This is a genomic window from Streptomyces typhae, from assembly GCF_009755605.1.
GTDB lineage: Bacteria > Actinomycetota > Actinomycetes > Streptomycetales > Streptomycetaceae > Streptomyces > Streptomyces typhae.
Genome location: NZ_WPNZ01000001.1, coordinates 230,687 through 346,029, shown reverse-complemented (window position 1 = coordinate 346,029; position 115,343 = coordinate 230,687). Strand labels below are relative to the sequence as shown.

The window sequence follows — 115,343 nt, the reverse complement described above, 5'->3', positions numbered from 1 at the left end:
CTGACCGGCGCCGTCGTCCCGCCCATCTACCAGGTGTCCACGTACAAGCAGGACGGAGTCGGCGGCCTGCGCGGCGGCTACGAGTACAGCCGCAGCGCCAACCCGACGCGCACCGCCCTGGAGGAGAACCTCGCGGCCCTCGAAGGCGGCCGCCGCGGTCTCGCCTTCGCCTCCGGGCTCGCCGCCGAGGACTGCCTGCTGCGTACGCTGCTCGGGCCCGGTGACCACGTGGTCATCCCCAACGACGCGTACGGCGGCACGTTCCGTCTGTTCGCCAAGGTCGTCTCGCGGTGGGGCGTGGAGTGGTCCGTCGCCGACACCTCCGACCCGGCCGCGGTGCGCGCCGCGATCACGCCGCGCACCAAGGCGGTGTGGGTGGAGACCCCCTCCAACCCGCTCCTCGGCATCACCGACATCGAGGCCACGGCCCAGATCGCCCGCGAGGCCGGGGCGAAGCTCGTCGTCGACAACACCTTCGCGAGCCCCTACCTCCAGCAGCCGCTCGCCCTCGGCGCCGACGTGGTCGTGCACTCCATGACGAAGTACATGGGCGGGCACTCCGACGTCGTCGGCGGCGCGCTCGTCGTCAACGACGACGCGCTCGGCGAGGAGCTGGCCTTCCACCAGAACGCGATGGGCGCCGTGGCGGGGCCCTTCGACTCCTGGCTGGTCCTGCGGGGCATCAAGACCCTCGCCGTGCGCATGGACCGGCACAGCGAGAACGCCGAGCGCGTCGTGGACGCGCTCACGCGGCACGCGCGCGTGACGAAGGTCCTCTACCCCGGGCTCGACTCGCACCCCGGCCACGAGATCGCGGCCAAGCAGATGAAGGCGTTCGGCGGCATGGTGTCCTTCCAGGTCGAGGGCGGCGAGGAAGCGGCCGTCGAGGTCTGCGACCGGGCCCGCCTGTTCACCCTCGGCGAGTCGCTCGGGGGCGTGGAGTCCCTCATCGAGCACCCGGGCCGGATGACGCACGCCTCCACCGCGGGCTCCGCCCTGGAGGTCCCCGCCGACCTGGTGCGCCTCTCCGTAGGCATCGAGAACGCCGACGACCTGCTCGCGGACCTGAAGCAGGCACTCGGCGAGTAACGCTGCGAGTACGCCCCGTTCTCGGCCGCTACCAGCGTGTGAGCGGTGGCGTGGTCCGGGACGGGGGCTCCGTCCACGGCTGGGCGTCCGCCGCCCAGACGGCGAAGGCGAGGACGGCGGCGAGCAGCAGCAGCCAGCCGAGGCGCCGCAGCACGGTGCGCCGCCGCAGCAGGACCGCGCCCCGGCGCACGGCGTCGGTGTGCAGGTCGTGCGGTACGGGCGCGGGCCCGCCGGCGTCGAGCAGCCGCCGCACGGCGGCCTCGCGGCGCTCCTGCTGGCTCATGACGGGGCCGCCTTCCCGAGCGCGGTGGGCGCCGCCGGGGGCTGCGCGGGGGAGGGTGCGGGCCCGCGCGGCGGACGCAGCACCGCGGCGACGGCCCGCGCGGAGAGCGCCCTGACCCGCTCGACGGGCAGCCCGAGCAGCGCCGCCGCCTGTTCCTCGGCCACGCCCTCGTACAGCCTGAGGACGAGTACGAGCCGCTCCTGCGGGGAGAGCCGGGCGAGCGGGCCCTCGTGCGCCCGGGGCCGCCGCCAGGCACTCCTGGCGAAACGGACGACCAGGGCGGTACGGGTACGGTCGTAGGGGTCCTCGCCGCGGAGCCGGTCCCAGGAGGCGTAGGTGGTGGCGAGCGCCCCGGTGAGCAGCGCCCGCGCGCGCGGGTCGGCACCGGGCCGCTCGCCGGTGAGCAGCGTGGCGGCATGCAGAAGACGGCCTGCCGCGCCCGCGACGAACGCTTCGAACTCCCGGGCACGGCGGGCCTGTTGGACGGCCTGCCGCTCTCGCACCGCGCCTCCCGCCGTGTTCGGATATCGGGGGGACCCGGTTTTATCTGAGGCCAGGCATGGCGCCCAGGTCAAGAGCCCTGCGCGAGCGGACTGGTCCGCTCGGGGCCCGGCCGCGGCAGTCGGCGAACCGCGGCCGGTGGCTCAGGAGTCGGCCGGAGCGACAGCGTCCGGTAGTGCCTGGGACGACTGCCGCGCCGAGAGCGCGGTGTTGAAACGGGTGAGCAGGGTCGTGAAGCTCTCCCGTTCCTCGGGAGCCCAGTCCTGCGTGAGCTCCGCCATCAGTTCACGCCGCGAGGAGCGGACCTCGTCCAGGCGGGCCTGCCCGCGCGGCGACAGCTGGAGGACGACCGCGCGGCCGTCCTCGGGGTGCGATGTGCGCTTGACCAGGCCGGTGTCGACCAGCGGAGCGACCTGGCGGGTCACCGTCGAGGAGTCGATGCCCATGCTGGCCGCTAGCGCCTTGACGCCCATGGGCCCTTCCTTGTCAAGGCGGTTGAGCAGCAGGTACGCGGCGCGATCCATGGAGTTGCGGACTTGTCCGACGCCGCCGAGACGGGTCTGCTCCGCGCGCCGCGCGAACACCGCAACCTGGTGCTGCAGCGTGTCGAGGAGGCCGGGATCGCTGGCGGTCGTCATGTCCGGAGTTGTGGGCATGGCCGGGGGCTCACTTCATGTGAAGAGTGGTGGATTGGGGGACAGAGTACGCGGCCCCGGCGCTACCCGTACCGGCGCTGCGCAAACCCGTCTCGCGGCTTGGTCACACGGAGAGGACCGTGGCGTGAACTGCGAGACTGCGGTCATGAGCTACCGCACCACTCGCTCCTTTCCGCCGGTGACGCTCGACGACGTGCGCGGCGCGCAGAAGATGCTCGTCGGCGTCTCCCGGGTCACCGCCATGGAAGGCAGCCGGCACCTGTCGCGGCTCGTCGGCGCCCCGGTGCACCTGAAGTGCGAGAACCTCCAGCGGACCGGCTCCTTCAAGCTGCGCGGCGCCTATGTGCGGATCGCCGGTCTGCTGCCAGAGGAGCGCGCCGCGGGCGTCGTCGCGGCCAGCGCGGGCAACCACGCGCAGGGCGTGGCCCTCGCCTCGTCGCTGCTCGGCGTGCGCTCGACGGTGTTCATGCCGGTCGGCGCCCCGCTGCCGAAGGTCGCGGCGACCCGGGACTACGGCGCGGAGGTCCGGCTGCGCGGGCAGGTCGTCGACGAGACGCTGGCCGCGGCGCAGGACCACGCCCGGGAGACCGGCGCCGTCTTCATCCACCCCTTCGACCACCCGGACGTCGTGGCCGGGCAGGGCACCGTGGGCCTGGAGATCCTGGAACAGTGCCCGGAGCTGCGCACCCTCGTCGTCGGCGTGGGCGGCGGCGGGCTCGCGGCGGGCATCGCCGTCGCCGTCAAGACGGTCCGTCCCGACGTGCGGCTCGTCGGCGTGCAGGCCGCGGGCTCCGCCGCGTACCCGCCCTCGCTGGCCGCGGGGCGGCCGGTGTCCGTCGACAACCCGGTGACGATGGCGGACGGGATCAAGGTGGGGCGCCCCGGGGACGTGCCGTTCCGCATCGTCGAGGAACTCGTGGACGAGATCGTCACGGTCTCCGAGGACGAGCTGTCCAGCGCCCTGCTGCTCTGCCTGGAGCGGGCGAAGCTCGTCGTCGAACCCGCGGGCGCGAGCCCGGTCGCCGCGCTCCTGAGCAACCCGGGTGCCTTCGCGGGCGGGCCCGTCGTCGCCCTGCTCTCCGGCGGCAACGTGGACCCGCTCCTGATGCAGCGCACCCTGCGCCACGGCATGGCGGCGGCGGGCCGCTACCTGTCGCTGCGGCTGCGCCTGACGGACCGGCCGGGCGCCCTCGCGACCCTGCTCGGCGTGTTGTCGGAGGTGGACGCCAACGTCCTCGACGTACGCCATGTACGCACCGACCCGCGGCTCGGCCTCACCGAGGCGGAGGTGGAGCTCCAGCTGGAGACGAAGGGACCGGAACACTGCGCCGAGGTGGGCGGGGCGTTGCGGGAGGCGGGGTATCTGGTCATCGGCTGAGGGGGCCTTCGCGGGCGGAGCGCCGGGGGCGGCGGGCTGGAGGTGATGTCCCGGGGGCGGCGTGCCGGAGGCGATGTCCCGGGGGCGTGCGGGGGTGACGCGCGCGCCGTGCGTGGATGCGTGTGCACCGAGGGGGTCCGCGGACTTCGCCGTTTCCGTTGAAGAGACGCGATGTATCGCGTTAGTGTCTTGGGTGTCGGGAAAATGGTTGGGCAGGCAGAACCCGACAAAACTAAACTTTTCGCTAGGTAGCCCCCGTACGGCCGGACAGCTGGGTACGGCCGTCGCCGGCTCGCAAGGTTCCACCCACACCATGGGAGACCCACATGCCAGGCGCCATCTATGCCGAAGGTCTGGTGAAGACCTTCGGTGACGTAAGGGCTCTGGACGGCGTCGATCTCGACGTCCCGGAAGGCACCGTCCTCGGCCTCCTCGGACCGAACGGCGCCGGAAAGACCACCGCGGTCCGCTGTCTGACGACACTCCTCACGCCCGACAGCGGCAAGGCGACCGTCGCCGGGATCGACGTCCTGAAACATCCGAACGAGGTCCGGCGCTCCATCGGCCTCTCCGGCCAGTTCGCCGCCGTGGACGAGTATCTGACCGGCCGTGAGAACCTCCAGATGGTCGGCCAGCTCTACCAGATGAAGGCCAAGGAGGCCAAGGAGCGGGCCGGTGAGCTGCTGGACCGGTTCAACCTCGCCGACGCCGCCGACCGCCCCTCCAAGACCTACTCCGGCGGTATGCGCCGCCGCCTCGACCTCGCCGCCGCCCTCGTCGTGTCGCCGCCCGTGATGTTCATGGACGAGCCGACCACCGGCCTCGACCCGCGCAACCGCCAGGGCCTGTGGGAGGTCATCCAGGAACTCGTCGCGGGCGGTACGACGCTGCTCCTGACCACGCAGTATCTGGAGGAGGCCGACCACCTGGCGCACGACATCTGCGTCGTCGACCACGGCCGCGTCATCGCCCGCGGCACCTCCGACCAGCTCAAGGCCCGGACCGGCGGCGAGCGCGTCGAGGTCGTGGTGCACGACCGCGGGCACATCGCCACCGCCTCCGAGGTCCTGCGCGGCTTCGGCAAGGGCGAGGTCGCCGTCGCCGAGCACACCCGCAAGATGACCGTCCCCGTCACCGGCGGCGCCAAGCTGCTCGCCGAGGTCATCCGCGAGCTGGACGCCCGCGGCATCGAGATCGACGACATCGGACTGCGCCGCCCCACCCTCGACGACGTCTTCATCTCCCTCACCGGGCACGCCGCCGAACTCCCGGACGCGGGCGCGGACGCCGAAGCCGAAGCCGGGGCCGATGCGGGTCCCCACGCCGACGCGGGTCCCCACGCCGGGCCGGGCTCCGGGGCCGACACCGGGTCGCAGCGCAAGAAGGAGGCCGACAAGTGAGCACGAGCACCGCCACCGACGCCGCCGTCAAGGCGGGGCCCAGGCCCGCCGGCGGCATCCGCCAGTCCGTGAGGGACTCCCTGGTCGTCGCCAAGCGGAACTTGATCCGCATGGTCCGGATTCCCGAAGTGGTCCTGTTCGGACTCATCCAGCCCGTGATGTTCGTGATCCTCTTCACGTACGTCTTCGGCGGGTCCATCCAGGTCGGCGGCTCGCTCTCGTCGCAGGACTACCGCAACTTCCTGATGGCGGGCATCTTCGCGCAGACCGTCACGTTCGCCACGGCGGGCGCGGGCGCGGGCATCGCCGACGACATGCACAAGGGCCTCATCGACCGGTTCCGTTCGCTGCCCATGGCGCGCGGCGCCGTCCTCACCGGCCGCACCATCGCCGACCTGGCGCAGACCGCGCTGACCCTGGTGGTGCTCGCGGGCGTCGCCCTGCTCCTCGGCTGGCGCACGCACGAGAACTTCGGCAAGATCCTCGCGGGCTTCGGCCTGCTGCTCCTGCTCGGGTACGCCTTCTCGTGGATCGGCGCCCTGATCGGCCTGTCGGTCCGCACACCGGAGGCCGCGACCTCCGGCGGACTGATCTGGCTGTTCCCCCTCACGTTCATCTCGAACGCCTTCGTGGACTCCAACAAACTGCCGACGTTCTTCCGGCACATCGCCGAGTGGAACCCGTTCAGCACCACGGTCCAGGCCTGCCGCGAGCTGTTCGGCAACCTCCCGCCCGGCTTCAAGACCCCGGACGCCTGGCCCATGCAGCATCCGGTGCTCGCCTCGGTGCTCTGGTCCGTGCTGATCCTGCTGGTCTTCCGGACCTTGGCGGTGCGCAAGTACCGCTCGGCCGCGGCCTGACCCGGGCGCGGGAAGTCACGGCCCGCTCCCGGCGCGGGGAGCCACCGGGCGCCTGGCGCTCACCGGTGTCCCACGCGTCACCGGCACCCGGCCACCGCGGCCGGACGGCCCCCGCCCGCCCGGGTTCCCCGCCGCCCGGTGAGCCCCGCCTGCCAGGCGACCCGTGCCGCCTGTAGCCGGCCCCGGATGCCGAGCTTGCCGCAGATGCTGCCCAGATGGTCCTTGGCGGTGTCGGAGCTGATGGTGAGGGCGGCGGCGATCTGCGGGTTGGAGAGGCCCTCGCCGACGAGTTCGAGGACCTCCAGTTCGCGGGTGGACAGGGTCGCGAGGAGGGTGCGCGCCTCGTCCCGCGCCGCCGGGGCACAGCCGGCGCACGGGCAGGCACCGGCGACCACGCCGACCAGTTCGGGGCCGAGCACGGGCCCGCCCGCGGCCGCCGCGCCGACCGCCCACGGCAGCTGCGCGGCGGCACTGGCCCGGTGCAGGACCCCCGCCGGGTGGCAGGCCAGGATGCGGCGCAGACCGCCGCAGGTGAACCGGTGGGCGAGCAGCACCACGGCCACCGGAGCGTCCGCGCCGGTGAGACGGTGCAGGGCGGTGAGCGCCGAGTCCTCGTCGTACTGGCCGACCACGAGCACACGCGGCCGGGCCCGGCGCACGAGCGCCAGCTCACCGCCCGGCTCGCCCTCACCGGCGACGAGATACCGCCCCTCCGCCTCAAGGGCGGCCCGCAGCTCCGCCCGTTCCGGTCCGCCCCGTGCGATGACACCGACCGATATCACAGCTGTCCCCCGTGTCTCGCTGCTTCCCCGTGGCCCTGCGGCGCGCAGGCGGTCGAGCACGGCGGTCACTCCGTGATCAAGCTGCGCACGCCCAAGATGGTGCGACGCGGGGGGTGAACCCCGGGCGGCATGAACATGAACAGTGCGGCGCGGATGGCGCGAAAGATCCCCTGGGCGGGGGGTACTCCCCGAGATGCGTGTGGCGGGAAGCTATTTGCGTCGGTAACGGCCGGGCGGCGCGCCGCGGCCGGGGCCGGCGGACCGAGTACAGCCGAACGAGGGGAAGACCATGTCCAAAGTGCGGATGGGTACGGCCGCTGCCGTGCTGGCGGCGGGGATGATCATGGGCGCGACGGTGCCGTCGGAGGCCGCGGCCCGGGAGCTGGGGGCCTACCAGCCCAAGGCGCAGAACGGAAAGGTCTGGGCCAGCGGGATCTACAAGGGCTACAAGAAGGTCTGCGTCCAGCTGCTGCAGGAGAGCTTCGGGACGCTCCCGCCGGTGGTGGCGGCGAGCAAGTGTCAGAACGTGGCCCCGAGCTCGATCGGCAGCACCAGCGTCGGCATCAAGTGCCCCCGCGAAGGCATCTTCCGCACCCTGATGTCGGGCACCAGGACCAACAACCGCAAGGACATCAAGGACTCGGCGCCGCGCTTCGTGAAGTGCCGCTGATCGTGAGGTGCCGCTGATCGTGAGGTGCCGCTGAGCACCGGATACGAGAAAGACCCCCGGCGCGGCGTGCGCCGGGGGTCTTCGCGTGGCCTGGGCGGGCTCAGCCCTGGTACGGCTTGGCCTCGAGGATCTTCACGGATGCGAGCTTGCCGTTCGGCAGTTCGTACTGCGCGTTCTCACCGATCTTCTTGCCGTTGACGCCCGTGCCGAGCGGCGACTGCGGCGAGTACGTCTCGATGTCGTCGCTGGCGTACTCCCGGGACGCGAGCAGGAAGCTCAGCGTGTCGTCCTCGTCGCCGTCGAAGGCGATGGTGACGACCATGCCGGGAGCGACCACGCCGTCCTGGGCGGGCGCCTCACCGACCTTGGCGTGCTCCAGGAGCTGGGTCAGCTGGCGGACGCGGAGCTCCTGCTTGCCCTGCTCCTCCTTCGCCGCGTGGTACCCGCCGTTCTCGCGCAGGTCGCCCTCCTCGCGCGCCGCCGCGATCTTGGCTGCGATCTCGGTGCGCGCAGGACCAGACAGGTACTCCAGCTCGGCCTTGAGCTGGTTGTACGCCTCCTGGGTCAGCCAGGTGACGTTGTCGCTGGTCTGGGTCACAGGTGCTCCTCGTAGGTACTGGGAATACAAAGCATCGCCCTACCCAGAAGGATGTTCCCTCACGGGTGGGCGAAACCACGAGCCTAACAATTCCGCTGCCGAAGGGGGAGGACATAAGCCATCTGTATTGCGTCACCGCAGGTGAAAGCAGGGGTGTCAGGGGTGACTGGGGCGTGTCGCGCGCCCTGTCCGGTCCCGGGGGCCCGGGGGCGCGCGCGTCCGGCGCGGGCGGCGGCCCGCGCTCAGTCCTTGTGGCAGCTCACCAGCTCGACGCTGGTGGCGCGCTCGGCCGTCCGCAGCGTGACGACCTTGTCGATGCGTCCCTTGTCCTGGTCGAAGCGGAAGTCCGCGCGGCCGACCTCGGAGCCGTCCTCGGCCTGGGAGCGGAGCGTGCAGTAGCCGTTCGCGTCCGCTTTCTTGTGCACCTCCAGATGCACTTCCACGGAGGTGTCCGAGACGATGTCGGACTTGATGATCTCGCCGCTGACCTTGGACCCGGCGATCGAGTCGTAGCCGAACCAGCCGAGCACACCGAGGGCGAGGACACCGAGGACGGCACCGACGACCTTGAGCTTGCGGTCGATGCGCTCGTCGGCCGTGCGACCGTAACGACCCTCGGGGACCGACGTGGCCGCACCGCCGCCGTCACCCGTGGCCGGACCGCCACCCGTGCCGCCGCTCACCGCGGTCATGATCGTCCTCCTGCCGGAATTTTCCGCCCCCCGGTTCCGTCACTATAGAAGCCCCGCACAACGCCGGACGACCGAGGGCGCCACAGCACACAGCGGCGCCGGACACCTGAGGATCGAGTCTTGACTGAGCAGCTTCGACTGATGGCCGTTCACGCCCACCCCGACGACGAGTCGAGCAAGGGCGCGGCCACGATGGCCAAGTACGTGTCCGAAGGGGTGGACGTACTCGTTGTGACCTGCACCGGCGGGGAGCGCGGCGACATCCTCAACCCCAAGCTCCAGGGTGACACCTACATCCAGGAGCACATCCACGAGGTCCGCAAGAAGGAGATGGACGAGGCGCGCGAGATCCTCGGCGTCAAGCAGGAGTGGCTCGGCTTCGTCGACTCGGGCCTGCCCGAGGGCGACCCGCTGCCCCCGCTGCCCGAGGGCTGCTTCGCCCTTGAGGACGTCGACAAGGCGTCCGGGGCCCTGGTGCGCCAGATCCGCGCGTTCCGCCCGCAGGTGATCACCACGTACGACGAGAACGGCGGTTACCCGCACCCCGACCACATCATGACCCACAAGATCTCGATGGTGGCCTTCGACGGCGCGGCGGACGCGGAGAAGTACCCGGAGAGCGAGTTCGGGCCGGTCTTCCAGCCGCAGAAGCTGTACTACAACCAGGGCTTCAACCGCCCCCGCACCGAGGCGCTGCACCAGGCGATGCTGGACCGCGGCCTGGAGTCGCCCTACGGCGAGTGGCTGAAGCGCTGGGACGAGTTCGAGCGGGTCGAGCGCACGCTGACCACGCACGTCCCGTGCGCCGACTTCTATGAGATCCGCGACAAGGCCCTGATCGCCCACGCCACCCAGATCGACCCCGACGGCGGCTGGTTCCGGGTTCCGATGGAGCTCCAGAAGGAGGTCTGGCCCACCGAGGAGTACGAGCTGGCGAAGTCTCTCGTCGATACCTCCCTCCCCGAGGACGACCTCTTCGCGGGCATCCGCGACAATGCCTGACATGAGCGGAAGCGCAAGCCTTGCAGTGACGCACCTCGTCCCCCTGGCCAAGGAGGTCGACGAGAACAAGGTGACCCCCGGGGTTCTGGGGTTCATCGTGTTCGCGGTGATGGCGCTCGCGGTGTGGCGACTGATGAAGTCCATGAAACGGCACATGGGGAAGGTCGACTTCAAGGAGTCGCCGGACTCCTCGGATGCGACGGGCTCCGCCGGTGCCGGTGCGGGGGCCGGTGCCGCGGGCGGCAAGGGTTCCAAGGGGGCCTGAGGGCTCTGCGCGCTCTGGTGGGGTGTGTCGGGCGGGTAGGTCCGGCGCACCGCACTCGGGGGCTTCGCCCCCGGACCCCCTGATCGGCCTGAACGGCCTCGTCCTCAAACGCCGGACGGGCTGGGGGACATCACCCGGACGCGCCGTGGCGGTCACCGCGAGTGGTCGGCCAGTGACAGCAGCAAGTGTGCCGTCTCCGGGCGCAGGTGGTCGGAGTGGGCGCCCGCCGGGCCCCGGCCGCGTACGAAGACGCCGCCCGCGTCGACGCTGACGAAGCGGTGGTCCAGGGCGTCGTGCGGATACGCCTCGCCGGTGCCCCGCATCCGGATGCCCGACACGGGCGCGGGCGCCGTGCCGATCCCGGCGTACCCGATGCCCGCCCGCCGCTCCGCCCGCAGATGCCAGAAGCCGTTGGCCCGGTCGTGCTGGGAGTACGTCGCCACGACCGGGCCGCGCAGCGGCGCCCCGGCGAGCGCGGTGAAGGTGGCGGCGAAGGCGTCCCTGGGCGCCGCCATCTGGAGCAGCAGCATCGAGTCGACGGTGAACGGCCGCCCCGGCGGCACCGGCGTGCTCCACCCCAGCGTCCCGCCCGGACTCCCGCCCGGCGGCGCCGCCGCCCACTGCACCGCCTCGCACAGGAACCGGCAGCCGAACGAGTGCCCGACGAGGTGCAGATACTGGCCGCGGCGGTTGGCGAGGACCGGCGCCGCGTGCGGGTCGCCGCGCTGCTCGTCGAGGTAGCCGAGCAACTGCCCGATGACGCGGGCGGCGTGATCGTCGGTGCCCATGGCGTGCGCACGGTCACGGATGCGGCGGTATCCGCCGAGGGAGGGCAGGGAGCGGGAGGGCCAGCGGACGAGGACGGGCCAGGGCGCGAAGCCCGGTCCGCCGCCCGCCGCGGACGCGTCCCGCACGCCTCCGTCCCGCACGCCCCTGCCCCGCATCCCGGTGCCCGGCACGCCCGCGCCGGGAGCCGGGCGGGCCGTGAGCCGTGGGTACAGCTCCGGCCGCTCGGAGCGGCGGCGCTCCACGAGGGCGAGGAGTGTGCGCAGCGCGCCGAGCGCCGATGTCTGTGAGGTCTGCCAGCCGTGGACGTACACGACGATGTCCGTCGCCCACGGCGGTGGCGTGAGCCGCTCCGCGAGGTGGGCGGCGAGGCCGGGGGCGGGGACGGGGCGCGGTCCCTCGCGGGAGGGCCGCAGCGGCCAGCCGCTCTCGTCGAGGTCGACGACGGCGGCGATGCCGCCGGAGGCGGGGTCCTCGCTGACGGCACCCGCGGTGTCGGCGCTCACGCGGTGCGCTCCAATCGGCTGTCCATGCCGCTGTGCAGGGCGTACGCGAAGCCCAGCGGGTTGCGGCAGGTGTCCGCGAAGTGGCGGGCCAGGTCGTGGGCGATGCCCCCTGCGGTCTCGCGCCCCGCCAGATAGCGGGTGACGAAGGCGAGCGCGTACTCGGCGGCGAACCGCTGCGGCATCTCGATCTGCGGCCCCAGGATCCCGCAGGCCCCCGCGTCGAACAGGGCCCGCCCCAGATACGCCAGGTCGGCGTTGCCGGGCAGCCCCGCGAAACATGCGTTGAGCAGCACGAAGGGCCGGAAGGGCACGCAGGCGTCCAGGGGCGGGCGGTGGGCGCGCAGGGTGTAGGCGTCGATGGCCCGCTGGTCGGAGAGTCTCAGTACGAGGTACGGGGGTTCGTCGCCGGACGCGGTGAAGTGGCCGTGGCACCAGAAGTACATGAGCTGCTCGTCCAGGAGGCTGTCGCGCAGGGCGCGCTCCAGTTCGGCGCGGGTGGTGCGCTCCACGAAGTCGTTGCCGTCGGCGAGAGCGGCGGCGACCTCGGCGGCCAGGGTCAGGCCCTGGGCGTCCACGCCGGTGTCGTGGTTGAGGCTGACCGCGGGGGCCCTGCGGGGCGGCGGGTCGCGGTCGTCGGCGACGCGGGCGTAGGCGTTGCCGCCGGTGTGCTCCAGTTGGTGCCGGTAGCCGAGGAAGCGCGGGAACACCCGCTCCGGGGCCGGTCCCTCGCCGTCGTCGTCGCCATCGTTGCCGTCGTCGTCGGCGGCGGCCGGGAGACACAGCATCGGCCAGGGCAGGAACAGATCGGAGTGGAAGCGGATGCGCAGGGCCCGGTCGCTGCTCAGGGCGTCCGTCAGGAAGCCGCGGAAGAGTTTGAGCTCCTCGTCCTCGCCGCCGAGGAGCACGTCGTACAGGAGCTGCGTCCCGTAGAGGGCGAGCCGGGCGAGGGCGGCGCGGAGTTCGGCCTCCGGTTCGGCGGTGAGGTCGACCAGGGAGGCGTACGGGAGCGGGGTGCGGCCCGGGGCGGGGCGGCCCGTCGGGTCCAGGGGTGTCAGGGCCACGAACTCGTCCCGCCACATCTGCCGCAGCCGCGCGGCCACCGAACGGACCTCGCGGGGCCGCACCCTGAGCGTGACGGTGTGCTCGGAGCCGCTGAGCGAGGGGACGGCGGGCCCGTACATCCGGGCCCGTACGTTCTCGTCGTCGCGCCGGGCGTCGAGGCCGACGACCAGGTCGGGGTGGCGGATCACACGCCGCGGCAGCCGGGTGAAGCCGAGGCTCGGGTCGTGCGTGATGCGGGTGGGCAGCTCGTGGGCCATCTCTGTCTAGGCCCTCCGCAGCGCTTCTGGCGACCCGGCGGCGTCCGGGGTCCCGGCCTCGCCGTCGGTGACGTCGATGTACGTCTCGACCTGCTGAAGGACGGTGGCCGTGGCCGAGTCCTCGACGGTGAACAGCAGCCGGTGCCGCCCCGCCCGGCGCGGCGTGAACAGGAACTCGGCGCCGTCCGGGTCGCGGGGCGACGGTTTGAGGGTGACGGCGTGGGCGGGTTCGACGTCGGCGGCGGTGAGGGGGGTGGCACGGGCGGTGAGCCAGGGGTGGTCGGCGGTGGGGGTGGACCAGGGGTGGTCGGGGCCGGGGTCGATGTGGAGGGCGATGCGGGATGCCGTACCGGCGGTGGAGCGCTCGTCGTGGAGGGTGAGACGGACGAGGGAGTGGGCCGCCGGGATGAGGACGCCCCAGTCGAAGGCGGCGCCCGGTTCGGGGACGACGAGGCGGGCGAGGAGGGGAGGGCGCTCCGGGAAGCGGGCCGTCGCCGAGGTGATCAAGGGCAGCGGACGGGTCCACCGCCGGGTGGACTCGTCCCCGATCGCTGCGAACAGGCGGCGTGCCTGTGCGTAGGTGACAGTCCCGCCACCGAGCCCCGTCTCCTTGCGGCGCAGCTCCGCCAGCTCCAGCAGGCTCCAGGCCTCGCCGTGCCGGCACCCGGCCTGGCGGAAGCCCGCGCGGGCGGAGCGCAGATGGCTCTCGGCTTTGTCCGCGGTACCGGGGACGCCCGACAGCAGGATTGCGTGGAAGTGCCGCGCCCAGGCCACCCCCAGCAGGTCGGGAATGCGGTGGAAGTTCCGTGCCGCGTCCCGGACCAACGGTGTGGCCTGCGCCGGTGCGTCGGACTCGGCGTGTGCCAGGGCCAGATACAGATACGTCCAGTACTTGCCCCGCAGATCCTGGTTGGACAAATGCAGGCCGAGCCCCTTGCTCAGGGTGTGGACGGCCTCCCCGTACGCGCCGTGCAGCAGCTGCGCCCGCCCCAGCTCCGTCGTGGACCAGGCCCGCCCCTGCTGGTCACCCAGTCCGACGAACATGTGCCGCGCGGTCTCCAGGTGCTTCCGTGCCTCCTCCAGGGCACCGCGGATCAGTCGCTGACGGCCGTAGTGGTGGATGGCCCAGGCCTCTCCGCGTACGTCACCGCGTACCTGGTGCGCTTCGACGGCGCTGCGCAACAGCCGCTCGGCGCCCGCCGGTTCGCCCTTGTCGCAGAGCACGGCTGCACGGGTGTGCAGGGCCCAGCCGTCCGGTGGTGTGGAGTCGGGGATGGTGTCGAGGGTTGCCATCGCCTCGCCCAAGGCGCCCGCGTGGCGTCGGGCGACCGCTGTCTCGCGGGCCGCGCGGGCGGTGGCGAGCGGAGCCAGCACGTCCACGGCCGGCAGGGGGCGACCCGTCTCCCGTACCGCCGCGGCGATCACGGTCCGCAGGGGTTCCCAGTTGCCCGTACGGCCCAGGAGAGCATGTTTCAGCCGCAGCAGCCGGAACAGGCCCTGTCGTCCCACCAGATGGGGTTCGAGCAGGTCGAGGAGCGCCGCGCTGTCGGGGTCGCCTTGGCACAGGAGCCGGACGGCCAGGTCGGCGCAGGCGTCCGCCTCTTCTGTGAGGTTCAGCGAGCCGCTCAGGGCGGCAGCCAGCAGGAGCCGGTCCAAGGGCGCCTCATCGGCTCGGCCGGACCTCGCCTCGCCGCTGTCCGCCCCCGCGGGGACCTCGTACCCCACCGCTCCCGTGGTGGCCGCCCGGCGCCGGGCCTTGGACATCAGCAGCACCCGGCACCGCGTGCCCTCGGTCAGCCGGGCGGCGGTCCCCGCCAGTCCGGTGTCGGCCCACCCGTCCACGACCACCAGACAGGGCAGGTCCAGCAGGGCCTTTCGGCACTCCCGTACCAGAACGTCGGTGAAATAGTCGGGATCGGCCGACAGCAGCTCGTACAGAACGGGCGGAGGACGGCCGTGCAGCAGGCGTTCGGCCAGCCCCAGCAGGAACAGGTCCGGCGCCGCCGTGCCCGCCGTGCCGACCGTCACCCAGCAGGGCCGGAACCGCTGCCCCGACTCCGGCTGCCGGGCCAGTCTCGCGAGGCGGATTGCCAGCCTGAACACCGCGACGTCCGAGCGCCCGTACAGCTCCAGAACCGCCGGACTCTCGTCGCCGGGCCGGAGGAACGACGCGAGCGGCGGAGGCAGATCCGTCAGCCGGCGCGGGCCCTTGGAGGGCGCCGGATCTTCCGGCAGCCGGTCACGCATGGCGCCCCACCCCCGTCCGCGTCGTCAACACCCCACTATGTACCGCCTATTGGGCACCGGCCACCGGAACGCCCATGATCTCCCTGGCATGCCGACTAGGCGTCATCCCCAGCCGCCACCCCTGCCACCCCGCATCCAGCTCCGCCCCCCGCTCCAGCAACAGCAGATACGCCTCCACGTACTCGTCGAGCTTCCCGTCCCGCAGGGGATGGGCGGTGCGGGAGAGCTGGGCGAGTTCCTCCTGGGCGACCGCGGTGCCGATCTCCCAGCCGCCGGGGGAGGCGTAGGGCAGGAGGGTGGCGCGCAGGAAGTGGGCCCAGTCCTCGCCGCGCCGGTCGCCGTAGGAGGCGAACAGGGCGACGGCCTCGTCGCAGAGGGAGAGGGCCGCCTGGGTGCGGGCGTTGCCCGCGTCGACGACCGCCAGCTCCAGGCAGGTCCACGCCTCGCCGTGCGCGACCCCGATGCGCTGGAAGTCGGCGCGCGCGTCCATCAGGAGCTGCCGGGCGAAGCCGGAGTTGCGCAGGGAGCCGGTCTGCGCGGCGCGCTGGTCGCGGGTGACGCGGGCCGAGTGGTGGCGGGCGCAGGCCAGGCCGTACACGTCGCGCATGCGCGAGAACATCGTGCGGGCCCGCTCCAGGTCGCGGACGGCCTGCGCGAGATCGCCCGCCTCCTCCAGGGCCTGGCCCAGGTAGTACAGGGACCAGGCCTCCCCGCGGGCGTCCTCGTTGTCGCGATGCCGGGAGACGGCCTCGCGCAGGCCGTCCACGGCGGGCGCCGGATCGCCCGCGACCAGGCGGGCGCGGGCGAGCTGGGTGAGGGCCCAGGCCTCGCCGCGGGCGTCGCGGGTGGTGGCGTACAGATCGAGGGCCCGCCGCAGCTCCTCCTCGGCGCGCTCCACCTCGCCCATCCGCAGACACACCTGGCCGAGCTGGAAGTGCGCCCAGGCCTCGCCGTGCACGGACTCGCTGTCGCGGTGCAGGGCCAGGGCAGTGTTCAGCATCTCCAGGGCGTCGCCGAGCCGGGAGCGGTCGCGTTCGACGGCGGCGAGTGCGTGCAGGGTCCAGGCGCGGTCGCCCGCGAGGTCCGCGGAGACCTGGAGGTCGAGCGCCTCGCGCAGGCGCGCCGCGGCCTCGGACAGATTGCCCTGGTGGTGCAGGGTGATGCCGAGGGAGCCGAGGGCACGGGCCGCGCCCGCGTCCTGGTGGGCCTCGAAGTACAGGTCGACGACGGAGGAGAGCGTGGAGCGGGCCTGGTCGAGGTCGCCGATCTGGCGGGCCGCGATACCGGTGCGCCACTGCACGCTGCGCTCCATGCGCTTCTGCCCGGCCGTGCCGGGGGCGCCCGCGCCCGCCTTCTCCAGGGACTGCGCGAACTCGCTGATATCGCCGAGGCGGTAGAGGTCGCCGCGCAGCAGGCAGTAGTCGCACAGGGCACCGAGCAGGTTGAGGACCGCCTGCGGGTCCACGCCCTCGGCGTGCCTGAGCGCCGCCGTGATGAAGGTCGACTCGTCGTCGAGCCAGCGCAGCGCGGAGTCCAGGGACGTGAAGCCGTGCTGCCCGAAGTGGTCGGCGCGCGTGGACGTCTTGCCGTCGACGAGGCGGATCACGGAGTCGGCGAGCTCGCCGTAGCCGGCGATGAGCCGCTCCTGCGCGGCCGTGCGCTCCGCGGGCTCCTCCTCGTCGGCGAGCCGGGCCTGCGCGAAGGCGCGGACGAGGTCGTGCAGGCGGTACCGGTCGCCCCGTACGTGGTCGATGAGCCCGGCCCGCGCGAGGGCGGCGAGCTGGCGCCCCGCCTCCGCCTCGGAGGTGGCGAGCAGCGCCGCCGCGGCCGCAGCGCCGAGCGAGGCCCGCCCGGCGAGCGCGAGCCGCCGCAGCAGGCGCCGCGCCGTCTCCGACTGGTCGGTGTAGCGCAGCAGCAGCGCGCGCTCGACGGGGGGTACGGCGTCCAGGGGCCCGTACGCGGACAGGTCGGCGACCAGTTGCAGCGGGGTGCGCGGGCCGAGGGACGAACCGGCGGCGCGCAGCGCGAGCGGAAGGCCGCCGCACAGGTCCCGCACGGTGTCGAGGGACGCCGCGTCGTAGGGCCCCGCGAGGTCCTGCGCCGACTCGCGGAGCAGTTGCTCCGCGCCCGCCGTGTCCAGGGCCTGGACCGGGAGCCGGTGCACCGACGCGGGCAGGTCCTCCGGCAGGTCGAGGGGTTCGCGGGCGGTGACGAGGACGAGGCTGTCGGAGCGCTCGGGGACGAGGACGCGGACCTGCTCGGGGTCGGCGGCGTCGTCGAGCACGATGACGACCTCCACGCCCGTCAGGTGCTTGTGGTAGAGCTCGCTGAGCCGTTTGACCTGCTGCTCCTGCGTGGAGCGCTCCCGGAAGAGCAGTTGTTCGCGCGGAGCGCCGAGGCGGTTCAGGAGGTGCAGCAGGGCGTCGCGCGTGGACAGCGGCGGGGCGCCGGGCGTGTCACCGCGCAGATCCACCAGGCAGGCGCCGCGGAACTGGTCCTTCAGGTCGTGCGCCGCCTGCACCGCGAGCGAGGACCGCCCGGCGCCCTGCGGGCCGTGCAGCACGACGACCGTCGGCCGGGTCCGGGTGCTCGCGCGGCCCGCGTGTACCCACTGCGCGATGCGCCCGAGCTCGGCGCGCCGCCCCGCGAACGGCCCCTGCGACTGCGGGAGCTGATGGTAGGACTGTTCGAGTACGGTGCGCCGCCGTGCCGCCGCGCTCTTGTCGGTGCGCCGCAGCTGCGGCGCCGCCTTCTTCTGCGCGCCGCCCGCCACGCCGCCGCCCGACGCGGCCGTCAGGACGCGCTGCTGGTCGAGGAACGGCCGGATGCCCCGCACCTCCAGAGCCGTCAGCCACTGCAACCGCAACTGCTCGGGCCCGCCCGGCTGGCTCACCGCGCCCGCGTGCCGCTGCGCGGCCGGGACGTGTGACGCCGTCACCTTCACCACCGTCGCCGCGGCCCCCGCCACCGCGACGGCGGCACCCGCGCCGAGCGCCGTGGAGCCGCCCGTGCCGAGCGCGAGGTCGGCCACCGTGGCGGCGACGGCGGCGACGGCCGCGACGAGGAGCGGCGTGCCCGCGCCCTCCTTCGCGTACCGCTGGCCGAACGTCAGCTGCCCGGCCGCCGCCTCGTCGAGGGCTCGTGTGTACGCCTCGTACTCCTCGGCCGCCGTCTGCGCCATGGCGTCGAGGGCGCCGCGCGCCCGGGACAGGAGCACACCGCCGTCGGAGCGCCCGCCGGTCCGCCGGACCTCCTCCTCGACCGCCCGTGCCAACAGCCCCTCGGCCTCGGCCCGATGGCTGTCCCGCATGTGGTCCCCCTCCGAGAGCGGCACGTGCCTGTGTCCCGTACCTGATCCAGGTACGTCTGCCCCATACCCGAACCGAATACGTCTGCGCCGTACCTCTACATGTACGTGTCAGTGTCCTGCGTACGAGGCGTCGGCGCGAGCGACTCCGCGGATCGGGGCCGCGGTGCGCGAGGATGGGGGCCATGCCGAACCGACTGGCCCATGAGACGTCCCCCTACCTGCTCCAGCACGCCGACAACCCGGTCGACTGGTGGCCGTGGTCGGCCGAGGCGTTCGCCGCGGCCCGCGAGCGCGGTGTGCCGGTGCTGCTCTCCGTCGGCTATTCGAGCTGCCACTGGTGTCACGTCATGGCGCACGAATCCTTCGAGGACGACACCACGGCCGCGCTCATGAACGAGCACTTCGTGAACATCAAGGTCGACCGCGAGGAGCGGCCCGACGTCGACGCCGTCTACATGGAGGCCGTCCAGGCGGCGACCGGCCAGGGCGGGTGGCCGATGACGGTGTTCCTGACCGCCGACGCCGAACCCTTCTACTTCGGCACCTACTTCCCGCCCGAGCCGCGCCACGGCATGCCGTCCTTCGCGCAGGTGCTCGACGGGGTGCGGCGGGCCTGGGCGGACCGCCGGGACGAGGTCGGCGAGGTCGCGGGGAAGATCGTCAAGGATCTGTCGGAGCGGCAGCTCTCCTTCGGGGACGGGCAGCTGCCCGGTGAGGACGACCTCGCCCGCGCGCTGCTCGGGCTGACCAGGGACTACGACGCGACCCACGGCGGTTTCGGCGGCGCCCCGAAGTTCCCGCCGTCCATGGTCGTGGAGTTCCTGCTCCGCCACCACGCGCGCACCGGCGCCGAGGGCGCCCTTCAGATGGTCGCCGACACCTGCGAGCGGATGGCGCGCGGCGGGATCTACGACCAGCTCGGCGGCGGCTTCGCCCGCTACTCCGTCGACCGGGAGTGGGTCGTACCGCACTTCGAGAAGATGCTGTACGACAACGCGCTGCTGTGCCGCGCCTACGCCCACCTGTGGCGCGCCACGGGATCCGACCTGGCCCGCCGCGTCGCACTGGAGACCGCCGACTTCCTGGTCCGCGAACTGCGCACCAACGAGGGCGGTTTCGCCTCCGCGCTCGACGCCGACAGCACCGACCCGGTGACCGGCGGGCCCGTCGAGGGCGCCTACTACGTCTGGACACCCGCGCAGCTGCGCGAGGTCCTCGGCGAGGCGGACGGCGACCTCGCCGCCGCGTACTTCGGCGTGACCGAGGAGGGCACCTTCGAGGAGGGCGCGTCCGTCCTCCAGCTTCGCCAGGGCGAGGAGGGCGCCGTCGCCGACCCCGAGCGGATCGCCGGCATCCGCGAGCGGCTGCTCGCCGCCCGCGCGGAGCGGCCCGCGCCCGGCCGCGACGACAAGGTCGTCGCCGCCTGGAACGGCCTCGCGGTCGCCGCGCTCGCCGAGACGGGCGCGCTGTTCGACCGGCCCGACCTGGTCGCGGCGGCCGTCGGGGCCGCCGATCTCCTCGTACGCCTCCACATGGACGACCGGGCCCGGCTCACCCGCACCTCCAAGGACGGGCAGGCGGGCGCCAACGCCGGGGTCCTGGAGGACTACGCCGACGTGGCCGAGGGGTTCCTGACCCTCGCCTCCGTGACCGGAGAGGGCGTGTGGCTCGACTTCGCCGGGTTCCTCCTCGACCACGTCCTCGCCCAGTTCGTGGACGCGGAGACCGGCGCCCTGTACGACACGGCGGCGGACGGGGAGCGGCTCATCCGGCGCCCGCAGGACCCGACGGACAACGCGGCGCCCTCCGGGTGGACGGCGGCGGCGGGCGCGCTGCTTGCGTACGCCGCGCACACCGGCGCGCGCCCGCACCGGGACGCGGCGGAGCGCGCCCTCGGCGTCGTCAAGGCACTCGGGCCGCGGGTGCCGCGGTTCATCGGGCACGGGCTCGCGGTGGCCGAGGCCGCGCTCGACGGGCCCCGGGAGGTCGCCGTCGTCGGCGCGGTGGGCGGTGCGATGCACCGCGTGGCCCTGCTCGGTACGGCTCCCGGCGCCGTCGTCGCCGCGGGGCCCGCCGGGGGCGAGCTTCCCCTCCTCGCGGACCGGCCCGCGCTCGACGACCGCGAAACGGCCTACGTCTGCCGCAACTTCGTCTGCGACCGCCCGACCACGGACCCCACCGAACTGGCCACCACCCTCGGCACCCTGTCCTGACCGGCCCTGCCCTGACCGGCCGTTCGTCTGGAGCCCGTCCGGCGATTGAGGACGAGGCCGGAGGCCGATGAGCGTTCAGGCGAGGGGCGTGCAGGGTGTTCAGCCGATGGTGCTCGACGGGGTGCGGGGGGCGGGCGGTGCCGGTGTGGCGGGCGGGAACTCGGTGAGGGCGGCGCGCACGATCTGCTCGAGCCGATCGTGGTGGGCGCCCCGCCAGTACACCCGGTGACAGACCCCGCACTCCGCGAACACGTCGTAGGACCCCCGGGTCCCCCCGTGCAGCCGCTCCGCGACATCCTCCTTGCGGGCGGCCCGCAGCGCGCCGTTGCACGCGGTGCAGCGCGTCCACGGCGACAGGGCGGGCGCGAACCGCCCGAGCACGTCGCGGAGCTGGTCGTCGGGCCGGTCGCTGTACACGTACGCGCCCGCCCACAGCTCGCGCCGCCGCAGCAGCCCCCGGTCCCGGCTGAGGAGCACGCGCCGCTCACCGGCGGAGAGCGCGGCGAGCGCGGGATCGCCGATGTCCGTGCTCTCGTACGCGGCGTCCACGCCGAGCAGCCGCAACCGTCGCGCGAGCGTGCCCAGATGGACGTCGAGGAGGAAGCGCAGCGGCGCGTCCGGCGCCTCCCCGGGCCGCACCCGCTGCGGCCTGGGCACGGCCCGCACCTCGACCCGCTGCCCGGCGGCGGGCACATGCGCGGCCGCCACCTCCGCCCCGTCCACGACGAGCGCCCCCACCTCGGTCAGGGGCACACCGAGGGACTCCACGACGTGCCCGAGCGTGGACGCGCCGTCGGTGACCGCCGTGGTGGGCCCGTCGCGCCGCTCGTGCGAGACGAACAGCGCGAGGCCGGGATCGAAGTCGACAAGGATTTCCGGACCGTTCATCCGGTCAGGATGGCATGCGCCTGCCGCTTCTGACCGGCGCTTCGCCCTGCCGGGTGGCCGACTTGTGGCCGGGCCGTGGCTGGTTCGCGATCGGTTCATGGCCTGTTCGCGGTCGGTTCAGTTCCGGAAACCGGCCGTCAGCGTGTCCAGGGCGCGGTCCACGAGCTCGCCGAGGTCGTCCTCGTGGCCGCGCTCGGCCCAGTACGCCGCCGTCTCCGTGAGCGCCCCGATCAGCGCCGCCGAGAAGACCCTGACCTCCAGCGCACCGGCGTCGCGGCCGGTGCGCTCGGCGAGCACACGGCACAGCGCGCGCCCGGTGGCGGACAGGCTCTCGAACATCCGCGAGCGCACCGCGGGCACCTCGACCACGAGGGCCGTGCGCAGCCGGAAGGCCTCGGCGTCCGCGGCGGACCCGCGGCGGGCGGCCCCGCGCAGCACATGCCGCAGGGACTCCACGACCGGCTCGTCCGCGGGCCGCGCGCGCAGCTCCCGCTCCAGGGTCACGCGGCACTCGTCGGCCTCGCCGGCGAGGACGATGTCCTCCTTGGTCGGGAAGTACCGGAACACCGTGGACGGCGAGACGTCCGCGGCGGCCGCGATCTGCTCGACGGTCGTCGCCTCGTACCCCTGTTCGCGGATGAGTCCGTACGTGGCGTCCCTGATGGCGATCCGCGTACGGAGCTTCTTGCGCTCCCGCAGTCCGAGGGGCTCGGGGGGCGGCTCGGGGGCGGGAGTGCGCGCGGCCGTCATGGAGGCGTCAGGCGTGCTGGTAGGCGACCAGCGAGATGCCCACGTAGTGCACCGCGAACGCGGCGAGGGTGAAGGAGTGGAAGACCTCGTGGAAGCCGAACCAGCGGGGGGAGGGGTTCGGGCGCTTGAAGCCGTAGACCACGCCGCCGACGCTGTACAGCAGGCCGCCCACGATGACCAGGACGAGGACCGCGATGCCGCCCGTGCGCAGGAAGTCGGGCAGGAAGAAGACGGCCGCCCAGCCCATCGCCAGATAGCAGGGGGTGTAGAGCCAGCGCGGGGCGCCCACCCAGAAGACGCGGAAGACGATGCCCGCGAGGGCCGCCGCCCAGATGCCCCACATCAGCCACTGGCCCTTGGCGTCGGGCAGGAGCAGCAGCGTCAGCGGGGTGTACGTCCCGGCGATGATCAGGAAGATGTTGGCGTGGTCGAGTCTGCGCAGGACGCCGTCCGCGCGCGGGCTCCAGTTACCGCGGTGGTAGAGCGCGCTGACGCCGAACAGCAGGCAGGCCGTGAGGACGTAGATCCCGCAGGCGACGCGGCCGCGGCTGGAGTCGGCGAGGGCCGTCAGGAACAGTCCCGAGATCAGCACCGCGGGGAACATGCCGGCGTGCAGCCAGCCGCGCAGCTTGGGCTTCACGGGCAGCACGGGCGCGGGCAGGGCGGCCGCCGCGGCCGTGCTCGGGCCGCCTGCGGAGGAGTGCGCGATCGCGTCGGGGACGGGTGCGGTCATGGGGCGAATCGTACCTACGGAACCGTAAGTTAGGTATCAAGCCTGACCAGGCGAAAGCTTACAAGTGGCGAGCGTCACGGTCACGGGTGAGGGTGTGCCAGACGGGCGGCGCAGGGAGTGGCGATGCTCACGCCGCTCAGGTGTGAGGCACTCTGGACAGATGCGCATACGCGTCGGATGATCAAATGAGTGCGGTCGGCACCGGATGAGCGCCCATGAGTTCGAAAGCAGTGAAGCGTCCGGGTCGCAGCCCCCACGGGGCCCCAACCACAAAATCCCTCGTACTAGGAGCAATCGTGGCGCGCGATATCGCGGCTCCCTCTTCAGCGGACATCCCGGACTCCCTGGGCGCCGCTCCCACCGACCACCAGGAGCTGCTCTCCTGGGTGAACGAGATCGCCGAACTGACGCAGCCGGACCGGGTGGTCTGGTGCGACGGCTCCGAGGCCGAGTACGAGCGCCTGTGCGAGGAGCTCGTCGTCAGGGGCACCTTCAAGAAGCTGGACCCGATCAAGCGGCCCAACTCCTACTACGCGGCCTCCGACCCGACCGATGTCGCCCGGGTGGAGGACCGCACCTTCATCTGTTCGGAGAAGGAGGCGGACGCCGGGCCCACCAACCACTGGAAGGCGCCCGCGGAGATGCGGGAGATCTTCACCGGCGAGAGCGGCGAGAGCGGCGAGAGCGGCGAGAGCGGCGAGAGCGGTGAAGGCGGCGAGGGCGGGATCTTCCGGGGCTCCATGCGCGGCCGGACCATGTACGTCGTGCCGTTCTGCATGGGCCCGCTCGGCTCCCCGCTGTCCGCGATCGGCGTGGAGATCACCGACTCCGCGTACGTCGCCGTGTCCATGCGCACCATGACCCGCATGGGACAGCCGGTCCTGGACGAGCTCGGCTCCGACGGCTTCTTCGTGAAGGCCGTGCACACCCTGGGCGCCCCGCTGGAGCCCGGCCAGGCGGACGTCCCCTGGCCGTGCAACTCCACGAAGTACATCTCGCACTTCCCCGAGACCCGCGAGATCTGGTCGTACGGATCCGGCTACGGCGGCAACGCCCTGCTCGGCAAGAAGTGCTACGCCCTGCGCATCGCGTCCGTGATGGCCCGCGACGAGGGCTGGCTCGCCGAGCACATGCTCATCCTCAAGCTCACGCCGCCCACCGGTGAGTCCAAGTACGTCGCCGCCGCGTTCCCGTCCGCCTGCGGCAAGACGAACCTCGCCATGCTGGAGCCCACGATCTCCGGCTGGACCGTGGAGACCATCGGCGACGACATCGCCTGGATGCGGTTCGGCGAGGACGGCCGTCTGTACGCGATCAACCCGGAGGCCGGTTTCTTCGGCGTGGCCCCCGGCACCGGCGAGCACACCAACGCCAACGCGATGAAGACCCTGTGGGGCAACGCGGTCTTCACCAACGTCGCCCTCACCGACGACCACGACATCTGGTGGGAGGGGATGACGGAGGAGGAGCCCAAGCACCTCACGGACTGGAAGGGCAACGACTGGTCCCCGGACGCCGGCACCCCCGCCGCGCACCCGAACGCGCGCTTCACCGTGCCCGCCTCGCAGTGCCCGATCATCGCGCCCGAGTGGGAGGACCCCAAGGGCGTGCCGATCTCCGCGATCCTCTTCGGCGGTCGCCGCGCCTCCGCGGTGCCGCTGGTCACCGAGTCCTTCGACTGGAACCACGGCGTCTTCCTCGGCGCGAACGTCGCCTCCGAGAAGACCGCCGCCGCCGAGGGCAAGGTCGGTGAGCTGCGCCGCGACCCGTTCGCCATGCTGCCGTTCTGCGGCTACAACATGGGTGACTACATGGCCCACTGGGTCGATGTCGCCAAGGGCAAGGACCAGGCGAAGCTGCCCAAGATCTACTACGTGAACTGGTTCCGCAAGGACGCGGACGGGAAGTTCGTGTGGCCCGGCTTCGGTGAGAACAGCCGGGTCCTGAAGTGGATCGTGGACCGGCTCGACGGGCGCGCGGAGGGTGTGGAGACGCCCATCGGTGTCCTGCCGACGCCCGCGTCGATCGACACCGACGGGCTCGATCTTCCCGCCGCCGACCTCGACTTCCTGCTCACGGTCGACAAGGAGGTCTGGCGGGAGGAGGCCGCGCTCGTGCCCGAGCACCTCAATACCTTCGGGGAGCACACCCCGAAGGAGCTGTGGGACGAATACCGCGCCCTGGTCGCCCGCCTGGGCTGACCCTTTTCCCCCGCCCGCCCGCCCCCTCATCGCGCTTGCGCGCTCGTCCTCAAGCGCCGGACGGGCTGAGAACTTCGCCGGTGCGGCAGCGTTTCAGCCCGTCCGGCGAGGCATTTCAGCCCGTCCGGCGTTTGAGGACGAGGCCCGGAGGGCCGATTGGCGGGGGAACGGGGGCGCAGCCCCCATAGTGCGGCGGGGGGGCAGGGAACTACGCGGCGGCGGCTGCCAAGGGTGTGGACGCCGCCGCGTGGGCGTCCATGCGGCGGGCGGCCAGGATGGCCACCTCCGTGTCGGCCCGCGACGCCGCAACGACGAGCGCCCGCCCGGCCAGGGCATGAGCCCGCTGATGCAGCGCGGACAGATGCGGCTCGTGAATGGCGGTGACGACAGCGGCCCGCACCGGCGCGGGACCTCCGCGCAACCGCGCCACCTGCGCCGAAAGCTGCTCGGCGGCGACGTCCAGACCGCCGTCGGGACTCAGGCCCCGCAACTCGTCGGTCACGGCGAGCAGCGCGGCGAGATGACCGGCGAGCTGGATGTCCAGCTCCTCCTCGCGGGAACGGTGCGGAAAGTCGCCCGGGTCGGCCATGGCATGGACCGACTTGGTGCGGATCGGCTCGTACACGGGATGGCCTCCAAGCTCAAGCAAGCAAGTTCAACGCAAGTCAGTTGCTTGAAAGCCATCCTACATTAGATTCTGTCTAAAGTTGAGTCAGGGCTGGCTGTACCCGTCGAGGAACGTGCCGATCCGCGTGACGGCGTCCGTCAGGTCCTGCGCCGTGGGCAGCGTCACGATCCGGAAGTGGTCGGGCTCCGGCCAGTTGAACCCGGTGCCGTGCACCACCATGATCTTCTCGGCGCGCAGCAGGTCGAGCACCAGCCGGCGGTCGTCCTTGACCTTGAAGACCTTCGGGTCCAGACGCGGGAAGAGGTACAGCGACCCCTTGGGCTTCACGCAGGTCACGCCGGGAATCTGCGTCAGCAGGTCGTACGCCGCGTCGCGCTGCGCGAGCAGCCGCCCGCCGGGCAGCACCAGGTCGTTGATGGTCTGCCGCCCGCTGAGCGCGGCCACGACACCGTGCTGGCCGGGCATGTTCGCGCACAGCCGCATGTTCGCGAGGATCGTCAGACCCTCGATGTACGAGGCCGCGTGGGCCTTCGGCCCGGAGACGGACATCCAGCCGACGCGGTACCCCGCCACGCGGTATGCCTTCGACATGCCGTTGAAGGTGAGCGTCAGGAGGTCGGGGGCGACCGCGGCGGTCGGCGTGTGCGTGGCGCCGTCGTACAGGATCTTGTCGTAGATCTCGTCCGAGCAGACCAGCAGGTTGTGGCGGCGGGCGATGTCGGTCAGGCCCCGGATCATCGCCTCGTCGTACACCGCGCCCGTGGGGTTGTTCGGGTTGATGATCACGATCGCCTTGGTGCGGTCGGTGACCTTGCGCTCGATGTCGGCGAGGTCGGGCATCCAGTCCGCCTGCTCGTCGCAGCGGTAGTGCACGGCGGTGCCGCCGGAGAGGGAGACGGCCGCGGTCCACAGCGGGTAGTCCGGCGCCGGGACCAGGACCTCGTCGCCGTCGTCGAGCAGGCCCTGCATGGCCATCACGATCAGCTCGGAGACGCCGTTGCCGATGAAGACGTGCTCGACGTCGGTCTCGATGCCGAGCGTCTGGTTGTGCATCACGACCGCGCGGCGCGCCGCGAGCAGGCCCTTCGCGTCGCCGTACCCATGGGCGTCGCCGACGTTGCGGAGGATGTCCTCCAGGATCTCCGGCGGGCACTCGAAGCCGAAGGCCGCGGGGTTGCCCGTGTTGAGCTTGAGGATGCGGTGACCCGCTGCTTCCAGCCGCATCGCCTCCTCGAGCACCGGGCCCCGGATCTCGTAACAGACGTTGGCGAGCTTGGTCGACTGGATCACCTGCATGTCACCGAGCGTATCTGGCGGGGGCGCCTTTGGTGGGGAGAGCTGGGTCACGCCGCCCCCGGCCTGGGGGGAGGTGTGCCCCGTCCGGGGCGCGGGGAACTGCGCGCTCAGCGCGCGAGAAGCGGCAGACGCGTCTGCCGAGCAAGTGCGCAGACGCGACTGCGGCTCTGTCGTGGTTGCGCGCGCAGTTCCCCGCGCCCCTGACGGGGCTCCGGTGCACGCGGTCTTGTCGTGGCGGCCCAGTGGCCGAACAATGCGCATGACAAATCCACCATCGGAGGGGACCCCCACATGAACAAGCCTCTCGTCGGTGCCGCGTTCGGCGTGCTGCTTCTCGGCGCGACCGTGGCACCCGCCGCCGCCGTCGGCGACGACGCGCCCGCGGCGGTGAAGGCCCCGGCCGCCAAGGCCGTGAGCTACGCCGGGACCGTGGCGCTCAGCAACTGTTCCGGCTCCGTCGTCCGCGTACCGTCGTCGAAGCCCACCGACCCCGCGCTCGTGATGTCCAACGGCCACTGTCTGGAGACCGGATTCCCGGCGCCCGGACAGGTCCTCGTGGACCGCCCGTCCACCCGCAGCTTCACGCTCCTGAACGCGAGCGGCGGCAACGCGGGCACCGTGCGCGCCAGCAAGATCGCGTACGGCACGATGACCGACAACGACGTCTCGCTCTACCAGCTCACCAGCACGTACAAGGACATAGAGAGCCGGTACGGCATCAAGGCGCTCGAACTGGACTCCGCACGTCCGACGCAGGGCAAGGCCATCACGGTCGTGTCCGGCTACTGGAAGCGGATGTACAAGTGCAACGTCGACGGCTTCGCGTACCGCCTGAAGGAGGGGAAGTGGACCTGGAAGGACTCGGTCCGCTACACCTCCGCCTGCCAGACGATCGGCGGCACATCGGGATCGCCGGTGGTCGACGACGCGACCGGCAAGGTCGTCGCCCTCAACAACACCGGCAACGAGAGCGGCGAGCGCTGCACCGACAACAACCCGTGCGAGGTCGACGAGAACGGCAAGGTGACGGTCCGCCAGGGCATCAACTACGGCCAGCAGACCTACACCATCGTCCCCTGCATCGGCGCGGGCAACAAGGTCGACCTGAACCGTCCCGGCTGCACGCTGCCGAAGCCCTGACCGGCCCGGCCGAAGCCCTGACCGACCCCGCCGCCCTGCCGGTGGCCTAAGCGGTCCGGCGCACGGAACGTCCCGCGAGGACGTCCGTGCGCCGGCCGTCCTCGATCACCGGGCGGCCGTCGATGAAGACGTGCGGGATGCCCACGGGCAGCGTGCGCGGCGCGTCGAAGGTCGAGCCGGCCGCGACCGTGTCCGGGTCGAAGAGGACCAGGTCTGCGCGGTAGCCCTCGCGGACGAGGCCCCGGTCGGGCAGGCGCAGGCGGGCCGCGGGACGCGAGGTGAGGTGCGCGACGCACTCCTCCAGGGACAGCACCCCGAGCTCCCGTACGTACTTGCCGAGGTACTGCGGGAACGTGCCGTACGCCCGCGGGTGCGGCTTGAAGCCCTGGAGGATGCCGTCGCTGCCGCCGGTGTGCACGCGGTGGCGCATGATCGCCCGTACGTTCTCCTCGTGCCCGACGTGCTGGAGGATCGTCGAGCCGAGCTTGTCGGCGATGAGCAGCCGCCGGGCCGTCACCCAGGGCTCCTCGCCGCGCATGTCCGCCGACTGCTGGATCGTCTTGCCCACGCAGGAGGCGAGGCCCGGGTCGGAGACGCCGGAGATCTCGATGGTGTCCCACTCGATCGGGACGCCGTGGCAGCCGTCCGCCCCCACGACCTCCATGTGGTGCCGGATCTTCGCCGCCGTCCCGTCGTCCTGGAGCCGGGCGAGGATCGCGTCCGGACCGCCCTCGCTCGCCCAGCTCGGCAGCATCGCCACGAGCGTCGTGCAGCCGGGCGTGTACGGGTAGGTGTCGAGGGTGATGTCGGCACCGGCCGCCAGCGCGTCGTCCAGGAGCGCGAGGAGGCCCGGCGCCTTGCCCTTGTTCACACCGAAGTTCATGGTGGCGTGGGCCAGGTGCAGCGGGCAGTCCGCGGAGCGCGTCAGCTCCACCATCTCCTCGTACGCCTCCAGGGCGCCCGCCCCGTAACTGCGGTGGTGCGGGCAGTAGTAGCCGCCGTGCTCCGCCACCACGCGGCACAGCTCGGTCAGCTCGGCGTCCTTCGCGTACATGCCCGGCGTGTACGTCAGGCCCGACGACATGCCGACGGCGCCCTCCCGCATGCCCTGCGCGACCAGCTCCTTCATCCGCTCCAGCTCGGCCGCGGTGGCCTCGCGGTCCTCCCAGCCCATCGCGTACATCCGGACCGTGCCCTGCGGGATCAGGTACGCCGCGTTCACCGCGATGCCCCGGCCGCCGTGCGCCCGGTCCAGGCGGTCCAGGTACTCGCCGACCGTGCGCCAGTCGAAGTCGATGTCGCTTCCGTCGCCGTTCCAGCCCGTGATGGCCTGGCGGACCTGGGCGAGGGTGGCGTCGTCCACCGGCGCGTACGACAGGCCGTCCTGGCCGACGACCTCCAGGGTGACGCCCTGGGCCGCCTTCGCGCTGTGGTCCGGGTCGCGGAGCAGGGCCAGGTCGCTGTGGGCGTGCATGTCGATGAAGCCCGGGGCCAGGGCGAGGCCGTCCGCCTCGACCGTGCGGGTGCCCGTGGGGCGGGGGCCCTCGCCCTCCCGGCGGATCTCGCCCACTCGGCCGTCCGTCACCGAGACGTCGGCTCTGTACGAGGGGGCGCCGGTGCCGTCGATGACGCGGGCGCCGCGGATGACCATGTCCATGGGGTGCCTCTCTGGGGGTGAGGTGGGGCGGGGTGCGGGTGGGTGCTCTCGCGGGGCGCCCCAGTCCCGCCCCTTCCCGAAACTGGGGGTCCCCCCCAGACCCCGTATCGGCCTGCGGCCTCGTCCTCGATCGCCGGACGGGCTATTCATAGCCCGTCCGGCGATCGAGGACCGGGGGTCCAGGGGGCGGAGCCCCATGGTTTCGGGAAGGGGCGGGGTGGGGGAGTGAGCCCCGCGCAGCGGTCAGAAGTACGTGCGGACGTAGTCCGTGACCGTTCCGTCCGCCCCGACGAGGGGGATCAGCTGCCACTTGTCGAAGGACGTGCAGGGGTGCGAGAGCCCGAGCCCCACCCAGTCCCCGACCCGGAGGTCGACCCCGGGGTCGGTCCGCAGCCACCCGTGCTGGTCGGAGAGCGCGTGCAGCGTGACCCCGGCGCCGGAGAGCTCCGTCCCGTCGGCCCGCCGGACCACCTGCACCTCGGGCAGATCGAGGTCGTACGCGGCGTCCCGCTTGCCCGCGTTGATGAAGGCCTGCTCGGCCGAGGGCCGGGACACGACCTGGGCCCACAGTCGGAAGGCGGGCTGAAGGGCGCCCTCGTCGGGGACGCGGTTGAAGGGCGTGAGGTGACGGTAGTGGCCGTCGTCGTGGGAGACGTACGCGCCGGAGCGCAGGAGCTTCAGGACCGGCAGGGACAGCTCGGGGACCTCGGCGAAGACGTCGGCGACGGCGTCGAACCAGGCGGAGCCGCCCGCGCTGATCACGATGTCGGCGAGCGGGGCACCGGCGTCCGCCGCGAAGCGGCCCGCGGCGTCGAAGTCCGCGGTCAGCGCGACGAGCCGCCGCAGCCAGGCGCGCACCCGCTCGGGGGAGGGGTCCGGCACCTCGCCCTCGTACCCGGCGACGCCCACGAGCCGCAGCGTGCCCGTCGCGGCGACCGCGTCGGCGACGGCGGCGCAGTCGGCCTCGGTGCGGGCGCCGGTGCGCGCGCCCTCGCCCGCGGCCAGTTCCACGACGACGTCCACGCGGCGGCGCGCGCCCGCGGCGCGCAGGGCGGCGTCCATCAGCTGCACGCCCCGTACGGAGTCGACGTAGCACAGGAAGCGGAAGCCGGCGTCCGCGTCGAGCTCGGCGGCGAGCCAGCGCAGGGCCGCCGCGTCGACCAGCTCGTTGGCGAGGAAGATCCGCGAGACGCCGAACGCGCGGGCCACCCGCACCTGGTGGGGGACCGCGAGGGTGACGCCCCAGGCGCCGTGCTCGATCTGACGCCAGAACAGCTGCGGTGCCATGGAGGTCTTGCCGTGCGGCGCGAAGGCGAGGGAGTGCCGGGTCGCGTACTGCTCCATGAGCGCGAGGTTGTGCTCAAGGCGCTCGGCCGAGAGGGCGAGGACGGGGGTGGTGAAGCCGCCGGTGAAGAGGTTGCGGCGCTGGGCGGCCAGCGCGCCGACCGTCATGCCGTCGGTGTCCGGCGGCAGTGCCTTGAAGTGGGGGCCGACGCGCTCGTCGGCGAGGCGCGCGACGGCTTCCGGCGCGCCGGGCCGGGCGGGCTTCCCGGCCTCCTGCGCGGCCTCCTGCCCGGTCTCCTGCGCGGCCTCCTGCGCGGTCGACGGTCGGCCGCCCACCTGCGCGGTCGGCTGCCCGGCCGGCTGCTCGACGGTCTGCTCGGGGGACTTTTCGGCGGCCATGGACGTCTCCTCGTGCCTCTTCAACGCATGCGTTGCAAGATATGCAACGTTCATTGCGTATGTCGCTTACTGCTGTCTAACATCCGAGCCAACGCCGGGTCAACGGATCCGGGAAGCGAGTGAGGGGCTGACACCGACGTGACCGGAGCAGGCGGCGGAGACACGAACTCCCTGGACACCGACGTGGTGGCCCTGGGCGAGTCGATGGTGACCTTCCTGCCGTCGCGACCGGGCCGGATCGCCGACGTGCCGTCCTTCGGGCGCGGCATCGGCGGGGCCGAGTCCAACGTCGTGTGCGCCCTCGCCGCGGCGGGCCACCGGGCCCGCTGGGTCAGCCGGGTCGGCGCCGACGGCTTCGGCGACCACCTGGTGGAGACGATCGGCGGCTACGGCGTGGACACCTCCGCCGTCGGCCGCGACCCGCACCGCCCCACCGGCATCTACTTCCGCACCGCCGACGACCGCGGCACCGACGCCCACGAGGTCGTCTACTACCGCGCGGGCTCCGCCGCCTCCGCGATGTCCCCGGACACCGTGGACCCCGAAGCCCTGTGGTCCGGACGAGTGCTCCATCTCTCCGGCATCACGCCCGCGCTCTCCGCCGATTGCCTCGCCCTCGTGCGCGTTCTGTGCGCCCGGCGGGACGGACGCCGCTCCCTCGTCTCCTTCGACGTCAACCACCGGCCCGGCCTGTGGCGGGAGCCGGGCGGCGCCGACGTGCTGCTCGACCTCGCCCGGGGCGCCGACATCGTGTTCGTCGGCGAGGACGAGGCCGCGGCCGCCTGGGACGTCACCGGCGGGCCCGCCGCGATCCGCGAGGCGCTGCCAGGACCCGCCGTGCTCGTCGTCAAGCAGGGCGCGCACGGCGCCACGGCCCTCGCCACCGACCCCGCCACCGGCCAGGACACCGTCACCTTCGTCCCGGCCCTGCACGTAGACGTCGTCGCACCCGTCGGAGCCGGTGACGCCTTCGCCGCCGGGTTCCTCTCCGCGACCCTGCGCGGCCTGTCCGCCGAACACCGCCTGCGGCACGGCCATCTGATGGCCGCCGCCGCCCTCACGGTGCCCGGCGACGTCGCCACGCCCGCGTCCCGCGGCCACGCCGACGCGCTCGCCGCCCTGGACCCCGCCGCCTGGGAGACTCTGCGTCTCGGGCCCGGCTGGACGGCAGCGGATCCCACCCGGGCCACCACCACAGTGGCCGACGAGGAGGTAAGAACGTCATGAGCCAGACCGTCGACCGTGCCCTGTCGATCCTGCCCCTGCTCGCCGAGGGCCCCGCCGACCTCGGCCAGGTCGCCGAGCGTCTCGGCGTGCACAAGTCCACCGCCCTGCGCCTCCTTCGCACCCTGCACGAACACGGCCTGGTCTTCCGCCAGTCCGACCAGCGCTACCGCCTGGGCGCCCGCCTCTTCGCGCTCGCCCAGGAGGCCGTGGAGAACCTCGACGTGCGCGAGATCGCGCACCCGCACCTGCTCGCCCTCAACGAGAAGTGCGGACACACGGTCCACCTCGCCGTGTACGAGGAGCAGGAGGTGCTCTACATCGACAAGGTGGAGAGCCGCTACCCGGTCCGCATGTACTCGCGCATCGGCAAGCCGGTCGCCATCACCGTCGCCGCCGTCGCCAAGCTGCTGCTCTCCGACTTCCCCGAAGCCGAGCGCCGCGCCTTCGCGGAGAAGCTCGACTATCCCGCGTACACGTCCCGTTCGACGCCCAACGCCGCCGCGTTCCTCAGGGAACTGGCGCAGGTGCGCGAGCAGGGCTGGGCCACCGATCTCGGTGGCCACGAGGAGTCCATCAACTGCGTCGGCGCCCCCATCCGCGGCGCGGACGGCCGGGTCGTCGCCGCCATGTCGATGTCGGCGCCGAACGTCGTCGTCACGGCCGAGGAACTCCTCAAGCTCCTTCCGCTGGTGCGGCGTACGGCGGAGGCCATCAGCAGGGAGTACTCCGGCGCCGTACCGGACGCCAGGAACGCCCTGTGAACACCCCCGCGCATCCCCACGAAGAAGTCCCTACGAAGAAGGCAAGATCATGAGCGAGAAGACCGCGATCACCCCGGCCACCCACACCGCCCCGCCCGCCAAGTTCTCCCACGGCGTCAGGAAGGGCAACATCCTCCAGGTCGCGGGCCAGGTCGGCTTCCTGCCCGCCGAGGAGGGCAAGGCCCCCACCCCCGCCGGTCCCACCCTGCGCGAGCAGACCCTCCAGACGTTCGCCAACGTCAAGGCGATCCTCGAAGAGGGCGGCGCCTCCTGGGACGACGTGATGATGATGCGCGTCTACCTCACGGACGTGGACCACTTCGCGGAGATGAACGAGATCTACAACCAGTACTTCGAGGAGCAGGGCCTCGAGGCCCCCGCGTCCGCCCGCACCACGGTGTACGTCGGCCTGCCCAAGGGCCTGCTCATCGAGATCGACGCGCTGGCCGTACTCGGCTGACCGCCGCGGCCCGGCCGCGTGACCGCGGCGGTCGCGCACGGGGAGGCCGCCATCCGGCCTCCCCGCCCCGCCCGCCGCCGCACCACTCACCCCCACCCTCCCCACCTCCCCCCGCACACACCCCACGCAAGCCGTACGTCATCACGGTGCGCCGCCCCGACACCCCCAGGGACGCCGTGCCGCGATCCCCCCTGCCCCAGAAAGCTCCATGCACTTACGAGGTCAACGATGTCCCCGTCCACCCACTCCGCGACGCTCGCGGCCACCGCCCCAGCAGAAGCACCACCGCACACCGGTGGCCTGATGGCCCTCATCGACGGCACGGCAGGTCTGCTGACCGTCGCCGCCCTCGGCATCCTGCTGCTGCTCTTCCTGATCATCAAAGTGCGGCTGCAGCCGTTCGTCGCGCTCCTCGCGGTCTCCATAGCCGTCGGCCTCGCCGCCGGGCTCTCGGTCACCGAACTCTTCGGCACCGTCCAGAAGTCGGACGCCGTCTCGCTCATCGAATCCGGCATGGGCGGCATCCTCGGCCATGTCGCGATCATCATCGGCCTCGGCACCATGCTCGGCGCGATCCTGGAGGTCTCCGGCGGCGCCGAGGTCCTCGCCTCCCGGCTCCTCGGCCTCTTCGGCGAGAAGCGCGCCCCGCTGGCCATGGGCCTGACCGGCCTGATCTTCGGTATCCCGGTCTTCTTCGACGTGGGCATCTTCGTCCTCGCGCCCATCGTGTACGCCGCCGCCAAGCGCAGCGGCAAGTCGATCCTGCTCTACTGCCTGCCGCTGCTCGCCGGCCTGTCGATGACCCACGCGTTCCTGCCCCCGCACCCCGGCCCGGTGGCCGCGGCGGGCCTGCTGAAGGTCGACCTCGGCTGGGTCATCCTCATGGGCGTCGTCTGCGGCATCCCCGCCGTCCTCGCGGCCTGGGTGTTCTCCGCCTGGATCGGCAAGCGCATCTTCGTCCCCGTACCGCAGGACATGCTGGAGGCCTCGGAGGAGGCCAGGGCGGCGGTCGTCGCCGAACAGCGGGCCGCGGGCCGCGAGCCGCAGGAGAAGCCGGTCGCGCTCGCCACCGTCTTCCTGATCATCGGCACCCCGCTGGTCCTCATCCTGCTTGCGACGTTCTCCTCCATCGCCTTCGACCCCTCCACGGGCCGCAGCGTCATCGAGTTCTTCGGCAACCCCTTCGTCGCCCTGACGATCGCCCTGCTGATGGCGTACTACCTGCTCGGCATCCGCCGCGGCTGGTCCCGCAAGTCCCTGGAGACGGTGTCGACCGCGTCCCTGAAGCCGGTCGGCAACATCCTCCTGGTGGTCGGCGCGGGCGGCATCTTCGGCGCCGTCCTCAAGGGCAGCGGTGTCGCCCAGGCCCTCTCCGACACCTTCCACGACGTCGGCCTGCCCGTGATCGTCCTGGCCTATCTGATCTCCGTGGTCCTGCGCGTGGCCCAGGGCTCGGCGACGGTCGCCATCGTCACGACGGCGGGCATCGTGGCCCCCCTCCTCGCCGAGGGCGACTACTCCAACGCCTTCACGGCCCTGGTCATCATGGCCATCTCCGCGGGCTCCATCTTCGCCTCGCACGTCAACGACGGCGGCTTCTGGATGGTCGCCAAGTACTTCGGCATCTCCGAGCGCGACACCCTCAAGACCTGGACGGTCCTGGAGACGGTGCTCTCGGTGGCCGGGTTCGCGGTGGCGGCGGTGGTGAGCCTGTTCGTGTAGCGGTCCCGTACGGCGAGGGGCACCCGGCGACCAGCCGGGTGCCCCTCGCCGTACTTGGCGTGATCATGTGGCCACCAGCTGTCACGCGCGTGGCTATAGTGGCCCGGCAGGCGTGCCGTCCAGGGGAGCGCTCAAAGGGACTCGCTCCAGGGGGAGTTGGCGATGTCGTGGGACGAGTGGGAGCGGTTGAAGGCGGACGCCGCGCGACGGCGCTCCGACCCCGCCCGGCCGGGCGGCGGAGCGGGTGCCGGGCCCGTGGCCGCGGCGGACCTCGTGGTCCACGACGACGAACTCGGCAGGCTCGGCTCCCTCGCCCACCGGCTCCGTGACCGGCTGCGTGTGGACTCCGACCGCGCGCGGGAGCAGACGTTCGGCGCCGCCGTGGAGCTGACCGGCGGCGGCCTCGACACGGGCGCCGCCCTGACCGAGCTGCACGACGCCTGGAACACCAAGTCCCGGACGCTGGTGGACGCGTGCGGCCATATCTCGAACCACCTCGACTTCACCCGCGCGCAGCACAAGAAGGACGACGAGAAGGTCGCCACGGACGTGTCCGTGTCCGTCATCGAGAAGTACATGAAGTGAGACGCACGGGGTGAGACACATGGGGGCGGGGACATGCTGACCGTCGAGGACGTCCTCGGCCTGCGGCTCGGCAAGCTGGCGTCGGCGGTGGACGACTGGGAGGTCACCGCGCGGCGCCTGCACGAACTGGCCGGCGGCAGAGGGGGCGCGGAGAGCGCGGCCCTGCTCAGGAGCAAGGCGGAGCAGGCGGACTGGAAAGGCGTCAACGCCACGGTCGGCAAGGCCTTCGTGGTGCGCACGGCAGCGGAGTTCGACGACGCCGCCACCTCGGCGCGGAGCGTCCTCGCGGTGCTGAGCGACGCGCTCCGGGCCTTCACCCGGCACCGCGACGACATGACGCACGTGGTGGACGACGCCGCCGGGCGCGGCATCCGCGTCACCGCGCGGGGCGCCGCGGAACCCAGGGCGGCGCAGGGCGACTCGGTGCCCGGCCCCGCCAAGGCCGAAGGGCCCACCGACGAGGAGATCGCGGCGGTGGAGCGGAACGCGAAGCACGTCCTCGAAGAGGCCGAGGACACCGACCGGATCACCGCGCGCGCCCTGCGCGCACTGGCACGCGGCAAGCACGACTTCTCCGGTACCGAGGTCAAGGGCCTCGACCACGCCGACAACCTCCAGGGCAGGCAGGACGCGGACCGCTGGGCCGAGGAGATCGCCAAGGGCGACGTCGCGAACTGGAGCGACGAGAAACTCCGCCGCTTCAACGAGACCCTCGCCGCCCAGAAGGACAACCCCGCCTTCGCGGAGCGCTTCGCCACCGCCCTCGGCGCCGACGGCACCCTCCGCTTCTGGCGCGACCTCGCCAACCAGCCGGACACCTGGGGCCTGGTGGACGACGACGCGCGCGGCAAGCTCCTCGGCCGCACCCAGGACGACCTGAGCACGGCCCTCGCCACGGCCACGTGGGGCGACGGCCCCGGGATGGAGGCGTGGAAGAAGGACATGATCGCGGCGGGCGGCAGAGAGGTCCCCGCCTCCGTCCCCGGCGGCGCCACGCCCTATGGCTTCGCCGTGATGTCGAGCCTGATGCGCAAGGGCACGTACGACACCGCGTTCCTCCAGGAGTACGGCGACGGCCTCCTGAAGTTCGAACGCGAAGCCCCTCCCTTCGACAGCGTGAACCCCATGGGCCGACTCGTCCATCCACCCGGCGACGATCCCGCCGACCCCGTCGCCTGGTTCATGGAGTCCCTCGGCCACAACCCGGACGCGTCACTGGAGTTCCTGCACAGCGGCCCCCGCGCCAAGGACCACTTCGACTACCTGGTCGGACACGGGGACGGCTCCCGCACCGCGGGCCTCGACACCATGGCATCCCTCACCGGAGGCGGCGGAGCCGCCCGCGACTTCTACGAGACCAGCCTCGGGCACGCCCTGGAATCCGCGGCCACCGGCAACCCCTACGACTCCGGCGCCCCGTCGAAGCCCCACTCCGCCGCGAGCGCGGACTTCGTCCACCGCCTCGTCGACCACTACGGCAGCCACCCCGAGCACCTCGACGACTCGAAACTGCGGGGCAGCCTCGGCAACATCACCGCCGACTACATGCGCGACTTCCAGGACGGCATGAACGGCCCCCGCGGCCTGACCACCCACGGCACCAACGCGGACCTCGGCTCCCTGCACGGCTCCACCCTCAAGAACTTCCTGGGCGCGGTGGGCAAGGACCCCGACGCGTACGGCGCCATCCTGCACGCCCAGCAGTCCATCACCACCGAACTCGTCGACGAGACCCTCCGCAATCCGCACTCCCTCCCCAGGGCCGCCGTCAACGCCGACGTCAACAACATGGTCGCCCCCGGCGCCGAGATCGCCGGAATCATGGCGGAATCCCGCACCCAAGCGATCTACGACGACCGCATCGCGTCCGACGAGGAGTTCAACAAGGGCATCACCACGACGGACAAGTGGGCGGGCCGCGTCATCGACCTCGGGGCGAATCATGTTCCTGTGGTCGGGGATGTGGTGAGTTGGATTGCTGAGGATGCGCGGGGGGCTGTTGTGGAGCACTACACGAGGGACTCCAGCACGGTGGCTCAGCAGAGCAGAGGGAATTTCTTGGAGGATCAGCTCGAGCAGTCTGCGCACTCCGCGTACACCGCCGCCTACGCAGCCGCACGGCAGCAGGGATACAGCCACCAGGAGGCTGTGCTGGTAGCCGACGCCGCACAGAGCAATACTCGCCTTCACTATGGGATCGCGCGCGTGCGCGGAGGTGAAACAGATTGACGACGCAGAGCGTGAGGTCAGAACGTAAGGCTCGGCGCTGGGCGGCCGTCGGCCTGGTCTTGGCGGCATCGGCTGGTACAGCCGTCTGGCAATTCTGGCCTTCTGCCGAACCCGCCGTCGGCGTACCCGGGCGTGTATGCGGGAAAGCGTTGCCAGGCGGACAGGCTGCTGATCTTCTGCCCGACAGGGGCACTGAATACCAGGAGTACGTCACCGGCAATGCAGAGTTCGGTGTACCGCACGATGGCCCAGCCCCCATCTGCAATATCGTCGCGGGCGACCGGCGAGTAAGGGTGGAGTACAGCCAACACCTGAACTCCACCACCATCAAGAACGCCGACAAGGCGAAGGACCAAGTAGCCCGCGAAGCCGCGGAGCCGGGAAGCATCCCCCTACGCCTCGGAAACGCACACGGCTACGCATGGAAGCACGCGGCGGTGCTGCTCCTCGACTGCCCGAAGGGCAAGTACCCGGGGATCGTCGAGGTGAGCGTCGACGACCGGCGGGACGTGGAGGCGGGAAGCGCGGACGCCGAAGCGTTCGCCGCGCTCGCGGCGGACACCCTCCGCCTCGCAGGCCAGAAGGTCTACCACTGCGAGGGAAGCGCGGCCCTCCCGCCCGGAGCCCCGCGGCTGGGCAAGCCGCGGGGCGAGTAGCACGGAGGCAGCCGTCAGCTGCCGGAGCAGTACTGCTGCTCCTTCCCGATCGACCGGTACATGCAGTCGGAGTTCTCCAGAAGCTGGAGCACGGCGTCCCGGTTCCGGGACGTCTCACGCTCGATGACCTCGTCGGGCGGGTAGAACCCGCCGCCACCGGAGCGCGGATACATCTCGAAGGTGTAGCCGAAGATCTTCTGGTTGCCCCAGAGCCAGTCGTCGATGGTGCCGTCCGTGATGTAGAGGTCACTGGACTGCTCGGGCGTGTACCCGTTGCTCGCGGCCATCTTGCGCCCCACGGTGGCGAAGGCGTTGTGGTCGTCCTGGGTGAGGCCGGGTGCCGTGTCGTTGTACGTGTAACCGTACGGCCACAGGATCAGCTCGCTGTACGTGTGGAAGTCGATGCCGGTCTTGATCTGCTGCTTGCCGCCGACGACCCGGCTGCGTACGAAGTCGGCGACGACCTTGACCTCGGGGCCCGACTCGGGGGCGCGGCCGCGGTAGGTCTCGGAGCCCGGGGTGCCCGAGGAGCCGTTGCAGCAGCCCCACTTGAAGTTCCAGTTGCGGTTGAGATCGGTGCCGGTGGCGCCGCCCGAGTTGGGCTGCCGGTTCAGGCGCCAGCTGCGGTAGGAGCCGGTCGCGATGTCGTACTCGCCGCCGTCGGGGTTGATGTCGGGCACGATCCAGATCTCGCGCTCGTTGAGCATCTTGGTGACGCGCGCGTCGCTGCCGTAGCCGGCGCCGAACTCCCGCAGGAGGTACAGCGCCATCTCCACGGTCAGGTGCTCACGGGCGTGCTGATGGTGGGTGAAGAGGACCTCGGGCTCGTTCTCGTCCGTGCCCACGTTGTCGCTGATCTTGATGGCGACGATGTCCCGGCCCTGGTAGGACTTGCCGATCACGCGCTTGCTCATGATGTTCGGGTACTGCTGGAGCCGCTGGTCGATCTCCGCGTTCATCTCCGCGTAGTTGTGGTAGCGGGAGTCGGCGGGCGGGAAGTCCCGCACCTGGACGCGCTTGCCGTCGGTCCTCGCGGGCGGCGCGGGCAGGACCTTGAGCCGGTAGCCGAGCGCGCGCAGCTTCTTGGCCTGGGCGGCGTCCGCCGTGACGACGACCCCGTGGTCCTGGGCCTCGTCGATGGACACGCCGGTGGCGGCGACCGCCGTGCGCGCGGCGGGGGTCGAGGGGCCCGGTATGGAGTACTGACGGACGTGTTCGTCCGCCGCCGTGGCCGCCGCGGCTTTCTTGGCGGAGGGCGAGGACGAGTCGGAGGCGTTGGCGCTCAGGGGCGCCGCCACCGCGAGGGCGAGCACGGCGGCGATGGCCGCTGATCTCTTTCCGCGGATGCGAAGTCGCATGAATGCTCCTGTGAGGGTGGGGGGTGGTTCAGTGCGACGCGTACGAGGTGCGGGGCGTGCGGCGTGCGGGCCGCCGCCGGTCGGGCGGGGCCGTGCTGGCCCATGGTTGCGGCATGGCATGCTCCGGTCAATGGTTCTATTGAGCCGTCTGAGCCTCCCCGGCGGACCACTTCTCGTACGGCGGCAAGCCGCTCCACGGACGGCGGCGGACCACTTCTCGTACGGCGGCGGGCCGCTCCGCTCACGGTGGCGGGCCGCTCCGCTCACGGCGGCGGACAGCTCCGCGGACGGCGGCAGGACCTCTTGTGCACCAGGAGTCTTTGCGCTTTCTTGATCGCATGGCCGAAACCAAGGGTGGACCCACCGCATCCGGGGACGTCACGTCCGCTCCCCGCAAGTCCAGTTGGAAGTACATCGGTCCCGGCATCGTCGTCGCCGCGACCGGCGTCGGCGCGGGCGACCTCGTCGCCACACTGATCGCAGGGAGCAACTTCGGCTACACCCTGCTGTGGGCCGCCGTGATCGGCTGCGTCGTGAAGATCTCCCTCGCGGAGGCCGCAGGACGCTGGCACCTGTCCACGGGGCGCACCCTCTTCGACGGCTGGGCGAGCCTCGGCCGCTGGACGACGTGGTTCTTCGTCGTGTACGTCGTGGTGTGGGGCTTCGTGTACGGCGCCGCCGCGATGTCGTCATCGGGGCTCCCGCTCCAGGCCCTGTTCCCCGACGTCATGGACCTCAAGTGGTGGGCCATCCTCACGGGTGTGGTCGGCCTCGTCTTCGTCTGGTTCAACAAGTACGACGTGTTCGAGAAGGTCATGACGGTGCTCGTCGGCGTCATGTTCGTGGTGACGGTCTACCTGGCGATCCGCGTGACCCCGAACCTCGGCGACGCCTTCGCGGGCCTGCTCCCCGTGGTCCCGGACGAGAAGGACTCGATCCTCAACACCCTCGGCCTGATCGGCGGCGTCGGCGGCACCATCACGCTGGCGGCGTACGGCTACTGGGTCAATGCCAAGGGCTGGACGAACACCGGCTGGATGAAGGTGATGCGGCTCGACAACCGCGTCGCCTACATCACCACCGGTGTCTTCGTCATCGCGATGCTCTTCGTCGGCGCCGAGATGCTGCACTCCACGAACGTGGCGATCGCGAGCGGTGACAAGGGCCTGGTCCAGCTCTCCGACATCCTGGAGAAGGAGTACGGGAACGCCACCGCCAAGCTGTTCCTGGTCGGCTTCTTCGCCACCTCCTTCACGTCGCTGATCGGCGTGTGGCACGGCGTGAGCCTGATGTTCGCGGACTTCGTCGAGCGCTACCGCAAGACGCGGGCGGGCGCCGACAGCAAGGCGCTGACCGGCGAGGAGGTGGCGTCCGGAGCCCGCGAGAAGTCGGTCCCGTTCCGCGCGTACCTGCTGTGGCTCACGTTCCCCCCGATGATCCTGCTGTTCGAGGGCCAGCCGTTCCGCCTGATCATCATCTACGGGGTCCTGGGCGCGGCCTTCATGCCGTTCCTCGCGCTGACCCTGATCTGGCTGCTCAACTCCGCGCGTACGCCTTCCGAGTGGCGCAACGGCTGGCTCAGCAACGGCATGCTGGCGGTCGCCGGCCTGCTCTTCCTGATCCTGACCGTGAAGCAGATCACGGACCAGGACTGGGGGAGCTTCTTCTAGGCGGGGCGCATGCACCCGGCGGTCGGCCGGGGCATACGGCAGCGCCGCCGGGGGAGCGGCGGCGCTGCGGTGCGGGGCGCTTGCGTGCAGCGCGGGGAGGAGGTCCGCGCGGGGCGGACCTGTGTACGGGCTACGGGAGGCCGTGGACGTGCGGCCCGACGGCGTTGGACCAGGCGTTGCCGTTGGCGGCGTCCCAGTTGGTGGACCAGGTCATGGCGCCGCGGATGCCCGGGTAGGTCTTCGAGGGCTTGAAGGAACCGCAGTTGGTGCCCTTGGCGAGGCAGTTCAGGGCGTTGTTGACGACGGTGGGGGAGACGTAGCCGGAGCCTGCGCCGCGGGTGGAGGCGGGTGTCCCGATCCCGACCTGGGAGGGCGCGAGCCCGCCTTCGAGCTGGATGCAGGCGAGGGCGGTCAGGAAGTCCACGGACCCCTGGGAGTAGACCTTGCCGTCGCAGCCGAGCATCGAACCGCTGTTGTAATACTGCATGTTGACGACCGTGAGGATGTCCTTCACGTTCAGCGCCGTCTTGAAGTACTCGTTCCTGGTGGACTGCATGTCGATGGTCTGCGGCGCCATGGTCAGCACGAAGCCGGGCCCGGCCTTCTGCCCGAGTGACTTCAGGGCCTGCGTCATATAGGTGGAGTTGAGCCCGTTCTCCAGGTCGATGTCGACGCCGTCGAAGCCGTACTCCTGCATGAGCTTGTACACGGAGTTGGCGAAGTTCGTGGCGGCGGCCGAACTGTTCACGGCCACGGCGCCGCGCTCACCGCCCACCGAGATGATCACAGACTTGCCGGCGGCCTTCTTGGCCTTGATGTCGGCCTTGAACTGGTCGACGGTGTACCCGCCGAGCCCGGCCGAGTCCAGCTTGAAGGTCACCTGCCCCGGCGTACCGGTGGCGTCGGCGAAGGCCACGGCGATGATGTCGTACTGGTTCTGCACCTGGCTGAGCTTCTGCACGGTGGCGCCGTTGTTGAAGTTCTGCCAGTAGCCGGTGACGGCGTGCTTGGGGACGGCGCGGGCCCCGGCGGCCCCGGCCGATGAGCCCACGGCCTCGGCACCAGCGGCCTTGGCCCCCGTGGCGTCGGCCGCGTCCGCGGTACCGGTACCCCCGGTCACGAGCCCGGCGAACGCGAGCCCGAGCGCGGCGAGCCCACCGACGAGTGCACTTCTCTTCCTGCGTGTCCCGCGAGCCCTGCGTGCGAGGTCCATCTTCTGCCTCCGTGTGGGGGGAGTGGGGGGGGTGGGGGAGGAGTGTGTCGAAAACGGTGGCCACCGCTGGTCGTACAAGCTGGTCCAGACCATTGGGGTTGTCAAGGGTTCGTGCGTCGGGAGGGGCGGGATGGGGGTGTCGGTGGATCGCGCAGAGTGAGGGCGCGCCGATCTCTGCTGGCTGGTTCCCTGACGCCCGCCGCGCCACTCCGTGCGGCTGATGAGTCGCGCCAGCAAAGCACGTGTGTATTAAACACAGCTCCACCGAGAGATCGAGAATGGCGCGTTCAGGCCCGCGTCGGCCCACCTGCTTACGTTGAGTTACGAATGACGCTTCGATCGCGGGAGTATTGGAGCACCAAGTTCCGTCCTCTGTGGCCTTATTGGGCCCTTGAGAGCGGCTAAAAACGTGCCGTGGACCACCTTGACGTGAGGAACTCGCTCCGCGTTTACTCGCTCAGCCTGTAAATGTGAAGCATTGGTGACTCTGCGACGCCGGCGGCGAACTCCTCATTCGCCGGGCCAAAGGTGACGGCGACACGGTCCTCTACCTCGGGCCCACGAAGTCCGCCTGACGACCAAGGGCACGAAGAAGACCCTCACCGGTACCCGTTACTACACCGCCAACGGCCAGACCATCGCGGTCCGCACCGGCACGAGCGGCGCGACGGACACAGAGCTCAGCTTCCTGGCGGCCGACCACCACGGCACGTCGAGTGTCGCCCTGGACGCGACGACGTACGCGGTGACGAAGCGTTACACGACGCCCTTCGGGTCGCCGCGCGGGGAGAAGACCCCCGTCTTGCCCGACGACAAGGGCTTCCTGGGCAAGCCGGTGGACAAGGGGACCGGCCTCACGCATGTGAGCGCCCGCGAGTACGACCCGTCCGTCGCCCAGTTCATCAGCATCGACCCGATTCTGAGCCTCGACCAGCACCAGTCCCTCAACGGGTACGCCTACGCCAACAACAGTCCGGTCACATACAGCGACCCCACGGGCTTGGAGTTCTGCGCTGACGACTACTGCAAGGCCCCGAAGGGTGAGCAACGTCGTCATGGGGCTCGTTGCCAATGCTCCATATCTGGCCGAGTACGTCGGCTGGCTGTTCGACGGCGACTGCCTGAACGGGGGCCCGGGGTCCGAAGGCTGTGACTACGGGGAGAAATTTGACAAGTGGGCCGCGGAAAATGGATATGAGGTTTCCGGGGACGCCTATCAGGTGCCGAGCCTGCTTGCCGCCGTCTTCGCCCACCGCCCCGGAGGTAAGGTTCCCACCAGGAAGCCGGCAGGTGTAGGTGCTGGGGTCAGTGGCAACTACCGGGGAACCTTTTTCAAGGCGCATCCTCACCTCAAGGGGAAGGTCTGGGTTCATCATGCTGTGGAGCAGCAGGTCTTGACGAAGTATCCAGGGCTCTTCAGTAAGAGTGAGATCAATTCGATTGAAAATCTTCGCGGAATACCGAAGTCGACGAATGCCGACCTGCACCTGGGGCGGATTCGGGTGCTCTGGAACGGATTCTATAGAACTCACTCCAGCCCGACTCGCCAGCAAGTCCTGGACTACGCCACCTTCATTGATGACTTCGTAGGTAACGAATTCACTCCGCGAATTCGGTGAAGAGTCGTTCCTGGATGATGCTGTGGACTGGTTGTTCCGGCCGCTGCGAGGGTACTGCGCATGTGTGGGTAGCCTGCGGTAAGGTCTCGTAGGCTACCCGCGCGGCGCCCTGCTCCCACTACTGCTCGAGCTGGCCCGGTCGTGGCACCATTTCGATTGGAGAGTCTCATGTGGATAGATCTGATCTCCGCTTCCTCCGGCCAGGTGGAGTTTAACCCTCCAGCCTCCGTTGAAGCGATTAGTGCTGCGGAAAGGGCGCTCGGGGGCACCCTTCCGGAGGAGCTGAGGTCGCTTCTACTTGAAGCTAATGGTGTCTCCGATGAATATGGGTGTGAATTCATTTGGGCGGCCGAAGAGATCGTGAAGCGGAATCGGGAAATGCGGGAGAATCTCGATTTTCGAAACCTGTACATGCCGTTCGATCCACTGCTCTTTATCGGGGACAGTGGAGGTGGTGATCTCTTTGCATTCGTGGCCGTGCCCAAGCGCCCAGACGTGTTCGTTTGGCAACATGAGAGCGATAGTCGGCGTTGGATCGCCAATGACTTGCGTGACTACATCGCCCGTTACCTGGCCGCAGGTGGGGAGGACTGGTACGCATCATGATTCAGACGGTCGGCCTCACCGGACACCGGAAGGCCAGTCTGTGCCCGTGAGGCCCAGGGCTGGGCCGATCACGCCGATGTGCGGCTCTTGAGCGGAGCTCTGTGGCTGAGGAGCCGGGTCAAGGGGCCACTCAGGAACGGCCTGGCAGCCCCTCGTGCACCCTCCGGAGTAGGGGCCCGCGTCGACAACCCGTAGGTGAACAGTGGGAAGTTGGGTGTTAGCCGGGGCCCTGCGTGGATATGGTGCACAGGCAGAGACGCACGTGAGCCTGAGCGTGCGGACAGGGTGCATGTGACCGCCGTCGGCGTGGGGGCGGGAGCGTGCGGACCGGGACCGGGGGTGTGCGGATGCCGACCGCGATAGCCGTCACCAGCCCCGATCTCGTGCTGCCCTCGCCCGACCGCCACACCCCCACCGCCGCCGTGCTCCAGGGCGCCACGGGCCCCGGTGGCGGCCCGGGGGCCAAGGGGACGAAGGGGCTCAAGGGGGCCACCGGCGCGGCGGGTGCCATGGGTGGCGTGGGTGCCGGAGGTGGCGTGGGTTCCCCGGGCGCCAGGGGAGTCTTGGGCGCAGCGGGAGGCAAGGGCGGTGCCAGGGGGTTCTCCCTGGAGCAGGCCCTCACCGAGGCGCACACCCTCATCGAGAACCACGGATACGTGATCGTGCTGTGCCCCGCCTCCACCCCGCCCACCGTCCTGCACCGCCTCCACACCATCCGCTCGGTCCTGGAGAGCGACCGCATCGCCATCGTGCGTAGCGAACTGCCGCCGCTCGGGCTCTCCGTCCTCGCCCTCCAGCTGCGGCAGTTGTCGATCTGCGACTTCAGCCCGGGTGTCCTCGCGTGCGCCGCGCGGCTGCTCAGCCACTACATCTACGCGGGCGCCCTCCTCGGCTCCGTCGCCCGGCTCGACCGCGTGCCCGTCACCCTCCAGTCGCACGCCAAGTCCTGGATGCCGGGCAGCCAGTTCGCCGTCCTCGCCACGCCACGCCCCGAGCTGGTCAAGGCGGGCGGCAAGACGGGCGGCAAGGCAGGCGGCGACGACGCGCTGCTCGCCGGGCCCGGGTTCAGCACCAAGATGCTGTACGCGACCGGGCAGCTCGCCTCCGACTGGGTCGTCGACACGCTCGCGCCCGCGTGGAACGTGCAGGGCTGCGCCGACGTGCCGCTGCCCGCCGAGTCCGCCCGCTGGTGGGCCACCGGCAAGCTCGTCGAGTTCGCCGCCGCCATCCCGGACATCTCCGTGCTCTACCAACTGGTGTCGTCCGTGCGGAGGGAGGACTGCCGCTGGTGCGGTCTCGAACTCATCGGCGATCGCTGCGCCTTCTGCGCCGCGCCGCTCCTCCCGCCGCCCGAACGGGCCCCGGCCGGGCGCGCGCCCGCCGCGGATCCCGGCGGCGGGGCGGCGGCCACCGGAGTACGCGCCCTGCCCAGAGGCGCCACCTAGGGCCGCCGGGGCCACCGGCCCGGCCCGGCCGCGCCGTCACCGCCGTCGCCACCGCGGCCGGCAAGGCCCACAACCTGCGAGCCCACAACCTGCGAACCGCCGATCCGCGCACCACACCACTCACTGTCCGTAGCCACATGCACTCGCTGCACGAACGAGGTAGGTAGTCCGGCCCATGAACGCACGCCAGCGCCGCGGAGTCATCCTCCTTGTCCTGTCGGTCCTGTGCGCGCTCGGCGCCTTCGCCGGGGTCCTCTCGGTGATCCGCGACGTGAACTCCAAGGTCGGTCCCGAGGTCGAGGCGTACGAGCTGAGCACGGACATCGCGCCCTACAAGGAACTGGAGCCCGGACAGTTCAAGAAGGTCGAGATGCCCGAGCGCTGGCTGTCCGACAACGCCGTGACCGACCTGCGGGAGATCCGCGGGAAGATCGCCGTCACCCAGTTGCGGAAGGGCTCGCTGCTCCAGACCGACATGATCGTGAAACGGCCCCAGCTGGCGCCGGGGCAGCAGGAGATCGCGATCATGATCGACGCGGCGACCGGTGTCGCCGGAAAGATCACGCCGGGATCGACGGTCAACATCTACGCCACCTTCAAGGCCGAGGACGAGAAGGGCTCCGACCAGTCGAAGGTCATCGTCGAGGGCGCGAAGGTCATCGACGTGGGCAGGCTGACGGCGCTCGACGCCGACTCCGACGACCGGTCGCGGCGCCGCAACGCCGAGGCGGTGCCGATCACCTTCGCGCTCGGCACCAAGGACGCCCAACGCGTCGCGTACGCCGAGTCGTTCGCCTCGCACGTACGGCTCGCCCTGGTCGGGCAGGGAGGTGACGCGGATGTGCCGCGCGGGGACCGCACGTACACCCTGGACGAGGACAAGTAAGAGGACAAGCAAGAGGACAAGTAAGGGGAGCCGCCCTATGAGCCGCCGTATGCACGGCCCCAGCCTCACGCACGTCTCCATGTACGGCCGCATGGATGGTCCTCCCCTGTACGCGTCCACGTACGGCTCCGTGGATGTCTGCGCGTGCTGCTCCGTGGATGTCCGCGCGTACGGCTCCACGGACATCTGCACGTATGTGACCGCGCACCGCACCCGGCCGGTCCGGGCCCGGGGAGGCCGGACGTGATCACCCGCATCCTGCCCGCCGTCGGCGACCCGGACGCGGCCCGCGCCCTGACCGGGCTCGCCGCGCAGCTCCCGGACGCCGAACCCGCCGCGCCCGTCCCGGACTCCACGGCCCTCCTGGACACCCTGGCCCGGCTCGCAGCGGAGTCCCTCGACGAACTGCCCGAGGTCGTCCTCGTGCACGAACGCATCGCGCCCGTGCCCGCGCTCGACCTGATCCGCGACCTGGTCCTGCGGTTCCCCGCGGTCGGCGTCGTCCTCGTCACCGCCGACACCAGCCCGGCGCTCCTCACCGCGGCCATGGACAGCGGCGCCCGCGGCATCGTCACCTTCCCGCTCGGCTACGACGCCCTCGCCGAGCGGGTGCAGGCGGCCTCCGCGTGGTCGGCGGGAATGCGGCGCCATCTGGGCTCCACCGCCGTCGAGCTGTACGGGGGCGGGCCCGGCGGCGCGGCCGGTGGCTCCGGGCAGGTCGTCGCCGTCACCGGCGCGAAGGGCGGCGTGGGCACCACGCTGGCCGCCGTCCAGCTCGCCCTGGCCGCACAGGCCTCCGGCCGCAGCACCGTCCTGCTCGACCTCGACCTCCAGTCCGGCGACGTCGCCTCGTACCTGGACGTGCAGTTCCGCCGCTCCGTCGCCGACCTCGCCGCCATCAGCGACATCTCGCCGCGCGTCGTACAGGACGCCGTGTACGCCCACGAGTCCGGCGTCGGCCTGCTGCTCGCGCCCGCCGACGGCGAACGCGGCGAGGAGATCACCGACCGGGTCGCCCGGCAGACCGTGAACGCGCTGCGCGGACGGTACGACGTCGTGGTCGTCGACTGCGGTACGTACGTCACGTCCGCCACCGCCACCGCCATCGAGATGGCCGACCAGGCCGTGCTCCTGCTCACCCCCGACGTCGTCGCCGTACGCGCCGCCAAACGCATGGTGCGGCTCTGGGACCGGCTGCAGATCCGCAAGGCCGAGGAGACGGTGACGGTCCTCAACCGGGGGGCGCGGGGATCGGAGATCCAGCCCTCCCTGGTCGCCCGCATCACCGGCACCCGGGCCGCCCGCACCTCGGTCCCCGACGTCCCCAAGGAGCTCCAGGCCGTCGTCGACGCGGGACGCCTCCAGGACCTCGACAGCAAGTCCGTCGTCAAGCAGGCGCTGTGGGGGCTCGCCGGGGAGATCGGCCTCGTGGAGGCCCCGTCCGTGCCCGGAGGCGGGGCCACCGGGCACGGACGGAAGGGCGGACGCGGCACGCGGCGCCTCGGCAAGTCCGACCGGGGCGCGGTCACCCTGGAGTTCGCCGGGATGTTCCCGCTGGTGCTGACCGTCATCGGGCTGCTCTGGCAGTGCGCGTTGTACGGGTACACGTACTCGTTGGCGGGGAACGCGGCGGACGAGGCGGCGCGGGCCGCGACGGCCGCGGCGGCGGTCCAGGGGGACGACGCGGGTGCCTGCGCCGCCGCGGGCAAGGAACATCTGCCGGGGGCCTGGCAGGGGGCCGCGATCTCCTGTGTCACGGAGGGCGATGTCATGAAAGCCACGGTCAAGGTGGACGTGCCGCTGTTCTTCCCCGGGATCGAGACGGGCTGGTCCGTGCGGGCCGAGGCCGGTGCGGCGGACGAGACGCAGGACTCGCCGTGAGGCGCGGCCGGAGCCGTGTCGCTCCTGCTGCGGGCCGGCGTGCCACAGGGCGGCACGGGTGGGCACAGCGCACGGTGCCGGATGCGGCGGGCCCGGAACGGGCAGCCCTCCGCGTCCGCGGGAGAACCCACCGGGGCCGGCGAACTCCAGCATGGAGACGCCGCTACGACGACACCGGCGTCTCCATGCTGGAGTTCGCCGGCTACCTCCCCATCCTCCTCCTCATCGGCCTCGCCGCCATCCAGCTGGGCCTCGTCGGCTACGCCGCGAACCAGGCCGGGTCCGGCGCCCGCGCGGCGGCCCGCGTCGGCTCGCAGGGAGAGGGCGGCGGAGCGGCCGCCGGGGAGGCCGCCGGGCACGCCGCCATGGACTCCGGGCTCGAAGCGGACGTGGACGTCGGCGGCGGCGGCGAGACGACGACCGCGACCGTCACCGTCCAGGTCCCCACCCTGCTCCCCTTCGTCGACACCAAGTGGACCGTGGAGAAGTCCGCGACGATGCCGAACGACGACGCCGGTTCGCCCGGTGCCCCCGGAACAGGTTCCGGCCCCGGATCAGATCCCGGCCCCGGATCAGATCCCGGCCCCGGAACAGGCCCCGGCCCCGGAACAGGAGGCTGACCCATGAGTCTGCGAGCCCGCATCGCGTCCCCCGCCGACGCCGCCACCCCCAACCGCGACGACAGCCTCGTGGCCACGTACCGTGCGAAGCTGCTCGAAGAGATCGACCTCGCCGAGATGTCCTCGCTCGCGGCACCCGACCGCCGTCTGCGCCTGGAGCGCGTGCTCAACCACATCATCAGCCGCGAGGGCCCGGTCCTCTCCTCCGCCGAGCGCGCCCACCTGGTCCGCCGGGTCGTCGACGAGGCCCTCGGACTCGGCGTGCTCGAACCGCTGCTCGCGGACGCCTCCATCACCGAGATCATGGTCAACGGACCGGACTCGATCTTCGTGGAGCGGGCCGGGCGGGTGGAACAGCTCCCCCTCCGCTTCGCCTCCGAGGACCAGCTGATGCAGACGATCGAACGCATCGTCTCCACCGTGAACCGCCGCGTCGACGAGTCCAACCCCATGGTCGACGCCCGCCTGCCCACCGGCGAACGCGTCAACGTCATCATCCCGCCGCTCGCCCTCACCGGCGCGACCCTCACCATCCGCCGCTTCCCGCGCGCGTACACGCTCCCCGAACTCATCGGCCTCGGCTCGCTCGACGAGCACATGCTGATGCTGCTCGCCGCCTTCGTACGGGCCCGCTTCAACATCATCGTCAGCGGAGGCACCGGCTCCGGGAAGACGACCCTCCTGAACGCCCTCTCAGGCCTCCTCCCCGCCCACGAACGCATCATCACCATCGAGGACTCGGCGGAACTCCAGCTCCAGCAGGACCACGTGATCCGCCTTGAGTCCCGCCCCCCGAACGTCGAGGGCAAGGGCCAGATAACGATCCGCGACCTGGTACGCAACTCGCTGCGCATGCGCCCCGACCGCATCATCGTCGGCGAGGTCCGCGGCGGTGAGACCCTCGACATGCTCCAGGCCATGTCCACGGGCCACGACGGCTCCCTCGCGACCGTCCACGCGAACACGGCCGAGGACGCCCTCACCCGCCTCCAGACCCTCGGCTCCATGTCCGAGGTCCAGGTCCCCTTCGAGGCCCTGCGCGACCAGATCAACTCGGCGGTCGACGTGGTCGTCCAACTGGCCCGGCACGCCGACGGTTCCCGCAAGGTCGCCGAGATCGTCCTCCTGGTCAGCCACGGCCGCCAGCAGTTCCGCATCGCACCCGTCACCCGTTTCGTACCGCGCCCTGCGGGCCCGGACCGCGTCGTGCACGGCTACTTCGAGCACCTGCCGCTGCCACGGCCCGTCGCCGAGCGGCTGTATGTGGCGGGGGAGCCGGTGCCGCCTGCGTACGGGGTGGCGGAGGCGATCGACGTACTGAACACCAGGGAAGCGATCGGCTGATGGCCACGAGCGCGAGGAAGCCGACGGCCACGAATACGAGGAAGCCGACGGCCACGAACACGAGGAAAGCGACCGGCTGATGAACAACCCCACGCTGCTTGCCCTCGGCGCCACGCTCCTCACCGGCACGCTGGCCGTCGCCGGACTCCAGACGTACGCGTCCGGGCGCGCGCAACGCCAGGCCCTGGAGGACCGGCTCGCGGCCGAGGGCGGTGCCCGCCCCGTACTGGAGGGCGGCCGGACGCGCCGCTTCACGGCGGTGGACCGGCGTCTGCGCCGCACCCGCCTGGGCCGCGAACTCCAACTGCGCCTCTCGGCGACGGGTCTCGACCTCACCCCCGGCGAGTTCTTCACGTACGTCATGGCGGTCGTCGCGGCGCTCTGGCTGATAGCGGCGGCCTCCCTGGCCCCCTTCTTCGGCCCCATCGCCGGAATCGTGGCCGTCTGGAGCGCGGTCATCTTCCTCAACTGGCAACGCCAGAAGCGCATCGAGGCGTTCATCAACCAGCTGCCCGACGTGGCCCGCATCCTCGCCAACGCGACGGCGGCGGGCCTGGCGCTGCGCACGTCCCTGGCGATGGCGGCGGAGGAGCTGGAGGCCCCCGCGGGCGAGGAACTCTCGCACGTGGCGCACCAGCTGACCCTCGGCCGCTCCATCGACGACACCCTCGAAGAACTGGCCCAACGCCTCCCGTCCCGCGAACTGATAGTCCTTGTGACCACCCTGGTCCTGTCCAACAAGGCAGGCGGATCCGTCGTCAACTCCCTCCGCAACCTCACCCAGACCCTGGAGGACCGCAAGGAAACGCGGCGCGAGGTCCGCACGATGCTCTCGGAGGTCCACGCGACGGCCTTCACCGTCCCGCTCCTGGGCCTCGGCTCCCTCCTCCTGATCAACTCCTCGAACGAGGGCGCCCTGGAACGCGTGACGGGCTCCCCCCTCGGCCAGACCCTGATCCTGATCTCGCTCGGCCTCTACGCCGTGGGTTTCTTCGTGATCAGGCGCCTCGGGAAGATCGAGGTGTGAGCGCACCATGACCGCACTCCTGCTCGCCGCCCTGATGGGCATCGCCGTGGCCGGCGCGGCCCAGGGCATCCGCATGTACCGCGCCGAGGCGAAACTCCCTGCCGACCTCGCGGTGGCCCTGGAGGTCGGCGCGTCCCGGGTCTCGGTGGCGGGTGGTGCCGTGGACCGGCTGGGCATGCGTTTCGCGCCACTCGTGCTGCGCCTGATGGGGCCCAAACGGGTCACGGCCAAGCGCCGCCGCATCGACATGGCGGGCAACCCCGGCGGCCTCACGATAGACCGCTACGCGGCCCGCAGAGCGGTGTACGGGGCCTTCGGCCTCCTCCTCGGCCTGATCTTCCTCACCAACGGCCAACCGCTGTTCGCGGCCATGACCTTCGTCTTCGGGGCGGTGGCGGCGGATGCCCTGATCTGGCAGGCGATCCGCGAACGCCGCGAGGTCATCGACCGCACGCTCCCCGACTTCCTCGACGTCCTGGCCGTCGTCGTCTCCGCGGGCCTCGGCTTCCGCCAGGCCCTCGACCGCGTCGCGGAGAAGTACGAGGGGCCCTGGGCGGATGAACTCCGCATCACGCTCCGCCAGATGGACATGGGCGTGAGCCGCCGCCAGGCCTTCGACGAACTGCGCAAACGCAACTCCTCGGAACAGGTCGCCCAATTCGTCTCCGCCCTCCAACAGGGCGAGGAACTCGGCTCCCCGATCGCCGAGACCCTGATCCAACTCGCGACCGACATGCGCCGTACGGACGCCCAGAATTCCCGGCGCCGCGCCGCGAAGACGATCCCCAAAGCGACGATGGTGACACTTGTCTTCATGCTCCCGGCCACAATGATCCTCATCGCGGCGGGCATGTTCCTCGGGTCCGGTTCCGACTTCGGTTCGATTCTGGGGCGGTGACGATCACGATATGTCTTCGCTGAAGCAACCCCCGCAGAGGCCTTTACGCCTCCTGCCACGACGGCGCACCGCACGGTGCCCATCACGCCAACCCGCCCCCGGCCCCACAAGCTGGTTGTGGGAAAGCCCTCTTGGGGCAGTTGTTGTGACGTACGGTGCGCGCGTGCGCGTGCTCGGTGAGGTCGCCGAGGTCGGCCGGGCCGGTGAGGTCGACCGGCCCGGCGAGGTCGGCGCAAGCGGTCAAGTTGTCGGTTCCGGTTCCGGTTCCGGGTGGGAGAGAAAGGTCGTCCGTCATGCTGAAGGATCGCGTGCTGGGAGCGTGGGTGAAGTGCACGGTGGGGCTGCAAGCCCGGATCCGGGGCATGGAGAAGGATCGCGGTGCGGGGTTCGTCGAGTATGCGGGTTTGATGATCCTTATTGCCGGGATCTACACGTTGATCGACGGGCTGGCTCTGGACAACAAGATCTCCAAGGCCATCGGCGACGCGGTGGGCAACGTCATCGGGACCTGACCCGTACTCCACGAGGGGACATCGGATCGACGTTGCCCCTCTACATCTGGCTCACAGCCATTCTGCTCTTCGTGGCGCTTGCGTTCTTCGCCTTCGCGCAAGCGGCTTCGGCTCGCAACGGCGCACAGTCGGCTGCGGACGCGGCCGCGCTGGCCGCGGCGATGGAAGCCAGGGACGAGCTTGTCGAAGGGCTCGGCGGCGCTATTGAGGCAGGCGAGGGAGACGAATGGCTGGACTGGCTTACGGGCGAGATGCCGTCCGGCGAGGGCGGTGGAGCTACGGATGCGCTGGCGGCCGAGAACGACTCGCACGTGACCGGTTCCCAGCAGACAGAGGTCGGGGGGTATCCGGGCTTCTGGGTGGAAGTGACCACCAATTACACGGTAGGTGACTCGATCATCCCGGGAACGGAAAGTCAGCACGCGAGGGCCGAAGCGACAGCCGTCATCAAGCCGCGTTGCGACGTGGCCGAGTCTGCAGATCCCGAAAAGGCGGTGGAGTTCGTCTGTGGCAGCGATGATGAGCCCATCGAAATCGACCCGGACGAGTTCGGCCTGGAGGACCTTCCAGACGCGTCGACACTCTTCTCCGTGCACCTGGCCGACTGACGAGCGAGCAGAGAGATAAGGAAGCCGTAGCGATGACACTTCGGCGCACCATGAGGATCCGCCGGGCAACGACCGCGGTGGCGATCACGACTGGCCTGGTTCTCGCGGTGGCCGGCTGCGGTGGTGGCGACAGCGACGACGGGAAGTCGGACGAGAGCAGGTCCTCGGCGCCGCCCTCCGACGGCGGCGGGGACGAACGGAAGGACAACGGGCCGGAGCAGCCTGCTGAGGAGCAAGCCCTCGCCGAGGCCAAGGGCGACGGTGTCACCTTGGTCATCAGCTCCGCGAAGCGGGATGAAGGGGGCTTCGTCACCGTCTCAGGTCAGGTGACCAACTCCGGCGGAGGTCTGTGGACGGGCGGCGAGTGGCGCGGCGACGAACGAGAGTTGCAGAAGAACGGCGGGTCCATCGCAGGCGCGAGCCTTGTCGACAGCAAGGGCAGGAAGAAGTATCTCGTCCTGCGGGACACCAGTGGCCGCTGCTTGTGCACCAAGTTCGAAGGCGGTGTTGAATCCGGCCAGACAGTCGACTGGTTCGCTCAGTTTCCCGCGCCACCGGAGGAGACGAAAGAGGTCTCCTTCCAGGTGGGCGCCATGCCACCCACCAGCATCGAGATTTCCGAGGGCGAGTGACCATGAACCGCTCCCGCTCGCTGAGGACCGCGACCGTCACAGCCACCACCCTCACCGCCCTCCTCCTCCTGACCCCCACCACCCACGCCTGGGCCGACGACGAAGACCCCAGCGCGCCCCCCGGCAGCACCACCACGTCCCCGCCCCCCGAGGTCGACTCCAACAGCCCCGGTCTCAAGCTGGCCGACGGTGCCACCCTCGCGCCCGCCAAGGTGCTCGACATCAAGTCCGTCGTGGAGGACATGGGCGGCGCGGAACGCCGCGAGGACACCAACACGGACGTGAAGTTCGCCCTGCAGGCGGAGGTCCTCTTCCCCAAGGACAGCCCCAAGCTGAACCCGGAGGCGGCAGCCCGCATCAAGGCGATCGCCGAGGAGGCGAAGGCCCAGAGGGCGACCGACGTCCGCGTCTTCGGCTTCACGGACAACCTGGGCTCGTACGCCCACGGCAAGAAGCTGTCCAAGGACCGCGCAGAGGCTGTCCACGACGAACTGGCCTCACACCTGGGCCCGGAGGTCACGTACGCCGTACGCGGCTACAGCGAGGACTATCCGATCGCGGACAACGGGTCGGAGGAGGGTCGCAAGAAGAACCGGCGGGTGGAGGTGTCGTTCCCGCGGGGTGGGGGGCCGGCTGTGGGAGTGGGGGACGGGGGAGGGGGAGTAGAGGAGTCGTCGCCCTGAGACGGCTTCCGGCCGACGCGCGTGCCGTCGCGGCTCTTCAGGCCTGGGCGGACGGCACCGACACTCACCTGGACGCCGTCGGCCTGGACCTGTCCCTGGCGGATCTCTCCGGCGCGTACTTCGGCATGGGTCTCCTGTGCCAGACCGACCTGCGACGGACGAAGCTCGCCGGCGCGGACCTGTACCGGGCCCACCTGGAGGGCGGGCGCACTCCTGGACGCGGCGGACCTCACGCGCGCGTGCCTGGTCAGGACGGAACTGAACGAGGCGTCGATGCAGGGCACTCTGTTGCGAGGATCGAATCTCGACAGCGCGAGCCTGTGCGGAGTGGACGCACGCGGCGCCGACCTCGGCGGAGCCTGCCTCGACGGGGCCGCCCTTGTAGGCATACGTCTGCAGGGCGCCGACCTGACCGACGCGTCCGTGCGGGAGATATCCTTCGAGGGGCTCTTGTTCGCGTACTCGGTACGGCGGTACGGGAGCTGCGGAGAGGGAGGCCGCTGCCGGGTGAACTTCCGCGAGCCCCGGTTCCGATCGCACAGTTCTGGCCAATGAGGGGTTCCGCTTCGGACGCGGTGTGCAGGGAATGGGCACGGGGACCGTGCGGCTGTTTCATCAGCGCGTTGTTGCCTGGTTCCAGCGGTGTCTGTTGTCAACCATGGCGAATGCTCGCAGCCGGGACAACGTCATGGCCAGGCGCGCGTACCTCACCTTTCCCGTCACACAGTTGGCGAGATCAGGCGAGCCTGCGACTACTGCGTTGCGCCTGCAACGCGCTGTGAGAGAGTATGTTCGAAGCGCTACGTGGGGTGTGACCGAGCGGGGGTGGCCAGTGAAGTTCGACATGGGTGAGACCACACTTGCCGTGCTGGGGAAAGACACGGCGGGGTCCAGTGATGACTTGGGAACGCTGATTCATCAGCTGGTGCAGGCGGCGGAGCCGTTGGAGGGCAAGTTCAACGGCGCGGGCAAATCAACCTTTGACTCGTTCAAGCTGCGGGCCGACGAGATCACGGCAGCGCTGAACGGTGCGTTGACCTCGATACTGGGTGGCCAGGCCGGCATGGACGAGGCATTCGCGAGCGGCACGCAGGAGCAGTCGGACAACGCACACCGGAACATGGGCGCCGCCAACTTCCAGGCCGCGCGCTTCTCCGGCTGACGGACGGAGCCGGCGGCCTCGCGGTCACCGGCGGACACGGGCCGCTGGGCGGGCCCGGCGCCGCAGCCTTCCTTCACTCAGACACGTGAATGACAGCACGGGGGTTTGGTATGGCTGGCAATCAGGACCGGCGTTCGTACGACACCGGTGCGTCCGGTGACGTACAGGGCAATCTGCACATCATCGTCGGGCATCTGGAACGAGTGCTCGGAGACCGCGACCGCGCGGTGAAGGCGGCGATGGCCGACTATCAGGCCGACGGCGTCTCGGACGAGTACCACGGCAAGGAAGTGCGCTGGAACAAGGCGGCGAACGAGGTGCGGGAGATCATCCGCCTTGTGCGTTCGACGCTGGAGGAGAACGACGGCACGGCGCAGACGACCCTGTCGCGGGCCCGTGCCGCGGTGAACAACATCGGCTGAGCGCCGGGCGGCGAGGTAGGGCCGCTCTGCGTCGTCATGGGCGGCAGCAGAGGCAACGCCGACAGTAGAGGCAAGCAGTAGAGACAGGCAGTAGAGACAAGCAGTCAGCGAAGCGGGACAACGGGGATCGGCAGGGGGGCTCGGCATGCCCGCATGGGACATCTCGCCGTCCGGGGTGGAGTCGGTGACGTCGCTGGTGGGGCTGGCGATGGATGACATGGCGAAGGACATCAAGGCGTACGGGACCGATGTGGAGAGCGCCGCGACCTCGGCCGGGACGATCAGCGGGGGCGACTGCGGGAAGGTGCCGACAGGGCCGGTCGGCATCGCGCTGGCTCTCTTCGTGGACCGGACCATGGGAGACGTGCTCTCGCTCGGGGCCCGGGCCGGCAAGTCGGTCAACGGCGCGATCGAGGCGACCAACCACTACCTCCGGGGCGACCAGGAGAAGGCCGCGATCGCCCAGCGGAACGCCGCGAAGGCCGTCGACGTCGAGGCCCTGTTGGAAGCCGCCCGTAAGAAGGGCGGCAAGGGATGAACATGATCGCGCCCGGTGGCATACCGCGGTTCACCGGCGAACTCGAGCAGTTGGACAAGGACATCTCGGCGCTGCGCGGAGATGCCATCGGCATCCGTGACGGCGGGGCGGACGTCCACTCCCGCTTCCAGATGCTGGGTGCCTACTACAAGGCACCCGAGGCGCACGACCTGTTCGCCAGTACCGAACCGGTGCTGCACAAGTCCGACGACTTCGCGGCCGATCTCGAGACCGTCGCCGACGCGCTGGAGACGTACGCCGTGGAGGTCCGGCCGCTCGCCAAGCGCCTCGAAACCCTGAGGGCGGAGGCCATCACCTTCGTCGACAGTGTCGAGGGCGACGACGACTGGACGTACGACGGCGACAAGGTCGACCGCAACAACGAACTCCGCGACAGCGTGTCCGAGACGGTGAGTGCCTTCAAAGCGGCCGAGCGCCGGGCCGCCACCAAGATCTCCGCCATCGTGCACGGCCCGAAGTTCGTCGTGGACGACGGCAGTGGCCGCAAGCCGACCAAGGACATCATCCCGTACGGCTACGACTCCGACCTCCTCAAAGAGGCCAAGGACCTGCCCTGGGGCAGCGCGGTCAGCGAGTCCATCCACGTATACGAGGTCCACCGGCACTTCAAGCACTACGTCTGGGACGGATTCGTCGTCGACGGAGCAGGCGGGGCGCTCAAGGGTCTGGGCCATCTGGTAGGCATCGGGGGATCTGCCAAGGACGCCTGGAGCAAACTGGGCACGGCCCTCGGTGGCCTCGGGCAGTACGCGGCGAAGCCGTTCGACCTGCTCTGGGATCAGACGCTGATGCGGGATGTCGACAGCGAGGGCGTCAAGCGCCAGAAGAGTGCCGCGCGGGACTTCGCCAAGGGCGTGGTCGCCTGGGACCAGTGGAAGGACAACCCGGTCCGGGCTGCGGGCACGGCCACGTTCAACGTCCTGACCCTGGGAGCCGGCCCGATGGGGGTCGTCGCCAAGGGGGGAAGCGCCGCGGCCAAGGCGGCGGGTGTCGGCGCGAAGGCCGGTACGTACGCCGATCCTCTGTCGGCTGCCATCGCGGTCGGAGGCAAGGGGATCAGCAAGATGCCTGACATACCGAAGCTGGCGTCTCTGCCCAAGGTTTCCGACCTCACCTCCCGTATCCGCGGAGGGTCCGACGTCGGCGTGAACATCGACGCGCCGCCGGTGTACAGCGTCATGGAACTCGACGACGGTTCCAAAGTGGTGGTCAAAGACGGAGAGTTCACGGTCAGCGAGAAGGGCGTGGACAAGACCGGCACCGTTCCGCACGAGCCGTCCGCGGCTGCTCGTGCGGCTGCTCCGGAGCCGGTACGGCGGCACGAGCTGGTCGGCGCGGAGGCAAGGGCGCAGGACGGTCCGGCTCCACACGCGAGCGCGCATCACGACGCGTCGATCGGACACGGGGAAGCCGGTTCTGCGAGGAGTCAGCGGCACGATCAAAGTGGCGGCGACGTAGGGGCGCGGAATCCAGGAGCCGCCGGCGCGGCAGACAGCGGTGCCAGTACGGCAGACAGTGGTTCCGGGCATGGTCCGGGTCCACGTGGCGGCAGCGGGTCCGGTACGGGAGACCTTCCGGGACGCGGTCCCGGCGGGCCGCACCCGGCGGGTGCGGGTTGGTACGACGACCTCAGTCCCCAACAGATCAAAGATGTACAGGTCTACCGGGCCAATCACGAGCCCGGCTACTTCGAAAAGTACTACCAAATCCACGGGAGAAGGAACCGTCTCCATATAACAGATGAAAGTGGATTCACTCCGCCTCATCTGAAGAAGGATCCGAACAATCCGCACTCGTGGATCGCGGCGAGTGATAAACCTTCACCCTTCCCGGAAAAATACCTACCTGGATCGCGGGTCGATCGTGGAACGGGGACGGTTCGCACCGAAGAAGATCTCACGAAGATCCAGGATTCAGCTCGGCAGAGGTATGCGTCGGTGCAGGCCGACAATGCATGGCATGACCCTGTGCGTGAAGCCAAGGAGGCGTACGAAGCCAAGCGGACGGACGCCAATCTTCGTGCGCATGAGGATATCAAGGCTCGGCATGCACCGTTCCATGAAAGAATGAGCAAAGACAGCGAGGCCTTCGGCGAGGCCGTGTCCCGCTACCATGTGATACCCGAGCATTATCAGGGATACCAATGGGAGGAGCTGTCGGGCCCGAAGAATGGAAATGATCAGTTCGATCAGCTTTGGAGCCATACGGACGGCAACGGGACGCGGAAATTTGTCGTCATCGAGTCCAAGGGTAGCCACAAGCTGGGCCTCGGAAAGCGAGAGCTTCCCAACGGTTTCGATGCCAGGCAAGGCTCGAAGGAATACTTCGTCGATATTCTGAGAAAAATGCGCGAGCGCGGTCTGGACGGGGACGCGAGGGAGTTGAGCCTTTATCGTGAACTCAAGAAGGCCCTTAGGCACGGAAACGTGGACTACGTCCTTGTCAAGGCCAAGTCGACTGCCGCGGGCGAGTACGCTGGCTACTCGAAGTGGACGTTCGACATCAGATGACGGGAGCGTCAAGTGACGGCGCGAGTAGTGCGGCACGTCCGGCCGGGGACGCTGGACGCGGCTGCCCTTCGGGAGCTGACCGAGGAGTTGGAAGAAGGCGTCGACAGTCTCGGCGAGTCCGCCACGGCCTTCGGTCTTGCTTTGGACGAGGCGCTGACCTTGGTCCAGGGCCGGGCCCTGCTCGACTCCGATGCCTCCGAGTTGGAGACGTGGGAAGCCACGGTTGCCGCTATGCAGGTATGGACGGCTGCTTTTGCCGCGGCGCGGGCAACTGAGGGTGTCGTCGAGTGCCGGATCATGGATGAGCCTCGCACTGTTCTGGCGACGGGTCCGCAGTTCTATGCGAACGCCGGTAACTGGCTGACTGCGCTCTGGCTCGTGATCATCTGCCGGGAGCAGGGACGCATGGATGCCCTGTGCCAGATCCCCGTCGACTTGCTGCGGGAGTCCGGCGCACACGGTGACCAGTACGTGTACCACTGGGTAGAGGCGCTGCAGATGTACTGGACCGAACGCCCCGGCCTGTTCGAGGAGTTGCAGGCCGCGATCGAGGCCTCTTACCCCGAAGTGGCCACGATCGCGCCGCGAGATCTTCTGCAGAACGTCCTGTACCAGCCCATCCACCTGTTCGCTCAGTTCCTGCGCAAGGACCATGCGGCGTTCAATGCCGCGCTCGCCGAATCTCTGGAGTTGCACAAGGCGTACTGGACGGCGAATGCCGAGCGCAGCAACGACCTCCAGGGCGCAATAGCTCTGGGGCCCCTGGCCATCGCCTGCCTTGCTTACGATGCCGGATTCCCGATCGATGTGGAGTCGGAGTACATTCCGAAAGCACTGCTGGAGCGCTCTTGGACAGGGGAGTTCGAAACCTGATGGTGGGTTCGACCGTCTGCTCGCCAACGACGTCCTCCATGGCAGCGGGGTCGCTGTGACCAGGGACGTCATAGCCCTCACGCCCACCATGCCCGACCCCAAGACGGTGCTGGCCGGGCTGTTCGCGGGTGGTCCCGACCTGGAGGTCCGTACGGTGGCCGACGGTGCGGTCGTGCAGTTGTGCACGCCCGACGGGAGAACGCTGGTCTCCGTCGAGGCGCCGTTCCTCGTGCACACCCTCGGAGAGGCCCAACGGTTGCTCGGCCGCGAAGTGCGGCTCCCTGACGTCCCGTTCTGGTGGACCGAGGCCCGCGCCTCCACCGCGTACGAAGAAGCCGAACGGCTCGCGGGATCCTTTGCCGGACGCGTCGCCACCGTCCTCGGCGGCACCGTCTGGCCTCCGGAGGCGGCACACACCGATGTCGTCTCCGTGGCTACGGACGAATCCGGCGAGGCCCAGGCCGCCACGCCCCCAGCCGTCGACGCCCTCACCGACGACACTGCCGTCGTCATCCAGGACCGCGCTGTCGTCGCCATGACCAGCTGGCTCTCCGACGCCCTGCGCCGCGCCACCGCCGACGGCCGCGCCCTGACGATCGTCACCCCGCCTCACACCACCCTCACCCTGCCCACCCGCATCGCTCTGCAAGGACACCCCAACCGTTGGGTTGTCCAGGGACCGGGCGCCGGCTACTACGACGGCCTGTCCGGCGCCGAACTCCACTGGCAGGGGACTGCCTTCGCACCCGTCCTCGACGCGGACGGCGGCACCCGAGTCGCCGACTCCTTCAAGCCCGTCCCCAACACGGGCGAACGCCAGCTGATCATCTACCTCCGCACCCGGCACGACGCCGACGAAGGCCTCGTTCTCGGCGGTGCCCTGGAGGCCGCGTTCCGTCGTCTCACCGGCGCACCCCCGGCCGGATGGGGCACGGCGGAGCCCATCAGCCTGCCCTGGTCGACGCGCCAGTTGACCGGCCTCGCCCGCAGTCGCGCGCCACGGCCGACCTGGCTGCTGACCGTGGGTGGCACCGAGTGCCCGGCCCTGGCGACGACCGGAGTCACCCGCACCACGGCCGGCGTCGAGGAAGAGATCACTCTCACCCTCGGCTACGGCGCCGACGAACCCGTTCCGCTGGATGCCGTCCAGCCCCTCGCCGAGACTCTGGCAGTCGGGCACGGACTGATGTCCATGCTGACGTCACTGCGTGCCGCCCGACGCGATCTGACCGTCCCCCCGCGTTTCGAGCCTCCGCCCGTACCGGCGGCTTTCACCCTCGGCCCCGACGCGGTACGGGACATCGGCCTTGCTCACGCGGGCCGCCCGCCCATGAACATCAGCCCGGTGTCCCTCGGACCCGCTGCCGCGCCCGCTCTGCACTATCCGCTCGGCGACGGCAGTGATTACTCAGGCTGGGAGCACCTGGAGAAACTGATGAGCCATCTCGAGGCCGGGAAGTGAATAGCCATGGCGGCCCAGGACTACGACAGTCAGCTTCTGGAATCCGTCGCCGTCCGGCGGCGGCGGCTTCGTGATGCGCTGCTCTTCGGTGGACAGCGGCAGCGGCGGGGATGGGACGAGCGGCTGGGGAAGATGATCGGTGGGATTGTGATCGCCGCCGTGCTGTGTGCCGGTTGTGTGGGGTGGTCGTTCATTTCGCATCGGGTGATGAAGGACAAGCCCGGGGGAGGTTCCTCCGTTCCCGGTTCTTCAGTTCCTGGCTCTCCTGTTCCGGACTCCTCCGTTTCCTCTTCGGGGAAGGTCTCCGGATCAGCCGAAACGCCCTCCGTGTCCGCTTCTTCTCGGTGATAGGTTCGAACTTGTGATATCCGCGGGGGCAATGCGCCGAAGTCAGGGCCATGGCCGTGGCCAGGGGCGTGTGGCGTTGAGCCGGGTGACTCTGGTGGGGGAGCGGCGGCGGGTCGATCTCGTGCTGCCTTCCCGGGAGCCCGTCGGGCTGTTGCTGCCCGAGGTGATGCGGCTGCTCGACGACCGCGTGGGCGCCCGGCCCGAGTTGCGGTATCTCGTGGCGGCCGACGGCTCCGCCCTCGCGCAGGACAGCAGCCTGGAGTCGGCCGGTGTCGCCGACGGAGCCGTGCTGCGGCTCGTGCGTGCCGAGGACGCCCCCTCGGCACCCGTCGTCCACGACGTCACCGACGAAGCCGCCGGCGATCTCGACGTACGGGCCTGGCGGTGGAGCGAGGGGTCCCAGCGGGCGGTGTGCGGGGCTGCTGCCGTGGGGTGGGCCCTGGCCGCCGCCGCACTCGCCCGCGGTGAGTTCGACGACTCCCGCGCGGGAGCGGCGCTCCTCCTCGTCGCCGCCGTGGCCGCGCTCGGCGGCGCGCTGCTCGGGCGGGCCGGGCGGCGCGGCCTCGCCACCACCCTCGTCTCCGTCGCCGGCGCGCTCGGCGTCTTCGGCGTCTGGACCGCCGGGCACGCCCATGGCTGGTCCGGGCCCGCGCAACTGGCGGGAGTGGGGGGCGTGCTGGTCGTCGCTCTCCTGCTCCTTGGATGGTTCACCCCCCTCGGGCGCGGTGGAATCGTCGGGGGCTGCGCCCTCGCCGCCTGCGGCATCGCGTGGGAAGCCGTCCTCGGCCTCCAGGACGGCGGGCAGCTCCTCGACCGCGTCGGCGCCGTGCTCGCTGTCGTGTCCGTCGTCGTACTCGGCGTGCTGCCCCGCCTCGCCCTCATGGCCTCCGGACTCTCCGGCCTCGACGACCGGCGGTCGGGCGGCGCCTCCGTCAGCCGGTACGAGGTCGGCAGCGCCCTCGCCGCCACCCACCGCGGGCTCGCCCTCGCCACCGTCGCGCTCGCCGTCTCGGCCGGTGCCGCCGGCGTGCTCGCCCTGCGCGAGGTGACGGTGTGGTCGGTGCTGCTCGCCGCGGACGCCGCCCTGGTCCTCGCGCTGCGCGCGCGAGCCTTCCCCCTCGTCGCCGAGGTGGTCGTGCTCCTCGCCGCCGCCGCTTCCGTGACGGCCCGCCTCGCGTGGGTGTGGCTCGGGCAGGGCGACGCGACGACGGGGCCGTTGGCGCTCCTCGTCGTGCTCGCCCTCGCTCCTCTCCTCGTCCTCGCGGTCCGGCCCGCCGAACACGTACGGGTGCGGCTGCGCAGGATCGGCGACGGCCTCGAGTCGCTGGGCGTCATCGCCCTGGTGCCGCTGGCGCTCGGCGTGTTCGGTGTGTACGGGCGGCTGCTCGAGACCTTCGCGTGAGGACGCCGGACATGACTGAGGCACGGGAGGACTGGCAGCGGGACTTGCTGCGGGAGTTGGGGGGCAGTTCTGGTGTTGCCAGTGGCAGCACCGATGTCCCTGCCGGTGCCAGTGCCAGCACCGAAGTTTCTACTGGTACCAGCGCCGGTGCCGACACTGGTACCAGCGCCGGTATCGAAGTTTCTACTGGTACCAGCGCCGGTACCGACGGCGATTCGATCCCGCCGACAGCACCCGCCCCCATGGACCGAGGTCCCGCCCCCGCCTCCCGAACCGGAACCCCCACCCCCGAATCCACCCCCACAGTCGACCCCCGCCTCGCCATCGCCCTCGGCCGCCCCCTGCACGGCGACTCCGCACCCCGCCGCACCGGACGCGCCCTGCGCAGGCTCACCTCCTCGGCGGCCCGTGAGGTCGCCGAGGAGTCGCGGATCGCGCGGGAGGTACAGCAGCCCGTCACCACCGGCCGGGTCATCGCGGTGACGTCGATCCGGGGCGGCGTCGGCAAGACCACCGTCTCCGCGCTGCTGAGCCGGACGTTCCACCACTACCGGCACGACCCGGTGCTCGCCCTGGAGGCGGACGCCGCGCTCGGCACTCTGCCCGTGCGGCTCGGAGCCGAGTCGGTCCGCTGGTCCTGCGCGGACCTCGCGCGCATCCTCACGCCTGCCATGCAGCTGACCGACGTCACGGGCTACCTGGTGCCCGTGCCGGACGGTGGCTGGCTCCTGCCGGCGAGCCAGGGCCGGGTCGGCGCACCGCTGGACGTACCGACGTACCGGACCGTGACGCTCGCCCTGCGCCGCTACTTCGCGGTGACCGTGGCCGACTGCGAGACGCTGCCCGGCGAGGTGGCCCGTACCGCGATGGACACCGCCCACGCCCGGGTCGTCGTCGCCCCCATGACCGTGGAGGGCGTGAACGGCACCCGTCTCGTCCTGGACTGGCTGTCCCGGCTGCCGCACTCCGCGCTGGCCACCACCGTCGTCGCCCTGACCGCCAACTCGCCGGACATGACCCTCGACTTGAAGACCGCCGCGGCGCACCTGCGCGAGACCGGCGTGGCCGTGGTGCCCGTCGCGTACGACCGCCACCTCGCCCAGGGCGGACCCATCCGTGGCACCCACCTCGGCAAGGCCGCCCGTGACGCCGCCGTCCGCCTCGCCGCCGAGGCGATGCACCGCGCGGTACAGGTGCGGTGAGCCAGAGATGGGACGCACGGGCCGACTGAAGCAGGGGCGCCAGGCGAGGGACAGGAACCAGGCGAAGCACAGCAGCCAGGCGAGCCAGAGAAGCCAGGCGCAGGACAGAAGCCAGGCGAGGCACAGAAGTGAAACGCGGCACGTAAGCCAGGCGAAGCACAGCAACCAGCCGAGGCACAAAGGTCACCCGAGGCACAGCAGCCAGGCGAGGCACCGCAACCAGCCGACACACGGAAGCCGGCCGAGCCAAAGCAATCAGCCGACGCACAGACCCCAGCCGAGGCAAAGGAGCCCCCACCCCCGATGACCTCCCGCCTCGTCCACCGCCCCGCCCGCTCCACCCGCCCCCCGGCGGACACCACCCCCCGCCGCACCATCGAACCTCCGCCCAACCTCCCCGAGGGCAAGATGGGCAACGCCGCCACGGCGCTTCTGCCGATGGCCGGTGTCATGGGATCGGTCGTGATGATGACCGTCGTCCGCAACAGCCAGTTCGCCGCTCTCGGCGCGATCGTGCTGGTCTTCGCTCTCCTCGGCGGGGTCGCGCTGTTCTGGTCCCAGCGGGGCAAGGCGCAGCGCACCCGGCGTACGCAGCGGGAGCGGTACCTGGAGTACGTCGAGGAGCAGCGCGACGCGCTCGGGGCGGCGGAGAGGGAGCTGCGGGCACGGGCCCGGTTGCTGAATCCGCCGCCGCGGGCGCTGTACGACCTCGTACGGGACCCGGCCAGGCTGTGGGAGCGGCGCCGCGCCGACGTGGACTTCCTCGACGTACGGCTGGGCTGCGGCGACGTCCCCGTACAAGAGGTGGTGATCGGGCAGCACGGCGGGAGCGGGGTGCTCACGCCGCCGGACCCGTTCATGCTGAACGAAGCGCGCGCCCTACAGGCGCGGTTCGCCGTGGCGCCCGACTTCCCGCTCACCGTGCCGCTCGACCGGGCGGGCAACGTCAGCGTCGTCGGTGACCGTGCGGGCGTGCTGAGGGTGGCGTACGCCCTGCTGGTGCAGACCGCCGTGGCGCACGCCCCGGACGACCTCGGCATCGCGCTCGGCGTGCCGGGCGAACGGCTGGCGGAGTGGGAGTGGGCGAAGTGGCTGCCGCACGTCCAGGACCCGACGGCCGACCCGGAGGCGTACGACGGCCCTGTCGCCGCCCGGCGCATCGCACCGGACGTGACGCAGCTCGCCCGGCTGTGCGGCGCCGACCTGCGGCGCCGCTCCGCATACGCGGCCGAGGTACGGCGCGGCCTGTCCGGCAGGGACGCGCTGACGCTCACCGACCGGCTGCTCGTGGTCAGCGACACCCATGGCGACACGGCCGGGGAACTGCCTCGGCCGGACACCGCGATCGGCCTCGGTGCCATGGGCGTGACGGTGCTGCACCTCCTGGAGCGGCAGATCCATGAGCCGGACGAGGTGAGCGTGCGGATCACCGTCGACGGTGACCACGTCGTCGTCGAGGACCTGCGCACTCCGTCGGCGGGCACGGAGCGCTTCACGGCGCAGGACCCCGTCCCGCGCCCGCCCCGCGCGCACGGGCTCGCGGACGAGGTGGGGGTCGCGGGCGCCGAGGGTCTCGCCCGGATGATGGCGCCGCTGCGGCTCTCGGCGGAGTCCACCGCGGAGGGCACCCCGGTGTCGGGGCCCGTCGACTTTCCCGCGCTGCTCGGCATCGACGACCCCGCCCTGCTCGACCTGAAGACGCTGTGGGCGCCGCGCGCCGAACGGGACTTCCTGCGCGTGCCGATCGGCCTCGACGACCGGCACGATCCGGTACTGCTCGACCTGAAGGAGTCGGCCGAGCTGGGCATGGGCCCGCACGGCCTGTGCGTCGGCGCCACCGGCTCCGGCAAGAGCGAACTGCTGCGCACGCTCGTGCTCGCCCTGACGGCCACGCACTCTCCCGAGGACCTCGCGCTCGTCCTGGTCGACTACAAGGGCGGCGCGACGTTCGCCCCCTTCACCGGACTTCCGCACGTCGCGGGCGTCATCACGAACCTGGAGAACCAGGCCGACCTCGTCGAACGCGTCCACACCAGCCTCGCCGGCGAGATCACCCGCCGCCAGCAGGTCCTGAAGGACGCGGGGAACGTCGCCGACGTCGGGCACTACGCCGCCCTGCGCGAGCGGCGGCCCGCGCTCGGCCTTGAGCCGTTGCCGCACCTGTTCGTCGTCATCGACGAGTTCGGCGAACTCATCACCGCCAAGCCCGACTTCATCGACCTGTTCCTGTCCATCGGACGGATCGGCCGGTCCATCGGCGTGCACCTGCTGCTCTCCAGCCAGCGCATCGAGGCCGGGAAGCTGAAGGGCCTGGAGACCTATCTGTCCTACCGGCTCGGCCTGCGCACGTTCTCCGCCGACGAGTCACGGACCGTCCTGGACACGGCCGACGCCTTCCAGCTGCCACCGCTGCCCGGCTTCGGCTATCTGAAGGTGGACACGTCCACGTACACGCGTTTCAAGGCGGGGTACGTGTCCGGGGCTCACCGGGGGCCGGTCCTGCGCGCCGACGGCAGCGACACCGCCGGTGCCGCCGGCGCCGGGCCGCTCGCCTGGACGTACCCCGCGTTCAACGCCCTGCCCGCCGACTCCGGCGCGGCCGCGGAGGAGCGGGCGCCGCGCGAGCGCGAGACCGGGCCGACCGTCCTTTCGACGGTGGTCGACCGGCTCGCCGCCGCGGCCCCGCCGGTGCGCCGCATCTGGCTGCCGCCGCTGCCGGATGCCGTCGCGCTCGACACCGCGGCGGGGCCGCTGCGCGTATCCGCTCGCGGACTGCGTCTGGACCGTGCCGAGGGACACCTGCGGGTGCCGCTCGGTGTTCTGGACGACCCCGCCAAGCAGTGGCAGGGCCTGTGGACACTCGACCTCGGTGTCGCGGGCGGCCACGTGGCCGTCATCGGCGGCCCGCAGTCCGGCAAGACCACGCTGCTCCGCACCCTGGCCCTGTCCCTGGCGCTCACGCACACCCCCGACGAGGTGGCGGTGTACGGCCTCGACCTGGTCGGCGGCGGACTGTCCGCGCTGGCCGGGCTCCCACACGTCGGCGGCACGGCCTCGCGCGCCGACCGCGAGCGCCTCGCCCGCACCGTGGCCGAGATGACGGCCCAGCTCGCCGTGCGCGAGGAACTCTTCCGCCGGCACGGCATTGACTCCCTCGACCGGCTCCGCACGCTGCGGTCGGCCGGGCAGCTGCCCGAACTGGGCTCCACCGACCTGGTCCTGCTCGTCGACGGCTTCGGCGCGCTGCGCGAGGAGTTCGCCGACCTCGACGACGACATCGCGGAGCTCCTCAAGCGCGGCGGGGGGTACGGGATCCACGTCGTCGCGGGCATGCTGCGCTGGAACGACGTGCGGATCGCTACCCAGTCCCTGTTCGGCACCCGCGTCGAGCTGCGCCTGAACGACCCGTCCGACTCCACTGTCGATCGCAAGCTCTCCGAGACGCTCGCCCCCGGCACCCCCGGGCGGGTCCTGACCGACGGCAAGCTCTTCGCGCACACCGCGCTGCCCCGCACCGACGGCCTGCCGGACACCGCGGACCTGGGCGCGGCCCTGGAGGCGGCGGCCCGCACCGTCGACGCCACCTGGCACGGCGAACCCGCCGCTCCAGTCCGGGTTTTGCCGACCAGACTCCCGGCCGCCCGTCTCCCGTCCCCGCACGCCGCGTCGAAGGCCGTCCCGATCGGCGTCGACCAGGACACCCTCAGCCCCGTCCTCCTCGACCTCTTCGAGCGCGACCAGCACCTGCTGGTCCTCGGCGACAACGAGTGCGGCCGTACGAACCTGCTCCGGCTCGTCGCCGACCAGCTCATCGCCCGGCACGGCCCCGACGAGATCGTCTTCGCCCTCTTCGACCCGCGCCGCGGTCTGCGCGGCGCCGTCCCCGAGCCGTACCGCGGCGGGTACGCCCACAACGCCAAGCTGGCCGCGGCCCTCGCCACCGGCATCGCGGGCGAACTCGACAAGCGCCTGCCCGAAGCCGCGGACCCCGACGCCCCCGAGACGGCCGAACCCGCCTTCACCGGCCCGCGCATCGTCATCCTCGTCGACGACTACGACATCCTCACCACCGCGGGCCAGCAGCCCCTGGCCGCCTTCCTGCCCTATGTCTCCTCTGCCCAGGACATCGGCCTGCACTTCGTCGTCGCCCGCCGCACGGCAGGCGCCTCCCGCGCCCTGTACGAGCCCTTCCTCACCACCCTGCGCGAGACCGGCACCACCACTCTCCTGATGAGCGGCGACCGCAGCGAGGGCCAACTCCTCCCCGGCCTGTACGCCTCCCCCCAGCCCCCCGGCCGCGGCACCCTCGCCCGCCGGGGGCACCGCCACCAACTGATTCAGACGGCTCTCGCCCACGACCCGGAATCCGCGGAAGAGCCGAAAGCGAAGAAGCACCTGTGACCAAGGACGTCATCGCCCTGACCACCGCGATGCCGGACACCATGGCTCTGGTGGCCGGCCTGCACGCCGGGGGGCGGACCTGCGCGTCCACGCCTTGGACGACGGGGCCGTCATCCAATTGCGCACGCCGCAGGGCCGGCCCCTGCTCTCCGTGGAGGCACCCGTCCTCATCCAGACACCCGACGAAGCCGAACGCCTCCTGGGCTCCCAAGCACCCCTGCCCGACGTCCCGTTCGGGTGGACCGAGGCGCGTTCCGCCACCGCTGTCGCCGAGGCATCCGACCTCGCCGGGTCGTTCTGCGGCAGGCTCACGCTGCTGCTCGGTGGCACCACGTGGCCGCCGGTGGCCGTCTCTCTGCGGGTCGTCCCGACTGCCGGCGACTCGTTCGGCGAGGAGACCGTCGAACGTGCTGTCGCCGATGAGGCCCTGCCTGCCGTCGACATCCTCACCGAGTCCACCGCGGTCCTCCTCGCCGACCGGCCCGTCCTCCCCTTGACGGCCTGGCTGTCCGACGCCATCCGCGCCACCGCTGACTCGGGCAGAGCGCTGCACATCGTCACGCCGCCCGAGACACGGTTGAGCCTGCCCCTGCGCGACGCGCTGACCGGCCCGCCGAACCGCTGGGTGGTACAGCATCCGCAGAAGGGCGGCTCTCGATGCCCGGGGCGAAGCCACGGTCGCGCAGACATTCATTCCGCCTGAGCCCCCCGCGGAGCAGCAGCTGACCGTTTTGCTGCACACGCAACACGCCCCCACAGCCGAACTTCTCCTGGGGCGTTCGCTGTCGGCTACGACGCCGACGAAACGCCACCCGTCGGCGCCCTCGGAACATTGGCGGACGCTCTCGTGGGCGAGCACGATCTGAGCGCCATGCTCGCCACCGTGCGGCGGGCCCGTCGGGATCTCAGCGTGCCCTGCTCCATTGAGGGGCCGCCCGTCCCTGTGTCGTTCACCTTGGGCGCCCCGGACGACGAGGCCGTCGGGCTCGCTCGAGCCTCTCGCCCACCCCTGGCACTGCGCCCCACACGTCTCGGGCCGACAGGCTCCCCGGCCTTGCATTACACCTTCAGCGACGGCACGGATCCCGACGCGTGGAACCACCTCCACACACTAAAGGGCAACTCAGGAGCACATAAGCGGGGGCGGCAAACGCCCCGGCTTCGTACGATCGCCCCATGAGTACCGCCGACCACCCCGCCCGCTCCCGGCCCCCCGCCCAGTCCCGTGACGACTCCCGGGACGCCGCCGACTTCGACACTCTCGTAGCCGAAGCCGAAGCCGCCCCCACCGAAGGCTGGGACTTCTCGTGGTTCGAGGGGCGGGCCACCGAGGCGCGGCCCTCGTGGGGGTATGCGCGGGCCATGGGGGAGCGGCTCGGGCGGGCCGGGGCCTCGCTCGACATCCAGACCGGGGGCGGGGAAGTGCTCGGCTCCGCGCCCGTGCTGCCGCCCCTCGCCGCCGCGACCGAGGGCTGGCCCCCGAACGTCGCCAAGGCCACCGCCCTGCTGCGGCCCCGCGGCGTGGTCGTCGTGGCCTCCGCCGAGGACGCGCCGCTGCCCTTCGCCGACGGCGCCTTCGACCTCGTCACGAGCCGGCATCCGGTCACTCCGCACTTCGAGGAGATCGCCCGCGTCCTGCGGCCCGGGGGTACGTACTTCGCCCAGCACGTCGGGCCCGCCAGCGTCTTCGAGCTCGTCGAGTTCTTCCTCGGCGAGCAGCCCGCCCACATCAGGGGCGCGCGGGACCCCGAGGGGGAGCGCGCGGCCGCCGAAGCCGCCGGGCTCGACGTCGTCGACCTGCGTGCCGAGCGGCTCCGCATCGAGTTCCTCGACATCGGCGCCGTCGTCCACTTCCTCCGCAAGGTCGTGTGGATGGTGCCCGGCTTCACCGTCGACGCCTACCGGCCCCGGCTGCGCGAGCTGCACCGGAGGATCCTGGACGAGGGAGCGTTCGTCGCCCACAGCACCCGGCATCTCTTCGATGCCCGCAGGTCCTAGGAATTCCCCGGCGGTCCCGGCCGTTGGTCGGTTCGGACGACATTCCTGCAAGGGCGGCACGCGGACGAGGAGTTGCACATGGCCAAGGGCAAGGGACCGTACGTCTGTGGTCTGGACGCCGCCGTCGACGTCGTCGGCGGGAAGTGGAAGCCCTTGATCCTGTGGGCGCTCTACGCGGGCCGGACCCTCCGCTTCGGCGAGCTGCGCCGCCACGTGCCCGGCGTCAGCGAGAAGATGCTGATCCAGCAGCTGCGCGAAATGGAAGCGGACGGGATCGTCCACCGTGAGGTGTACCCGGAGGTGCCGCCCCGCGTCGAGTACTCCCTCACGGAACTCGGCAGCACCCTGAACGAGGCCCTGGGGCCCCTCGGACTCTGGGGCGACAAGAACATGGAGCGGCTCGTCGCCCGGCAGGCCGAGCGGGCGGCTGCCGAGCGGGCCGCCAAGGCGGAGAAGGCTGAGAAAGCGGAGAAGGCCGAGAAGGCGGAGCAGGCGGAGCAGGAGCGGGCCAGGAAAGCGGCCGCCCAAAGGCAGGCGCGGGGCCAGGCGCAGGGGCAGCTCCGGGGGCAGAGCGGGGCCGCAGCCGCGGAACCCGCGCGTGGGGGCGGGGCCTCGCGGCGCGTCGTCGGCGCCTCGCGGGTCGTGCCGCGTCCCCCGACTGCCCGCGGCGACCGCGACGACAGCGGCGTGGCCGCGATCAGCAGCACGCAGGCTCCCTGAGGGCAACCCTCGGCCCATGGCGCCAGAGGGCAAGAAGGAAACGTACGGCGGGAGGCGGGAGGCGGGAGGCGGGAGGCGGGAGGCGAGCGCCGGACAGCGGGCGGCGGGCAGCGGGCGCTGGGCTGCGAGCGCCGGGCGGCGGGCAGCCAGCGGCGAGAAGCGCGCAGCAAGCAGCAAGCAGCAGGCATCGCGCGGCAGGCGGCAGGCACCCGGCACCCGGCACCCGGCACCCGGCACCCGGCACCCGGAAGCCGGCGTCAGGGCTCCGGCACCCGGCACCCGGCACCCGGAAGCCGGCGTCAGGGCTCCGGCACCCGGCACCCGGCACCCGGCCCCCACCCCCCAGCAACAGATAGCGAGATCGTTACCCCCCGTGGCTAGATTCCCCCACCACTCTCCCGTAAGTTCAGACCAACGCTAATTCGCGCCAGCAAAGCTGCGCGGGCGGTGCCGCGCAGTGGAGGGGGCTGCGCGGCCCTGCGTACCCCCTGGCGCCGGGGCGGCGGCCCCGCCGGAGAGGCGGAGGCGTCAAGTCCGAGCCCCGTGCGCCTGTCACTCATCAGGAGTATCGGCCGCCCCGGCCGGATCCCGCCGAGAGGGCCGAAATCCGGTGGGAGAACAGGGTCGGTCAGTCGCCGCGCGATTTCGGAGCGTAGTTGTGGCACGCCGATGCACCCCGAACCACTTACGAAGGGTTATGGTGGAAACCCCCCCTCGGGCCGGTCCGTCTCCCCCCCCACGGACCGGCCCGTTTTTTTGCGCCCGTTCCCCGTGCCCCGCAAGGGGCGCTACCCCGTGCCCCGCAAGGGGCGCGGGGAACGGCGCGCTCAGCCACAACAGAGCCGCGGACGCCGAGCGCACAGTGACCGGGCAGACGCGTCCGCGGCAGGCATCCCGCACGCCGAGCGCGCAGCTCCCCGCGCCCCCGGCGAGAACCCTCAGGCCCGACCGGCCCAGATGTTCGTCCCCGGCGTCGACACCGCGAACGTGTCGATCTCCGCGAGCTCCGCGTCCGTGAGCTTCGGGCCCGCCAGAGCCGCCACGTTCTCCTCCAGCTGCTGCACGCTGGACGCGCCGATGAGCGCCGACGTCATGCGCTCGTCCCGGAGGACCCAGTTCAGCGCCAGTTGCGCCAGCGACTGACCCCGTCGGGCGGCGATGTCGTTCAGGCCATTGAGGCGGCGGACGACCTCGTCGCTCAGCAGCTCCGGGTTCAGGGACTTGCCCTGCGTCGCGCGCGAACCCTCGGGGATGCCCTTCAGGTACTTGTTCGTCAGCAGGCCCTGCGCGAGCGGCACGAAGGAGATGCAGCCCATCCCGGCCGCCTCCAGCGTGTCGAGCAGACCGTCGTCCTCGGTCCAGCGGTTGATCATCGAGTACGAGGGCTGATGGATGAGCGGGCGCACACCCATCTCGCGCAGCAGGCGTGCCGCCTCCGCGGTCTGCTCGCTGGTGTACGAGGAGACGCCGACGTACAGCGCCTTGCCCTGCTGGACCGCGGACGCGAGCGCGCCCATGGTCTCCTCCAGCGGGGTGTCGGGGTCGAAGCGGTGCGAGTAGAAGATGTCGACGTAGTCCAGGCCCATGCGCTCCAGGGAGGCGTCGAGGGAGGACAGCAGGTACTTGCGGGAGCCCCACTCGCCGTACGGGCCGGGGTGCATGAGGTAGCCGGCCTTGGTGGAGACGACCAGTTCGTCGCGGTAGGGCGCGAAGTCCTGGGCGAAGAGCTTGCCGAAGTTCAGCTCCGCGCTGCCGGCCGGGGGACCGTAGTTGTTCGCCAGGTCGAAGTGCGTGACGCCCAGGTCGAAGGCGCGGCGCAGGATGGCGCGCTGGGAGTCGAGGGTGCGGTCGTCGCCGAAGTTGTGCCACAGGCCGAGGGAGACGGCGGGGAGCTGAAGCCCGCTGTGGCCACTGCGCCGGTACTCCATGGAGTCGTAACGATCCGTTGCTGCGCGGTACGCGGAGGTGTCGTTCATGAGGACGAAGCTACTTCAGCGGAACCGCGAAACGGCTCCCGGGCGTCTCCGCGTACGGCGGTCGAGCGCGGCACCCGCGCACGCCGGTCGCGTGCACCGGTCGCACGCGCCGGTCGCGCACGGCAGCCGCACGCGGCTGTCGCCCTTGCCCGCCCGGCACATGGGGAACGCGCCCCCTCCGGCAGCGGTACGCTTTCGCCTTCGGGGCCTGCCGTCCGTGTGACGGGGGCCGACACCTGTGGTGTGTCTCCCCATGTCCCGGTGTCCCGTGTGTCCCCGGAGGCAGGTCCACACGCTCCGGGCCCCCGGCCGGTCGGCACCCGAGGCAGCGGTCAACTTTCGTGAGAGGTGGAATTCCGTGAGCTTGCGCGACCTGGTGTACGGACTTTACGCACGCCGGGTGGAAGGCCGCCTCGACCACGACCAGGTGCCCAAGCACATCGGCGTCATCCTCGACGGCAACCGCCGCTGGGCCAAGGCCTCGGGCGGCACCACGGCCCAGGGCCACCAGGCGGGCGCGTACAAGATCGAGGAGTTCCTCGGCTGGTGCGCCGAGACCGATGTCGAGGTCGTCACGCTGTGGATGCTGTCCACGGACAACTTCGACCGCCCCGAGGAGGAGCTGGTCCCGCTCCTCGGCATCATCGAGGACACCGTACGCAGCCTCGTCGACGACGGCCGCTGGCGCGTCCACCACGTCGGCGCGCTCGACCTGCTGCCCTCCCGCACCCAGGCCGTCCTCAAGGAGGCCGAGCAGGCCACGCACACCCGCACCGGAATACTGGTCAACGTCGCCGTGGGCTACGGCGGCCGCCAGGAGATCGCCGACGCCGTCCGCTCCCTGCTCCTCGACCACGCCGAGCGCGGCACCTCCATCGAGGACATCGCCGAGAGCGTCGACGTCGAGCAGATCTCGAAACACCTCTATACGAGTGGCCAGCCCGACCCCGATCTGGTCATCCGTACGAGTGGAGAACAACGGCTTTCCGGCTTCATGCTCTGGCAGTCCGCCCACTCCGAGTACTACTTCTGCGAAGTCTTCTGGCCGGCCTTCCGAAAGGTCGACTTCCTGCGTGCCCTGCGTGATTACGCGGCGCGCCACCGCCGTTACGGCGGATGACCCCACGGTGCTGACGAGGTCGCGGTAACCAGGAGTTAACCAACGCGCCGTCATATGCCATGGCATGGCTGCGCTTGTTCGAGGGAATACCCCATGCAGGTCGGCGCCCGATTCACGGACGCCGTATCTCAGCGGACGGCACGGGGCCGTCCGCCCGGGAGGCCCTTTGCGCCAGGACGACCGCGCGCCGAGCGCGGACGACAGGGAGGGCCGGTGCACGGCCCGCGCAGGGTGGCCAGGCACCGGCCCAGTTCCCTCCGTCGCTCCCCGACCTCATCCGAGGGGGTACGTCCTTCCGTGGTGACCAGCACAAAGCGCCAGCAAGGCCGGCGCACCTATGTTCTCGACACCAGCGTTCTGCTCGCCGACCCGAACGCCCTGTCCCGCTTCGACGAGCACGAAGTCGTGCTGCCGATCGTCGTGGTGACGGAGCTTGAGGCCAAGCGGCACCACCCCGAGCTCGGCTACTTCGCCCGGCAGGCACTGCGCCTGCTCGACGACTGCCGGATCCGCTTCGGGCGCCTGGACGCGCCGATTCCGACCGGCGACCTGGGCGGCACGCTGCGCGTCGAGCTCAACCACTCCGACCCCGGCGTGCTCCCGGCCGGTTACCGCCTGGGCGACAACGACTCGCGCATCCTCGCCGTGGCCCGCAACCTCCAGGCGGAGGGGTACGACGTCACGGTCGTCTCCAAGGACCTGCCGCTCAGAATCAAGGCGTCGTCCGTCGGCCTCCTCGCCGAGGAGTACCGCGCGGAACTCGCCATCACGGACGCCTCCGGTTGGACCGGTATGTCCGAGCTGACCCTTTCGGGGGAGCAGGTCGACCTCCTCTTCGAGTCGGAGACGCTGTACGTCCCCGAGGTCGCGGACCTGCCCGTGCACACGGGCCTGACCATCCAGTCCGAGCGCGGGAAGGCGCTCGGCCGCATCAGCCCCGAGGGCAATGTGCGCCTCGTGCGCGGCGACCGGGAGGCCTTCGGCCTCAAGGGCCGCAGCGCGGAGCAGCGCATCGCCCTCGATCTGCTCCTCGACCCGGACGTCGGCATCATGTCGATGGGCGGCCGCGCGGGCACCGGCAAGTCGGCGCTCGCCCTGTGCGCGGGCCTGGAAGCGGTCCTGGAGCGGCGTCAGCACCAGAAGGTGATGGTCTTCCGGCCGCTGTACGCGGTGGGCGGGCAGGAGCTCGGCTATCTGCCGGGCACCGAGGCCGAGAAGATGGGGCCGTGGGCGCAGGCGGTCTTCGACACCCTCGGGTCGGTGGCAGGCAAGGAGGTCATCGAGGAGGTCTCGGCCCGCGGCATGCTGGAGGTCCTGCCGCTGACCCACATCCGCGGCCGCTCGCTGCACGACGCCTTCGTGATCGTGGACGAGGCCCAATCCCTGGAACGGAACGTGCTGTTGACCGTTCTGTCCAGGATCGGGGCGAATTCCCGTGTCGTGCTGACCCATGACGTCGCCCAGCGCGACAACCTCAGGGTGGGCCGGTACGACGGAGTGGTCGCCGTCATCGAGAAGCTGAAGGGCCATCCGCTCTTCGCCCACGTCACCCTCACCCGGTCCGAGAGGTCGCAGATCGCGGCGCTCGTGACCGAAATGCTGGAGGACGTACAGATCTGACGGTTCTGATGGTGCGGTTGGCGCCGCCCGGCGAAGCGAGTGAGCCTAGCCGGGCGGCGTCTTGGTGTGCCGGTGTTTCCGGAAAACTCATGGGGCAAACGAGGTGTGAGCTTTCCCACGCAACGCAGAATTGCCTCGCGGCGTCTCGCTACGGCAGAGTCTGGGTCCTGTCAGGCCCCGCATACGGCACTCCTGTACCCCCAGCGGTACGGAACAACAGAACTTCATAGTGGTTGCCGTATGCCGCCCGAGCACCAAGCGGCGCTCCTGTCCCAGGAGTTGTCCACCGGGCCCGCGCCTCCCGTGACCGATGTACCCAGCGGAGGCCAGCGCCAGGGGCACGATTGCGTCCGCGGGGTCACCTATGCGGGCGATGCTGGAAGGAAACCGTGTGAGCCGGATTTCGGTCCGGGGATTCGCAGTGGCGTCGGCCACCGCGGTCACCACCGTCGGCGCCGTCGTGGGCGTTGCCTCGGGCAACACCCAGTCCTCGAGCTCGAACGACCTCGAGGCCACGGCAAGCGACGCGACTCTCCTCGCAGACATACCCGCGGGTCAGCACGCCCAGGTGCAGACCACGTCCGTGGCGCAGCAGGCCGACGCCCAGGCGATGGCCGCCGACACGGCCGCGAAGAAGTCCGCCGCGGAGTCCGCGCGCAAGCAGGCGGCCAAGGACGCCGTCGCCAAGCAGCAGGCAGCCGAGAAGGCCGAGAAGGCCGCCAAGGAAGCCGCGGAGCAGAAGGCCAAGGAGAAGAAGGAGCGCGAGGAGGAGGCCAAGAAGACGGCCAGCCGCTCGTCCTCCCGTGACGCCTCGGACTTCGCGCCGCAGAGCTCCTACTCCGTCTCGCAGGTCCAGTCGATGGCACGGCAGATGGTGCCCGGCGGCCAGTTCCAGTGTTTCAGCAACATCGTGAACCACGAGTCGACCTGGAACTACAAGGCCACCAACGCCTCCTCCGGCGCCTACGGCCTCGTCCAGGCGCTGCCCGCCTCGAAGATGTCCTCGGCGGGCGCCGACTGGCGGACGAATCCGGCCACCCAGATCAAGTGGGGCCTGAACTACATGAACGACCGCTACGGCAGCCCCTGCGGCGCCTGGGAGTTCTGGCAGGCGAACCACTACTACTGATGGTGCCTGCGCTCAACCTTCAGGGACCCCTCACCGTCCTACGGTGAGGGGTTCCGTCCGTGTACGGTCGGTCCGAACAGCTCCCCGAGGCAGCCGGGGGACAGCCGGTGGGGAATGACGGGGGTAGAGGACGGATCATGGCGCGAGTTCCAGGGTGGCGCGGCCGTGTGGGCTCCGCGCTGACCAGGATGGGAGACCGCCTCAGCGGGGGCGGCAGCAGTGCGGACGCGGCGGCGCGGGAGCCCTCCGGTGCCGCCGGGCGAGAAGCCCCGGCCGACACACCGGTGGCCGACGCGGTGCCTTCCGAGGACGCCTCGACCAACGGCGCCTCGACCACCGGGTCGTCGGTGCCCGAGGAGTCCGGGGAGCCCGAGCCGTCGGAGAAGGCGGTCGGCGGGGGCACGAGCGTCGCCGTCGCCGCCCCGCCGAAGCTGTCGCTGCGCAAGCGGTACGCGGACCGGGTGCGGGCCGCCCAGGCGGCCTCCGAGGCCGACGACCTGGCGGACGGCCCCGGCGGGTCCGCGGCCGACGGCGCCGATTCCGCCGACGGCACCGACCAGGTGCCCGCCCCGCCCACCTACGCGCCCGACATAGGGGCCCGCCCCGACCCCGTCGCCGCCGTGCCCTGGGGTATGCGCGTCGCCGCCGAGGCCGGCTGGCGGCTGCTGGTCCTCGCCGGCACCGTCTGGGTCCTGATGAGGGTCATCAGCGCGGTGCAGCTGGTCGTCTTCGCCTTCGTCGCCGCGCTGCTCATCACCGCGCTGCTCCAGCCGACGGTGGCCCGCCTCAAGCGGCTCGGGCTCCCCCAGGGACTCGCCACGGTGGCCACCGCCGTACTCGGCTTCGTGATCATGGGGCTTGTGGGCTGGTTCGTGGTCTGGCAGGTCATGGAGAACGTGGACACGCTCTCCAGCCAAGTCCAGGACGGCATCGAGGACTTGCGGAAGTGGCTGCTCAACAGCCCCTTCCACGTCACCGAGGACCAGATCAACGACATCGCCAAGTCGCTGCGCGAGGCCGTCGGCGCCAACTCCGAGGAGATCACCTCCGCCGGGCTCGAAGGCGTCACCGTCATCATGGAGGCGCTCACCGGCATCCTCCTCGCGATGTTCTCCACGCTCTTCCTGCTGTACGACGGGCCGCGCATCTGGAAGTGGTTCCTGAAGCTGGTGCCCGCCGCGGCGCGGCCCGGTGTCGCGGGTGCGGGGCCGCGGGCGTGGCGGACGCTCACCGCCTATGTGCGGGGCACGGTGATAGTGGCGCTCATCGACGCCGTGTTCATCGGCGTCGGCATCTACTTCCTCGGCGTGCCGATGGCCGTGCCGCTCGCCGTCTTCATCTTCCTGTTCGCGTTCATCCCGCTCGTGGGCGCGGTCGTCTCGGGCGCCCTGGCCGTGGTGGTCGCGCTCGTCACGCACGGCGTGTTCACGGCCCTGATGACGCTGATCGTCGTGCTCGCCGTGCAGCAGATCGAGGGCCACATCCTGCAACCGTTCATCCTCGGCCGGGCGGTGGCCGTGCATCCGCTGGCCGTGGTGCTCTCCGTGGCCGCGGGCGGGATGGTCGCCGGGATCGGCGGGGCCGTGGTCGCGGTGCCGCTCGTCGCTGTGACGAACACGGTGGTCGGGTACCTCCGCGCGTACGCCAGGGAGGCGGCCCTCAAACAGGCCCCGCAGCCGCGGGGTGCGACGGCTTCCGAGCTGGCGCCCGCCCGTTCGGAGACCCCCGAGTCCTGACGACCGGTCTCGTTCTCGGCTTTCCGCCGGGGGCGCTTCATCGGCCTGGCGGCCTCGTCCTCAAACGCCGGACGGGCTGTTCCCCGCCCGCCTTTTCTCCCCGGCGGGCGGCAGTGGATCTTTTGAGCCCGTCCGGCGATTGAGGACGAGGCCGCAGGCCGATCCGCGCGGTCACACATGTAGGGCCCCGCTCACCGAAGGAGCGGGGCCCTACATATGTCGGAGGAAGCGCGCCTGCTAGGCGAGATGCGCCTCGGAGTCCAGGGTGACGCCCACCGCCTGGATCACGGCGGCGATCTTGAAGGCTTCCTGGATCGTCTCGCGGTCGACACCGGCCTTGCGCAGGACCTGCTCGTGCGAGTCGAGGCACTGGCCACAGCCGTTGATCGCGGAGACCGCGAGGGACCACAGCTCGAAGTCGACCTTCTCGACGCCCGGGTTGCCGATGACGTTCATCCGCAGACCGGCGCGCAGCGTCCCGTACTCCGGGTCGGAGAGCAGGTGCCGCGTGCGGTAGAAGACGTTGTTCATCGCCATGACGGCGGCGGCCGACTTGGCGGCGGTGTACGCCTCGGGGGAGAGGTTCGCCTTCGCCTCGGGCTCCAGCTCGCGCAGCACCTTCGGGGAGCGGGACGCGATGGCGCAGGCCAGCACGGTGCCCCACAGCTGCTGCTGCGGCAGGTCGCTGTTGCCGATGACCGAGCCGAGGTTCAGCTTCAGGTCCTTGGCGTAGTCCGGTACGGCGGACTTCAGTTCGTCGAGTGCCATGTCAGTCAGCCTCCGTTCACTCGCCGGAGAGCAGCGCGACCGGGTCGAGGGTCTCGTCGCCCTTGCTCCAGTTGCAGGGGCAGAGCTCGTCGGTCTGGAGGGCGTCGAGGACCCGGAGGACCTCCTTGGGGTTACGGCCCACGGAACCGGCGGTCACCATCGTGAACTGGATCTCGTTGTTCTGGTCCACGATGAAGACGGCACGCTGCGCGAAGCCGTCCTCGCCCTCGATGCCGAGCGCGCGCATGAGCTCGTGCTTGGAGTCGGCCAGCATCGGGAAGGGCAGGTCGGTCAGGTCCGGGTGGTCCTTGCGCCAGGCGTGGTGCACGAACTCGGAGTCGCCGGAGAAGCCGAGGACCTGCGCGTCACGGTCGGCGAACTCGTCGTTCAGCTTGCCGAACGCGGCGATCTCGGTCGGGCACACGAAGGTGAAGTCCTTGGGCCACGCGAAGACGATCTTCCACTTGCCCTCGTAGGTCTTGTGGTTGATCTGCTCGAACTCCTTGCCCGCCTCCAGCGAGACACAGGCAGTCAGGTCGAACTCGGGGAACTTGTCACCGACAGTGAGCACACGTACTCCTTGCAGCGGAGGAGCCCGGTAAGGGGCTCCAAGGGGTTGGACTGCTTGCGATCGTGGCACAGAGTGCATTGATTAGGGAAATAGCTACACTCGGTCGTGTTGATCGGAGGGAGCTATCAGTGCGAGCCATAAATAGGGGTAAGCAGCCCAGCCTGGCGCAGCTGCGTGCCTTCGCGGCCGTGGCCGAGCATCTGCACTTCAGGGACGCGGCGGCAGCAATCGGGATGAGTCAGCCCGCGCTGTCCGGTGCCGTCTCGGCCCTGGAGGAGGCACTGGGTGTCCAGCTCCTGGAGCGCACCACCCGCAAGGTGCTGCTCTCCCCGGCGGGGGAGCGGCTCGCGGTGCGCGCGAAGGCGGTGCTCGACGAGGTCGAGGCGCTGATGGAGGAGGCCGACGCGGTGAAGGCGCCGTTCACCGGTGCGCTGCGGCTCGGGGTGATCCCGACGGTGGCGCCGTATCTGCTGCCGACGGTCCTCGGGCTCGTCCACGAGAGGTATCCGGACCTGGATCTCCAGGTGCACGAGGAGCAGACGTCGTCGCTGCTCGACGGCCTCGCGGCGGGGCGGCTCGACCTGTTGCTCCTCGCCGTGCCGCTCGGGGTGCCCGGCGTCACAGAACTGCCGCTCTTCGACGAGGACTTCGTTCTCGTCACACCGCTCGACCACTGGCTCGGCGGCCGCGAGGGCATCCCGCGCGAGGCGCTGCGCGAGCTGAACCTGCTGCTCCTCGACGAGGGGCACTGCCTGCGGGACCAGGCCCTGGACATCTGCCGGGAGGCGGGACGAGCGGACGCGCCGGTCACCACGACCGCCGCCGGGCTCTCCACGCTCGTCCAGCTAGTCGCGGGCGGCCTCGGCGTGACGCTCCTGCCGCGCACCGCCGTCCGCGTGGAGACGAGCCGCAGCAGCCAGCTCCTCACCGGCTACTTCGCCGATCCCGCGCCGACGCGTCAGGTCGCGCTCGCGATGCGTACGGGGGCCGCGCGGGCGGGCGAGTACGAAGAACTCGCCGAAGCTCTCCGCGGGGCCCTGCGACCGTTGCCGGTGCGGGTGCTCTGAGCGGAGAGCCGGGAACGACGGTTGACGGTGGGAGGGTGGGGGCAGCCGCCGCGCGGCGGCGGCGAACGGCGGCCGCTCCCGCGGGCTCACTCCGTACGCAGCCCGTCGGGCCGCATCATCCGCCACAGCGCCGGCAGGCTGAGCAGCGTCACCACAGCGACGAGCGCGGCCCCCGCGGCGCACAGCGGCAGGAACACCAGCCAGTCGGACACGGGCTTCTCCACCATCCGGCACATCACGACCCCGAGGGCCAGACCGCCGGTGATGGCGAGGCCGAGGCCGAGCACCACCGGGACGGCCGTCTGCCACAGCACCGACCAGGCCATCGAGGAGCGGCGGGTGCCGAAGGCGGTCAGAGCCGCGAGGAGCCGCTTGCGCTCCCGGAGTTGCTCCAGGGTCGAGACCAGCATGGACGCCGCGATCAGGAGCATGGTGGCGATCGCCCCGGCCTGAAGGCCCTTCTGCACGGAGGCGTACTGCTTGTCCCGCTCGATCATGCGGATGGTGTACACATCGATCAGCGGGTCGATGTGCGTGGCCGCGTTGCGCACGTACTCCTCCGCGTCCGGGACCTTCGGGTCGGTCTGCACCAGGGCCTCGGTGGACGCGTCCGCCAGCTTCGCCACGTCGATCGCGCCGGGCGTCACGTAGATGCCGTAGTAGTGGTCGCCCACCGGGTCGGGGCGCGAGCTGATCGTGCGGGTCGACTTCGGCAGCGTCCACGGGGCGTGCTTCCCGCGCGCCTTGACCTCGAAGTCGCCCCAGCTCTCGCTGTTGAGGTCCACCTTCTGGCCGGGCCGGGCCGTCTGGTCCACCCACTTGTCAAGTTCACGGTCGCCGGAGTGCACGACGAAGGCGTCGCCGTCCTTGCAGGAGCCGACCCGGGCCAGCTCGCGCAGGGTCGCGCAGGAACCGACCGAGAGCTCCGTGGTGGGCCGCATGTCGTCGGTGCTCTTCAGCTTGCCCGGCTTGACCACGTACGAGGAGACCCGGCCGTTGACGCCCTTGACGCCCTGCACGGCACGGAAGTCGTCGATCATCCGCTGGGCGAGCGCACCGCTGGCCCTCGGGGAGTGGACGTTGAGCTGGGCGCGCCGCGGGTCCTGGTCGGTGGTGGTGTTGAACTCGCTGTGCATGGACGCGAAGAGCATCTGAAGGGCGACCGCGCCCGCGACCGCGACCGTGATGCCGCTGACCGCGCGGGCCGCGGTGCCGCTGCTGAGCTGCAGCCGCCGGGTGGCGAGCTGCCAGGGCACCGGGCCGCCGCGCAGCCGGGCCACGGCCGCCTCGACCAGCCAGGGCATCAGCGTCGCGAGACCCACGAGGGTGAGGGTCGCGCCCGCCGCGATGGTGTACACCTCCACGTCCTCGCCGCCGGTGCGGGTCACCTGGTCCTGGCTGAGCAGGATCAGCAGACCCGCGGCGGGCAGCAGCAGCCGCCACCACAGCCGGCGCTTGCGGGCCGTGGTGCTGCGGACGACGCCCAGCGGCTCGATGGCGACGGCCCGCAGCGAGATCAGGGTGACGAGGACGGACGAGACCGGCACCGCCAGCATGATCAGGACGGCGAGTCCGGGCAGCGGCGTCATGTCGGACGGGAACGCGCTGACCTTCCAGATGTCCACGACGCCGATCAACTGCCGGGCGCCCAGGAAGAACACGGCGCCGAGAACGAGGCCGAGGAGGGCGCCGAACAGCGCCTCGCCCGCCGCGATCCTGCGCACCGCCCGCCGGTCCGCGCCGACCAGGCGCAGCGCCGCGAGCCGCTGGTCGCGCCGGTCGCCGCCGAAGCGCACCGCGGTGCCGATGAAGATGAGCACCGGAGTGAGCAGGACGACGCAGATCAGGACGACGAGCACGACCAGGAGGGGGTCGAGCGGCTCGGCGGGCTGGTCGAAGCCGAAGGACGCGACACGGTGGGCGCCGTCGGCCTTGGAGAGGGAGTCGGAACCGAGGTAGTAGAACAGCTCCTTGGGGCTCATCAGGCCCGCGTCGCCGATGGTGCCCGTGATGCGGTAGTCGGCGAAGCGCTCCTTGAGGAGCTTGCCGCCGGAGCTGTTCATCAGGTCGCGCAGCGCGGGCGAGATCAGCATCTCGCCGGCCTCCGGCATCGTGCCGACGCCCGGCGGGAGAGCCGGGTGGTCGCCGTCGGCGCGCATCATGAGACCGCTGATCTCCGAGTCGCGGTAGTCGGTGCGGGTGTCGACGACCAGGAGCGTGGAGTCGCCGCGCTGGGTCTGCTTGCCGGACATCGCGGCGGCGGGGGTGCGCGCGATCGAGCGGTCGTCGCGGTTGGCGAGCAGGTCGGGCACGGACGCGGCGCCGAGCAGCAGCGCGACGCCGAGGCCCACGCCGACCGCGGTCAGGATCGTGCGCACCCAGCCCTCGCGGCCACCGCCGACCGCGAAGCGTATGCCCATGCCGAGGTCGCGCAGCCAGGCGCGGGCGCCGGTGGGCCCGGTGGGGCCGGGGCGCGGGTCCGTGCCGACGGGCGGCGCGGGCTTCGTACGGGTCGTGCTCATACCAGGCGCTCCATGTCCCGGGACTTGCCGTCGCGGACGACGATCTCGCGGTCGGAGTAGGCGGCGACGCGGGTCTCGTGGGTGACGAGGACGACGGCGGCGTTCGTGGAGCGGGCGGCGTCGGTGAGGAGCTCCATCACCCGCTCGCCGTTGAGGGAGTCGAGCGCGCCGGTGGGCTCGTCGGCGAAGAGGACCCGCGGGCTCGTGACGAGGGCGCGGGCCACGGCGACGCGCTGGCCCTGGCCGCCGGACGCCTGGCCGGGGCGCTTGTCGCGCACGTCGTCGACCTCCAGGCGCTCCATCCAGGTGAGGGCGGTGCGCTCGGCGTCCTTGCGCTTGGCGCCGTTGAGGCGCAGCGGCAGGGCGACGTTCTCCAGGCAGGTGAGCTCCGGGACGAGCTGTCCGAACTGGAAGACGAACCCGAACTCGCTGCGGCGCAGCGCGCTCAGCGCGGCGTCGTTCATGCCCGTCAGGCGCTGTCCGTTGTAGGTGATCTCGCCCGCGTCGGGGCGGACGATGCCGGCGAGGCAGTGCAGGAGTGTGGACTTGCCGGAGCCGGAGGGGCCCATCACGGCGACGACCTCGCCGGGGTGGATGGAGAAGTCGGCACCGTCGAGAGCGGTGGTCGGTCCGTAGACCTTGCGCAGACCGTCGGCGGTCAGCAGGGAACCCGCGGGAGTCATCCGGGGAGCACCTCCTTGGCGAGCTTGCCCAGACGCGCGGAGGTGAGCTCCAGCCAGCGCAGGTCGGCTTCGAGATGGAACAGGGCGTGGTCGCAGATGAGCTGATCGGCGAGATCGCCCTTCCGCTTGCGGTCGGTGAGGATCCGCATCAGGCGCAGATGCTCCGCGCGCTGGGTGTCGAGGATGTCGGCGGCGTCGCGGTGCGTGAGCAGCGCGAGGACGACCTTGGTGTAGAGGGTCGACTGGAGGTACGGCTCGGGCTTCTCCGGCGTCGCGAGCCATCGCTGGACATCGGTGATGCCCGCCTCGGTGATGGCGTACCGCTTGCGCTCGGGGCCTTCGCCCGCCTCTATGCCGTCGACCTCGACGAGGCCGTTCTTCAGCAGGCGGGACATGGTCGAGTAGACCTGGCCGTAGTGCAGCGGCTTGTCGTGCCCGAACTTCTCGTCGAAGGCACGCTTCAGGTCGTAGCCGTGGCGGGGCCCGGATTCGAGGAGCCCGAGAAGGGTGTGACCGATGGACATGCGGAGCACTATACACACCACGTATACCTACGATGTATACCCGCAGTGTGTAGCTCGACCGCAGGTCACGGGTTCGGGACCCGGGCAACCGTCTGTGCCCCTGGTGAGTCGATTTGGGTGGGACAGCACTGGTTCCCCAGTGATGGGTGCTGATTGTCACGTCCGGAAAAGGCCGGATCGTGGGGAGTTTGTCCTGCGGCGCGGTGTTAGCTTCGTGAGCTGACCTGAGTTGCCAGGGGTACGGGGACGTACAGATACGTACGGGGACGACGTACGGGAACGACGTACGGCGGCGTACGAAGACGACGAGACGAGCGGAGCAGCCACAGCCATGGGCCGAGCGGAAGAGCGAAAAGCGCGGCAGCGCGGTGCGCGCCGGGCGGCGCCCGGCCGTGCGCCCGGCGACGCCCCCGCCACCGGCAGTCCGTCCGTCGCAGGTCCCTCGGAGGGCGGCCCGGCCGGCGACGGCGCGTCCGGTGACGGAGCGGCGTCCGGCGAGGGCGGGCGCCGCGCGGCCCGCCGGGCCCGGGGCGCCAAGCCCAAGCGCACCGGCATACGCCGCTTCTTCACCTGGAAGAAGATCGTCGGCACGGTCTTCGGCTTCATCCTGCTCGGCATGCTCGGCTTCGTCGTGCTGTACCTCGTCGTGGACATACCCAAGGGCAATGCCGCGGCGAAGCTCCAGAGCAATGTCTACAAGTACAGCGACGGCACGTTCCTCGCCCGTGACGGCGACCTGAACCGCGAGATCGTCGACCTCGACAAGGTCCCGAAGAAGGTCCAGCGCACCTTCGTCGCGGCGGAGAACAAGTCCTTCTACAAGGACTCGGGCGTGGACCTGAAGGGCACCGCCCGCGGTGTCCTCAACACCCTGTCGGGCAAGGGCAAGCAGGGCGGCTCCACGATCACCCAGCAGTATGTGAAGAACTACTACCTCACGCAGGACCAGACCGTCTCGCGCAAGCTGAAGGAACTGGTCATCTCGCTGAAGGTGGACCGCGAGAAGAGCAAGGACGACATCCTCGCGGGCTACATCAACACCAGCTACTACGGCCGCGGCGCCTACGGCATCCAGGCCGCCGCGCGGGCGTACTACGACATCGACGCGGCGGATCTGAACGTCGCCCAGGGCGCCTACCTGGCCGCCCTGCTCCAGTCCCCGAGCTCCTACGACTGGACGAGCGCGAGCCCGACCGGCAGAAAGCTGGTCAAGCAGCGCTGGAACTACGTGCTCGACAACATGGTCGGGCAGGGCTGGCTGCCCGCCGCCGAACGCGAGGCGCAGAAGTTCCCGGTGCCGCAGGAGCCGAAGCCCGACCCGACCCTGGAGGGCCAGACCGGCTATCTGGTGAAGGCCGCCGAGGCCGACGTGGAGAAGCAGCTCGTCGAGCAGGGCCTCACCAAGTCCGAGGCGGAGGCCCAGCTCAAGGCGGGCGGCTACACCATCACGCTCAACATCGACCGCAAGAAGCAGCAGCAGCTGGAGCGGGCGGTCGACAAGAAGCTGAACGCCAAGCTGAAGCCGAAGAGCAACAAGCCCGACGGGCGCGTGCAGGCCGGTGCGGTGTCCGTCGACCCGAAGACCGGCGGGGTCGTCGCGATGTACGGCGGCCGCGACTATGTGAAGCACTACGTCAACAACGCCACGCGCACGGACTACCAGCCGGCCTCCACCTTCAAGCCGCTGATCCTCGCCGCGGCCCTGGAGGAGCGGGCGACCACGCAGAGCGGCAAGCCGATCACCGCCGACACGATCTACAGCGGCCGCAGCAGGCGCCCGGTCGTGGGCAGCGACATCGGCTTCGCACCGCCCAACGAGGACGACGTCGACTACGGCCAGGTCGACGTGCAGACCGCCATGAACCAGTCCATCAACTCCGTGTTCGCGCAGATGGGCGTGGACGTGAAGATGAAGAAGGTCCTGGAGGTCGCGGGCGAGCTGGGCATGGACACCGAGAAGCTGCCCGCCGTGCCCGCGCAGACCCTCGGCTCGATGGGGGCGAGCCCGCTGGAGATGGCGGGCGTGTACGCGACCCTCGACAACCACGGCAAGAAGGTCACGCCCGCGCTCGTGAAGTCCGTCGAGCACAAGGACCGCGCGGTCGACATGCCGGACCCGATCGGTGACCAGGCCATCAGCCGGGGCGCCGCGGACTCCGTCACCTCCGTGCTCACGGGCGTCGTCGACGACGGTACGGCCAAGAGGTCGGTCCGTGACGCCACCAACCGCGACGGGCAGCAGGTCGCGGGCAAGACCGGTACGTCCGACGACAACAAGTCGGCCTGGTTCGTGGGCTACACGCCGAAGCTGGTGACGTCCGTGGGCCTGTTCGGCGAGGCACCGGAGAACGAGGTCGAGGGCAAGAAGAAGATCAGGCGGGGCGACCAGGCCTCGATGAAGGGCGCCCTCGACCGGAAGCGCATCGACGGCGGCAGCTTCCCGGCCGAGATCTGGGCGGCGTACACCTTCGACGCGTCCGGCTCCCGCAGCAAGTTCGACCTCGACACGGACATGGGCGCGGCCATCGAGCCGCCGCCCCAGCCGACCACGCAGGCCCCGCCGACACCGACGATCCGGCCCACGGAGACCAAGGACGAGGACGACGACGAGCCGTCGTCCACGCCCTCCACGTCGACGACGTCGCCCTCGCACTCACCGTCGACGACGCCGACGTCGAAGCCGCCGACGACCCCGCCGACGTCGGGCGAACCGTCGTCCTCGTCGTCGTCCTCGCCGACCGGGGACGACTCGGACGACCCCGAGGACCGCTGGGACCGCTCGGACCGCTCGGACCGTACCGATCGCTCCCACAGGAGGGGCGACGACTGAGAGCCCTGCCGGAGCCCCGCAAGGGGCGCGGGGAACTGCGCGATCAGCCCCCACCGGCCCGCAGGGTGAACGGCGCGAGGCGCCCCGTAAGGGGCGCGGGGAACTGCGCGACAAGCCCCCACCGGCCCGAGGGCGACGCACTGGCGCCCCGGAACCGCGAGGTTCCGGGGCGCCTTGGTCCTTGGTCCCCGCCCGGCCAGAGGGCCCCTCAGCCGCTCTGGTTCAGCTCGAACCAGACCACCTTCCCGGTGCTCAGCCGAGTGGCCCCCCACCGCCGGGCCAGCCGGTTGACCAGATAGAGCCCGCGTCCGCCCTCGTCGGTCGCGCGGGCCTGCCGCAGCCGCGGAAGCTGTGGCACGTCGTCGCCGACCTCGCAGCGCAGCACGTCCGTGCGCAGCAGCCGCAGGGTGATCGGCCGGGTGGCGTACCGCACGGCGTTGGTGACGACCTCGCTGACGAGCAGCTCGACCGCGTCGTTCAGCTCGGTCAGGCCCCAGCGCTCCAGGGCGGAGCGGGCCAGGCGCCGGGCACGCGACGGGGTGGCGTCCTCCGGTTCCAGGAACCAGTACGCCACGTCGCTCGGGGCGATCCCGTCGAAGCGGGCCGCGAGCAGCGCGATGTCGTCGTCGCGGTCGCCGGGGCCGAGCATGTCGAGCACCTCGTCGCAGAGCGCTTCCAGCGGCGGCGGATGGTCGGGCCCGGTGAGCTGGGCGGTCGCGGCGAGCCGCTCGCGCAACTGCTCTATACCCGTCCAGACGTCGCGGAGGCGGGACTCGACCAGGCCGTCCGTGTACAGGAGCAGCGTGGCGCCCGCGGGGGCGTCGAGCTCCACGGCCTCGAAGTCGACACCGCCGACACCGATGGGCGCGCCCGGCGGCACCCGCAGGACCTCGGCGCGGCCCCCCAGATGCAGCAGGACGGGCGGCGGGTGGCCCGCGTTGGCGATCGTGATGCGGTGCGAGACCGGGTCGTAGACCGCGTACAGGCAGGTGGCCATGCGGTCGGAGCCGAGGCGCTGGGCCTGCTCGTCGAGGTGGTGCAGGACTTCCTGGGGCGGCAGGTCGAGCCCGGCGAGGGTCTGCGCGGTGGTGCGCAGCTGGCCCATGATGGCGGCGGAGGTCATCGAGTGCCCCATGACGTCGCCCACGACCAGGGCGACGCGGCTGCCGGGCAGCGGGATCGCGTCGTACCAGTCGCCGCCGACCCGGGCGGTCTCGGCCGCCGGGAGGTAGCGCGAGGCGAGGCGCACGCCGGTGGCGCGCGGCAGGGTCTCGGGCAGCATCGTGCGCTGCAACTCGTCCGCGATGTACGCCTCGCGCCCGTACAGGACGGCCTTGTCGATGCCGAGCGCGCTGTGCGTGGCGAGCTGGGCGGCGACGAGGAGGTCGTCGGCCTCGAAGGGGTGCCGGTCGGGGCGGCGCAGGAAGACGGCGGCGCCGATCACCCGCCGCCGGCCGCGCAGCGGGGCCAGGATGGCCCGCTGCCCGCCGGGCACGGTACGCCCCTCGCCGAGGAGTTCGGGCAGCGCGCCGAGCGCCGCCGTGGCGTCCGCGAACACCGGGCGCACTCCGCGCAGGACCTCGGCGAGCGCGCTGCCCACCCGGACCTCGCACAGCTCGGCGGCCGACGACAGGTCGGACTGCACCTGTAGGGCGGGCAGCGTGCCGCCGTCGGCGTCCTGGTCCTCCGGGATGCGGTCGGTGCGCCTCAGCCGCAGCAGCAGCGGCCCCGCGGGACGCTCGTCGCCGACCGGCAGCGGGTCGCGCAGATAGACGAGGATGGCGTCCGAGAACGTCGGCACCGTGGCCCGGCACAGGCCCATCACGATCTCGTCCAGGTCGATGCCGCGGGCGATGCGCCGGGTGGCCGCGCCCACGAAGCGCAGCCGGTCGCCGTCGCGGCGCATGGACGCGGGTCCCGGCGGGCGGGGCCGTCCGGTGCGGCGCTCCGCACCGTCGGGGGTGCCCGGCACGCCGGTCATGTCGGGTGCGGTCATGGCGCTTTCGCTGTCGGGGTGGGCCGCCGTTTCGGGACCGGGGCAGGGGCGGGCCGGGGCGGGGACGCCCGGGGCGCCCTCGGGGACCGGGCGCGGGCGGTGGCCGCCCGGCCCTTCGGGGCCCTCGGTGGCCGGCGTGGCGGACTGGGCGTGCTCGCTGCCCGTGCCCGCGTCCTGTTCACCCGTGCGGGCCTGTGCGGGCAGGGCGTTCATGGCTCCGGAGCCGTACGTGTCCGTCTCCGGGGCACGCAGCAGCGCCCCGCGGGGATCCGCGGGGGCTGGGGGCCGGGCACCGGGTGCCTTGCGGCCCTCGTGGGGGCTGAAGTGCTCCGTCACGCGTTTTGAATCCGTCCGTCCGGGGCTGCGCGCCGCGCGCGCCGTCCAAGCGTTGCTCAGCCGCGTCGGCAGTGCAGGAATAGCTGGTGCTCGGGTGGTGCGGTCGTGCTCGCCGGGGCGTACGTGTACGACTCCTCGTGGGCGATGTCGAAACCGGCGTCCCGCACGACCTGCCGCAGTTCGTCCCGCAGGTAACCGGATACCCGGATTGTGTGCCCCAGGAACGGAATCTCTGCGTCGTCCAGGTCGGCCTCGACCATGGAGAGCCCCAGCAGACCGCCGGGCCTGAGCAGTGACCGCAGCAGCCGAAGAGCAGACGGTATCTCTTTCCGGGGCAGCATCAACAGCGCGAAGAAGCAGGCGATCCCGTCGAACGTACCGACGGCGGCCGGTCCTTCGCCGCTCGCCCGCAGGTCGGCGAGGTCCAGACGGCGGAACTCGGCCGCGGGCGGCGGAACGTTCGCGCGGGCGATTTCCAGCATGCCGGCCGACAGGTCGACGCCGAGGACGGTGTGTCCCGCCTCGGTGAGCTGACGGGCCGTGGGCAGCCCGGTGCCGCAGCCGACGTCCAGGACCCGCGCGCCCGCGGGCAGCTCAGCGGCGAGCCGGCGTCCTGCCGCGAGCTGGCCGTCCTTGTGCGGGAACGCGACGTCGTAGGACCCGCCGATGGCGTCGAAGGCCTCGGCCTGGCCCGTGCGGTCGTGGCCGCCAGGCGCGCTGTATTCCTCGCTCACGTTCAGCCGCTCCTTGATGACATCCTGTCAGGCGCTCTGGGGGCACGAGGAGTTACTGCTGTGCGCCCTTGCGGAGGACGATCCTACGTTTGAAGTACGGGGGCGCATCAAGGGTCTCATGAGGACAGGTGCGCCGGGGTGCGGTCCCAGTCCTGGGGGAGGGCGGGAATCCGCCATGTCGGGTCGGGGCGCCAGCCCGGCCACGCGTCACCGAAAGGAGGTCCCCAGGAACGGATGACGTCCACCGCCGCGTGTCCCGCCGCCCGGACCGCGCCGGCCTTGTCCCGGCCCATCAGACCCGCCTCCTGCGCCTGCGCGAACTCGTCCTCGTCGTGCCAGCGCCAACTGCCGTCCGGATCCACCGAGATGTCCAGGAAGTGGTCCTCGGAGTCCACGCCGCCGCTCCACCGGGTGCGCGGCTCCTCCAGGTTCACGTACCAGTTCTTGAACCGCCAGCCCGGTTCCCAGAACAGCCAGACCGACCAGGGGTCGTGCGGGCGTGCCAGCTTCAGGACGCCGGTGCCGAACCAGTGGTCGCGGCGGACCGTGCGGGGTTTGGTGTAGCGGGTGGCCAGGGGCTCCCGGTGCACGGGGGTGCCGTCCGCGAGGACCGGCTTCACGCACTCCGTGCCCGGGGCCATCCACACCGCGAGCAGGTCGTCGGTGTCCTCGACGACCGTGACGGGGCGGCAGATGTGGAAGCGGGGGCCCGCGTTCTCCCGGTACCGCCACAGGATCTGCGTCCCCGGCGCCCAGTGCCGGGCCTTTCCTGGGGACGCCGTGCCGACGAGGTCTGTCATGAACAGATATTAGGTCCTGGCGGGGGCCTCCCCAATCCCGCCCCTTCCCGAAACCATGGGGCTCCGCCCCCTGGAGCCCCGAAAGAATCGGCGCTTCGCGCCTCGTCCTCCATCGCCGGACGGGCTCATCCCGAGCCCGTCCGGCGATGGAGGGCGCGGGCCCGGGAACCGCGCTACGGCCGCGTCATGCGCAGCACGTCGAGGGCCTCGTCCAGTTGCGCCAGCGTCAGGTCCCCCCGCTCCACGTACCCCGCGTCCAGGACGACCTCCCGGATCGTCCGGCGTTCGGCGAGCGCCCGCTTGGCGACCTTCGCGGCCTCCTCGTACCCGATGTACTTGTTGAGCGGGGTGACGACGGAGGGCGAGGACTCGGCGTACTCCAGGGCCCGCTCGCGGTGGGCGACGATCCCGTCGACGGTGCGGTCGGCGAGGAGCCGGGACGCGTTGGCGAGCAGCCGCACGGACTCCAGGACGTTCTTGCCGATGACGGGGAGCATCACGTTCAGCTCGAAGTTGCCCGCGGCTCCGGCCGCCGCGACGGTCGCGTCGTTCCCGGTGACCTGCGCGGCCACCATCAGGACGGCCTCGGGGATCACGGGGTTGACCTTGCCGGGCATGATCGAGGACCCGGGCTGGAGGTCGGGCAGGCTGATCTCGGCGAGTCCGGTGCGCGGCCCGGAGGCCATCCAGCGCAGATCGTTGGAGATCTTCGTCAGGCTGACGGCGACGGTGCGCAACTGCCCGGAGGTCTCCACGATGCCGTCCCGGGCGCCCTGCGCCTCGAAGTGGTCGCGGGCCTCGGTGAGCGGCAGGCCGGTCGCGCGGGCCACCTCGGCGATGACGGCGGCGGAGAAGCCGGGCGGGGTGTTGATGCCGGTGCCCACGGCCGTGCCGCCGAGGGGCAGTTCGGCGAGCCGGGGCAGCGAGGACCGCAGCCGCTCGACGCCGTGCCGCACCTGTGCGGCGTAGCCGCCGAACTCCTGCCCGAGGGTGACGGGCGTGGCGTCCATCAGATGGGTGCGCCCGGACTTGACGACGTCGGCGAACTCCTCGGCCTTGCGTTCGAGGGCTGCCGCCAGGTGTTCGAGGGCGGGGATCAGGTCGCCCGTCACCGCGGCCGTGGCGGCGATGTGGATGGAGGAGGGGAAGACGTCGTTCGAGGACTGCGAGGCGTTGACGTGGTCGTTGGGGTGGACGTCCCGGCCGAGCCGCTCGGTGGCGAGGGTGGCGACGACCTCGTTGGTGTTCATGTTGGACGAGGTGCCGGAGCCGGTCTGGAAGACGTCCACCGGGAAGTGCTCGTCCCAGCGCCCTTCCGCGACCTCGCGGGCGGCTTCGGCGACCGCCTCGGCGATGTCCTCGTCGAGCACGCCGAGCTCGGCGTTGACCTTCGCGGCGGCCGCCTTGATCTCCGCGAGCGCGGCGATGTGGGCGCGCTCGATGCGCTGTCCGGAGATGGGGAAGTTCTCGACGGCCCGCTGGGTCTGGGCCCGCCACTTGGCGTGGGCCGGGACCCGCACCTCGCCCATGGAGTCGTGCTCGGTCCGGTACTCGTCGCTGCCTGCGCCGCCGCTCATGTTCCGACTGTCCTTCCGATCCGTGTTGCCCGCAACGGGTGGTCACGGGTGCCCTTGAGCCCCGTAACTGCCACACAAAGATGAGCACTTGTCTTGTTCGGAGTATTCCCAAGGCTCCTACTCATCAGTAAAAACCCTGGGTGACACCGAACCGGGGAGGCGCGGGGCGTCTGCGCGGTACGTTCGCGGCGGCCGCGGCGCTCGCGGGCCTGCTCGCCGGAGCCGCGGCGGCCGTCCCGCTGCCGCCCGACCTGGAACGCATCCGCGCCGCCGAGGCCACACAGCTGTACGGCGACGCGCACTACCTCGACGACTCCCGCCTCTTCCACGGACCGGTGCCTGGACGTGCCCGGCAGCTCGTACGAGGAAGGCGTCGCGGTCACCCTCTGGAACTGCCACGGCGGCGGCAACCAGAAGTTCGTACGGGACGCCGGAACGCTGCGGCCCGCCGCGGACACCGGGCTGTGCGTGACCCTCGCCGGGCCCGAGGAGCCGCTGCGGCTCCAGAGGTGCGCGGGCGCGGCGAACCAGCGGTTCGCCTGAGAGTTCCTGAAGTGCGTGGAGGCTACGCCAGGCCCGGCCCCCGCACCGGGATCGACGTGAACGTCGGCTCCGGGGCCGGGTTCTGGAAGAAGTCGTTGCCCTTGTCGTCGACGACGACGAACGCGGGGAAGTCCTCGACCTCGATCTTCCAGACGGCCTCCATGCCGAGCTCCTCGTACTCGACGACCTCGACCTTCTTGATGCAGTCCTGGGCGAGCCGCGCGGCCGGACCGCCGATCGAGCCCAGGTAGAAGCCGCCGTGCGCGGCGCAGGCGTCCGTGACCTGCTTGCTGCGGTTGCCCTTGGCCAGCATCACCTTGGAGCCGCCCGCCGCCTGGAACTGCTCCACGTAGGAGTCCATGCGCCCGGCCGTGGTGGGGCCGAAGGAACCAGAGGCGTAGCCCTCGGGGGTCTTGGCCGGGCCCGCGTAGTACACGGGGTGGTCCTTCAGGTACTGCGGCATGTCCTCGCCCGCGTCGAGGCGCTCCTTGATCTTGGCGTGCGCGATGTCGCGGGCGACGACGAGCGGCCCGGTGAGGGAGAGCCGGGTCTTCACCGGGTGCTTGGTCAGCTCGGCGAGGATGGCGTCCATCGGCTGGTTGAGGTCGACGCGCACCACGGCGTCCGCGGCCTCGTCGGTCGCCGTGCCCCCGGTGGAGCCGCTGCCCAGTTCGGCGTCCGTCGTGTCAGGCAGGAAGCGCGCCGGGTCCGTCTCCAGCTGCTCCAGGAAGACGCCCTCGGCGGTGATCTTCGCGGTGGCCTGGCGGTCCGCGGAGCAGGACACGGCGATGGCGACGGGCAGCGAGGCGCCGTGCCGGGGCAGCCGCACCACGCGCACGTCGTGGCAGAAGTACTTGCCGCCGAACTGCGCGCCGATGCCGATCTTCTGGGTCAGCTCGAAGACCTTCTCCTCAAGGTCCTTGTCCCGGAAGCCGTGGCCGGTCGGCGAGCCTGAAGCGGGCAGCTCGTCCAGGTAGTGCGCGGAGGCGTACTTCGCGGTCTTCAGCGCGAACTCGGCGGACGTGCCGCCGACGACGATCGCCAGGTGGTACGGCGGGCAGGCCGCCGTGCCGAGCGAGCGGATCTTCTCCTCCAGGAACTTCATCATGGAGGCCTCGTTCAGGACCGCCTTGGTCTCCTGGTAGAGGAAGGACTTGTTGGCGCTGCCGCCGCCCTTGGCCATGAAGAGGAACTTGTAGGCGCCGCCGTCGGTCGCGTACAGCTCGATCTGCGCCGGCAGGTTGGAGCCGGTGTTCTTCTCCTCCCACATGGTCAGCGGGGCCATCTGCGAGTAGCGGAGGTTCAGCTTCGTGTACGCGTCGTAGATGCCGTGCGACAGGGCCGCCTCGTCGCCGCCCTCGGTGAGCACGTTCTGGCCGCGCTTGCCCATGACGATGGCCGTGCCGGTGTCCTGGCACATGGGGAGCACCCCGGCCGCCGCGATGTTCGCGTTCTTCAGCAGGTCGAGGGCGACGAACTTGTCGTTGCCCGAGGCCTCCGGGTCGTCCACGATGCGCCGCAGCTGCGCCAGGTGGGCCGGGCGCAGATAGTGCTGGATGTCGTGGATCGCCTCGGCGGCGAGCTCGCGCAGCGCCCGGGGCTCGACCTTGAGGAACGTGCGCCCGTCGGCCTCGAAGGTGGAGACACCCTCGGAGGTCACCAGCCGGTACGGGGTGGTGTCCTCTCCCAGCGGGAGCAGATCGGAGTACGCAAACTCTGGCATGACGCCCAATTCCTCACTCGGCAGACAGCGGCGCGACCTCCATCGGTGGCGCCCGACCAGCGTAGAGCGCCCGGGGCGCGCTCCTCTTGTGAGGTAAGGCTCAGTTGCCGCAGCACGCCCCGCGCGGGGGGTAGTCGCGATCTATCGCGTTTGGGTACGCTGCTCGGCGTGGACCTAGAGAAGCGTTCCCAGACCCCCTCCCGGCCGTCCGGGCGGCTGCGGGCCTCCGACGCCGACCGCGACCGGACCGCCGACATCCTGGCCGACGCGCTCGCCGCGGGCCGCCTCGACCCGCAGGAGCACAGCGAACGCCTCGACGGGGTCTACCGCGCGAAGACCCTCGCCGACCTCGAACCCTTCGTGGAGGACCTGCCGGATCCGGACGAGAAGGCGGACCGGGGCTCCCCGGGAGCGGCGTCCGGCTTCGAGAAGGCCACCTCCCGCCCCTCGCCCGGCGCCGTCCCGGACACCGCGGACGAGAAGCTGTACGGCGTCTTCGGGGACGCCGTGCGCAGGGGCCGCTGGCGCGTGGCCCGCCGCACGCACGCGTACGCCCTCTTCGGCGACGTCCTGATCGACCTCAGCGAGGCCGTCTTCGAGCACCGGCAGGTCGTGATCAAGGGCTTCGCGCTCTTCGGCGACGTGCGGATCAGGGTGCCGGAGAACATCTCGCTGCGCGGCCGCGGCTCCGGCGTCTTCGGCACCTTCGAAGTGGACATGCTCGATGCCGAGGACCAGGAGGCGCCGGTCGTGTTCGTCGAGGGCCTCGCCGTCTGCGGCGATGTCAGAGCCCGCCCCAAATACGGAAAAATTATCCGTGACCTGCGCGGATATCTGCGCAAGCGGCTGGAGGGCTGAGCGGCGCCGACGGTGTTCCTGCCACTCCACGGCGACACGATCCGGCCACGAGCGCCGCACAGCAGGAACCGGAGCTTCCGTGCGCCGGAACTCAGTGCATAGGCCCGCACACAGCGGGTAGAGCTTCGTGCATCGTCTCTCGCTCGCGAAGCCGTCGTCAGGAGTAGACCGTGCTGCAACCGACGCATCAAGCCCTGCAGGTCGCCGCCGTTCCGGCTCAGCGAGGACCTGTGCCAGTGCGCGAGCGGGACCAGGACAACCCATGGCACTCCGACGCGGTGTGCCGCCGGGACGAAGCGGGTCTTTTCTTCGCCCCCTCCAAGGAGCCCACCGCGGCGCGGCTCTCCCGCGAGGAGGCCGCCAAGCGCGTGTGCGCCCGCTGTCCCGTCCTGGTGGAGTGCCGTGAGCACGCCCTCCTCCAGCCCGAGCCGTACGGCGTCTGGGGCGGCCTCACCGCCGCCGAGCGCCGCGTGGTCCTCGCCCGCCGCCGACGGCGCGACCTGGAGCTGAAGAAGACCACCCGCGCGACGGCGGGCACGATCGCGGCGGCCGGCTAGGTCCGGGGCGGACCAGGGACCGCCGGACCAGGGACCCGCGGACCGCAGGGCCCGGACCAGGGACCCGCGGACCGCCGGGCCGCCGCTCTCCTGTTCTCCGTACGACGACGGGGGCGCACCCCGCACGGTGCGCCCCCGTCGGCGTACGTCTGCGCGTACGCCTTCTCGTGCCCCTTGTCGTACGCCTCCCGGCTACTTGGCGCGGTCGAAGTCGATGGCGCTGTAGGCGCGCAGCTTGGCGAGCCGGTGGTCGGAGTCGATCTTCCGGATGGTGCCCGACTTGGAGCGCATCACCAGGGACGACGTCGACGCGCTCTCCGCGCCGTAGCGCACGCCGCGCAGCAGCTCGCCGTCGGTGATGCCGGTCGCGACGAAGAAGACGTTGTCGCCGCTGACCAGATCGCCGGTGGTGAGGGTCCGGTCGAGGTCGTGACCGGCGTCGAGGGCGCGTTGGCGCTCCTCGTCGTCCTTGGGCCACAGCTTGCCCTGGATGACGCCGCCCAGGCACTTGATGGCGCAGGCGCTGATGATGCCCTCGGGGGTGCCGCCGATGCCCATCAGGAGGTCGACGCCGGTGCCCTCGCGCACGGCCATGATCGAACCGGCCACGTCGCCGTCCGAGATGAACCGGATGCGCGCGCCCGTCTCGCGGATCTCCTTGACGATGCCCTCGTGCCGCGGCCGGTCCAGGATGACGACGGTGACGTCCTCGGGGGCGGACTTCTTGGCCTTGGCGACCCGGCGGATGTTCACCGAGACCGGGGCGTCGATGTCCACGTAGTCGGCGGCCTCGGGGCCGGTGACCAGCTTGTCCATGTAGAAGACGGCGGACGGGTCGAACATGGCGCCGCGGTCGGCGGCGGCGAGCACCGCGATCGCGTTCGGCATGCCCTTGGCGGTGAGCGTGGTGCCGTCGATCGGGTCGACGGCGATGTCGACCTCGGCGCCGGTGCCGTCGCCGATGCGCTCGCCGTTGAAGAGCATCGGCGCCTCGTCCTTCTCGCCCTCCCCGATGACGACGACGCCGTTCATCGACACGGTGTGGACGAGGGTCCGCATGGCCCTGACGGCGGCCCCGTCCGCGCCGTTCTTGTCGCCGCGGCCGACCCAGCGGCCCGCGGCCATGGCGGCGGCCTCGGTGACCCGGACGAGCTCCAGGGCGAGGTTGCGGTCGGGAGCCTCCGGGGAGACCTCGAGTTCGGACGGGAGGGAGTGATGCTCGGTCATCGAGGCGCACCTTTCTGATACGAGATTAAGGCTGCGCCCGTGGGGTGTCCTCGAAAGGGCGGTGGTGGGCGACGGGCGGGCGGCCGGGTGAGGGATATGTGACGACTCTATCCGCAGGTCGAAAGAATGAGCAGGGCGCCCTACACGTGAGCGGTGCGGGCGACGGGCCCGCGGGCAGCCGGGGGTCGCGGCCGGGCCGCCACGGGGACCTGCGACGATGGAGGGCGTGGCAGGCAGAAATGGCAAGCAGACCGTGCGCAACATGCTGCTCTCGATGGCCGTCATCGGCCTCGTCGTAGCGGTGATCTACATCTTCATCCCGCACGACGACTCCAAGGAACCCGTCAAGCGGGTCGACTACCGCGTCGAGCTCCTCACGGCCCGGCGGGCCGCGTCCTACCCGGTGGCGGCGCCCCAGGGCCTGCCGAAGTCGTGGAAGCCGACGACGGTGCGCTACAACGGCGCGGACCACGACAGCTGGCACCTGGGCTTCCTCGACCCGGCGGGCGAGTACGTGGCGATCAAGCAGTCCACGGCCAAGCCCTCCGAGTTCATCGACTCGGCCACCCGGAGCGCCACGAAGACCGACCGCACCGAGAAGATCGCGGGCAAGACCTGGCAGCGCTACCAGGGCGAGCGCTACGACGCGCTCGTCCTGCGGGACGCGGGCGCCACCACGGTGGTGCTCGGCACGGCGTCGTTCGAGCAGCTCACGGCGATGGCGGAGTCCCTGGAGATGAAGCGGACGCCGGTCCGGACCGGGGCCTGAGGGCCGCACGGCTGACGCGAGAGGCCCCCGGCGGTCGCCGGGGGCCTCTTGTCGTACCGGGGCTCGTACGGGAGCCCGTACGGGGGTGGCTCAGACGGTCGTGATGACGTCGTCGTAGGCCAGACGCGGGGAGCGCGGGAACCAGGCGTCCTCGCCCGGCTTGCCGATGTTGACGACCATCAGCGGGGTGTGGTCGCCGTCGAGGAACTCCTTCTGCACGCCGGCGAAGTCGAACCCGGTCATCGGGCCCGCGGCCAGACCCGCGGCGCGGACGCCCACGATGAAGTAGGCGGCCTGCAGGGCGGCGTTCAGCGCGGCGGCCTGCTCACGGGCGGGGCGCTCGGAGAAGAAGGCGTCCTTGGCCTGCGGGAAGTGCGGGAAGAGCTGCGGCAGTTCCTCGTGGAACTCGTTGTCCGCGGAGAGGATCGCGACGAGCGGCGCCGTGGCGGTCTTCGGGCGGTTGCCCTCGGCCATGTGCTGCACCAGGCGCTCGCGGGCCTCGGGGGAGCGGACCAGGGTCACGCGGAGCGGGGACTGGTTGAACGCCGTCGGGCCGTACTTGACCAGGTCGTAGATCGCCTGGACCTGCTCGTCGGTGACGGGCTCGTCGGTGAAGGTGTTGGCGGTGCGGGCCTCGCGGAAGAGCAGGTCCTGGGCGGCGGGGTCAAGAACGAGGGACATCTTTCAACCTTCTCGATACGTAGCTGAGGGCTCCGGCCTGCGGTGCGGGGAGCACCTGGGGGGTGTGTGCCGTGCGTGCCGGCCGGTGAGATCGACAGTACGACACTGAGGTTCAATCTTCAACTAAAACTGAGGCGTGGTGATCCGCTTCACAGGTGGGGGGTGGGTTGTGGTGCAGGTGGGAGGGGGTGCGGGGGGGGAAGGGGGCAGAGGGGTGCGGGGCAGTGCGGAGCCCTGGCCCTTGTACTGGCCCTCGCCCTCGTACTAGCGCTCGTCCTCGTCCTCGTCCTGTTCGGCGTCGTCGTCGGCATCGGCGTCGGCGAGGGCCGCGTCGAGCCGGGCGCGGGCGCCGTCGAGCCAGCGGCGGCACGTGGCGGCAAGCTCCTCGCCGCGCTCCCAGAGGGCCAGGGACTCCTCCAGCGTGGTGCCGCCGGCCTCCAGGCGGCGCACCACGTCGATGAGCTCGTCCCGGGCCTGCTCGTACCCGAGCGCTGTCGCCCCGGTGTCCGTCTTGCTGCTGGTCATGCGCCCACCCTAATTCTCGACCTGATGCTCGACTCGTACCGTGAACTCGCCGTCGGCGACGCGGGCCCGCAGCTCATCGCCGGGGGCGACCTCGTCCGCGGCCCGGACCACGGCGCCGCCGTCGTTCTTCTTCTGCAGCACCGCGTAGCCCCGCTGGAGCGTGGCGGCGGGGGAGAGGGCCACCACGCGCGCGTGGGTGTGCGTCAGCTCCGACTGCGCGCGGTCCAGGAGATGGCCGAGCGTACGGCGTGCGCGTTCCACGTACGCCGTCACCTGCTGTTCGCGCTCCTCGACCATGCGGTGGGGGTGCTCCATGCAGGGGCGGGCCAGGGCGTGCGCGAGGCCGCGTTCCTCGCGGTCCAGGAACGCCGTGACGCTGCGGCGCGCGCGGTCCCGCAGGAACGCCACGCGTTCGTACTCCTCGCCGACGTCCGGCACGACCTTCTTCGCGGCGTCCGTCGGCGTCGACGCCCGCAGGTCCGCGACGTGGTCGAGCAGGGGGTTGTCCGGCTCGTGCCCGATGGCGGACACCACGGGTGTACGGCACGACGCCACCGTGCGCACCAGCTGCTCGTCGGAGAACGGCAGCAGGTCCTCCACGCTGCCGCCGCCGCGCGCCACGACGATCACGTCGACCTCGGGGAGCGCGTCGAGTTCCTGCACGGCCTGCACCACCTGCGGGACGGCGTGCACCCCCTGCACCGCGACGTTGCGGACCTCGAAGCGGACGGCGGGCCAGCGGTGCCTGGCGTTCTCCAGGACGTCACGCTCGGCGGCCGAAGCGCGCCCGCAGACCAGGCCGACGAGCTGCGGCAGGAACGGCAGCGGCTTCTTGCGCTCCGGCGCGAACAGGCCCTCGGCGGCGAGGGACTTCTTCAGCTGCTCCAGGCGGGCGAGCAGCTCGCCGACGCCCACCGGCTTTATCTGCGCGGCCCGCAGGGAGAGCTGGCCCCGCGGGGCGTACCACTCGGGCTTCGCGTGGACGACGACGCGGGCGCCCTCGGACACGACGTCCGCGACGGCGTCGAACACCTGGCGGTAGCACGTGACGCTCACGGAGATGTCGTGCGAGGGGTCGCGCAGCGTCAGGAAGACGACCCCGGCACCCGGGCGGCGGGAGAGCTGCGTGATCTGTCCCTCGACCCAGACCGCACCGAGGCGGTCGATCCAGCCGCCGATGAGGCGGGACACCTCCCCGACGGGGACGGGGGCGTCCGGGGACGTAGTAAGAGCCATCCCGCGAGCGTATCGGGCCCCACCGACAGCACCGGGCCTTGCGCCTTGCGGGCGGCTCTTCGCCTTGGGGCGGTCCTCCGTGGTGCGGGCAGTCCCCCGTCTTGTGGGTGGCTTTCCGTGGTGCGGGCAGTCCCCCGTCTTGTGGGTGGCTTTCCGTGGTGCGGGCAGTCCCCCGTCTTGTGGGTGGCTTTCCGTGGTGCGGGCAGTCCCCCGTCTTGCGGGTGGCTTTCCGTCGTGCGGGCAGCCCCCCCGCCTTCCAAGCGGCCTTCCGCCTTGCGGCCAGCCCTTCGACTTGCCCCGGGCGGTCCTCCGCCCTGCCGACAGCCCTCGCCCGCCCTGCGGATGGCCCCGCCCGCCCTGTGGGCAGCCCCCGGCTCTGCGGATAGGCCCGCCTGCCGCCGCGGGCAGCCGACCTGCCTGCCGCTGCGGGAGCCGACCCGCCCGTCCTGCGGCAGCCGACCCGCCCGTCCTGCGGGCAACTGGCCCGCCCAGAGGCCGGGCGGGGATACCCCTACACCGCCCCCCGCCGAACCCCTTGCACCCCCAGCACCACCAACCCCACCCCAAACCAGACAGCCCCCACCACCTGAGCGGACCCGGAGGCCTCCACGATCACGGCCACCACGATCGCCGCCCCGAGCACCGGCACCAGAACATGCCGCCACCAACTGACGGGTCCGCCCCGCCGCCGTACCGCGAACCACCCCACCACGCTCGCGTGCAGCAGGAAGAAGGCGGTCAGCGCCCCGATGTCGACGACGGACACCAGATGGTCCATCCCGTCGTCCCGCCGAGCCGCCCACACGGCGGCCACCAGCGTCACGACGGCCGCGCACAGCAGTGCGACCCGGGGCGTACCCGACTCGGTCTTCGAAAGGGCCCGCGGCAGCCGCCGCTCCCGCCCCATGGCGAACAGCAGCCGCCCCGCGGCGGCCTGCCCGGCCAGCGCGGCGAAGGCCGCCCCGATCGCCTTGCTGACGGCCACCAGGTCGTGCAGCCACCCGCCCACCGAGGAATCGACCGCCGAGTAGAAGGCGGACCCCTGGTCACCGGGGTTGGCGGCGAGGTCGGCGGACGACACCGGCGTCATCAGGGCCACCAGATACGTCTGCGCGACGAACAGCACACCTGTGAGGACCAGGCAGAACAGCACCGCACGTGCCACCTTCGCCGACCCGCCCGTGACCTCCTCCGCGAACGAGGCGATCGCGTCGAAGCCGAGGTAGGAGAGGACCGCCACCGACACGGCGCCGACCACCGCCGAAAGGGCGAACGCGCCCTGCGTGCCGTCACCCGACAGGGGCGAGAGCCAGCCCCGCTCCGCGCCGTCCCGCGCGAGCACCACAATCGCCGCCACCACGAAGACGAGCAGCACCACGATCTCCAGGGCGAGCACGGCGAAGCCCACCCGGGCGGCGGGCCGCACCCCCCACAGGTTCAGGGCGGTCGTCAGGGCCACCGCGATCGCCGTCCACACCCACCGGGACACCGAGGGCACCAGCTCGTGCATGGCGATCCCGGAGAACAGATAGGCGACGGCCGGGATGAGCAGATAGTCCAGCATCGCCATCCAGCCCGCGACGAAACCGGGCCCCTTGCCGAGCCCCACGCGCGCGTAGGCGAACACCGAGCCCGCCTGGGGGACCACCTTGACCATCTGCGCGTAGCTGAAGGCGGTGAACGCCATGGCGACCGTCGCGATGATGTAGACCAGCGCCACCGCGCCGTGCGACTTGGCGTCGAGCGTCCCGAAGACGCCGACGGGGGCCATCGGAGCGATGAAGAGCAGTCCGTAGACGACGAGGTCCCGGAACCCGAGACTCCGTCTGAGGCCGTCCGTGTCGGATCTGCCGGCTCGGCCGGCCCCGGAAGGGGGTACCTCCCCGTCGGGCGGCAGGGGCGCATGCGGCTTGTGGGGGGACATCGAGCCTCCGGGGGTGCCTCCGCTGGTCGTGACCTGGCTCCCAGTCTCCCCACTCGGGCGATCTTTGACCTGTCGTACGCGGCCTTACGATGGTCCGTATGACTGCAACGCCTGGCTCCCGCCGTGTCCTGCTCGCCGCTCCCCGTGGCTACTGCGCGGGTGTGGACCGTGCCGTGATCGCCGTCGAGAAGGCCCTGGAGCAGTACGGGTCCCCGATCTACGTCCGCCACGAGATCGTCCACAACAAGTACGTCGTCCAGACCCTGGAGAAGAAGGGCGCCATCTTCGTCGACCAGGTCGAGGAGGTACCCGAGGGGTCCATCGTGATGTTCTCGGCGCACGGCGTCGCCCCGACCGTCCACGCGGAGGCCGCCGAGCGCAAGCTCGCCACGATCGACGCGACCTGCCCGCTGGTGACCAAGGTCCACAAGGAGGCGGTGCGGTTCGCCAAGGAGGACTTCGACATCCTCCTGATCGGCCACGAGGGGCACGAGGAGGTCATCGGCACCTCCGGCGAGGCCCCCGACCACATCACGCTGGTCGACGGCCCCGACGACGTCGCGAACGTCGAGGTCCGCGACCCCGACAAGGTCGTCTGGCTCTCCCAGACCACGCTCTCCGTGGACGAGACCATGGAGACCGTGGGCGCCCTGCAGAACAAGTTCCCGAACCTGCTCTCGCCGCCGAGCGACGACATCTGCTACGCCACGCAGAACCGCCAGACCGCGGTGAAGAAGCTCGCCGAGGACGCCGAGCTCGTCATCGTCGTGGGCTCCAAGAACTCCTCGAACTCCATCCGCATGGTCGAGGTCGCCCTGGAGGCGGGGGTGCCCGCCTCGCACCTGGTGGACAACGCCGGCGAGATCGACGAGGCCTGGCTGGAGGGCGTCACCACGGTCGGCCTGACCTCGGGCGCCTCCGTCCCCGACGTCCTGGTGGACGGCGTCATCGAATGGCTCGCCGAGCGCGGCTACGCGGACGTGGAGACGGTGAAGACGGCCGACGAGTCGATCACGTTCTCGCTGCCCAAGGAGCTGCGCAGGGACCTGCGCGCGGAGGCCGCGGAACTGTCGGAGCTGTCTTAGCTGTCGGAGCTGTCGGAGCCGTCCGGGGGGAAGTGACCGTCGCGCTGCCGCGAGGACACCGGCGCGTCACTGTCGGTGGGGCGTCGTAACGTGGTGTCCATGCAGATCTTCGGTGTGGATATCGGCGGATCAGGGATCAAGGGCGCGCCCGTCGATCTGGAGCGCGGCGACCTGGCGCAGGAGCGGCACAAAGTGCTCACTCCGCAGCCGGCCACGCCCCACGGCGTGGCCGACTGCGTGCGCGAGGTCGTGGAGCACTTCGAGTGGACGGGCCCCGTCGGTGTCACGTTCCCCGGCGTGATCACGAACGGCACGGCGCGCACGGCGGCGAACGTCGACAAGAGCTGGATCGGTACGGACATCCGGCGCCTGGTCTCCGAGCGCATCGGGGGCGCGCCGGTGACCGTCCTGAACGACGCGGACGCGGCGGGCGTCGCCGAGATGCACTTCGGCGCGGGCCGCGGCCGCACCGGCACGGTCATCGTGCTGACCCTCGGCACGGGCATCGGCAGCGCCCTCTTCACCGGCGGCCGCCTCGTGGCCAACACCGAGCTGGGCCATCTCGAGCTGCACGGCCACGACGCCGAGAAGCGCGCCTCCTCCAAGGCCCGCGAGGACGAGGACCTGAGCTGGGAGCACTGGGCGCGCCGCCTGCAGAAGTATCTGGCGCACGTGGAGATGCTGTTCTCGCCTGAGCTGTTCATCATCGGCGGCGGCGTCAGCCGCAAGGCCCACAAGTTCCTGCCCCTGATCAAGGACGTGGAGGCCGCCGTCGTCCCGGCCGAACTGCAGAACAACGCGGGGATCGTGGGCGCGGCGATGGCGGCGCGGGCGGAGGCGCAGGGCGCCTGACGGCGTCGTGGCTCCTGGCTCCTCGCCGAGAGGACTCCTGGCCCCTCGCCGAGAGGAGAGGGGCCAGGAAGGGCGGGGACGCCAGGAAGGGCCGGGGGGGGGCCAGGAGAGCGGGACGTCAGGAGGCAGGAACCCGCCGAGAAGGCGACTCCCCGGGCGGCCGCATACGCGGTTGCTGCTGCTGTGACTGCTGGGAGTGCCTCTGTTGTTGCTGCTGCCGCTGCTGTTGTTGCTGCCACACGCGCTGCTGGCGGCGCCGGGCCATCTGCTTGATCTTGCGCCCGGTGGCGATGACGCCGGCGACCAGCGTCCCGCCGTACAGCCAGCCCGCGTGCATGGCCAGGGCGGTGAGGAGCCCTATGACCTGCCCGCCGAAGCCGTCGGAGCCGCCGCAGATCGGCAGCATCCCGGCAGCGAACGCGATCGGCACGGCGACGGGCGCGCTCACCAGGTCGGCGGGCCGCACCCACAGGGCGGTGAGGGCGCTCACGGGCAGGAACAGCACGCCGTACGCGACGAGTGAGCCGCCGAATAGCAGCCGGATCAGGCACGCGAGCAGAAACATCACGGCGGCGGCGAAGAGACCGCTGCCGAGCCCGGTGAGGCGCGGATTCGGCATCCGGCGCAGCGCCCGGTACAGCGGCATGCGGCTGACCTTGCGGTACAGCGGAGTCCTGCGCAGGGCGCGGACGAGCGGTGGCGCGGGTCTGCGGGGCCGTGGCGGGGTCGAGGGGACGGGGGGCTCCATGGGGCTGCCTTGTCCGGGCAGCGGCGCGTTCCGGCGCGGCCTGGCGCCCGGCGGACGAGTCCTGTGTTGCTCCACCGGACCAACCTAGGTCCGACCGTACCGATAATCCGGCTTGGGACACGCGTTTTGGCCGAGCTTGGCCGAGCGTTCGACAGGGCGGCGGTACGGTGCGCGGCCGACGCGGAGGGTGCGGGTGCCCGAGGGCGGGGCTGCGGGGGGCCGAGGGCGGTGCGGTTCGGTGGCCGACGGCGGTGCGGCTCGCTGGCCGAGGGCGGTGGCCGACGGCGGGGCGGGGCGGCGGGCGGCACGCCGTAGACTGGTGGATCGCCCGGACCACCCGGACACCGAGGCTGGTGCGCGACACCGCTTCGGGGCGGTACGCAGCACCGTCCACCGCCCACCGTCCGGCTGCCCCGGCAGCCACCAGCCCTCACACCAGTCTCACGTACGGGAAGTCGCAACGTGTCGCTCACGATCGGAATCGTCGGTCTGCCCAACGTCGGCAAGTCGACCCTGTTCAACGCCCTGACCAAGAACGACGTCCTTGCGGCCAACTACCCGTTCGCGACGATCGAGCCGAACGTGGGCGTGGTCGGCGTCCCCGACCCGCGCCTGACGAAGCTGGCCGAGATCTTCGGTTCGGCGCGGGTGCTGCCGGCCACGGTCGACTTCGTCGACATCGCGGGCATCGTGCGCGGCGCCAGCGAGGGCGAGGGCCTGGGCAACAAGTTCCTGGCGAACATCCGCGAGTCGGACGCGATCTGCCAGGTCATCCGGGCCTTCAAGGACGAGAACGTCGTCCACGTCGACGGCAAGGTCTCGCCGAAGGACGACATCGAGACGATCAACACCGAGCTGATCCTCGCCGACCTCCAGACGATCGAGAAGGTCCTGCCGCGCCTCCAGAAGGAGTCGCGCATCAAGAAGGACATCGCGCCGAAGGTCAAGGCGGTCGAGGAAGCCAAGGAGATCCTGGAGAAGGGCGACACCCTTTTCTCGCAGGGCATCGTCCAGGGCTCGGACCGCTCGGAACTCCTGCACGACCTGCACCTGCTCACCACCAAGCCGTTCCTCTACGTCTTCAACGTCGACGAGGACGAGCTGACGGACGACGACTTCAAGGCGGAGCAGCGCGCACTGGTCGCCCCCGCCGAGGCGATCTTCCTGAACGCCAAGCTGGAGGCGGACCTCGCCGAGCTGGACGACGAGGAGGCCCTGGAGCTCCTCCAGTCCGTGGGCCAGGAGGAACCCGGCCTCGCCACCCTCGCCCACGTCGGCTTCCGCACCCTCGGCCTCCAGACCTACCTCACGGCAGGCCCGAAGGAATCCCGAGCCTGGACCATCAAGAAGGCCGCGACGGCCCCCGAGGCAGCCGGCGTCATCCACACCGACTTCCAGAAGGGCTTCATCAAGGCCGAGGTCATCTCCTTCGACGACCTCGTCGCCACGGGCTCGGTCGCGGAGGCCCGCGCGGCGGGGAAGGCGCGGATGGAGGGCAAGGAGTATGTGATGCAGGACGGGGATGTGGTGGAGTTCCGCTTCAATGTGTGACGGGTGACATAACACCACGTCGCTGATCTGGCAAACGCGCAGGTCAGATGGGGTCCGACTCTTCGGAGTCGGGCCCTTTGTTTTTCCCGTGCTGGGATGGTGCTGGGATAGCTGATCCCTCGTCACCTGTCGTCGTCCCTGGTCATCCGTACCGTGCTGGGATTGTGCTGGGACGCTGATGCGCTGCCGGTGCTGGGATCCACACCGGTGAGTGGCCGAACCGTGGGACGGCGACCGCTGGCTCTGGCAAAGTGATCGGCACTGCTAGACGATTCTCGTGAGGAACTTGTGAGCACGCTCGGTAGCTTCATCTGGTCCATCGCTGACCAGCTTCGGGGCCCCTATCGCCCCAACCAGTACGGGACTGTGGTCCTCCCCTTCACGATCCTGCGGCGGCTCGACTGCATCCTGGAGCCCGATCAGGCGACGGTGCGAGAACTGGCGGCGCAGTTCGAGAACCCGAACCGGCTCAAGCTCGAGGTCAAGAAGGCGACAGGGCGGACCTTCTACAACACCTCCAACTACTCGTTCGCGAACTTGCTGGCCGACGCGGACGGGCTGGCGGACAACCTGGCCGACTACATCGACCGGTTCTCCGCCGACGTGGACGTGTTCGAGTACTTCGACTTCAAGAAGGAGATCCTGGCCCTGGAGAAGGCCGGGCTTCTGCGCGAGATCGTCAAGTCCTTCGGCAAGATCGACCTCCACCCAGATGCGGTGTCGAACTCCGACATGGGCGATGCCTTCGAATACATCATCCGCAAGTTCAACGAAGCAGCGAACGAGACCTCTGGCGACCACTACACACCCCGCGATGCGATCCGACTGCTGGTCGACCTGCTCTTCGCGGAGAAGGACGTCGACCTCACCGAGGGCGGCATCATCCGGTCGCTGTACGACCCCACCGCCGGCACCGGCGGCATGCTTTCCCTGGCAGAAGAGCACCTGCTCGCTGGGAACCCCGATGCGAAGCTGGGCCTGTACGGCCAGGAGTACAACCCGCAGTCGTACGCCATCTGCAAGTCCGACCTGCTCGCCAAGGGCCACGACGCGACCAACATCGCCTTCGGAAACACACTGACCGACGACGCCTTCAAGGGCCGTCAGTTCGACTACTGCATGTCCAACCCGCCCTATGGGGTGGATTGGAAGCAGTACGCCAAGGCGGTCAAGGAAGAGCGCGACTCTGCAGGTCCCTTCGGTCGATTTGCCCCCGGTCTCCCTCCGACCTCGGATGGGCAGATGCTTTTCCTGCTTCATCTAACTCACAAGATGCGTGCCCCCGAGGACGGCGGTGGTCGGGCAGGGATCGTCATGAACGGTTCGCCACTGACCAATGGAAGGGCTCCGGACCCCAAGAAGCCAAACGAGTCGAGCATTCGTCAGTGGCTGCTGGAGAGCGACTTGGTCGATGCGATCGTAGCGCTGCCGAACAACATGTTTTTCAACACTGGCATCGCTACTTACATCTGGATCCTTGACAACACCAAGCACCCTGACCGCAAGGGGCTGGTTCAGCTCATTGACGGCACCTCATTCTGGACCAAGATGCGTAAAAATCTTGGCGACAAGGGCCGAGAGCTCGGTGACGCGGACCGTGCCGAGGTGCTGCGGCTGTACGGTGACTTCACCGATGCCGACCCTGACTACTCCAAGGTGTTGCGCAACGACGAGTTCGGCTACTGGGCTGTCACCATCGAACGCCCCCTCCTCGATGAGGAGAATAAGCCTGTCTACGCCAGCAAGGGCAGGGTCAAGCCGGACTCGAAGAAGCGCGAGATTGAAAACGTGCCCTTCAGTTATGGTGGCTCGACCGTCGGCGCGTCCGGCCAAGCCGAGATCATCCAGGCCTACTTCGAAGCCGAAGTCAGGCCGCATGTTCCTGACGCATGGATCGATTGGGCGAAGGTCAGGACCGGGTACGAGATTCCTTTTACCCGGCACTTCTATAGGTATGTTCCGCCCCGTCCGCTCGCGGAAATCGACTCCGATTTGGAGAAACAGGTCACAAAGATCCTCGACCTCCTCCGAGAGGTGGAAGGATGACACGTCAGATGCGCGAAACGGGCATCCCGTGGTTCCGATCCATTCCTGCAGAGTGGGACGCTGTGGCGCTTGGCCGTCTGACGACTCCTGTGAAGCGTACGAACATTTCAGACGCTCCCCTGCTGTCGCTCTATCTCGGCGAGGGGATCGTTCCGTATAAGGCAGACCGAATCGTTCATGCGACTAGCGAGGATACGTCCGCATATCAACTTGTTCTTCCTGGTGACCTTGTTCTGAACAATCAACAGGCGTGGCGAGGGTCCGTTGCGATCTCGCAACTGCGCGGAATCATCAGCCCCGCATACATCGTCTGCCAAGTGTCACGGCGGCTGGAGCGGCGGTTCGGTCGGTACCTGTTCGCGTCGTATGCCGCGCGATTTCCGTACGTGATCTCGTCGCGTGGTGTGGGCGATATTCAGCGAAATCTATCGTGGCAGTTGCTCAAAGCGCAGGAGTTTCCTCTTCCGCCTACCGAGGAACAGCTGGCTATCGCTGACCACCTGGACCGCGAGACCGCCCGTATTGACACACTCATTGAGGAGCAAAAGCGGCTCGTAGAGTTGCTCCGCGAACGGCGTGAGGCGGAATCCGAGGCCGTCCTGGGGGCGCCATCTGAGGCACGGCAAACAACCGTCAAGCGCGCGCTGCAACCATTGTCACGTCCCCCAGTGGCGGGGCTCGGCGTTGTGACTGCCTACCGAGATGGCGTTGTGACCCTTCGAAGTAACCGCAGGGAGGAGGGTTACACCTTTTCCAACAGCGAGAGTGGCTACCAAGAGATCCGACCGGGCGACCTCGTGTTCCATGCCCTCGATGGTTTTGCTGGTGCGGTTGGAGTCTCTGACAGTCGCGGTAATGCGACGCCGGTCTATCACGTGTGCGAAGCCATTGCTGGGGATGACCTGGCATATATCGCCCATCTGCTTCGCTACCTGGGGCGCAGCGGCTTCCTTGCCACGCAGGCCCCAAACGTGCGTGAACGGAGTGTTGACTTCCGCAACTGGTCCACGTTCGGTCGGTTGCCGCTAGCACTGCCGCCGGTTGCTGAGCAGCAGCGCATCGCGGCGCATCTGGACGAGCAGACCTCGAAGGTAGATGTCCTCATCGCCGAATCGGAGCAATTCATCGAACTTGCCCGCGAGCGTCGGCTGGCCCTGATCTCGGCGGCAGTGACGGGTCAGATCGACGTGAGGGAGGCCGCGTGATGGCCGATCACAACGAGGCGGTCTTCGAGAAGGAGATCTGCGAGTGTCTCGAGGCGCGCGGCTGGCTGTACTCGGTAAACGACCACGACGGTGGCGAGTACGACCGAGAGCGGGCGCTGTTCCCGGCGGATCTGTTCGCGTGGCTGGAGACGACGCAGAAGCCGGCGTACGAGAAGGCGTTGAAGGCTGCAGGGTCGCAGGCGAAGTTCCTCGACGTGCTGACCGCGGCGCTGGACAAGCCGTTGGAGCACGGCGGTGGAACGCTAAACATTCTGAGGAACGGGGTGCAGTACATCGGCGGCGGCCGGTTGAAGCTGGCACAGTTCCGCCCCGATACCTCGCTCAACGCGACCACCGCGGCGCATTACGAGGCCATGCGGGTGCGGGTAGTGCGGCAGGTGCACTTCTCGACCGCTGACCAGCGCACCATCGACCTGGTTTTCTTCGTCAACGGGCTCCCGGTGGCCACGGTGGAGCTGAAAACCGACTTCACCCAGTCGCTGGACGAGGCGATCAACCAGTACAAGCACGACCGCAACCCGTTGACGAACGGGCGCTTGGAGCCGCTGCTGTCGTTCGGCCACCGGGCGCTGGTGCACTTCGCAGTCTCCAACGGTCTAGCGGCCATGACCACGAAGCTGGAGGGAGACAAGACCCACTTTCTTCCGTTCAACACCGGCTTCGACGGTGGTGCCGGCAACCCGCCCGGCGCGGACGACGGGTCGGCGACGACGTACCTATGGGAACGCGTCTGGGAGAAGCAGGCTTGGCTGAACATCATCGGGCGGCTGATGATCGTCCAGACCAAGGAGGAGTGGGACGTCACCACCGGCACCTCGGTGCGGCGTACGAGCATGCTCTTCCCGCGCTTCCACCAGTGGGAGGCCGTCACGAGCATCGTCGCCGCAGTGAAGGAAGAGGGTGTCGGGTACCGGTACTTGATCGAGCACTCGGCCGGATCAGGAAAGACGAACACCATCGCCTGGACCGCCCACGGGCTGGCCCGACTGCATGATGCCGACGACAAGAAGGTCTTCGACTCCGTCATCGTGGTCGTGGACCGTACCGTGCTTGACTCCCAGCTGCAGGATGCGATTCGGCAGATCGACGGGAACAAGAAGATTGTGGCGACCATCAGCCCTGAGGACGTCCGCAAGGCCGGCGCGAAGTCGAAGTCGGGTCTGCTGGCGCAGGCGTTGAAAAACGGCGAGCTCATCATCGCGGTGACAGTGCAGACCTTCCCGCATGCACTGGAAGAGATCCGGACCGACGCCGGTCTGAAGGGCAAGCGATTTGCCGTAATCGCTGATGAGGCGCACTCCTCCCAGTCGGGGCAGATCTCCTCGAAGCTGAAGCAGGTACTGACGGCCGAGGAGCTCAAGGAGGTCGAGGAGGGCGGGGACGTCGATGTGGAGTCGGTGCTGGCCTCCGAGATGACCGAGCGGGCTGAGTCGGAGAACATCTCCTACTTTGCGTTCACCGCGACGCCGAAGAACAAGACCCTCGAACTGTTCGGCCGTAAGGGCCCCGACGGCAAGCCGCGCGAGTTCCACCTGTACTCGATGAAGCAGGCGATCGAGGAGGGCTACATCCTCGATGTCCTCAAGGGCTACCAGTCCTACGACACCGCGCTGCAGATCGCCGGCAAGGCCGAGGCCGGTGACGGAGGCGAGGTCGAGGAGGCTGCCGCCCGTAAGGGGCTGATGAGGTGGGTCCAGCTCCATCCGACGAACGTCAGCCAGAAGGTGCAGATCGTCGTCGAGCACTTCCACGCCAACGTCGCCTACCTCCTCGAAGGCAAGGCGAAGGCGATGGTGGTGACCGACTCGCGCAAGTCTGCGGTGAAGTACAAGCTGGCGATAGATGCGTACATCGCCAAGCGCCGCGGCGAGGACGCCTCGTACAACTACCGTACCCTGGTCGCTTTTTCGGGCGGGGTGACGATGCCCGAGGACGAGACCTGGCACAGCGACTGGGGTCCGTTACCGTCGAAGGACGACGAGTTCACCGAGGCCAATATGAACCCCGGTGCCGGGGCTGATCTGGCAGCCGCCTTCAAGGGCGATACGTACAAGATCATGCTGGTCGCCAACAAGTTCCAGACCGGCTTCGACCAGCCCTTGCTCTCGGCGATGTACGTCGACAAGAAGCTGTCGGGGGTCACCGCGGTGCAGACGCTCTCGCGCCTCAACCGCACCCACCGGACCGCTGGTGGGGAGCAGAAGCGCAAGACGTTCGTCATCGACTTCGCCAACAAGCCCGAGGACATCAAGACGGCCTTCGAGCCATACTTCAAGAACGCGACTCTGGAGACCGAGACCGACCCGTATGTCGTCGTCCATCTGGCCAACAAGCTCGCCCAGGCCGGGATCTACACCGAAGATGACGTCCGCAAAGTCGCCGAACTGTGGGTTATACGGAAGGGCAACAACGCTCTCTCGGCAGCGATCAGCCCAGCGCAGCACGATTTCCGGCGCCGCTACGCGCGGGCGATCGAGGAGGAAGACAAGGTAAAGCTCCAGGAGCTCGACCTGTTCCGGAAGGACGTCTCCACCTACGTACGGCTCTACGACTTCATGTCCCAGATCGT

At 70.6% G+C, this 115,343-nt stretch carries 97 protein-coding genes and 3 pseudogenes (2 of these 100 running past the window's edge); 64 read left to right on the top strand and 36 right to left on the bottom strand.

The features are described from left to right. On the top strand, positions 1-1,089 hold the 3' portion of the coding sequence (locus tag GPA10_RS01490; RefSeq protein WP_058852762.1) for a cystathionine gamma-synthase. 69 nt of this gene lie to the left of the window's left edge; only the last 1,089 of its 1,158 coding nucleotides appear in the window; its start codon lies off the left edge, out of view; it ends in the stop codon at positions 1,087-1,089. Positions 1,090-1,117: 28 nt separating this feature from the next. On the opposite strand, the gene GPA10_RS41570 is transcribed toward GPA10_RS01490, so the two are convergent. The 3 genes from GPA10_RS41570 to GPA10_RS01480 all read right to left on the bottom strand — a co-directional run bounded on the left by GPA10_RS41570 (position 1,118) and on the right by GPA10_RS01480 (position 2,529). Then, positions 1,118-1,372: a hypothetical protein gene (locus GPA10_RS41570; protein ID WP_198351480.1), complete on the bottom strand. Its 255-nt coding sequence runs from the start codon at positions 1,370-1,372 to the stop codon at positions 1,118-1,120. Then, entirely contained in the window at positions 1,369-1,875 is a 507-nt protein-coding gene (locus GPA10_RS01485; RefSeq protein WP_343040171.1) for a sigma factor-like helix-turn-helix DNA-binding protein, read from the bottom strand. Before GPA10_RS01485 ends, GPA10_RS41570 begins: the two co-directional genes overlap by 4 nt. Before the next feature lie 141 nt (positions 1,876-2,016). Then, entirely contained in the window at positions 2,017-2,529 is a 513-nt protein-coding gene (locus GPA10_RS01480) for a MarR family winged helix-turn-helix transcriptional regulator (RefSeq protein WP_058852759.1), read from the bottom strand. A 145-nt stretch (positions 2,530-2,674) separates the two neighbouring features. On the opposite strand from GPA10_RS01480, the gene ilvA reads away from it, so the two are divergent. The 3 genes from ilvA to GPA10_RS01465 all read left to right on the top strand — a co-directional run bounded on the left by ilvA (position 2,675) and on the right by GPA10_RS01465 (position 6,167). After that, positions 2,675-3,907: a threonine ammonia-lyase gene (gene ilvA / locus GPA10_RS01475; RefSeq protein ID WP_157163877.1), complete on the top strand. Its 1,233-nt coding sequence runs from the start codon at positions 2,675-2,677 to the stop codon at positions 3,905-3,907. A gap of 326 nt (positions 3,908-4,233) precedes the next feature. Beyond that, the gene (locus tag GPA10_RS01470; protein ID WP_157163876.1) at positions 4,234-5,307 is read left to right on the top strand and encodes an ATP-binding cassette domain-containing protein; all 1,074 of its coding nucleotides are present in this window, start codon (positions 4,234-4,236) and stop codon (positions 5,305-5,307) included. After that, complete coding sequence (locus tag GPA10_RS01465) at positions 5,304-6,167, top strand: ABC transporter permease (protein WP_425505637.1); 864 nt, start codon at positions 5,304-5,306, stop codon at positions 6,165-6,167. Before GPA10_RS01470 ends, GPA10_RS01465 begins: the two co-directional genes overlap by 4 nt. 77 nt (positions 6,168-6,244) lie before the next feature. Here the strand turns inward: GPA10_RS01465 and GPA10_RS43575 are convergent, their stop codons facing one another. Further along, positions 6,245-6,949: a LuxR C-terminal-related transcriptional regulator gene (locus tag GPA10_RS43575; RefSeq protein ID WP_157163875.1), complete on the bottom strand. Its 705-nt coding sequence runs from the start codon at positions 6,947-6,949 to the stop codon at positions 6,245-6,247. 289 nt (positions 6,950-7,238) lie between these two features. On the opposite strand from GPA10_RS43575, the gene GPA10_RS01455 reads away from it, so the two are divergent. Then, positions 7,239-7,619 (top strand): hypothetical protein, encoded by a 381-nt coding sequence (locus GPA10_RS01455; RefSeq protein WP_058852747.1) that lies wholly within the window; start codon positions 7,239-7,241, stop codon positions 7,617-7,619. 100 nt (positions 7,620-7,719) lie between these two features. Here the strand turns inward: GPA10_RS01455 and greA are convergent, their stop codons facing one another. Both greA and GPA10_RS01445 read right to left on the bottom strand, forming a co-directional pair. Then, positions 7,720-8,217, bottom strand: a complete 498-nt coding sequence (gene greA / locus GPA10_RS01450) for a transcription elongation factor GreA (RefSeq protein WP_058852746.1) — start codon at positions 8,215-8,217, stop codon at positions 7,720-7,722. Between the two features lie 242 nt (positions 8,218-8,459). Beyond that, positions 8,460-8,909, bottom strand: a complete 450-nt coding sequence (locus GPA10_RS01445) for a DUF4307 domain-containing protein (RefSeq protein ID WP_157163873.1) — start codon at positions 8,907-8,909, stop codon at positions 8,460-8,462. A gap of 120 nt (positions 8,910-9,029) precedes the next feature. On the opposite strand from GPA10_RS01445, the gene mca reads away from it, so the two are divergent. Both mca and GPA10_RS01435 read left to right on the top strand, forming a co-directional pair. Continuing rightward, positions 9,030-9,911, top strand: a complete 882-nt coding sequence (gene mca / locus GPA10_RS01440) for a mycothiol conjugate amidase Mca (protein WP_079087115.1) — start codon at positions 9,030-9,032, stop codon at positions 9,909-9,911. Further along, complete coding sequence (locus GPA10_RS01435) at positions 9,904-10,176, top strand: hypothetical protein (protein ID WP_157163872.1); 273 nt, start codon at positions 9,904-9,906, stop codon at positions 10,174-10,176. Before mca ends, GPA10_RS01435 begins: the two co-directional genes overlap by 8 nt. A gap of 152 nt (positions 10,177-10,328) precedes the next feature. Here the strand turns inward: GPA10_RS01435 and GPA10_RS01430 are convergent, their stop codons facing one another. Genes GPA10_RS01430 through GPA10_RS01415 form a run of 4 tightly spaced genes read right to left on the bottom strand, consistent with a single transcriptional unit; the run spans position 10,329 to position 18,344 of the window. Further along, a complete protein-coding gene (locus GPA10_RS01430) occupies positions 10,329-11,468 on the bottom strand; it encodes a hypothetical protein (protein WP_343040170.1) in 1,140 nt (379 codons plus the stop codon). Next, on the bottom strand, positions 11,465-12,787 hold the full coding sequence (locus GPA10_RS01425; RefSeq protein WP_157163871.1) for a CHAT domain-containing protein: 1,323 nt from the start codon (positions 12,785-12,787) through the stop codon (positions 11,465-11,467). The genes GPA10_RS01430 and GPA10_RS01425 overlap by 4 nt, the downstream gene beginning before the upstream one ends. A gap of 6 nt (positions 12,788-12,793) precedes the next feature. Next, positions 12,794-15,034, bottom strand: a complete 2,241-nt coding sequence (locus GPA10_RS01420) for a hypothetical protein (protein WP_157163870.1) — start codon at positions 15,032-15,034, stop codon at positions 12,794-12,796. A gap of 46 nt (positions 15,035-15,080) precedes the next feature. Beyond that, positions 15,081-18,344: a tetratricopeptide repeat protein gene (locus tag GPA10_RS01415; RefSeq protein WP_157163869.1), complete on the bottom strand. Its 3,264-nt coding sequence runs from the start codon at positions 18,342-18,344 to the stop codon at positions 15,081-15,083. 182 nt (positions 18,345-18,526) lie between these two features. On the opposite strand from GPA10_RS01415, the gene GPA10_RS01410 reads away from it, so the two are divergent. After that, positions 18,527-20,557 carry a thioredoxin domain-containing protein gene (locus GPA10_RS01410; RefSeq protein ID WP_157163868.1) on the top strand — a complete coding sequence of 677 codons (2,031 nt, stop codon included), beginning with the start codon at positions 18,527-18,529 and terminating at the stop codon, positions 20,555-20,557. A 99-nt stretch (positions 20,558-20,656) separates the two neighbouring features. On the opposite strand, the gene GPA10_RS01405 is transcribed toward GPA10_RS01410, so the two are convergent. The 3 genes from GPA10_RS01405 to trhA form a co-directional block, all read right to left on the bottom strand. Beyond that, positions 20,657-21,445 (bottom strand): Mut7-C RNAse domain-containing protein, encoded by a 789-nt coding sequence (locus GPA10_RS01405; RefSeq protein WP_058852738.1) that lies wholly within the window; start codon positions 21,443-21,445, stop codon positions 20,657-20,659. Positions 21,446-21,562: 117 nt separating this feature from the next. Then, positions 21,563-22,195, bottom strand: coding sequence for a TetR/AcrR family transcriptional regulator (locus GPA10_RS01400; RefSeq protein ID WP_157163867.1), 633 nt, complete (start codon positions 22,193-22,195; stop codon positions 21,563-21,565). Between the two features lie 7 nt (positions 22,196-22,202). Then, complete coding sequence (trhA, locus tag GPA10_RS01395) at positions 22,203-22,928, bottom strand: PAQR family membrane homeostasis protein TrhA (RefSeq protein ID WP_157163866.1); 726 nt, start codon at positions 22,926-22,928, stop codon at positions 22,203-22,205. Positions 22,929-23,224: 296 nt separating this feature from the next. Between trhA and GPA10_RS01390 the strand changes: the two genes are divergently transcribed. Continuing rightward, positions 23,225-25,129, top strand: coding sequence for a phosphoenolpyruvate carboxykinase (GTP) (locus tag GPA10_RS01390; protein ID WP_425505636.1), 1,905 nt, complete (start codon positions 23,225-23,227; stop codon positions 25,127-25,129). Between the two features lie 208 nt (positions 25,130-25,337). Here the strand turns inward: GPA10_RS01390 and GPA10_RS01385 are convergent, their stop codons facing one another. Both GPA10_RS01385 and GPA10_RS01380 read right to left on the bottom strand, forming a co-directional pair. Further along, positions 25,338-25,754 (bottom strand): SCO4983 family protein, encoded by a 417-nt coding sequence (locus GPA10_RS01385; protein ID WP_058852734.1) that lies wholly within the window; start codon positions 25,752-25,754, stop codon positions 25,338-25,340. An 87-nt stretch (positions 25,755-25,841) separates the two neighbouring features. After that, the gene (locus GPA10_RS01380; protein ID WP_058852733.1) at positions 25,842-27,053 is read right to left on the bottom strand and encodes a pyridoxal phosphate-dependent aminotransferase; all 1,212 of its coding nucleotides are present in this window, start codon (positions 27,051-27,053) and stop codon (positions 25,842-25,844) included. Between the two features lie 291 nt (positions 27,054-27,344). Between GPA10_RS01380 and GPA10_RS01375 the strand changes: the two genes are divergently transcribed. Then, positions 27,345-28,193 carry a S1 family peptidase gene (locus GPA10_RS01375; RefSeq protein WP_058852732.1) on the top strand — a complete coding sequence of 283 codons (849 nt, stop codon included), beginning with the start codon at positions 27,345-27,347 and terminating at the stop codon, positions 28,191-28,193. 46 nt (positions 28,194-28,239) lie between these two features. Here GPA10_RS01375 and GPA10_RS01370 read toward each other — a convergent pair whose 3' ends face one another. Both GPA10_RS01370 and GPA10_RS01365 read right to left on the bottom strand, forming a co-directional pair. Further along, on the bottom strand, positions 28,240-29,850 hold the full coding sequence (locus GPA10_RS01370; protein ID WP_157163865.1) for an N-acyl-D-amino-acid deacylase family protein: 1,611 nt from the start codon (positions 29,848-29,850) through the stop codon (positions 28,240-28,242). Positions 29,851-30,093: 243 nt separating this feature from the next. Further along, on the bottom strand, positions 30,094-31,302 hold the full coding sequence (locus GPA10_RS01365; protein ID WP_425505658.1) for an alanine racemase: 1,209 nt from the start codon (positions 31,300-31,302) through the stop codon (positions 30,094-30,096). 369 nt (positions 31,303-31,671) lie between these two features. Between GPA10_RS01365 and GPA10_RS01360 the strand changes: the two genes are divergently transcribed. From GPA10_RS01360 to GPA10_RS01330, 7 genes are all read left to right on the top strand, one after another. Next, a complete protein-coding gene (locus GPA10_RS01360; RefSeq protein ID WP_343040169.1) occupies positions 31,672-32,760 on the top strand; it encodes a sugar kinase in 1,089 nt (362 codons plus the stop codon). Continuing rightward, positions 32,757-33,521: an IclR family transcriptional regulator gene (locus tag GPA10_RS01355; RefSeq protein WP_058852729.1), complete on the top strand. Its 765-nt coding sequence runs from the start codon at positions 32,757-32,759 to the stop codon at positions 33,519-33,521. Before GPA10_RS01360 ends, GPA10_RS01355 begins: the two co-directional genes overlap by 4 nt. A 49-nt stretch (positions 33,522-33,570) precedes the next feature. Continuing rightward, complete coding sequence (locus tag GPA10_RS01350) at positions 33,571-33,981, top strand: RidA family protein (RefSeq protein WP_157163863.1); 411 nt, start codon at positions 33,571-33,573, stop codon at positions 33,979-33,981. A gap of 228 nt (positions 33,982-34,209) precedes the next feature. Then, positions 34,210-35,703 (top strand): GntP family permease, encoded by a 1,494-nt coding sequence (locus GPA10_RS01345; protein WP_157163862.1) that lies wholly within the window; start codon positions 34,210-34,212, stop codon positions 35,701-35,703. Between the two features lie 162 nt (positions 35,704-35,865). Beyond that, positions 35,866-36,288 carry a hypothetical protein gene (locus GPA10_RS01340; protein ID WP_157163861.1) on the top strand — a complete coding sequence of 141 codons (423 nt, stop codon included), beginning with the start codon at positions 35,866-35,868 and terminating at the stop codon, positions 36,286-36,288. A 33-nt stretch (positions 36,289-36,321) separates the two neighbouring features. After that, complete coding sequence (locus tag GPA10_RS01335) at positions 36,322-38,517, top strand: hypothetical protein (protein ID WP_157163860.1); 2,196 nt, start codon at positions 36,322-36,324, stop codon at positions 38,515-38,517. Positions 38,518-38,810: 293 nt separating this feature from the next. Beyond that, complete coding sequence (locus GPA10_RS01330) at positions 38,811-39,173, top strand: hypothetical protein (protein WP_157163859.1); 363 nt, start codon at positions 38,811-38,813, stop codon at positions 39,171-39,173. Positions 39,174-39,187: 14 nt separating this feature from the next. On the opposite strand, the gene GPA10_RS01325 is transcribed toward GPA10_RS01330, so the two are convergent. Then, positions 39,188-40,531, bottom strand: a complete 1,344-nt coding sequence (locus GPA10_RS01325) for a M14 family metallopeptidase (RefSeq protein WP_157163858.1) — start codon at positions 40,529-40,531, stop codon at positions 39,188-39,190. Positions 40,532-40,869: 338 nt separating this feature from the next. On the opposite strand from GPA10_RS01325, the gene GPA10_RS01320 reads away from it, so the two are divergent. Further along, entirely contained in the window at positions 40,870-42,201 is a 1,332-nt protein-coding gene (locus GPA10_RS01320; protein ID WP_157163857.1) for an Nramp family divalent metal transporter, read from the top strand. 130 nt (positions 42,202-42,331) lie between these two features. On the opposite strand, the gene GPA10_RS01315 is transcribed toward GPA10_RS01320, so the two are convergent. Further along, positions 42,332-43,414 (bottom strand): glycosyl hydrolase family 18 protein, encoded by a 1,083-nt coding sequence (locus GPA10_RS01315; RefSeq protein ID WP_157163856.1) that lies wholly within the window; start codon positions 43,412-43,414, stop codon positions 42,332-42,334. Positions 43,415-44,159: 745 nt separating this feature from the next. Here GPA10_RS01315 and GPA10_RS42130 point away from each other — a divergent pair. From GPA10_RS42130 to GPA10_RS01175, 30 genes and pseudogenes are all read left to right on the top strand, one after another. Continuing rightward, positions 44,160-44,567 (top strand): RHS repeat domain-containing protein, encoded by a 408-nt coding sequence (locus GPA10_RS42130; protein WP_343040168.1) that lies wholly within the window; start codon positions 44,160-44,162, stop codon positions 44,565-44,567. Continuing rightward, positions 44,455-45,033 carry a hypothetical protein gene (locus GPA10_RS41565; protein ID WP_198351479.1) on the top strand — a complete coding sequence of 193 codons (579 nt, stop codon included), beginning with the start codon at positions 44,455-44,457 and terminating at the stop codon, positions 45,031-45,033. The genes GPA10_RS42130 and GPA10_RS41565 overlap by 113 nt, the downstream gene beginning before the upstream one ends. Before the next feature lie 168 nt (positions 45,034-45,201). Beyond that, positions 45,202-45,639 carry an SMI1/KNR4 family protein gene (locus GPA10_RS01305; protein WP_157163855.1) on the top strand — a complete coding sequence of 146 codons (438 nt, stop codon included), beginning with the start codon at positions 45,202-45,204 and terminating at the stop codon, positions 45,637-45,639. Between the two features lie 347 nt (positions 45,640-45,986). Continuing rightward, positions 45,987-47,084 carry a hypothetical protein gene (locus tag GPA10_RS01300; protein ID WP_246258604.1) on the top strand — a complete coding sequence of 366 codons (1,098 nt, stop codon included), beginning with the start codon at positions 45,987-45,989 and terminating at the stop codon, positions 47,082-47,084. Positions 47,085-47,259: 175 nt separating this feature from the next. Next, complete coding sequence (gene cpaB, locus GPA10_RS01295; RefSeq protein WP_157163854.1) at positions 47,260-47,970, top strand: Flp pilus assembly protein CpaB; 711 nt, start codon at positions 47,260-47,262, stop codon at positions 47,968-47,970. 37 nt (positions 47,971-48,007) lie between these two features. Beyond that, positions 48,008-48,217 (top strand): hypothetical protein, encoded by a 210-nt coding sequence (locus tag GPA10_RS41560; protein WP_198351478.1) that lies wholly within the window; start codon positions 48,008-48,010, stop codon positions 48,215-48,217. Next, the gene (locus GPA10_RS01290) at positions 48,214-49,851 is read left to right on the top strand and encodes a CpaE/TadZ family protein (protein ID WP_343040167.1); all 1,638 of its coding nucleotides are present in this window, start codon (positions 48,214-48,216) and stop codon (positions 49,849-49,851) included. The genes GPA10_RS41560 and GPA10_RS01290 overlap by 4 nt, the downstream gene beginning before the upstream one ends. A 185-nt stretch (positions 49,852-50,036) precedes the next feature. Further along, on the top strand, positions 50,037-50,471 hold the full coding sequence (locus tag GPA10_RS43285) for a TadE/TadG family type IV pilus assembly protein (RefSeq protein WP_198351477.1): 435 nt from the start codon (positions 50,037-50,039) through the stop codon (positions 50,469-50,471). A gap of 3 nt (positions 50,472-50,474) precedes the next feature. Next, on the top strand, positions 50,475-51,815 hold the full coding sequence (locus GPA10_RS01280) for a TadA family conjugal transfer-associated ATPase (protein WP_157163853.1): 1,341 nt from the start codon (positions 50,475-50,477) through the stop codon (positions 51,813-51,815). 79 nt (positions 51,816-51,894) lie between these two features. Then, the gene (locus GPA10_RS01275; protein WP_157163852.1) at positions 51,895-52,842 is read left to right on the top strand and encodes a type II secretion system F family protein; all 948 of its coding nucleotides are present in this window, start codon (positions 51,895-51,897) and stop codon (positions 52,840-52,842) included. A gap of 7 nt (positions 52,843-52,849) precedes the next feature. Then, positions 52,850-53,740 carry a DUF5936 domain-containing protein gene (locus tag GPA10_RS01270; protein ID WP_058852713.1) on the top strand — a complete coding sequence of 297 codons (891 nt, stop codon included), beginning with the start codon at positions 52,850-52,852 and terminating at the stop codon, positions 53,738-53,740. 293 nt (positions 53,741-54,033) lie between these two features. Continuing rightward, positions 54,034-54,252: a hypothetical protein gene (locus GPA10_RS01265; RefSeq protein WP_157163851.1), complete on the top strand. Its 219-nt coding sequence runs from the start codon at positions 54,034-54,036 to the stop codon at positions 54,250-54,252. 32 nt (positions 54,253-54,284) lie between these two features. After that, positions 54,285-54,860 carry a pilus assembly protein TadG-related protein gene (locus GPA10_RS01260; RefSeq protein ID WP_157163850.1) on the top strand — a complete coding sequence of 192 codons (576 nt, stop codon included), beginning with the start codon at positions 54,285-54,287 and terminating at the stop codon, positions 54,858-54,860. A 32-nt stretch (positions 54,861-54,892) separates the two neighbouring features. Then, positions 54,893-55,492, top strand: coding sequence for a hypothetical protein (locus GPA10_RS01255; protein WP_157163849.1), 600 nt, complete (start codon positions 54,893-54,895; stop codon positions 55,490-55,492). 2 nt (positions 55,493-55,494) lie between these two features. After that, positions 55,495-56,175 carry an OmpA family protein gene (locus GPA10_RS01250; RefSeq protein ID WP_157163848.1) on the top strand — a complete coding sequence of 227 codons (681 nt, stop codon included), beginning with the start codon at positions 55,495-55,497 and terminating at the stop codon, positions 56,173-56,175. Continuing rightward, a pseudogene (locus GPA10_RS43930) lies at positions 56,172-56,366 on the top strand (pentapeptide repeat-containing protein); the annotation flags it as partial. The gene GPA10_RS01250 and the pseudogene GPA10_RS43930, both read left to right, overlap by 4 nt. Positions 56,367-56,448: 82 nt before the next feature. After that, positions 56,449-56,730 carry a pentapeptide repeat-containing protein gene (locus GPA10_RS43925; RefSeq protein WP_198351476.1) on the top strand — a complete coding sequence of 94 codons (282 nt, stop codon included), beginning with the start codon at positions 56,449-56,451 and terminating at the stop codon, positions 56,728-56,730. A 277-nt stretch (positions 56,731-57,007) separates the two neighbouring features. Next, positions 57,008-57,337, top strand: coding sequence for a hypothetical protein (locus GPA10_RS01235; RefSeq protein ID WP_058852771.1), 330 nt, complete (start codon positions 57,008-57,010; stop codon positions 57,335-57,337). Positions 57,338-57,447: 110 nt separating this feature from the next. After that, positions 57,448-57,759 carry a pore-forming ESAT-6 family protein gene (locus GPA10_RS01230; RefSeq protein ID WP_157163846.1) on the top strand — a complete coding sequence of 104 codons (312 nt, stop codon included), beginning with the start codon at positions 57,448-57,450 and terminating at the stop codon, positions 57,757-57,759. A 145-nt stretch (positions 57,760-57,904) separates the two neighbouring features. After that, positions 57,905-58,297 carry a DUF6507 family protein gene (locus tag GPA10_RS01225; protein ID WP_058852706.1) on the top strand — a complete coding sequence of 131 codons (393 nt, stop codon included), beginning with the start codon at positions 57,905-57,907 and terminating at the stop codon, positions 58,295-58,297. Then, a complete protein-coding gene (locus GPA10_RS01220; protein WP_157163845.1) occupies positions 58,294-60,828 on the top strand; it encodes a hypothetical protein in 2,535 nt (844 codons plus the stop codon). Before GPA10_RS01225 ends, GPA10_RS01220 begins: the two co-directional genes overlap by 4 nt. 12 nt (positions 60,829-60,840) lie before the next feature. Next, positions 60,841-61,701 (top strand): immunity 49 family protein, encoded by an 861-nt coding sequence (locus GPA10_RS01215; RefSeq protein WP_058852704.1) that lies wholly within the window; start codon positions 60,841-60,843, stop codon positions 61,699-61,701. Positions 61,702-61,756: 55 nt separating this feature from the next. Beyond that, positions 61,757-63,163 carry a DUF6177 family protein gene (locus tag GPA10_RS01210; protein WP_343040163.1) on the top strand — a complete coding sequence of 469 codons (1,407 nt, stop codon included), beginning with the start codon at positions 61,757-61,759 and terminating at the stop codon, positions 63,161-63,163. Positions 63,164-63,581: 418 nt separating this feature from the next. Further along, positions 63,582-64,913 carry a type VII secretion integral membrane protein EccD gene (gene eccD, locus GPA10_RS01200; RefSeq protein WP_343040162.1) on the top strand — a complete coding sequence of 444 codons (1,332 nt, stop codon included), beginning with the start codon at positions 63,582-63,584 and terminating at the stop codon, positions 64,911-64,913. Between the two features lie 242 nt (positions 64,914-65,155). Then, entirely contained in the window at positions 65,156-66,115 is a 960-nt protein-coding gene (locus tag GPA10_RS01195; protein ID WP_246258601.1) for a CpaE/TadZ family protein, read from the top strand. 303 nt (positions 66,116-66,418) lie between these two features. After that, positions 66,419-70,516: a type VII secretion protein EccCa gene (gene eccCa / locus GPA10_RS01190; protein ID WP_157163842.1), complete on the top strand. Its 4,098-nt coding sequence runs from the start codon at positions 66,419-66,421 to the stop codon at positions 70,514-70,516. A 94-nt stretch (positions 70,517-70,610) separates the two neighbouring features. After that, positions 70,611-71,219, top strand: coding sequence for a DUF6177 family protein (locus GPA10_RS01185; RefSeq protein WP_198351475.1), 609 nt, complete (start codon positions 70,611-70,613; stop codon positions 71,217-71,219). A 129-nt stretch (positions 71,220-71,348) separates the two neighbouring features. Next, a complete protein-coding gene (locus tag GPA10_RS43915; protein ID WP_484600339.1) occupies positions 71,349-71,696 on the top strand; it encodes a DUF6177 family protein in 348 nt (115 codons plus the stop codon). After that, a complete protein-coding gene (locus GPA10_RS01180; RefSeq protein ID WP_157163840.1) occupies positions 71,693-72,514 on the top strand; it encodes a class I SAM-dependent methyltransferase in 822 nt (273 codons plus the stop codon). The genes GPA10_RS43915 and GPA10_RS01180 overlap by 4 nt, the downstream gene beginning before the upstream one ends. A gap of 78 nt (positions 72,515-72,592) precedes the next feature. Next, a pseudogene (locus GPA10_RS01175) lies at positions 72,593-72,943 on the top strand (winged helix-turn-helix transcriptional regulator); the annotation flags it as partial. A gap of 1,229 nt (positions 72,944-74,172) precedes the next feature. Here the strand turns inward: GPA10_RS01175 and mgrA are convergent. Beyond that, on the bottom strand, positions 74,173-75,210 hold the full coding sequence (gene mgrA, locus GPA10_RS01170; RefSeq protein ID WP_058852698.1) for an L-glyceraldehyde 3-phosphate reductase: 1,038 nt from the start codon (positions 75,208-75,210) through the stop codon (positions 74,173-74,175). 358 nt (positions 75,211-75,568) lie between these two features. On the opposite strand from mgrA, the gene GPA10_RS01165 reads away from it, so the two are divergent. The 4 genes from GPA10_RS01165 to GPA10_RS01150 all read left to right on the top strand — a co-directional run bounded on the left by GPA10_RS01165 (position 75,569) and on the right by GPA10_RS01150 (position 80,815). Then, a complete protein-coding gene (locus tag GPA10_RS01165) occupies positions 75,569-76,330 on the top strand; it encodes an isoprenyl transferase (RefSeq protein WP_030562729.1) in 762 nt (253 codons plus the stop codon). A gap of 297 nt (positions 76,331-76,627) precedes the next feature. Beyond that, positions 76,628-77,950, top strand: a complete 1,323-nt coding sequence (phoH2, locus tag GPA10_RS01160) for an RNA 5'-3' helicase PhoH2 (RefSeq protein WP_058852697.1) — start codon at positions 76,628-76,630, stop codon at positions 77,948-77,950. Between the two features lie 391 nt (positions 77,951-78,341). Continuing rightward, positions 78,342-79,079 (top strand): aggregation-promoting factor C-terminal-like domain-containing protein, encoded by a 738-nt coding sequence (locus GPA10_RS01155; protein ID WP_058852696.1) that lies wholly within the window; start codon positions 78,342-78,344, stop codon positions 79,077-79,079. Positions 79,080-79,216: 137 nt separating this feature from the next. Beyond that, positions 79,217-80,815: an AI-2E family transporter gene (locus tag GPA10_RS01150; protein ID WP_246258598.1), complete on the top strand. Its 1,599-nt coding sequence runs from the start codon at positions 79,217-79,219 to the stop codon at positions 80,813-80,815. Between the two features lie 237 nt (positions 80,816-81,052). Here GPA10_RS01150 and GPA10_RS01145 read toward each other — a convergent pair whose 3' ends face one another. Both GPA10_RS01145 and GPA10_RS01140 read right to left on the bottom strand, forming a co-directional pair. Next, positions 81,053-81,583: an alkyl hydroperoxide reductase gene (locus GPA10_RS01145; RefSeq protein WP_058852695.1), complete on the bottom strand. Its 531-nt coding sequence runs from the start codon at positions 81,581-81,583 to the stop codon at positions 81,053-81,055. Between the two features lie 16 nt (positions 81,584-81,599). Continuing rightward, positions 81,600-82,154, bottom strand: coding sequence for a peroxiredoxin (locus GPA10_RS01140; protein WP_058852694.1), 555 nt, complete (start codon positions 82,152-82,154; stop codon positions 81,600-81,602). Between the two features lie 128 nt (positions 82,155-82,282). Between GPA10_RS01140 and GPA10_RS01135 the strand changes: the two genes are divergently transcribed. After that, positions 82,283-83,221, top strand: coding sequence for a LysR substrate-binding domain-containing protein (locus GPA10_RS01135; protein ID WP_343040160.1), 939 nt, complete (start codon positions 82,283-82,285; stop codon positions 83,219-83,221). A gap of 86 nt (positions 83,222-83,307) precedes the next feature. On the opposite strand, the gene GPA10_RS01130 is transcribed toward GPA10_RS01135, so the two are convergent. From GPA10_RS01130 to GPA10_RS01120, 3 genes are read right to left on the bottom strand one after another with little or no spacing between them, the layout of a single operon-like run. Then, positions 83,308-85,743, bottom strand: a complete 2,436-nt coding sequence (locus GPA10_RS01130; protein WP_079087107.1) for an FtsX-like permease family protein — start codon at positions 85,741-85,743, stop codon at positions 83,308-83,310. Continuing rightward, positions 85,740-86,426 carry an ABC transporter ATP-binding protein gene (locus GPA10_RS01125; protein ID WP_058852692.1) on the bottom strand — a complete coding sequence of 229 codons (687 nt, stop codon included), beginning with the start codon at positions 86,424-86,426 and terminating at the stop codon, positions 85,740-85,742. The genes GPA10_RS01130 and GPA10_RS01125 overlap by 4 nt, the downstream gene beginning before the upstream one ends. Continuing rightward, positions 86,423-86,950, bottom strand: a complete 528-nt coding sequence (locus tag GPA10_RS01120) for a PadR family transcriptional regulator (RefSeq protein ID WP_058852691.1) — start codon at positions 86,948-86,950, stop codon at positions 86,423-86,425. The genes GPA10_RS01125 and GPA10_RS01120 overlap by 4 nt, the downstream gene beginning before the upstream one ends. Positions 86,951-87,281: 331 nt before the next feature. Here GPA10_RS01120 and GPA10_RS01115 point away from each other — a divergent pair, with 331 nt between their 5' ends. Further along, positions 87,282-89,780 (top strand): transglycosylase domain-containing protein, encoded by a 2,499-nt coding sequence (locus tag GPA10_RS01115; protein ID WP_157163839.1) that lies wholly within the window; start codon positions 87,282-87,284, stop codon positions 89,778-89,780. A gap of 208 nt (positions 89,781-89,988) precedes the next feature. Here GPA10_RS01115 and GPA10_RS01110 read toward each other — a convergent pair whose 3' ends face one another. From GPA10_RS01110 to GPA10_RS01095, 4 genes are all read right to left on the bottom strand, one after another. After that, entirely contained in the window at positions 89,989-92,112 is a 2,124-nt protein-coding gene (locus GPA10_RS01110) for an ATP-binding SpoIIE family protein phosphatase (protein ID WP_058852689.1), read from the bottom strand. A 56-nt stretch (positions 92,113-92,168) separates the two neighbouring features. After that, positions 92,169-92,846: a class I SAM-dependent methyltransferase gene (locus GPA10_RS01105; RefSeq protein ID WP_058852688.1), complete on the bottom strand. Its 678-nt coding sequence runs from the start codon at positions 92,844-92,846 to the stop codon at positions 92,169-92,171. A gap of 116 nt (positions 92,847-92,962) precedes the next feature. Then, entirely contained in the window at positions 92,963-93,646 is a 684-nt protein-coding gene (gene fomD / locus GPA10_RS01100; protein ID WP_157163838.1) for a cytidylyl-2-hydroxypropylphosphonate hydrolase, read from the bottom strand. 173 nt (positions 93,647-93,819) lie between these two features. Continuing rightward, positions 93,820-95,223 (bottom strand): class II fumarate hydratase, encoded by a 1,404-nt coding sequence (locus GPA10_RS01095; protein WP_157163837.1) that lies wholly within the window; start codon positions 95,221-95,223, stop codon positions 93,820-93,822. 324 nt (positions 95,224-95,547) lie between these two features. On the opposite strand from GPA10_RS01095, the pseudogene GPA10_RS01090 reads away from it, so the two are divergent. Then, positions 95,548-95,766, top strand: a pseudogene (locus GPA10_RS01090) (RICIN domain-containing protein); the annotation flags it as partial. A gap of 22 nt (positions 95,767-95,788) precedes the next feature. On the opposite strand, the gene GPA10_RS01085 reads toward GPA10_RS01090, so the two are convergent. Further along, positions 95,789-97,489, bottom strand: coding sequence for a fumarate hydratase (locus tag GPA10_RS01085; protein WP_157163836.1), 1,701 nt, complete (start codon positions 97,487-97,489; stop codon positions 95,789-95,791). Positions 97,490-97,657: 168 nt separating this feature from the next. On the opposite strand from GPA10_RS01085, the gene GPA10_RS01080 reads away from it, so the two are divergent. After that, positions 97,658-98,347 (top strand): DUF1707 domain-containing protein, encoded by a 690-nt coding sequence (locus tag GPA10_RS01080; RefSeq protein WP_343040159.1) that lies wholly within the window; start codon positions 97,658-97,660, stop codon positions 98,345-98,347. 170 nt (positions 98,348-98,517) lie between these two features. Continuing rightward, entirely contained in the window at positions 98,518-98,904 is a 387-nt protein-coding gene (locus GPA10_RS01075) for a WhiB family transcriptional regulator (RefSeq protein WP_058852683.1), read from the top strand. Between the two features lie 192 nt (positions 98,905-99,096). Here the strand turns inward: GPA10_RS01075 and glpX are convergent, their stop codons facing one another. Next, positions 99,097-100,131 (bottom strand): class II fructose-bisphosphatase, encoded by a 1,035-nt coding sequence (gene glpX / locus GPA10_RS01070; RefSeq protein ID WP_157163835.1) that lies wholly within the window; start codon positions 100,129-100,131, stop codon positions 99,097-99,099. A 226-nt stretch (positions 100,132-100,357) separates the two neighbouring features. On the opposite strand from glpX, the gene GPA10_RS01065 reads away from it, so the two are divergent. Continuing rightward, positions 100,358-100,900: a DUF4245 domain-containing protein gene (locus GPA10_RS01065; protein WP_343040158.1), complete on the top strand. Its 543-nt coding sequence runs from the start codon at positions 100,358-100,360 to the stop codon at positions 100,898-100,900. A gap of 90 nt (positions 100,901-100,990) precedes the next feature. Here GPA10_RS01065 and GPA10_RS01060 read toward each other — a convergent pair whose 3' ends face one another. The 4 genes from GPA10_RS01060 to GPA10_RS01045 all read right to left on the bottom strand — a co-directional run bounded on the left by GPA10_RS01060 (position 100,991) and on the right by GPA10_RS01045 (position 105,266). Beyond that, the gene (locus GPA10_RS01060) at positions 100,991-101,581 is read right to left on the bottom strand and encodes a malonic semialdehyde reductase (protein ID WP_058852681.1); all 591 of its coding nucleotides are present in this window, start codon (positions 101,579-101,581) and stop codon (positions 100,991-100,993) included. A gap of 264 nt (positions 101,582-101,845) precedes the next feature. Next, complete coding sequence (locus GPA10_RS01055) at positions 101,846-102,106, bottom strand: exodeoxyribonuclease VII small subunit (RefSeq protein WP_157163833.1); 261 nt, start codon at positions 102,104-102,106, stop codon at positions 101,846-101,848. A gap of 9 nt (positions 102,107-102,115) precedes the next feature. Further along, complete coding sequence (gene xseA, locus GPA10_RS01050) at positions 102,116-103,342, bottom strand: exodeoxyribonuclease VII large subunit (protein WP_058849768.1); 1,227 nt, start codon at positions 103,340-103,342, stop codon at positions 102,116-102,118. Positions 103,343-103,853: 511 nt separating this feature from the next. After that, positions 103,854-105,266 carry an APC family permease gene (locus GPA10_RS01045; RefSeq protein ID WP_157163832.1) on the bottom strand — a complete coding sequence of 471 codons (1,413 nt, stop codon included), beginning with the start codon at positions 105,264-105,266 and terminating at the stop codon, positions 103,854-103,856. Between the two features lie 89 nt (positions 105,267-105,355). Here GPA10_RS01045 and GPA10_RS01040 point away from each other — a divergent pair, with 89 nt between their 5' ends. Together GPA10_RS01040 and ppgK are read left to right on the top strand one after the other, a co-directional pair. Continuing rightward, positions 105,356-106,351 (top strand): 4-hydroxy-3-methylbut-2-enyl diphosphate reductase, encoded by a 996-nt coding sequence (locus tag GPA10_RS01040; RefSeq protein WP_157163831.1) that lies wholly within the window; start codon positions 105,356-105,358, stop codon positions 106,349-106,351. 99 nt (positions 106,352-106,450) lie between these two features. Further along, positions 106,451-107,203, top strand: a complete 753-nt coding sequence (gene ppgK / locus GPA10_RS01035; RefSeq protein WP_058849820.1) for a polyphosphate--glucose phosphotransferase — start codon at positions 106,451-106,453, stop codon at positions 107,201-107,203. 118 nt (positions 107,204-107,321) lie between these two features. Here the strand turns inward: ppgK and GPA10_RS01030 are convergent, their stop codons facing one another. Further along, a complete protein-coding gene (locus GPA10_RS01030; RefSeq protein ID WP_425505634.1) occupies positions 107,322-108,026 on the bottom strand; it encodes a DUF6542 domain-containing protein in 705 nt (234 codons plus the stop codon). Between the two features lie 387 nt (positions 108,027-108,413). Between GPA10_RS01030 and ychF the strand changes: the two genes are divergently transcribed. From ychF to GPA10_RS01010, 4 genes are all read left to right on the top strand, one after another. Next, positions 108,414-109,502, top strand: a complete 1,089-nt coding sequence (ychF, locus tag GPA10_RS01025; RefSeq protein ID WP_343040156.1) for a redox-regulated ATPase YchF — start codon at positions 108,414-108,416, stop codon at positions 109,500-109,502. 288 nt (positions 109,503-109,790) lie between these two features. Then, on the top strand, positions 109,791-111,548 hold the full coding sequence (locus GPA10_RS01020) for a type I restriction-modification system subunit M (RefSeq protein ID WP_343040154.1): 1,758 nt from the start codon (positions 109,791-109,793) through the stop codon (positions 111,546-111,548). Further along, on the top strand, positions 111,545-112,753 hold the full coding sequence (locus tag GPA10_RS01015; RefSeq protein ID WP_157163830.1) for a restriction endonuclease subunit S: 1,209 nt from the start codon (positions 111,545-111,547) through the stop codon (positions 112,751-112,753). The genes GPA10_RS01020 and GPA10_RS01015 overlap by 4 nt, the downstream gene beginning before the upstream one ends. Further along, positions 112,753-115,343: the 5' portion of a type I restriction endonuclease subunit R gene (locus GPA10_RS01010; RefSeq protein WP_157163829.1), read on the top strand. It continues 556 nt past the right edge of the window; 2,591 of the gene's 3,147 nt are visible here — the first part of the coding sequence; the start codon lies at positions 112,753-112,755; its stop codon lies beyond the right edge, outside the window. Before GPA10_RS01015 ends, GPA10_RS01010 begins: the two co-directional genes overlap by 1 nt.

Excerpts from the sequence above, each read along its gene's own strand:
- GPA10_RS41570 (WP_198351480.1), bottom strand. The coding sequence starts at position 1,372 with ATGAGCCAGCAGGAGCGCCGCGAGGCCGCCGTGCGGCGGCTGCTCGAC.
- GPA10_RS01480 (WP_058852759.1), bottom strand. The coding sequence starts at position 2,529 with ATGCCCACAACTCCGGACATGACGACCGCCAGCGATCCCGGCCTCCTC.
- ilvA (WP_157163877.1), top strand. The coding sequence starts at position 2,675 with ATGAGCTACCGCACCACTCGCTCCTTTCCGCCGGTGACGCTCGACGAC.
- GPA10_RS01470 (WP_157163876.1), top strand. The coding sequence starts at position 4,234 with ATGCCAGGCGCCATCTATGCCGAAGGTCTGGTGAAGACCTTCGGTGAC.
- GPA10_RS01455 (WP_058852747.1), top strand. The coding sequence starts at position 7,239 with ATGTCCAAAGTGCGGATGGGTACGGCCGCTGCCGTGCTGGCGGCGGGG.
- GPA10_RS01445 (WP_157163873.1), bottom strand. The coding sequence starts at position 8,909 with ATGACCGCGGTGAGCGGCGGCACGGGTGGCGGTCCGGCCACGGGTGAC.
- GPA10_RS01435 (WP_157163872.1), top strand. The coding sequence starts at position 9,904 with ATGCCTGACATGAGCGGAAGCGCAAGCCTTGCAGTGACGCACCTCGTC.
- GPA10_RS01425 (WP_157163871.1), bottom strand. The coding sequence starts at position 12,787 with ATGGCCCACGAGCTGCCCACCCGCATCACGCACGACCCGAGCCTCGGC.
- GPA10_RS01420 (WP_157163870.1), bottom strand. The coding sequence starts at position 15,034 with ATGCGTGACCGGCTGCCGGAAGATCCGGCGCCCTCCAAGGGCCCGCGC.
- GPA10_RS01415 (WP_157163869.1), bottom strand. The coding sequence starts at position 18,344 with ATGCGGGACAGCCATCGGGCCGAGGCCGAGGGGCTGTTGGCACGGGCG.
- GPA10_RS01410 (WP_157163868.1), top strand. The coding sequence starts at position 18,527 with ATGCCGAACCGACTGGCCCATGAGACGTCCCCCTACCTGCTCCAGCAC.
- GPA10_RS01405 (WP_058852738.1), bottom strand. The coding sequence starts at position 21,445 with ATGAACGGTCCGGAAATCCTTGTCGACTTCGATCCCGGCCTCGCGCTG.
- GPA10_RS01400 (WP_157163867.1), bottom strand. The coding sequence starts at position 22,195 with ATGACGGCCGCGCGCACTCCCGCCCCCGAGCCGCCCCCCGAGCCCCTC.
- trhA (WP_157163866.1), bottom strand. The coding sequence starts at position 22,928 with ATGACCGCACCCGTCCCCGACGCGATCGCGCACTCCTCCGCAGGCGGC.
- GPA10_RS01380 (WP_058852733.1), bottom strand. The coding sequence starts at position 27,053 with ATGCAGGTGATCCAGTCGACCAAGCTCGCCAACGTCTGTTACGAGATC.
- GPA10_RS01375 (WP_058852732.1), top strand. The coding sequence starts at position 27,345 with ATGAACAAGCCTCTCGTCGGTGCCGCGTTCGGCGTGCTGCTTCTCGGC.
- GPA10_RS01370 (WP_157163865.1), bottom strand. The coding sequence starts at position 29,850 with ATGGACATGGTCATCCGCGGCGCCCGCGTCATCGACGGCACCGGCGCC.
- GPA10_RS01365 (WP_425505658.1), bottom strand. The coding sequence starts at position 31,302 with ATGACGGTCGGCGCGCTGGCCGCCCAGCGCCGCAACCTCTTCACCGGC.
- GPA10_RS01355 (WP_058852729.1), top strand. The coding sequence starts at position 32,757 with ATGAGCCAGACCGTCGACCGTGCCCTGTCGATCCTGCCCCTGCTCGCC.
- GPA10_RS01350 (WP_157163863.1), top strand. The coding sequence starts at position 33,571 with ATGAGCGAGAAGACCGCGATCACCCCGGCCACCCACACCGCCCCGCCC.
- GPA10_RS01345 (WP_157163862.1), top strand. The coding sequence starts at position 34,210 with ATGTCCCCGTCCACCCACTCCGCGACGCTCGCGGCCACCGCCCCAGCA.
- GPA10_RS01340 (WP_157163861.1), top strand. The coding sequence starts at position 35,866 with ATGTCGTGGGACGAGTGGGAGCGGTTGAAGGCGGACGCCGCGCGACGG.
- GPA10_RS01335 (WP_157163860.1), top strand. The coding sequence starts at position 36,322 with ATGCTGACCGTCGAGGACGTCCTCGGCCTGCGGCTCGGCAAGCTGGCG.
- GPA10_RS01325 (WP_157163858.1), bottom strand. The coding sequence starts at position 40,531 with ATGCGACTTCGCATCCGCGGAAAGAGATCAGCGGCCATCGCCGCCGTG.
- GPA10_RS01320 (WP_157163857.1), top strand. The coding sequence starts at position 40,870 with ATGGCCGAAACCAAGGGTGGACCCACCGCATCCGGGGACGTCACGTCC.
- GPA10_RS01315 (WP_157163856.1), bottom strand. The coding sequence starts at position 43,414 with ATGGACCTCGCACGCAGGGCTCGCGGGACACGCAGGAAGAGAAGTGCA.
- GPA10_RS01305 (WP_157163855.1), top strand. The coding sequence starts at position 45,202 with ATGTGGATAGATCTGATCTCCGCTTCCTCCGGCCAGGTGGAGTTTAAC.
- GPA10_RS01300 (WP_246258604.1), top strand. The coding sequence starts at position 45,987 with ATGCCGACCGCGATAGCCGTCACCAGCCCCGATCTCGTGCTGCCCTCG.
- cpaB (WP_157163854.1), top strand. The coding sequence starts at position 47,260 with ATGAACGCACGCCAGCGCCGCGGAGTCATCCTCCTTGTCCTGTCGGTC.
- GPA10_RS41560 (WP_198351478.1), top strand. The coding sequence starts at position 48,008 with ATGAGCCGCCGTATGCACGGCCCCAGCCTCACGCACGTCTCCATGTAC.
- GPA10_RS43285 (WP_198351477.1), top strand. The coding sequence starts at position 50,037 with ATGCTGGAGTTCGCCGGCTACCTCCCCATCCTCCTCCTCATCGGCCTC.
- GPA10_RS01280 (WP_157163853.1), top strand. The coding sequence starts at position 50,475 with ATGAGTCTGCGAGCCCGCATCGCGTCCCCCGCCGACGCCGCCACCCCC.
- GPA10_RS01275 (WP_157163852.1), top strand. The coding sequence starts at position 51,895 with ATGAACAACCCCACGCTGCTTGCCCTCGGCGCCACGCTCCTCACCGGC.
- GPA10_RS01270 (WP_058852713.1), top strand. The coding sequence starts at position 52,850 with ATGACCGCACTCCTGCTCGCCGCCCTGATGGGCATCGCCGTGGCCGGC.
- GPA10_RS01265 (WP_157163851.1), top strand. The coding sequence starts at position 54,034 with ATGCTGAAGGATCGCGTGCTGGGAGCGTGGGTGAAGTGCACGGTGGGG.
- GPA10_RS01255 (WP_157163849.1), top strand. The coding sequence starts at position 54,893 with ATGACACTTCGGCGCACCATGAGGATCCGCCGGGCAACGACCGCGGTG.
- GPA10_RS01250 (WP_157163848.1), top strand. The coding sequence starts at position 55,495 with ATGAACCGCTCCCGCTCGCTGAGGACCGCGACCGTCACAGCCACCACC.
- GPA10_RS43925 (WP_198351476.1), top strand. The coding sequence starts at position 56,449 with ATGCAGGGCACTCTGTTGCGAGGATCGAATCTCGACAGCGCGAGCCTG.
- GPA10_RS01230 (WP_157163846.1), top strand. The coding sequence starts at position 57,448 with ATGGCTGGCAATCAGGACCGGCGTTCGTACGACACCGGTGCGTCCGGT.
- GPA10_RS01225 (WP_058852706.1), top strand. The coding sequence starts at position 57,905 with ATGCCCGCATGGGACATCTCGCCGTCCGGGGTGGAGTCGGTGACGTCG.
- GPA10_RS01220 (WP_157163845.1), top strand. The coding sequence starts at position 58,294 with ATGAACATGATCGCGCCCGGTGGCATACCGCGGTTCACCGGCGAACTC.
- GPA10_RS01195 (WP_246258601.1), top strand. The coding sequence starts at position 65,156 with ATGGACCGAGGTCCCGCCCCCGCCTCCCGAACCGGAACCCCCACCCCC.
- eccCa (WP_157163842.1), top strand. The coding sequence starts at position 66,419 with ATGACCTCCCGCCTCGTCCACCGCCCCGCCCGCTCCACCCGCCCCCCG.
- GPA10_RS01180 (WP_157163840.1), top strand. The coding sequence starts at position 71,693 with ATGAGTACCGCCGACCACCCCGCCCGCTCCCGGCCCCCCGCCCAGTCC.
- mgrA (WP_058852698.1), bottom strand. The coding sequence starts at position 75,210 with ATGAACGACACCTCCGCGTACCGCGCAGCAACGGATCGTTACGACTCC.
- GPA10_RS01150 (WP_246258598.1), top strand. The coding sequence starts at position 79,217 with ATGGCGCGAGTTCCAGGGTGGCGCGGCCGTGTGGGCTCCGCGCTGACC.
- GPA10_RS01145 (WP_058852695.1), bottom strand. The coding sequence starts at position 81,583 with ATGGCACTCGACGAACTGAAGTCCGCCGTACCGGACTACGCCAAGGAC.
- GPA10_RS01130 (WP_079087107.1), bottom strand. The coding sequence starts at position 85,743 with ATGAGCACGACCCGTACGAAGCCCGCGCCGCCCGTCGGCACGGACCCG.
- GPA10_RS01125 (WP_058852692.1), bottom strand. The coding sequence starts at position 86,426 with ATGACTCCCGCGGGTTCCCTGCTGACCGCCGACGGTCTGCGCAAGGTC.
- GPA10_RS01120 (WP_058852691.1), bottom strand. The coding sequence starts at position 86,950 with ATGTCCATCGGTCACACCCTTCTCGGGCTCCTCGAATCCGGGCCCCGC.
- GPA10_RS01115 (WP_157163839.1), top strand. The coding sequence starts at position 87,282 with ATGGGCCGAGCGGAAGAGCGAAAAGCGCGGCAGCGCGGTGCGCGCCGG.
- fomD (WP_157163838.1), bottom strand. The coding sequence starts at position 93,646 with ATGACAGACCTCGTCGGCACGGCGTCCCCAGGAAAGGCCCGGCACTGG.
- GPA10_RS01095 (WP_157163837.1), bottom strand. The coding sequence starts at position 95,223 with ATGAGCGGCGGCGCAGGCAGCGACGAGTACCGGACCGAGCACGACTCC.
- GPA10_RS01085 (WP_157163836.1), bottom strand. The coding sequence starts at position 97,489 with ATGCCAGAGTTTGCGTACTCCGATCTGCTCCCGCTGGGAGAGGACACC.
- glpX (WP_157163835.1), bottom strand. The coding sequence starts at position 100,131 with ATGACCGAGCATCACTCCCTCCCGTCCGAACTCGAGGTCTCCCCGGAG.
- GPA10_RS01060 (WP_058852681.1), bottom strand. The coding sequence starts at position 101,581 with ATGTCCCTCGTTCTTGACCCCGCCGCCCAGGACCTGCTCTTCCGCGAG.
- GPA10_RS01055 (WP_157163833.1), bottom strand. The coding sequence starts at position 102,106 with ATGACCAGCAGCAAGACGGACACCGGGGCGACAGCGCTCGGGTACGAG.
- xseA (WP_058849768.1), bottom strand. The coding sequence starts at position 103,342 with ATGGCTCTTACTACGTCCCCGGACGCCCCCGTCCCCGTCGGGGAGGTG.
- GPA10_RS01045 (WP_157163832.1), bottom strand. The coding sequence starts at position 105,266 with ATGTCCCCCCACAAGCCGCATGCGCCCCTGCCGCCCGACGGGGAGGTA.
- GPA10_RS01040 (WP_157163831.1), top strand. The coding sequence starts at position 105,356 with ATGGTCCGTATGACTGCAACGCCTGGCTCCCGCCGTGTCCTGCTCGCC.
- ppgK (WP_058849820.1), top strand. The coding sequence starts at position 106,451 with ATGCAGATCTTCGGTGTGGATATCGGCGGATCAGGGATCAAGGGCGCG.
- GPA10_RS01015 (WP_157163830.1), top strand. The coding sequence starts at position 111,545 with ATGACACGTCAGATGCGCGAAACGGGCATCCCGTGGTTCCGATCCATT.